Origin of the sequence: Massilia sp. DD77, from assembly GCF_036961685.1 — a bacterium.
Classification (GTDB): Bacteria; Pseudomonadota; Gammaproteobacteria; order Burkholderiales; family Burkholderiaceae_D; genus Telluria.
The window spans coordinates 1-115,343 of the sequence record NZ_JBAMDH010000005.1 but is presented as its reverse complement, the minus strand read 5'-3'; the positions used below and the strand labels follow the sequence as shown (position 1 = coordinate 115,343).

Annotated in this window: 95 protein-coding genes and 3 tRNA genes (1 of these 98 running past the window's edge); 41 read left to right on the top strand and 57 right to left on the bottom strand. The window is 66.8% G+C overall.

What is annotated here, in order from left to right; translation table 11 throughout:
• Window positions 1-1,369, top strand: partial view of a GH39 family glycosyl hydrolase gene (locus V7778_RS04020; protein ID WP_335552049.1) — the 3' portion only. It extends 197 nt beyond the left edge of the window; the window shows 1,369 of its 1,566 coding nt (coding positions 198-1,566); the start codon falls outside the window, past its left edge; it ends in the stop codon at window positions 1,367-1,369.
• Between the two features lie 97 nt (window positions 1,370-1,466).
• Here V7778_RS04020 and V7778_RS04015 read toward each other — a convergent pair whose 3' ends face one another.
• From V7778_RS04015 to V7778_RS03990, 6 genes are read right to left on the bottom strand one after another with little or no spacing between them, the layout of a single operon-like run.
• Window positions 1,467-2,552, bottom strand: coding sequence for a GDSL-type esterase/lipase family protein (locus V7778_RS04015; RefSeq protein WP_335552048.1), 1,086 nt, complete (start codon window positions 2,550-2,552; stop codon window positions 1,467-1,469).
• Window positions 2,553-2,602: 50 nt separating this feature from the next.
• The gene (locus V7778_RS04010; RefSeq protein WP_335552047.1) at window positions 2,603-5,485 is read right to left on the bottom strand and encodes a TIM-barrel domain-containing protein; all 2,883 of its coding nucleotides are present in this window, start codon (window positions 5,483-5,485) and stop codon (window positions 2,603-2,605) included.
• 37 nt (window positions 5,486-5,522) lie between these two features.
• Entirely contained in the window at window positions 5,523-7,202 is a 1,680-nt protein-coding gene (locus V7778_RS04005; RefSeq protein ID WP_335552046.1) for a GH35 family beta-galactosidase, read from the bottom strand.
• Between the two features lie 21 nt (window positions 7,203-7,223).
• Window positions 7,224-9,518, bottom strand: a complete 2,295-nt coding sequence (locus V7778_RS04000) for a glycoside hydrolase family 95 protein (RefSeq protein ID WP_335552045.1) — start codon at window positions 9,516-9,518, stop codon at window positions 7,224-7,226.
• Between the two features lie 27 nt (window positions 9,519-9,545).
• On the bottom strand, window positions 9,546-11,753 hold the full coding sequence (locus tag V7778_RS03995; RefSeq protein ID WP_335552044.1) for a WD40/YVTN/BNR-like repeat-containing protein: 2,208 nt from the start codon (window positions 11,751-11,753) through the stop codon (window positions 9,546-9,548).
• Window positions 11,754-11,766: 13 nt separating this feature from the next.
• A complete protein-coding gene (locus V7778_RS03990) occupies window positions 11,767-13,731 on the bottom strand; it encodes a hypothetical protein (RefSeq protein WP_335552043.1) in 1,965 nt (654 codons plus the stop codon).
• Window positions 13,732-13,978: 247 nt separating this feature from the next.
• Between V7778_RS03990 and V7778_RS03985 the strand changes: the two genes are divergently transcribed.
• The gene (locus V7778_RS03985; protein ID WP_335552042.1) at window positions 13,979-15,559 is read left to right on the top strand and encodes an aldehyde dehydrogenase (NADP(+)); all 1,581 of its coding nucleotides are present in this window, start codon (window positions 13,979-13,981) and stop codon (window positions 15,557-15,559) included.
• A gap of 57 nt (window positions 15,560-15,616) precedes the next feature.
• On the opposite strand, the gene V7778_RS03980 is transcribed toward V7778_RS03985, so the two are convergent.
• From V7778_RS03980 to V7778_RS03945, 8 genes are all read right to left on the bottom strand, one after another.
• Window positions 15,617-16,813, bottom strand: coding sequence for a sugar ABC transporter permease (locus V7778_RS03980; protein ID WP_335552041.1), 1,197 nt, complete (start codon window positions 16,811-16,813; stop codon window positions 15,617-15,619).
• Window positions 16,814-16,832: 19 nt separating this feature from the next.
• On the bottom strand, window positions 16,833-18,371 hold the full coding sequence (gene xylG, locus V7778_RS03975; protein ID WP_335552040.1) for a D-xylose ABC transporter ATP-binding protein: 1,539 nt from the start codon (window positions 18,369-18,371) through the stop codon (window positions 16,833-16,835).
• A gap of 129 nt (window positions 18,372-18,500) precedes the next feature.
• On the bottom strand, window positions 18,501-19,505 hold the full coding sequence (gene xylF / locus V7778_RS03970) for a D-xylose ABC transporter substrate-binding protein (RefSeq protein ID WP_335552039.1): 1,005 nt from the start codon (window positions 19,503-19,505) through the stop codon (window positions 18,501-18,503).
• Between the two features lie 110 nt (window positions 19,506-19,615).
• Window positions 19,616-21,409, bottom strand: a complete 1,794-nt coding sequence (locus tag V7778_RS03965) for an IlvD/Edd family dehydratase (RefSeq protein WP_335552038.1) — start codon at window positions 21,407-21,409, stop codon at window positions 19,616-19,618.
• A 7-nt stretch (window positions 21,410-21,416) separates the two neighbouring features.
• Entirely contained in the window at window positions 21,417-22,313 is an 897-nt protein-coding gene (locus tag V7778_RS03960) for an SMP-30/gluconolactonase/LRE family protein (RefSeq protein ID WP_335552037.1), read from the bottom strand.
• Window positions 22,310-23,104 (bottom strand): SDR family NAD(P)-dependent oxidoreductase, encoded by a 795-nt coding sequence (locus V7778_RS03955; RefSeq protein ID WP_335552036.1) that lies wholly within the window; start codon window positions 23,102-23,104, stop codon window positions 22,310-22,312. The genes V7778_RS03960 and V7778_RS03955 overlap by 4 nt, the downstream gene beginning before the upstream one ends.
• 33 nt (window positions 23,105-23,137) lie before the next feature.
• Entirely contained in the window at window positions 23,138-24,340 is a 1,203-nt protein-coding gene (locus V7778_RS03950; RefSeq protein ID WP_335552035.1) for a fumarylacetoacetate hydrolase family protein, read from the bottom strand.
• A gap of 465 nt (window positions 24,341-24,805) precedes the next feature.
• A complete protein-coding gene (locus tag V7778_RS03945; protein WP_335552034.1) occupies window positions 24,806-25,921 on the bottom strand; it encodes a LacI family DNA-binding transcriptional regulator in 1,116 nt (371 codons plus the stop codon).
• A gap of 372 nt (window positions 25,922-26,293) precedes the next feature.
• On the opposite strand from V7778_RS03945, the gene V7778_RS03940 reads away from it, so the two are divergent.
• Together V7778_RS03940 and V7778_RS03935 are read left to right on the top strand one after the other, a co-directional pair.
• Window positions 26,294-29,155, top strand: a complete 2,862-nt coding sequence (locus V7778_RS03940) for an ATP-binding protein (RefSeq protein ID WP_335552033.1) — start codon at window positions 26,294-26,296, stop codon at window positions 29,153-29,155.
• A 66-nt stretch (window positions 29,156-29,221) separates the two neighbouring features.
• Entirely contained in the window at window positions 29,222-31,192 is a 1,971-nt protein-coding gene (locus V7778_RS03935) for a peptidase U32 family protein (RefSeq protein ID WP_335552032.1), read from the top strand.
• Between the two features lie 64 nt (window positions 31,193-31,256).
• On the opposite strand, the gene V7778_RS03930 is transcribed toward V7778_RS03935, so the two are convergent.
• The 14 genes from V7778_RS03930 to mltG form a co-directional block, all read right to left on the bottom strand.
• Window positions 31,257-31,955, bottom strand: coding sequence for a glutathione binding-like protein (locus V7778_RS03930; protein ID WP_335552031.1), 699 nt, complete (start codon window positions 31,953-31,955; stop codon window positions 31,257-31,259).
• Between the two features lie 93 nt (window positions 31,956-32,048).
• On the bottom strand, window positions 32,049-32,648 hold the full coding sequence (gene wrbA, locus V7778_RS03925; RefSeq protein ID WP_335552030.1) for an NAD(P)H:quinone oxidoreductase: 600 nt from the start codon (window positions 32,646-32,648) through the stop codon (window positions 32,049-32,051).
• Window positions 32,649-32,988: 340 nt separating this feature from the next.
• Entirely contained in the window at window positions 32,989-33,888 is a 900-nt protein-coding gene (gene lpxO, locus V7778_RS03920; RefSeq protein WP_335552029.1) for a lipid A hydroxylase LpxO, read from the bottom strand.
• 188 nt (window positions 33,889-34,076) lie between these two features.
• Window positions 34,077-34,304: a DUF6139 family protein gene (locus tag V7778_RS03915; protein ID WP_211518098.1), complete on the bottom strand. Its 228-nt coding sequence runs from the start codon at window positions 34,302-34,304 to the stop codon at window positions 34,077-34,079.
• A gap of 110 nt (window positions 34,305-34,414) precedes the next feature.
• On the bottom strand, window positions 34,415-34,615 hold the full coding sequence (locus V7778_RS03910) for a hypothetical protein (protein WP_335552028.1): 201 nt from the start codon (window positions 34,613-34,615) through the stop codon (window positions 34,415-34,417).
• A 306-nt stretch (window positions 34,616-34,921) separates the two neighbouring features.
• Window positions 34,922-35,836, bottom strand: a complete 915-nt coding sequence (locus V7778_RS03905; protein ID WP_335552027.1) for a methyltransferase domain-containing protein — start codon at window positions 35,834-35,836, stop codon at window positions 34,922-34,924.
• A 115-nt stretch (window positions 35,837-35,951) separates the two neighbouring features.
• The gene (locus V7778_RS03900; RefSeq protein WP_335552026.1) at window positions 35,952-36,620 is read right to left on the bottom strand and encodes an ankyrin repeat domain-containing protein; all 669 of its coding nucleotides are present in this window, start codon (window positions 36,618-36,620) and stop codon (window positions 35,952-35,954) included.
• Window positions 36,621-36,623: 3 nt separating this feature from the next.
• Window positions 36,624-37,406, bottom strand: coding sequence for a TatD family hydrolase (locus V7778_RS03895; RefSeq protein ID WP_335552025.1), 783 nt, complete (start codon window positions 37,404-37,406; stop codon window positions 36,624-36,626).
• Between the two features lie 32 nt (window positions 37,407-37,438).
• Entirely contained in the window at window positions 37,439-37,627 is a 189-nt protein-coding gene (locus tag V7778_RS03890) for a hypothetical protein (protein ID WP_335552024.1), read from the bottom strand.
• A gap of 83 nt (window positions 37,628-37,710) precedes the next feature.
• The gene (locus V7778_RS03885) at window positions 37,711-38,229 is read right to left on the bottom strand and encodes a GNAT family N-acetyltransferase (protein WP_335552023.1); all 519 of its coding nucleotides are present in this window, start codon (window positions 38,227-38,229) and stop codon (window positions 37,711-37,713) included.
• Window positions 38,230-38,272: 43 nt separating this feature from the next.
• A complete protein-coding gene (locus tag V7778_RS03880; RefSeq protein ID WP_335552022.1) occupies window positions 38,273-38,650 on the bottom strand; it encodes a PilZ domain-containing protein in 378 nt (125 codons plus the stop codon).
• A gap of 19 nt (window positions 38,651-38,669) precedes the next feature.
• Window positions 38,670-39,683 carry a DNA polymerase III subunit delta' gene (locus V7778_RS03875; RefSeq protein ID WP_442920693.1) on the bottom strand — a complete coding sequence of 338 codons (1,014 nt, stop codon included), beginning with the start codon at window positions 39,681-39,683 and terminating at the stop codon, window positions 38,670-38,672.
• A gap of 2 nt (window positions 39,684-39,685) precedes the next feature.
• Window positions 39,686-40,312, bottom strand: a complete 627-nt coding sequence (tmk, locus tag V7778_RS03870) for a dTMP kinase (RefSeq protein ID WP_335552021.1) — start codon at window positions 40,310-40,312, stop codon at window positions 39,686-39,688.
• Window positions 40,309-41,307 carry an endolytic transglycosylase MltG gene (mltG, locus tag V7778_RS03865; RefSeq protein WP_335552020.1) on the bottom strand — a complete coding sequence of 333 codons (999 nt, stop codon included), beginning with the start codon at window positions 41,305-41,307 and terminating at the stop codon, window positions 40,309-40,311. Before mltG ends, tmk begins: the two co-directional genes overlap by 4 nt.
• A gap of 101 nt (window positions 41,308-41,408) precedes the next feature.
• Here mltG and ygfZ point away from each other — a divergent pair, with 101 nt between their 5' ends.
• From ygfZ to V7778_RS03850, 3 genes are read left to right on the top strand one after another with little or no spacing between them, the layout of a single operon-like run.
• Window positions 41,409-42,479, top strand: a complete 1,071-nt coding sequence (gene ygfZ / locus V7778_RS03860; protein ID WP_335552019.1) for a CAF17-like 4Fe-4S cluster assembly/insertion protein YgfZ — start codon at window positions 41,409-41,411, stop codon at window positions 42,477-42,479.
• 2 nt (window positions 42,480-42,481) lie between these two features.
• Window positions 42,482-42,772: a DUF4936 family protein gene (locus tag V7778_RS03855; RefSeq protein ID WP_335552018.1), complete on the top strand. Its 291-nt coding sequence runs from the start codon at window positions 42,482-42,484 to the stop codon at window positions 42,770-42,772.
• Entirely contained in the window at window positions 42,763-43,515 is a 753-nt protein-coding gene (locus V7778_RS03850; protein ID WP_335552017.1) for an NRDE family protein, read from the top strand. Before V7778_RS03855 ends, V7778_RS03850 begins: the two co-directional genes overlap by 10 nt.
• A 7-nt stretch (window positions 43,516-43,522) precedes the next feature.
• On the opposite strand, the gene V7778_RS03845 is transcribed toward V7778_RS03850, so the two are convergent.
• The gene (locus V7778_RS03845; protein ID WP_335552016.1) at window positions 43,523-44,668 is read right to left on the bottom strand and encodes a serine hydrolase domain-containing protein; all 1,146 of its coding nucleotides are present in this window, start codon (window positions 44,666-44,668) and stop codon (window positions 43,523-43,525) included.
• 214 nt (window positions 44,669-44,882) lie between these two features.
• On the opposite strand from V7778_RS03845, the gene V7778_RS03840 reads away from it, so the two are divergent.
• From V7778_RS03840 to V7778_RS03815, 6 genes are all read left to right on the top strand, one after another.
• Entirely contained in the window at window positions 44,883-46,733 is a 1,851-nt protein-coding gene (locus V7778_RS03840) for a cellulose binding domain-containing protein (RefSeq protein WP_335552015.1), read from the top strand.
• 91 nt (window positions 46,734-46,824) lie between these two features.
• Window positions 46,825-47,721 carry an energy transducer TonB gene (locus tag V7778_RS03835; RefSeq protein WP_335552014.1) on the top strand — a complete coding sequence of 299 codons (897 nt, stop codon included), beginning with the start codon at window positions 46,825-46,827 and terminating at the stop codon, window positions 47,719-47,721.
• A 333-nt stretch (window positions 47,722-48,054) separates the two neighbouring features.
• Window positions 48,055-49,029: a hypothetical protein gene (locus V7778_RS03830; protein ID WP_335552013.1), complete on the top strand. Its 975-nt coding sequence runs from the start codon at window positions 48,055-48,057 to the stop codon at window positions 49,027-49,029.
• A gap of 64 nt (window positions 49,030-49,093) precedes the next feature.
• Window positions 49,094-49,360: a hypothetical protein gene (locus tag V7778_RS03825; protein WP_335552012.1), complete on the top strand. Its 267-nt coding sequence runs from the start codon at window positions 49,094-49,096 to the stop codon at window positions 49,358-49,360.
• A gap of 22 nt (window positions 49,361-49,382) precedes the next feature.
• Entirely contained in the window at window positions 49,383-50,147 is a 765-nt protein-coding gene (locus V7778_RS03820) for an alpha/beta hydrolase (protein WP_335552011.1), read from the top strand.
• A 28-nt stretch (window positions 50,148-50,175) separates the two neighbouring features.
• Entirely contained in the window at window positions 50,176-50,523 is a 348-nt protein-coding gene (locus V7778_RS03815; RefSeq protein WP_335552010.1) for a GFA family protein, read from the top strand.
• Here the strand turns inward: V7778_RS03815 and V7778_RS03810 are convergent.
• From V7778_RS03810 to V7778_RS03795, 4 genes are read right to left on the bottom strand one after another with little or no spacing between them, the layout of a single operon-like run.
• A complete protein-coding gene (locus V7778_RS03810; protein WP_335552009.1) occupies window positions 50,520-51,428 on the bottom strand; it encodes an SDR family oxidoreductase in 909 nt (302 codons plus the stop codon). The two genes, V7778_RS03815 and V7778_RS03810, sit on opposite strands and share 4 nt — an antisense overlap.
• A gap of 22 nt (window positions 51,429-51,450) precedes the next feature.
• Window positions 51,451-52,233, bottom strand: coding sequence for an SDR family oxidoreductase (locus V7778_RS03805; protein ID WP_335552008.1), 783 nt, complete (start codon window positions 52,231-52,233; stop codon window positions 51,451-51,453).
• A gap of 49 nt (window positions 52,234-52,282) precedes the next feature.
• Window positions 52,283-52,585, bottom strand: coding sequence for a Dabb family protein (locus tag V7778_RS03800; RefSeq protein ID WP_335552007.1), 303 nt, complete (start codon window positions 52,583-52,585; stop codon window positions 52,283-52,285).
• Between the two features lie 19 nt (window positions 52,586-52,604).
• Window positions 52,605-53,783: an acetyl-CoA C-acyltransferase gene (locus V7778_RS03795; protein ID WP_335552006.1), complete on the bottom strand. Its 1,179-nt coding sequence runs from the start codon at window positions 53,781-53,783 to the stop codon at window positions 52,605-52,607.
• A 346-nt stretch (window positions 53,784-54,129) separates the two neighbouring features.
• Here V7778_RS03795 and V7778_RS03790 point away from each other — a divergent pair, with 346 nt between their 5' ends.
• Window positions 54,130-55,830 carry an MFS transporter gene (locus tag V7778_RS03790; protein WP_335552005.1) on the top strand — a complete coding sequence of 567 codons (1,701 nt, stop codon included), beginning with the start codon at window positions 54,130-54,132 and terminating at the stop codon, window positions 55,828-55,830.
• Window positions 55,831-56,019: 189 nt separating this feature from the next.
• Here V7778_RS03790 and V7778_RS03785 read toward each other — a convergent pair whose 3' ends face one another.
• Complete coding sequence (locus tag V7778_RS03785) at window positions 56,020-58,110, bottom strand: 3-hydroxyacyl-CoA dehydrogenase NAD-binding domain-containing protein (protein ID WP_335552004.1); 2,091 nt, start codon at window positions 58,108-58,110, stop codon at window positions 56,020-56,022.
• A gap of 277 nt (window positions 58,111-58,387) precedes the next feature.
• On the opposite strand from V7778_RS03785, the gene V7778_RS03780 reads away from it, so the two are divergent.
• Both V7778_RS03780 and V7778_RS03775 read left to right on the top strand, forming a co-directional pair.
• Window positions 58,388-58,963, top strand: coding sequence for a hypothetical protein (locus V7778_RS03780; RefSeq protein ID WP_335552003.1), 576 nt, complete (start codon window positions 58,388-58,390; stop codon window positions 58,961-58,963).
• Window positions 58,964-59,001: 38 nt separating this feature from the next.
• A complete protein-coding gene (locus tag V7778_RS03775; RefSeq protein ID WP_335552002.1) occupies window positions 59,002-59,508 on the top strand; it encodes a hypothetical protein in 507 nt (168 codons plus the stop codon).
• 4 nt (window positions 59,509-59,512) lie between these two features.
• Here the strand turns inward: V7778_RS03775 and V7778_RS03770 are convergent, their stop codons facing one another.
• A complete protein-coding gene (locus V7778_RS03770) occupies window positions 59,513-60,655 on the bottom strand; it encodes a DUF3616 domain-containing protein (protein WP_335552001.1) in 1,143 nt (380 codons plus the stop codon).
• A gap of 69 nt (window positions 60,656-60,724) precedes the next feature.
• On the bottom strand, window positions 60,725-62,377 hold the full coding sequence (locus V7778_RS03765) for a 3-(methylthio)propionyl-CoA ligase (protein WP_335552000.1): 1,653 nt from the start codon (window positions 62,375-62,377) through the stop codon (window positions 60,725-60,727).
• A gap of 311 nt (window positions 62,378-62,688) precedes the next feature.
• Here V7778_RS03765 and V7778_RS03760 point away from each other — a divergent pair, with 311 nt between their 5' ends.
• From V7778_RS03760 to V7778_RS03735, 6 genes are all read left to right on the top strand, one after another.
• On the top strand, window positions 62,689-64,152 hold the full coding sequence (locus tag V7778_RS03760) for a protein adenylyltransferase SelO (protein ID WP_442920692.1): 1,464 nt from the start codon (window positions 62,689-62,691) through the stop codon (window positions 64,150-64,152).
• Between the two features lie 17 nt (window positions 64,153-64,169).
• Window positions 64,170-64,565 (top strand): peptide-methionine (R)-S-oxide reductase MsrB, encoded by a 396-nt coding sequence (gene msrB, locus V7778_RS03755; protein ID WP_335551999.1) that lies wholly within the window; start codon window positions 64,170-64,172, stop codon window positions 64,563-64,565.
• A 23-nt stretch (window positions 64,566-64,588) separates the two neighbouring features.
• Window positions 64,589-65,218 carry a septation protein A gene (locus tag V7778_RS03750; protein WP_335551998.1) on the top strand — a complete coding sequence of 210 codons (630 nt, stop codon included), beginning with the start codon at window positions 64,589-64,591 and terminating at the stop codon, window positions 65,216-65,218.
• Window positions 65,215-65,499, top strand: a complete 285-nt coding sequence (locus V7778_RS03745; RefSeq protein WP_335551997.1) for a BolA family protein — start codon at window positions 65,215-65,217, stop codon at window positions 65,497-65,499. The genes V7778_RS03750 and V7778_RS03745 overlap by 4 nt, the downstream gene beginning before the upstream one ends.
• A gap of 103 nt (window positions 65,500-65,602) precedes the next feature.
• Complete coding sequence (locus V7778_RS03740; protein ID WP_335551996.1) at window positions 65,603-66,382, top strand: peptidylprolyl isomerase; 780 nt, start codon at window positions 65,603-65,605, stop codon at window positions 66,380-66,382.
• A 93-nt stretch (window positions 66,383-66,475) separates the two neighbouring features.
• Complete coding sequence (locus tag V7778_RS03735) at window positions 66,476-67,252, top strand: peptidylprolyl isomerase (protein WP_335551995.1); 777 nt, start codon at window positions 66,476-66,478, stop codon at window positions 67,250-67,252.
• A 170-nt stretch (window positions 67,253-67,422) separates the two neighbouring features.
• Here V7778_RS03735 and V7778_RS03730 read toward each other — a convergent pair whose 3' ends face one another.
• The 4 genes from V7778_RS03730 to purL all read right to left on the bottom strand — a co-directional run bounded on the left by V7778_RS03730 (window position 67,423) and on the right by purL (window position 73,567).
• Window positions 67,423-67,791, bottom strand: coding sequence for a hypothetical protein (locus V7778_RS03730; RefSeq protein ID WP_335551994.1), 369 nt, complete (start codon window positions 67,789-67,791; stop codon window positions 67,423-67,425).
• 151 nt (window positions 67,792-67,942) lie between these two features.
• Entirely contained in the window at window positions 67,943-68,527 is a 585-nt protein-coding gene (locus tag V7778_RS03725) for a hypothetical protein (RefSeq protein ID WP_335551993.1), read from the bottom strand.
• A 132-nt stretch (window positions 68,528-68,659) separates the two neighbouring features.
• Window positions 68,660-69,376 (bottom strand): DNA-binding protein, encoded by a 717-nt coding sequence (locus V7778_RS03720; protein ID WP_335551992.1) that lies wholly within the window; start codon window positions 69,374-69,376, stop codon window positions 68,660-68,662.
• Window positions 69,377-69,529: 153 nt separating this feature from the next.
• Entirely contained in the window at window positions 69,530-73,567 is a 4,038-nt protein-coding gene (gene purL / locus V7778_RS03715) for a phosphoribosylformylglycinamidine synthase (protein ID WP_335551991.1), read from the bottom strand.
• A gap of 203 nt (window positions 73,568-73,770) precedes the next feature.
• On the opposite strand from purL, the gene V7778_RS03710 reads away from it, so the two are divergent.
• From V7778_RS03710 to V7778_RS03700, 3 genes are all read left to right on the top strand, one after another.
• Entirely contained in the window at window positions 73,771-75,402 is a 1,632-nt protein-coding gene (locus V7778_RS03710; RefSeq protein WP_335551990.1) for a tetratricopeptide repeat protein, read from the top strand.
• Between the two features lie 95 nt (window positions 75,403-75,497).
• Window positions 75,498-76,355, top strand: a complete 858-nt coding sequence (locus V7778_RS03705) for an AraC family transcriptional regulator (RefSeq protein WP_335551989.1) — start codon at window positions 75,498-75,500, stop codon at window positions 76,353-76,355.
• 40 nt (window positions 76,356-76,395) lie between these two features.
• Window positions 76,396-76,836, top strand: coding sequence for a VOC family protein (locus V7778_RS03700; protein ID WP_335551988.1), 441 nt, complete (start codon window positions 76,396-76,398; stop codon window positions 76,834-76,836).
• A 150-nt stretch (window positions 76,837-76,986) separates the two neighbouring features.
• Here V7778_RS03700 and V7778_RS03695 read toward each other — a convergent pair whose 3' ends face one another.
• A complete protein-coding gene (locus tag V7778_RS03695; protein ID WP_335551987.1) occupies window positions 76,987-80,586 on the bottom strand; it encodes a hydantoinase B/oxoprolinase family protein in 3,600 nt (1,199 codons plus the stop codon).
• Window positions 80,587-80,695: 109 nt separating this feature from the next.
• On the opposite strand from V7778_RS03695, the gene V7778_RS03690 reads away from it, so the two are divergent.
• Complete coding sequence (locus V7778_RS03690; protein WP_335551986.1) at window positions 80,696-82,180, top strand: NAD(P)H-hydrate dehydratase; 1,485 nt, start codon at window positions 80,696-80,698, stop codon at window positions 82,178-82,180.
• Here the strand turns inward: V7778_RS03690 and V7778_RS03685 are convergent.
• Window positions 82,177-82,896 (bottom strand): ABC transporter ATP-binding protein, encoded by a 720-nt coding sequence (locus tag V7778_RS03685; protein WP_335551985.1) that lies wholly within the window; start codon window positions 82,894-82,896, stop codon window positions 82,177-82,179. The genes V7778_RS03690 and V7778_RS03685 overlap by 4 nt on opposite strands.
• On the opposite strand from V7778_RS03685, the gene V7778_RS03680 reads away from it, so the two are divergent.
• Both V7778_RS03680 and mnmH read left to right on the top strand, forming a co-directional pair.
• Window positions 82,895-83,536, top strand: a complete 642-nt coding sequence (locus V7778_RS03680) for an arylesterase (protein WP_335551984.1) — start codon at window positions 82,895-82,897, stop codon at window positions 83,534-83,536. The genes V7778_RS03685 and V7778_RS03680 overlap by 2 nt on opposite strands.
• Window positions 83,533-84,588, top strand: coding sequence for a tRNA 2-selenouridine(34) synthase MnmH (gene mnmH, locus V7778_RS03675; protein WP_335551983.1), 1,056 nt, complete (start codon window positions 83,533-83,535; stop codon window positions 84,586-84,588). The genes V7778_RS03680 and mnmH overlap by 4 nt, the downstream gene beginning before the upstream one ends.
• Window positions 84,589-84,758: 170 nt before the next feature.
• On the opposite strand, the gene V7778_RS03670 is transcribed toward mnmH, so the two are convergent.
• From V7778_RS03670 to V7778_RS03620, 11 genes are all read right to left on the bottom strand, one after another.
• Window positions 84,759-86,672: a SurA N-terminal domain-containing protein gene (locus tag V7778_RS03670; protein WP_335551982.1), complete on the bottom strand. Its 1,914-nt coding sequence runs from the start codon at window positions 86,670-86,672 to the stop codon at window positions 84,759-84,761.
• A gap of 116 nt (window positions 86,673-86,788) precedes the next feature.
• A tRNA-Asp gene (locus V7778_RS03665) sits at window positions 86,789-86,865 on the bottom strand.
• Between the two features lie 133 nt (window positions 86,866-86,998).
• Window positions 86,999-87,075 (bottom strand) — tRNA-Asp (locus V7778_RS03660).
• Window positions 87,076-87,201: 126 nt separating this feature from the next.
• Complete coding sequence (locus V7778_RS03655) at window positions 87,202-87,474, bottom strand: HU family DNA-binding protein (RefSeq protein WP_211518051.1); 273 nt, start codon at window positions 87,472-87,474, stop codon at window positions 87,202-87,204.
• A gap of 235 nt (window positions 87,475-87,709) precedes the next feature.
• On the bottom strand, window positions 87,710-90,115 hold the full coding sequence (gene lon, locus V7778_RS03650) for an endopeptidase La (protein ID WP_335551981.1): 2,406 nt from the start codon (window positions 90,113-90,115) through the stop codon (window positions 87,710-87,712).
• Window positions 90,116-90,385: 270 nt separating this feature from the next.
• Window positions 90,386-91,654, bottom strand: coding sequence for an ATP-dependent Clp protease ATP-binding subunit ClpX (gene clpX, locus V7778_RS03645; RefSeq protein WP_211522742.1), 1,269 nt, complete (start codon window positions 91,652-91,654; stop codon window positions 90,386-90,388).
• Window positions 91,655-91,857: 203 nt separating this feature from the next.
• A complete protein-coding gene (clpP, locus tag V7778_RS03640; protein WP_335551980.1) occupies window positions 91,858-92,475 on the bottom strand; it encodes an ATP-dependent Clp endopeptidase proteolytic subunit ClpP in 618 nt (205 codons plus the stop codon).
• A 73-nt stretch (window positions 92,476-92,548) separates the two neighbouring features.
• The gene (tig, locus tag V7778_RS03635; RefSeq protein WP_335551979.1) at window positions 92,549-93,889 is read right to left on the bottom strand and encodes a trigger factor; all 1,341 of its coding nucleotides are present in this window, start codon (window positions 93,887-93,889) and stop codon (window positions 92,549-92,551) included.
• A 32-nt stretch (window positions 93,890-93,921) separates the two neighbouring features.
• Window positions 93,922-94,008 (bottom strand) — tRNA-Leu (locus V7778_RS03630).
• Between the two features lie 279 nt (window positions 94,009-94,287).
• Entirely contained in the window at window positions 94,288-97,374 is a 3,087-nt protein-coding gene (locus tag V7778_RS03625; protein ID WP_335551978.1) for an efflux RND transporter permease subunit, read from the bottom strand.
• Window positions 97,371-98,519 (bottom strand): efflux RND transporter periplasmic adaptor subunit, encoded by a 1,149-nt coding sequence (locus V7778_RS03620; protein WP_335551977.1) that lies wholly within the window; start codon window positions 98,517-98,519, stop codon window positions 97,371-97,373. Before V7778_RS03620 ends, V7778_RS03625 begins: the two co-directional genes overlap by 4 nt.
• Window positions 98,520-98,672: 153 nt before the next feature.
• Between V7778_RS03620 and hpnC the strand changes: the two genes are divergently transcribed.
• The 8 genes from hpnC to V7778_RS03580 all read left to right on the top strand — a co-directional run bounded on the left by hpnC (window position 98,673) and on the right by V7778_RS03580 (window position 107,492).
• On the top strand, window positions 98,673-99,482 hold the full coding sequence (gene hpnC / locus V7778_RS03615) for a squalene synthase HpnC (protein ID WP_335551976.1): 810 nt from the start codon (window positions 98,673-98,675) through the stop codon (window positions 99,480-99,482).
• A gap of 98 nt (window positions 99,483-99,580) precedes the next feature.
• Window positions 99,581-100,414 (top strand): presqualene diphosphate synthase HpnD, encoded by an 834-nt coding sequence (gene hpnD, locus V7778_RS03610; protein ID WP_335551975.1) that lies wholly within the window; start codon window positions 99,581-99,583, stop codon window positions 100,412-100,414.
• Window positions 100,401-101,816, top strand: coding sequence for a hydroxysqualene dehydroxylase HpnE (gene hpnE / locus V7778_RS03605; RefSeq protein ID WP_335551974.1), 1,416 nt, complete (start codon window positions 100,401-100,403; stop codon window positions 101,814-101,816). The genes hpnD and hpnE overlap by 14 nt, the downstream gene beginning before the upstream one ends.
• A 32-nt stretch (window positions 101,817-101,848) precedes the next feature.
• Entirely contained in the window at window positions 101,849-102,010 is a 162-nt protein-coding gene (locus tag V7778_RS03600; protein ID WP_335551973.1) for a hypothetical protein, read from the top strand.
• 31 nt (window positions 102,011-102,041) lie between these two features.
• Window positions 102,042-102,830, top strand: a complete 789-nt coding sequence (locus V7778_RS03595) for a DUF1700 domain-containing protein (RefSeq protein WP_335551972.1) — start codon at window positions 102,042-102,044, stop codon at window positions 102,828-102,830.
• Window positions 102,831-102,837: 7 nt separating this feature from the next.
• Complete coding sequence (locus V7778_RS03590) at window positions 102,838-103,644, top strand: head GIN domain-containing protein (protein ID WP_335551971.1); 807 nt, start codon at window positions 102,838-102,840, stop codon at window positions 103,642-103,644.
• 231 nt (window positions 103,645-103,875) lie between these two features.
• Window positions 103,876-104,529: an MEDS domain-containing protein gene (locus V7778_RS03585; protein WP_335551970.1), complete on the top strand. Its 654-nt coding sequence runs from the start codon at window positions 103,876-103,878 to the stop codon at window positions 104,527-104,529.
• A 14-nt stretch (window positions 104,530-104,543) separates the two neighbouring features.
• A complete protein-coding gene (locus V7778_RS03580) occupies window positions 104,544-107,492 on the top strand; it encodes a PAS domain S-box protein (RefSeq protein ID WP_335551969.1) in 2,949 nt (982 codons plus the stop codon).
• On the opposite strand, the gene V7778_RS03575 is transcribed toward V7778_RS03580, so the two are convergent.
• Entirely contained in the window at window positions 107,493-108,743 is a 1,251-nt protein-coding gene (locus tag V7778_RS03575) for a TIGR03862 family flavoprotein (RefSeq protein ID WP_335552105.1), read from the bottom strand. It lies immediately after the preceding gene.
• A 147-nt stretch (window positions 108,744-108,890) separates the two neighbouring features.
• Here V7778_RS03575 and V7778_RS03570 point away from each other — a divergent pair, with 147 nt between their 5' ends.
• The 5 genes from V7778_RS03570 (at window position 108,891) to dctP (ending at window position 111,921) form a co-directional block, all read left to right on the top strand.
• Window positions 108,891-109,289, top strand: a complete 399-nt coding sequence (locus V7778_RS03570; protein ID WP_335551968.1) for a hypothetical protein — start codon at window positions 108,891-108,893, stop codon at window positions 109,287-109,289.
• A complete protein-coding gene (locus tag V7778_RS03565; protein ID WP_211518038.1) occupies window positions 109,286-109,489 on the top strand; it encodes a helix-turn-helix transcriptional regulator in 204 nt (67 codons plus the stop codon). Before V7778_RS03570 ends, V7778_RS03565 begins: the two co-directional genes overlap by 4 nt.
• Window positions 109,486-110,421 carry an alpha/beta fold hydrolase gene (locus V7778_RS03560; protein ID WP_335551967.1) on the top strand — a complete coding sequence of 312 codons (936 nt, stop codon included), beginning with the start codon at window positions 109,486-109,488 and terminating at the stop codon, window positions 110,419-110,421. Before V7778_RS03565 ends, V7778_RS03560 begins: the two co-directional genes overlap by 4 nt.
• Window positions 110,422-110,431: 10 nt before the next feature.
• Window positions 110,432-110,671 (top strand): hypothetical protein, encoded by a 240-nt coding sequence (locus tag V7778_RS03555; protein WP_335551966.1) that lies wholly within the window; start codon window positions 110,432-110,434, stop codon window positions 110,669-110,671.
• 233 nt (window positions 110,672-110,904) lie between these two features.
• Window positions 110,905-111,921 (top strand): TRAP transporter substrate-binding protein DctP, encoded by a 1,017-nt coding sequence (gene dctP / locus V7778_RS03550; RefSeq protein ID WP_335551965.1) that lies wholly within the window; start codon window positions 110,905-110,907, stop codon window positions 111,919-111,921.
• A gap of 110 nt (window positions 111,922-112,031) precedes the next feature.
• Here the strand turns inward: dctP and moaD are convergent, their stop codons facing one another.
• From moaD to thrC, 3 genes are read right to left on the bottom strand one after another with little or no spacing between them, the layout of a single operon-like run.
• Entirely contained in the window at window positions 112,032-112,289 is a 258-nt protein-coding gene (moaD, locus tag V7778_RS03545) for a molybdopterin converting factor subunit 1 (RefSeq protein ID WP_335551964.1), read from the bottom strand.
• A gap of 7 nt (window positions 112,290-112,296) precedes the next feature.
• Window positions 112,297-113,592, bottom strand: a complete 1,296-nt coding sequence (locus V7778_RS03540; protein WP_335551963.1) for a molybdopterin molybdotransferase MoeA — start codon at window positions 113,590-113,592, stop codon at window positions 112,297-112,299.
• Between the two features lie 13 nt (window positions 113,593-113,605).
• Window positions 113,606-115,081: a threonine synthase gene (gene thrC / locus V7778_RS03535; protein ID WP_335551962.1), complete on the bottom strand. Its 1,476-nt coding sequence runs from the start codon at window positions 115,079-115,081 to the stop codon at window positions 113,606-113,608.
• Between the last annotated feature and the right edge of the window lie 262 nt (window positions 115,082-115,343).

Sequence of the window (115,343 nt, the reverse complement as noted above, 5' to 3'; positions counted from 1 at the left end):
CAGGCGCGACGCCGGCTTCCGGTACATCCGCATGCACGGCCTGCTTACCGACGACATGGGCGTCTACAAGGTCGATGCCCAGGGCAAGGAACAATACAACTTCCAGTACATCGACGCCCTCTACGACTACCTGCTCGGCATCGGCGTCAAGCCCTTCGTCGAGCTGGGCTTCATGCCCGCGGCGATGGCCAGCGGCGACAAGACCATCTTCTGGTGGAAGGGCAACGTCACCCCGCCGCGCAGCTACGAGAAATGGGAAACCCTGATCAGGAAACTGACCGAGCACTGGACCGAACGTTATGGCGCCGAGGAGGTCGCGAGCTGGTACTTCGAGGTCTGGAACGAACCGAACCTGCGGGACTTCTGGGCCGGCTCCCAGGACGAGTACTTCAAGCTCTACGCCCACGCCGCGCGCGCGATCAAGAGCGTGAACCCGCGCTACCGGGTCGGCGGGCCGGCGACCGCCGGCGCGGCCTGGATTCCCGAGACGATCGCCTACGCCGAGAAGAACAAGGTGCCGCTGGACTTCGTCTCGACCCACTCGTATGGCGTGAACCAGGGCTTCCTGGACGAATTCGGCACCACCGGCACCGTGCTGTCGACGGACGAATGGGCGGTCAGCAACGACGTGCTCAAGAACCGCAAGGAGATCGCCGCGTCCAGCATGCCCAAACTGGAACTGCACTACACCGAGTGGAGCTCGTCCTATACCCCGGCCGACCCGAGTCACGACAGCTACCACCAGGCCGCCTACATCCTGAACAAGCTGAAGCAGATCGGGCCGGCGGCGCAGTCGATGTCCTACTGGGTCTTCACCGACATCTTCGAGGAAGCCGGTCCGCGCTTCGAGGCCTTCCACGGCGGCTTCGGGCTGATGAACACCCAGGGAATCAAGAAACCGGCCTATTTCGCCTACCAGTTCCTGAATCAGCTAGGCACGCGCGAGCTGAAGAATGCCGACCAGAAGTCCTTTGCCACCGTCGACGACAAGGGCAACCTGAGCCTGCTGGCGTGGGACTACACGCATACCCTGCCGGAGAAGATCAACAACCAGCAGTACTTTATCAAGGACCTGCCGGCGCGCGACAAGGGCACGTTCAAGGTCAGTGTCAAGGGCATGCAGCCGGGCGCGTACGCGCTGAGCATCGCGCAAGTGGGCTACAAGCGGAACGACGCCTTCACCGCGTATATCGGGATGGGGTCGCCGAAGCAGTTGAGCCGCCAGCAGGTGGCGGCGCTGAAGGCCACCGCCACCGGCAAGCCCTCGCAGCAGCGCCTGGTGCGGGTCGGCGCCGACGGCAGCTTCAGCACCGAGCTGCCGATGCGCGAAAACGATGTCTACCTGCTCAAGCTGAGCAAGACGAAATGAACTGAGGTTTGGGGTCGTCCTTACAGCCCGCGCTTGCGCGGGCTTTTTTTGCGTCATGCATCCCTGGGGTGGGCGGGAGACCCGCCCACCCCAGGGATTACCATCCCATCTTGCGGCGGATGAAGGCGCTCAAGCGCTGGGCATTGGCTTCGTGGTGATGGACGCGCGGGTGCGCCCCGTAGCCCGTGAAGGGGAAGAACAGCGTGTCGATCCGCTTGTCGCCGTCAGCCTGCATGCCGCGCACGGCGGCGCTGACATAGCCCGGCCAGGGGGAGCCGGTCTTGGTGGCGTCCATGCTGCCGAGCGCACACACGATATAGGCTTTCGGGTAGAGCGCGCGGATGCGCTGGACGAACGCCTTGTACGCGGCGATACGCTGTGCCTCATCCGGTTCCGGCTGCAGCTTGTGGTCGCGGCCGATCAGCCAGCTGTCGTTCTGCATCAGGTTGATCACGACCACGTCCGGCGTCCACTTGCTGAAATCCCACCTGGAGTCGTTGTTGCCGACCGCGTTCGCCTGGTCGTAGAAATCCGGCATCGTGAACGGGAACCAGGAAATCATCACACCGATCCCGCTTTGCGAAATGAAGTGCCCCTCGGCGCCCAGCTGGCGCGCGCTCAGGGCGGCATAGGAGCGGAAGCTGTTCTTGTCCTTGCCCAGGTGGTCGACGCCGTCGTCGGGCGCTTCGTTGCCCATGCCCGAGGTGATCGAATCGCCATAGAATTCGATGCGGCGCGTGGGTCGCGGCGGGGGCGGCAGCAGGCCGGCCTTGTCGTCGAGCTCCAGCCCGAGGAAAACGGTCGCGCCCTCCTCGCCCTCGGTGCGCTTGGTGATGAGGAAGCGGTGCTTGCCCGGTTTCAGGCCGTTCGCGACCAGGTAGGTCTTGCTCCCCTTGTCCGCCCCGATGATGGTGGGGCGCGCCAGGTCGCCGTCGAGGAAGACATTGTAGAAGTTCTTGCCGTGCTGGTCGTCCAGCTTGATGGCGAGCGAGGTTCCGGTGAACTGGCCGGCGATCGCGGTGTTCGGGAAGCTCAGCACCGGCGCGCCGGATGCCGCGGCATCGATCCGGCCGGTGTACTGCAGGTGCGGATGGCCGGGCGGGATCGTGGTCGCGGCCAGGAGGGGGGCGGCGGAGAACAGGCTCGCTACGGCCAGCAGCAATGAAGAAGAGATGGGTTTCATGCGATAGGCGAAAAAAAGCCGGGCGCGGTGAAGCGCCCGGCAAAGGAGAGTCAGAGCTTGATGGTGACCGGCTTGCCGTCGTAGACCACCGACTTGTCCGAGGCGTCCATGTCCGCCGCGGTCGACACACCCGGACGGATCACGCGCACCTTGAACTCGCGCTTGAGCGGCATGCCCTTGTACTGGCCGCTGCGCTGGCCGATGGTGACGAGACCGGACTTGTCGTCGTAGCTGATCGGGATGCGGCTCGCCTCGCCACGGGCATAGGCATTGCTCACGCCGTCATCCTCGTACAGGGTGGCCGTGCCGTCGGCGCCGGCATAGACGTGCACGACGATCGGCGCATCCGGTTTTTCGTCCACGTACTGCGTCACGGGGCCGGTGGTCACGACCGAGCCGGCCTTGACGAACAGCGGCATCTGGTCGCGCGGCGCGGCCACCTTGATGGTGGCGCCGCCCTTGTGGCGCTGGCCGGTGTAGAAGTCGTACCACTCGGCGCCCGCCGGCAGGTAGACCTGGCGGTCGCGCGCCTTGTACACGCTGACCGGCGCCACCAGGAAGGAGGGGCCGAACAGGTACTGGTCCTTGACGTTCTTCGCCTTCTCGTCGTGCGGGAAGTCCATCACCAGGCCGCGCATCATGGTGCCCGAGTTGTAGTGGGTATCGGCCGCCATCGTGTAAATATAGGGCATCAGGCGGTAGCGCAGCTTCAGGAACCAGACCATGTTGTCGCGCATGGCGTCGTCGCCGGCCGAGATATTGTAGATCTCGCGCTTGACGACTTCGCCGTGGGAGCGGAACAGCGGCGAGAAGGCGCCGAACTGGAACCAGCGGTGGTTCAGCTCCTGCCATTCCTTCAGGTCTTCCGGGTTGGCCGCGGCCGCCTGGGTAGCGCGGTTTTCCTGGGCCGAACCGACATCGCCGGTCTGGAAACGGGTCTCCTGGGCGTAGCCGCCGATGTCATGGGTCCAGTTCGGAACACCCGACATCGACATGTTCACGCCCGAGGCGATCTGGTCGTACAGGTTGTTCCAGCGCCCCACGGTATCGCCGCTCCATACGGCCACCGAGTTGCGCTGGATGCCGGCAAAGCCCGAACGCGACAGGATGAACTGGCGGGTATCCGGCTGGTCCTTCCGAAGGTGCTCGACCATGCCTTCCGAGTGCACCAGGCTGTAGGGATTGAAGGTCACTTCGCCCGGGCCATAGACGGTCGGTCCGATGAGCTGCTTGAAGTCCTCCAGGCGGCTATTGGACAGCACGTCCGGCTCGGTATTGTCCATCCACCAGGCGTCGATGCCCAGGTCGACCAGCTTGGTCTTCATCTGGCGGTAATAGATGTCGCGCGCTTCCTTGGTGTAGGGATCGTAGTGGCTGTTCAGGTAACCCGGGCCGACCCAGTCCTTGGCGCCGTTCTCGACGTTCTTGGTCCACATATGGCCCTTGGATGCCAGTTCCTTGTAGTTGTCGGTATTGGCGTAGAACTTGCCCCAGATGGAGAACATGATGCGCACGTTCTGCTTGTGCACGGTGTCGATCATGCCCTTCGGGTCCGGGAATCTCGCCTTGTCGAAGTCGTGCGAGCCCCAGCCGTTTTCCGGCCAGTAGAACCAGTCCTGCACGATGTTATCGAGCGGCCAGCCGCGCTTGCGGTACTCGGCGACGGTGTCGAGCAGCTGCTGCTGGGTCTCGTAGCGCTGGCGCGACTGCCAGAAGCCGTAGGACCACTTCGGCATCATCGGCTGCTGGCCGGTCAGGTGGCGGTAGCCCGCGATCACCTTGTCCATGTTGTCCGCGCTGATCACATAGTAGTTGATCGCCTCGGCGATCTCGGACGACATGGTGAGCGAGTGGCGTTCGGCTTGCGGCAGCGGATTGTTATGGGTGATGGCGATCATGCCGCCCGAAGGCTTCCAGTCGACCTTGATCCTGACCGGCTTGTTCTTCGCGAACTTCACCTCGAAGTTGTGGTACCACGGGTTCCAGCCCTGGCGCCACACGTCCATGACCTGCTTGCCGTCCACCGTCAGGGTGGCATAGTCCGACGAGTACAGCTGCATCTTGTGCACGCCAGGCTTGTCGCTGCTCATCGTGCCTTCCCAGACGACGCGCACGTTCTTCAGGTCCTTATTGAGGACACTGAGCGGCGGGAGTTCCTTCGGCCAGTTCTCGTCCAGGTCCTTCAGGTACTGGTAGGCGATGTCCTTTTCCTGGCGCGTCAGGGCCAGCTTGCCGTCGATGTAGTAGCGCGCCGTCAGGCCGCCCGGCTTGCCGTCCACGCCGGCGAGCGCGAGGTCGCGCGACATCCAGGCGTAAGGGGTCGGGTCGCCGAAGCGCGAGATCGCATTGTTATCCCACAGCAGGCCGTAGTTCTTGTCCGAGACCACGAAGGGCACCGAGGCGATCATGTTGTGCTGGGCCAGCAGCACGTCTTCGCCGTTGTAGTTCATCTGGTTGTTCTGGTGCTGGCCCAGGCCGTAGAAGGCGTCGCGGGTGCCGTGGTTGAAGCCCTGCTTGATCGCCAGGAAAGGCTTGCCGCCCACGGTGATGGGCTTCATGTCCTCGGAGGCCTGGCTCAGGAAGCGCTTGCCGGCCGCGTCGAAGAACTGCACCCGGCCATCCTTCAGCGAAACCGTGGCCGCGATCTTGCCGGCCTTGAGCTTGACCGCGTCGGCGCCGAGCTTGTTGACGGTGAAGCTGCATTCGCAGGGCTTGGCCACCGTCATCAGTGAAGGCGTCAGGGCCTTGCCCGGCTGGTCGAGCTTGAGCACCTGGACGATGTTGTCGCTCATGAGGCTGAGGCGCACCAGCTTGGCCCTGCCGGCGTCCGGCTGGACCTCGATGCCGTTGGCGGTTTGCTGGAAGCTGCCCGCGAGGGCCTGGTTGCCTGCGGCGAGGAACAGCACAGCGGCCGTGACCTGGGTCATACGCATTGTCGATCTCCTGTTATTCATCGTTATTCGTCGTCTTTCAGTGTTCGTAGATGCCGAGCCTGACCTTGAGCACGGTCGGCTGGGCCGGGAGGTTCAGGCCGTAATCGGTCTGGTCGCCGTTCCAGTTGCGCTCCATGACCCATTTGCCGCCGGTGTCGAAGCGCCCTTCCTCGACCCGGGCCCACATCGAGGGCTTTCCCTCGTTGGGGCCCGCGCCGGAAATCTTCACCCGCACCTGCTGGCCGACCAGCACGAACTCGTTATCGCCCACCTGGGCGATGGCCAGGCCGCCATTCGGCGCTTCGGTGCCGCTCTGGTACTCGTTCTTGTCCTTCAGGTACTGGCGCTCGCCGAACTGGAACTCGCGGAAGGAGACGGTGGCCTTCCATCCTTTCATCTCCACCGTCTGGGCCGCACGGTCGTCGCCTTCGGCCACGCCATAGGTGCGCCCCTCGAGTGCCCATTGGGCCCACTGGCGCTGCATCGGCGCGAACACGCCGAACACCTTGCCGAAGGGTTCGACCATGCGGCGGTCGGTGAACTTCGAGCCCAGCGGATAATTGCTGTAGTTGGCATAGTCGATGCCGAAAGGCGCGACGCCGATGGCGCCCATGCCGAAGGCCTGGTAGACGTAGCGCGCATAGCCGGCGGCATTGCCCATCTCGGGCACCATCAGGGGGTTGTCGGGACGCTGGAACTGCTGGAGGATGGCCGTGACCTTGTGCGATTCCGGCATGTAGATGTCGGGGCCGGCGAAATCGATGTGGGGCGCGGCGGCCTTGTAGATGTCCAGCACGTCGTAGGTGGGTCCGCCGCTGGCGAAATTGCTGTTCCAGGGAGCAGCCGGTTGCGGGAACGGGTCGCGCAGCGCATTGTTGACGAACATGGGGAGATCGTACACGGCGCGACCTGCCTTGGCGATCTCCTCGATGTAGGAGGCGATCGCCCAGGAGTGGAAGTACTGGTCGGCATAGTCGCCATAGACCTGGCGCCAGTTGCCCTGGGCCGCACCTGGCACGGGGGCCTTCTGGCGCGCCAGCACGGCGGCCGGCACCGGCTGTTCGAAGGCCGCCTGGGCCTTGGGCCCGAAGTCGCGCGCGACGCCGTAGGTGCCGACCTCGTTCTCCACCTGCACCATCAGCACGGTGCGCTGCTTCGCATCGATCTTCCTGATGTGCTCCATCATGGCCACGAAGGCCTTGCGGTCGGCCGCCAGGGTCGCCTCGCCGAAGGGCGTATGCGAGTAGCTGGTCTTGCCGTCCTTGTCGATCATGCGCGGGAAGCGCTTGTTGTCGAACTTGACCCATTCCGGCAGGTAACCCGGGCCGGTGTTCTTCCAGGTGCCGAACCAGACGATCACGAGCCGCATCCTGTTCTCGCGCGCCTGCCTGACCAGGGTGTCGATGAAGCTGAAGTCGAACTTGCCTTCCTGGGGCTCGATCTGCTCCCAGGCCACCGGCATCTCGAGGGTGTTCGCCTGCGCGTCCTTCAGCGCCGCCCAGACCTTGGGCAGCGCGCCCGGGTAGTTGCTGGAGTTGTGGGCCTGGCCCGCCAGCATCAGGAAGGGCTGGCCGTCGACCAGCAGCGCGTGGCGGCCGTTCTTGGCGACGATGCGCGGCAGCTCGCCGCTGGCGGCGGCCATGCCGCTGGCTGCCAGTGCGAGCACCAGCGGCGCAAGGCGGCGGGAAACTCGGCGCGAAATCCTGTTCGAGGTCATGCAATCATCTCCTTCGGGTTGTTATTGTCCGGCGCCGAACTGGGCCGCGCGCACGCTTGCCGATTGTCCGGGCCCCAGCTTCAAGTCGATCGTGCGGGCGCCATGGCGCAGCCTCACCGGGCCCGATCCCGCCACGGAGCGCACCGCCGCGCCGTGCAGCCGGCCGCCCTTCCACGTCATGTCGATCTCATAGCCGCCGCGTGCGCGCAGACCGCGCACCGAACCGTCCTGCCAGGCCGTCGGCAGCGCCGGAAGCAGGTGGATCTCGCCCGCATGGGATTGCAGCAGCATCTCCGCCATCGCCGCCGTGGCGCCGAAGTTGCCGTCGATCTGGAACGGCGGATGGGCGTCGAGCATGTTGGCGTAGGTGCCGCCGGCGTTGTTGTGTTCCGACCCTGTTCCAGCCTGCTCGGAGGCGCGCGCCCCCGGCGTCGACAACAGGCCGCGCAGCATGCGGTAGGCGCGCTCGCCGTCCTGCAGGCGGGCCCAGAAGGCCATCTTCCAGGCCATCGACCAGCCGGTCCCGGCGTCGCCGCGCGCTTCGAGGGTGCGGCGCGCCGCCTTGGCCAGTTCCGGCGTCTTGGCGGGGCTGATCTGGCGGCCCGGGTAGAGGGCGAACAGGTGCGAGACGTGGCGGTGGGTGTCCTGCGGGGTGTCCAGCACCGGGTCCTTCTTTTCCTCCAGCCACTCGAGCAGCTGGCCCCAGCTGCCGACCCTGGGCCCGGCCAGGCGGTCGCGCATCGCCGCCAGGCGCGCGCGCAGCTCGGGATCCACGCCCAGGATGCCGGCCGCTTCCACCGTGTTGTTGAACAGGTCCCAGACGATCTGCTGGTCGTAGGCGATGCCGTCCTCGATGGGGCCGTGCTCCGGCGACCAGCCCTGCGGGGCCACCAGGCGCCCGTCCGGAAGCTCCTTGAGATAGTCCTGCCAGAAGGCGCTGGCCTCCTTCATCATCGGATAGGCCACCTCGCGCAGGAAGCGGGTGTCGCGGCCGAAGGCGAAATGCTCCCAGAAGTGCTGGGCATACCAGGCGTTACCGGTCTTGTTCCACAGGTAGCCCATGGCGCCGAAAGGATTCGATTCCGTGCGCAGGGTCCAGCCGCGCACCGGCTTGCCGTCCGGGGTCTTGAATTCCAGGGCCGTGCCGCGCCGCCACACGGGGGCGACGCCGTTCACGAAGCGGAAGAAGGGATCGGCCAGCTCGCCCAGGTTCGTCACTTCCGCCGGCCAGTAGTTCATCTGGATGTTGATGTTGGTGTGGTAGTCCGCGTTCCAGGGCGGCGTGAGGCTGTTGTTCCACAGGCCCTGCAGGTTGGCCGGGAGCGAACCGCGCGAGCTGGAGGCCAGCAGGTAGCGCCCGTACTGGAAGTACTGGGCTTCGAGCTCCGGGTCGCCCGCCTCCTTCGTGTAGGCCAGGATCCGGGCGTCGGTCGGCAGCGCGCGCCGCGCCGCGGGCGTGTCGCCCAGGTCGATGGCGACCCGGCCCACCAGGCCGCGGAAGTCGCGTTCGTGTTCCGCGCGAAGCTCGGCGGCGGGCCGTGCCGCGGCGTCCGTCACCTGCCGCGTCACCTTGTCCAGCGGATGCTCGCCGTCGAAGCCGCGCGCCGCGTCCAGCACATAGCTGGTGCCGGCGCCGAGGATGAGCGTCACCGAATCGCAGTCCGTGAAGCGGATACGCTTGCCGTCGACCGCGATCTTGCCGCCTTCGTGGAGCACCTGCACCTGGCTGGCGTAGGCCATCCTGTTCGTGCCGGGCGCCGAACCGGGTTGCGCATAGCCGGCCGGGCTTCCGGTGGCATACAGGCGGCTGCCCACCGCCGACAGCTGTGCGCCATGGCGGTCGCTCAGCTCGACCGTGCCCGTGTACTGGCCCTTGCGGTCGGCGCTCATGCGCAGGACGATGACCTGGGCCGGGTAGCTGGACCAGGCTTCGCGCTGGAAGCGCACCCCATCGCGCCGGTAGCCGACGGTATGCACGCCGCGCTCCAGGTCGAGGGCGCGCCGGTAGCCGCTGGCGCCTTGTTCATGTCCCGGCAGCTCCACCACCAGGTCGCCGAAAGGCTGGAAGGCGCCCATGGTCTTGTCGTCGCCGGTCCAGAGCGTGATGTCGTTGAACTGCAGGTGTTCGCGCCCCGGCTGGCCGAAGACCATGGCGCCGATGCGGCCGTTGCCGATCGGGAGCGCTTCGCGCTCCCAGCCCTGGTCATTGTCCTGGGCCGGGCGGTCGTAGCGCAGCACCATCTCCGGCGCGGCCCAGGCCGCGCCCGCCGTCATCGTCACCGCCAGCACCAGTGCGCGCAGGCCGGTCATCGTCATGCGTTCTCCCATTTCACCACTCCCATCTCACTTCGCTCCCGGACGGCCATACACGATGCCGCGGCCGGCTGTGCTCATGTAGACGTAGCCGAAGCGGTTCATGTCGCCGACGATGAAGTGGCCGTCGCCCGGGCCGCCGTACTGGTGGCGCTCGTCGTTGATCCGCTCCCAGCCCTTGCCGCCGTCGAGCGAGCGGTAGATGCCGCGCACACCCTTGCGTGCGCCCCAGATGTAGAGTGCCGGGTAGCTGGAGCCGGGCGCGGACTTGCCGAAGCCCACCGCGCCGCAGTAGTCGATGCCGTCCAGCGCCTTGAAGGTGGCGCCGCCATCGAGCGAGCGAACCAGGCCGCCCGTCTTCAGGGCCACCCACACATCGCCCTCGCGCCCTGGGGCTGCCCGAACCAGGCGCGAACCGCCGGCCGGCAGGCTGGCGCGCTGCGTGAAGCTGGCGCCGCCGTCGGTACTGGCAAGGAATGCGCCGTCGTCATAGGCGTAGAACACCTTGGCGCGCACGGGATCGGCGACCGGCAGCGTCCTCGGATTGGACAGGCCCTTGACCGCAGTCCAGCTGGCGCCCAGGTCGGTCGAGCGGTAGGTGAGCGCCGAGCGCTCCGGGTTATGCAGGATCGTGGCGCCGTCCGCCGACAGGGCCACCTGGCCCTTGATACCCATGAGCGCAGGCGCCTGGGTCCAGTGGGCGCCGCCATCGCGGGTGAGCATCATGTGCTTGCCGACGCGGACCATGACCGAAGGCTTGGCGGCCGCGGCGTCCAGGCCGGTCGTGGTGCCGATCTGCGGCTCGTGGATGCGGCCATGGCGCGACGGGTCCTCGTGCAGGTAGCCGTCGATATCGCCGATCGCCGAAACCAGCGGGCCGCCGGGAATACTGAGGAAGCCAAGCGGCACCGTCTCTTCCATGCCCTTGACGGTGAATACCCAGTTGGCGGGGCCGGCCTGGATGTCCGGCGTGCGGAACACGCCGTTGCCCGAGGTGATCCACACGGCGCGCGGATCCCGCGGGTCGAACTCCACCGAACCGGTCCAATGGATGCCGTGGCCCTTGAGCCAGGGCACGCCGGCGGAATCACGGGTAAATTCGCGCGCCGAGCCGCCCCCGATCACATCAAGCCAGGTGTCGCCGCCATCTTCGCTCAGGTAGACGCGGTCGCCCTTGGCGTCGCCCTGCGGCAGGAAGGTGTTGATGGTCGAGACCACGATGCGGCGCGGATTGCGGGGATCGACGCTGATCCCGGCGAAAGGATGGCCGACGTCCCTGGGCGTGATATTCGTCCAGGCGCCGCCCGCGATGTTGTAGCGCCACACCTGGCCGCGGCGCATCGGCTCGGTCCCGGTGCGGTCCGGATGGGGACCGGCGCCGTCGGCATAAGTCAGGTACAGGTTGCCGGCGCCGTCCAGCACGGCGCGCTGGGGCATCAGGTCCAGCGGCGCCCCGGCGACCGGAACGAAGTTCAGGCCGCCGTCGTCGCTGCGATAGAGATTCGGCCCTACCCTGCCGAAGCGCGAGACAGCCACGAACAGGCGGCGCGCGCGCCCGTTCGCCACGCTGGCCGGGTCGGGTACGACCACGTTGATGCCGACATCGTTGGGCGTCGTCGTCACCGGCAGGCTCTCGAGCCGGGTCCAGCGCTCGCCGGCATCGCTGCTGAAGAACAGTCCGTCGCGGCGCGACCCCAGGTAGAGTATGTCGCCGTTGCCCGGATCGACCGCCAGGCGTTCGCCATTCTGCCGGCCCATGCCATTGCCATGGGTCTTGAACTGGCTGGTGACGTCGATCGTGGTGAAGCTCTTGCCGTAGTCGGTGGAACGCAGGACCGCGGTACGGCCGCCATTCAGGTAGCTGATCCCGGCCAGCAGGTAGATGCGGCCGGCGTGGCGCGGATCGATCGCCAGCGCGTCGATGCCGAGGAAGCCGGTCTGGTCTTCCGCCACCCAGTCCATCAGGGGCCACCAGCGCTGTTCCTTCGCGTCCCAGCGATAGGCCCCGCCGACGTCGGTACGGGCGTAGGCGACACCCGGCTCGCTGCGGCTCGGCAGCACGGCGGTGACGAAACCGCCGCCGCCGATGGCCACGCTGTCCCACACATAGTCCACGCGCACCGGCGCATCATGGACCGGGCCCGGGCCAGTGCCCATTCCCGCGCCCATGTCTGAACTCGCGCCGGTCAGCATGGCCAGCGCGATGGCGAGTCCGCCCGCCCCCTTCAGCAACGTCATCGTCGCGCTCCGTTCAGGACTTGGCAAAGACGCGGAAGCTGTGCGGCGGGATGGTCACCTCGCTCACCTGCTCCTGGCTGCTCGACCCGGGCACGGTTTCCGCCGCCGCCTTGCCGGCCGCGTGCACCGCCTGTTTGACCACCCTGACCTTGACCGGCGTATCGCGGAAGGACTGGATCACATAGGCGCCGTTATCATAGGTGAACAGGCTGACGCCGCTCGGGGCCTCGATGCGCAACGGGCGGTCGGCCATCAGGTACTTGCTCACGTTGTGCATCACGCCGGGCGGCATGCTGTACAGGTCGCCGATATTGCTCGGGATGGTCAGCACGTAAAGCAAGCCCTTCGAGTAGCGGTTCATCAGGAGGATGGGGAAGCCGCGCGCCCCCGATACGCCGCGGATGATCGGCCAGGCGTCGTTGGTGTAGTAGTGCAGTTCCGGGAAGATCACGTCTTTCGGCGCGGCCTTCGGATCCTCGCGCAGCGATTCGCCATTGCCGGCGCCATAGCCGTTGTAGTAATCGTTCAGCGCAACCTGGTTGCCGGTGGCGTAGACCTCGAGCAGATCCTGGAAGCCGCCGTCCTTGCGCCTGGTATCCTGGGTGGCTTTCACGAAGCCGGAGGTGACGAACACCGTCTTCCCCGCCTGGAGCTGGCCCTTGATCTTGCCGATGATGCCAGGATCGGTGGCCGCCGCCTCGGTCAGGAGGATGGTGCTGGCGCCGGCCGGGAACCTGGCCGTCATGGCGATCGGAATACCGACGTTGCCGAGGTAGTTGTGCAGGAAGTCCTCACCCGAGGAATGCGGCGGCTTGTAGCTCGGCACCCCGGTCGGCTCGCCCAGCTGGCCCAGCACCGCGTCGACCTGGCGCAGCGCGGCGCCGGCGGCCAGGCCCCAGCCCGGAGGCGCCTTGGCGTCCGGATTGGCGGCGCGCCAGTCGGCGGCGATCTTGTTCCAGTTGAAGCTGGTGTCCTGGTCGGCCCACGGGCGTTCGCCCGCCACGGCCTCCATGTCCTGGGCCATCGGGTGCCAGTTGAACAGCGTGATCTCGGGCGTCTTGGCCAGCATGGTGTCCCACAGCTGCTCGGCGAAGCGGTCGAGGTAGCGGATCGAATAGGTGTCGACCCAGCCGCCGCCGTTCCTGCCATCCTTGCGCAGGGTGCTGTAGTAGCGGATCACGCTGTAGGATTCGTATTGCTGCAGCAGCTGGTCGGTGATTACCGGATCGCGCGTCTCGGTACCGGCGTAGATCCCGTCGAACATCTCGGGCTGCTTTTCGAGGTCGAAGCCGAGGCCCTGGAAGTGCTCGTACCAGTTGGGATACTTGACGATGACCTTGACGTTCGGGTTGGCGGCCTTGGCAGGCCCGATCACCAGTTCTTTCGATACCTTGCGCATGGTGTCGAGGCGGTACTGGGTCCAGGAGCGTTTGCCCTTGGCCTTGATGTCCGCATCGGACTTGGAGGTGTAGAAGAAAAAGTCGTCCAGGATCACCGTGTCGAAGTGGCGCGCGGCCTGCTCCATGGCTTGCCTGGCCATCTTGCGGTGCTCCGGCAGCTCGTAGTCGAAGGTCATGAACTGGCCATTGAAGCCGCCCGCCGCCAGCGTGACGCCACCGGCCACTTCCACTCCCTTGGCCTGGAACTGGCGCTTGACGGTGTCGATCTCGGCGTCACTGGCGAAATGCAGGTCGCGGTAGGTCTCGATGTAGACCTTGTCGAAGGGAACCTGGCTCATGGCGCGCGCGTACTGGTGCTCGAACACCTTCGGGTCCGACAGCTCCTTCGTGACGTTCACCGGAATGTAGATCGCGGTCTTGAAGTGCTTGTAGTGGCCGGCCTTGGGCGCGGGCGCCGCGGCTTGCGCGGCTGCGTGAGCCGGCTGCAGCGTCAGGGAAGCGAGGCTGGCTACGGTGACCGCGGCAATAGTCGCCGCAACCACGCCCGCGCCGGTGAGGCGGGTGATCGAGGTGCGCATACGTCTCCTGGTTTTTTCGTTGTTATTGGCCTACTGAAGACTATGCTAAACCAATCCCAAAGCCACTTGCAAGGAAAATGTTCGCGCTAACAGCGAATTTACAAACTCCTCGTGCCTCGGGGAAGATATTTCACATTCCCGCCCGACGGAATGGCAAGGATCCCAGCGCGCTGCGCCGGGGTTTGTTATGATAGCGCCTAACAATTAACGAACATTTCCACCCACACGGATCACATCAGGAGCACCCATGACGATTCACGGAGACATGATCATCGGCCACCGCATCGAGCGCGGCGCGGCCGCCGAAGTACGCAGCGCCGACCCGGCGCGCGGTATCCAGCTGGACCCCGGCTTCGGGACCGCGGCCCCGGACCAGCTGGCCGTTGCCTGCGCGCTGGCCGAACAGGCCTTCGACGCCTACCGCGCCGTGAGCCTGGAACGGCGCGCGCGCTTCCTCGAGACCATCGCCGACCGTATCCTCGACATCGGCCCGCTCCTGATCGAACGCGCCAGCCAGGAAAGCGGCCTGCCGCTGGCCCGCCTCGAAGGCGAGCGCGGGCGCACCATGAACCAGCTGCGCCTGTTCGCCAAGGTAGTCCGCGACGGCCACTTCCTCGAAGCGACCCTCGATTCCGCCCTGCCCCAGCGCACGCCGCCACGCCCGGACCTGCGCATGCGCAAGATCCCGCTCGGCCCGGTGGCCGTGTTCGGCGCCAGCAACTTCCCGCTTGCCTTCTCGGTGGCGGGCGGCGATACGGCCTCCGCCCTCGCCGCGGGCTGTCCGGTGGTGGTGAAGGCGCACAACGCCCACCTCGGCACTTCCGAACTGGTGGCCAAGGCGGTGCAGAAGGCCGCGATCGAGTGCGGCATGCCGGAAGGCGTGTTCTCGATGGTGATCGGCGAAGGCAAGCAGATCGGCCAGGACCTGGTGAATCATCCGGCGATCCAGGCGGTCGGTTTCACCGGCTCGCGCCAGGGCGGCCTGGCCCTGGTGCGCAGCGCGAACAGCCGCCCAGTGCCGATCCCCGTGTACGCGGAGATGAGCAGCATTAACCCGGTGTTCCTGCTGCCGGGCGCCCTCGCAGCGGACGGCGCCAAGCTGGCGTCCAGCTTCGTCGACTCGCTGACCCTGGGCGTCGGCCAGTTCTGCACCAACCCCGGCCTCGTGATCGCACTGGCCGGCCCGCAGCTCGACGCCTTCCGCGCAGCCACCGTGGAGGCCTTGCAGGCCAAGACGGCGGGGACCATGCTGACCGCGGGCATCCACCAGGCTTACGTCGACGCCATCGGGCGCCGCTCCGGGCTCGAAGGCGTCGAGCTGGTTGCGCATGGCGGCGCCGAGGGCGAGGGCTGCGCCGCGCAGGCGGCGTTGTACCAGTGCGATGCGGCCACCTACCTGGCCAATCCGGCGCTGGAAGAAGAAATCTTCGGGCCGACCTCGGTCATCATCGCCTGCCGCGGCGAGGCCGAGCTGCTGGCCGTGACCCGCCACCTGGAAGGCCAGCTGACCGCCACCGTGCATGCGACCGACGCCGACCACGGCATCGCCGCCGCCCTGCTGCCCCTGCTGGAGCGCAAGGTCGGCCGTATCCTGTTCAACGGTTTCCCGACCGGGGTCGAGGTGGCGCATGCGATGGTGCACGGCGGCCCCTTCCCGGCGACCGCGGACAGCCGCTCGACCTCGGTGGGCGCGACCGCCATCGAGCGCTTCCTGCGGCCGGTGTGCTACCAGGACGTGCCGGCCGGACTGCTGCCGGAGGCGCTGCGCGATGAGAATCCGCTCAAACTGGCGCGCATGGTCGATGGTCGGCTGACCGTCGGGTCCTGAGTCGCCGTAAAAAAAGCCGGCCACATGGCCGGCTTGTTCATTGGAGCGGTCCCGATATCAGCGCCGCCCGCTGCGCGTCACCACATCCATCCACACCGCCAGCGTCAGGATCAGCCCCTTGACGATCATCTGCCAGTAGGTGTCCACATCCAGCATCGACATGCCGTTGTCCAGGCTCGCCATCACCAGCGCACCCACCAGCGCGCCGTGCACGGTGCCGGCGCCGCCGCGCATCGAGGTGCCGCCGATGAAGCAGGCCGCGATCACGTCCAGTTCGCCCGACACGCCGGCCGAGGGCGAACCCGCCGCCAGGCGCGCCGTGTTGATCAGGCCCGCCAGCGCGCACATCAGGCCCATCAGGCCGAAGATCCACAGCTTGACCGCCTTGACGTTGATGCCCGAGAGCCGGGTCGCTTCCATGTTGCTGCCCACCGCATAGATGCGGCGGCCGAACACGGTCTGCCTGGCGATGTAGCTGAACACCCCCAGCAGCACCAGCAGGATCAGCACCGGCAGCGGAATGCCTTCGTAGCTGTTGAAGGTCGAGATCAGGCCGGCCAGGACCACGCCGACCAGGGCCACGCGGAACACCGAACGCCACAGCGCGATCACCGGCAGGTTGTGCTTGGCCTGGCTGGCGCGCTGTCGCCATGCGAGCACGCCGGCCAGCACGAACAGGCCCACTCCCAGGGCGATGCCGAGGCTGGGCGGCAGGTAGGCCTGGCCCAGCTGCTCCATCTCCGGCGACACCGGCGCCACCGTCGCGCCGTCGGTCAGGCCCAGCACCACACCCCGGTAGGCCAGCATCCCTCCCAGGCCGACAATGAAGGACGGTATGCCCGCGTAAGCCGTGAGGAAGCCGTTCAGGAAGCCCAGCATCAGGCCCGCCCCGAGCACCACCGCGATCGAGAGCGGCAAGGGCATGCCATGGGTGACGTCGAGCACGGCCGCCAGCCCGCCCAGCAGGCCGAGGAGCGAGCCGACCGACAAGTCGATCTCGCCCGCGATGATGACGAACACCATGCCGCAGGCCAGGATGCCGGTGATCGACATCTGGCGCATCAGGTTCGACAGGTTGCGCGCGGAGGTGAAGCCGCCGTCGGTCTTCCAGCTGAAGAAGGCCCAGATCAGGGCGATGGCGACCAGCAGGGCCAGGATCTTGTACTGGGTGAAGATCTGCTTGACGTTGATGCCCGGCGCTGCCGCGGACTGCCGGGGCGCCTGCACGGGGGCGGGGATGGAATCGGTTTTCATGATCGTTCGATAAAAAAGGTTAAACGAGGGCCGGCGCCGCTTGGCCAAGGGCGGCGGCGAGCACCATTTCCTGGGTCAGTCCCTGGTTGACGAAGTCGCCGCGCAGCTTGCCTTCGCCCATGACCAGCACGCGGTCCGAGACGCCCAGCACTTCAGCCAGCTCGGACGAGACCATGATGATGGCGATGCCCTGCGCGGCCAGCTCCAGCATCAGTTTGTAGATCTCGAACTTGGCGCCGACGTCGACGCCACGGGTGGGTTCATCGAGAATCAGCACCTTGGGATTGGTCAGCAACATCTTGGCCAGCACGGCCTTCTGCTGGTTACCGCCGGACAGCGCCGTGATCGGCAATGCCGGGCTGGCCGTTTTGAGCGCCAGGCGGCGGATCTGGTCGGCGATCTCGCGCGACTCGAGCGTGTCGTCGATCCGGCTCAGGTGCGAATAGCGTCCCAGGACCGAGAGCGTGATGTTCTCGCCCACCGACAGGTCGCGCACGATGCCGTGATGCTTGCGGTCTTCCGGCACCAGGGCGAAACCGGCGCGGATCGCCTTCATGGGCTCGGAGGTGTCCACGCGCTGGCCTTCGAGCCAGACCTCGCCCTCGTACTCGCCCGGATAGGACCCGAACAAGGCGGTCACCAGTTCGGTGCGCCCTGCCCCGACAATCCCGGCGATGCCCAGGATCTCGCCGCGGCGCAGCTGGAAGGAGACGTCGTCGACCTTCTTGCGCTGCGGCTGGTCGGGATCCCAGCAAGTGATGTTGCGCGCCTCCATCACCACTTCGCCGACCGGATGCGGCAGCGAGGGGTAGAGCTGATTCAGCTCGCGGCCGCACATCTGGGCGATGATGCGGTCCACGCTCATCTCGGGCATCGGGGTGGTGGCGATGTGCTTGCCGTCGCGGATCACCACGACCGTGTCGCAGATCGCGGCCACTTCCTCGAGCTTGTGCGAGATATAGACGCAGGCCACGCCCTTGGCCTTGAGTTCGCGGATGATCTCGAGCAGGACGGCGATCTCGCTGGCGGTGAGCGAGGCCGAGGGCTCGTCCAGGATCAGCAGGCGCGCGTTCTTGTTCAGGGCCTTGCCGATCTCGATCAGCTGCTGGTGGCCGCCGCCGTAGTTCTTCACCGGCAGCACCACGTTGACGTCGGGCAGCCTGAGCTCGCGGAGGATCTCCTCGGCGCGGCGGTTCATGGCGGGATAGTTCAGGCGCCCGCCGGGCAGGGTCGGTTCGTTCCCCAGGAAGATGTTCTCGGCCACCGACAGCTCGGGCACGAGCATCAGCTCCTGGTGGATGATGATGATGCCGGCGTCCTCGGTCTCGCGCACCGAGCGCGCGCGCAGCGGCTGGCCGTCGAACAGGATCTCGCCATCCCAGCTGCCGTGCGGGTAGACCGCCGACAGCACCTTCATCAGGGTGGATTTGCCGGCGCCGTTCTCGCCGCACAGGCCGATGCATTCGCCCGGGCGGATCGCCAGGTCGATCCCGTCGAGCGCGGGCACACCGTCGAATCGCTTGGCGATTCCCTTCATTTGAAGCAGATAGGCGGACATGTCGGGCACTTTTGTTCGCTACGTTGGAATTGTCGGGCGTGGCAAGGGCCTGGCCGCGGGCTTGGCCCCTGCCTGACACTTGCCTGGCTCACGCCCGCCCACAGGCGGGCAACATGCTCACCCCCCGGCTTACTTCCCGGCCAGCTGGGACTGGGTGTAGAAGCCGTCCTTGACCAGCAGGTCGACGTTGGCCTTGTTCAGCAGGATCGGCTTGAGCAGGATGGTGTCGACCTGCTTGAAGCCGTTGGCCAGCTTGGCGTTGTAGGCCGGCTTCTCGTTGCGCACCAGCTGCACGGCCATGCGCGCGGCGTTGGAAGCGATTTCCTTGAGCGGCTTGTAGACGGTCATCGACTGGGTGCCCGCCATCACGCGGCGCACCGCGGCCAGGTCGGCGTCCTGTCCCGACACGGCCACCTTGCCGGCCAGCTTCTGGGAAGCCAGCGCCTGGATCGCGCCGCCGGCGGTGGCGTCGTTCGACGCGACCACGGCGTCGATCTTGTTGCCGTTGGCGGTCAGCGCATTCTCGACGATGGACATCGCCTCGGAGGGGCTCCAGTCCTTGACCCACTGCTGGCCGACTACCTTGATGTCGCCCTTGTCGATCAGGGGTTTCAGGACCTTGAGCTGGCCCTCGCGCAGCATCTTGGCGTTGTTGTCGGTCGGCGCGCCGCCCAGCAGGTAGTAGTTGCCCTTGGGTTTCAGCTGGACCAGGGACTGGGCCTGCAGTTCGCCCACGGTCTTGTTGTCGAAGGAGATGTAGGCGTCGACGTCGGCGTTCAGGATCAGGCGGTCATAGGACAGCACCTTGATCTTGGCCTTCTTGGCTTCGCGGACGGCGTTGTTCAGCACCGTCGCGTTGTAGGGAACGATCACCAGCACGTCGACGCCGCGCGAGATCAGGTTCTCGATCTGGGCGATCTGGCGCTGCTCGCTGGCGTCGGCGGATTGTACGTACACCTTGGCGCCGAGCTTTTCGGCGGCCTGGGTGAAGTAGTCGCGGTCGCGCGTCCAGCGCTCCAGCCGCAGGTCGTCGATCGAGAAGCCGATTTTCGGGTTCTTGGCATCCGCGTGGGCGGCGCCGGCGGAAAACAGCATCGCGCAGGCGAGGCCGACGGCCGTGATCATCTTGTTCATTTACGTCTCCTGTTGGTTCTCGTTGTCGCCGCGGCGGTCGAGCCTCGCCGCGGCCTTTGCTATTCTGCTCAAAAAACGGTGATAACGCTACCTCGACGAGGTTTAGCCGATTAATGGTTATGGCGGGGCATGTCGTGGCCGACGCCGCGGTACTCCAGGGCCATCTCCATGCAGGCGCCGGTGTGCAGCTGGCCCACCGTGGCCCGGTAGATCTGCTGCCAGGGGGTCTGGTTGGGCGGGATCGGCGGCGGCGCGTCCTGGCGGCGCCTGGCCAGCTCCTCGTCCGCCAGCAGCACGTCGCAGCGCCCGGTGTTCAGGTCGACCCGCACCACGTCGCCGGTGCGCAACAGCGCCAGGTTGCCGCCCGCCGCGCTCTCGGGCGAGGCGTTCAGGATGGACGGGCTGTCCGAGGTGCCCGACTGGCGGCCATCGCCCAGGGTCGGCAGCGCCTTGATCCCCTTCTTGATCAGCGCGTCGGGCGGCTGCATGTTGACCACCTCGGCCGAGCCGGGCCAGCCCACCGGTCCGGAACCGCGGATCACCAGCATGGTACGCTCGTCGATACCGAGGGCCGGATCGTTGATGCGGTGGTGGTAGTCGTCCGAGCCGTCGAACACCACCACGCGGCACTCGAACGCATTCTCGCTGCCCGGCTCCGACAGGTAGCGTGCGCGGAAGGCTTCCGAGATCACGCTGGTCTTCATGATAGCGAAGTCGAACAGATTGCCCTTCAGGACCATGAAGCCGGCGTTCTGCTTGAGCGGCGCGGCGAAAGGCTTGATCATCTCGCGGTCCGCGCTTTCGCGCCCCTCGAGGTTCGCCTTCATGCTGGCGCCGGTCACGGTGGGACGGTCGGCGCGCAGCAGGCCCGCCCCTTCCAGCTCCCACATCACGGCCGGCACGCCGCCCGCGCGGTGGAAGCGCTCGCCCAGGTATTGGCCGGCAGGCTGCATATTGAGCAGCAGCGGCACCTCGTAGCCGTAGCGCATCCAGTCCTCAGGCGTGATCTCGACCCCGGCGTGGCGCGCCATCGCCACGATGTGCGGCTGGGCGTTGCTGGAGCCGCCGATGGCGGCGTTGACCACGATCGCGTCCAGGAAGGCGTCGCGGGTCAGGATGCTCGAGGGACGCAGGTCCTCATGGGCCATGCCGACGATGCGGCGGCCGGTTTCATAAGCCATCTGCCCGCGTTCGCGGTAGGGCGCGGGAATCGCCGAGCAGCCGGTGAGCGACATGCCGAGCGCCTCGGCGACCGCGTTCATCGTCGACGCCGTGCCCATGGTGTTGCAGTGACCGGCGGACGGCGCGGAGGCGGTGGCGATTTTCAGGAACTTGTCCTCGTCGATCTCGCCGGCGGCCAGCAGGCGGCGTCCCTTCCAGATCGCCGCGCCCGACCCCACCAGTTCGCCCTCGAACCAGCCGTCCAGCATCGGCCCGCCCGACAGCACGATGGCCGGGATGTCGACGGTGGCGGCGGCCATCAGCTGGGCCGGGGTGGTCTTGTCGCAGCCGGTGGTCAGGACCACGGCGTCGATCGGATAGCCGTGCAGGATCTCGACCAGGCCCAGGTAGGCCAGGTTGCGGTCCAGGGCCGCGGTCGGGCGGCGGCAGTTCTCGAAGATCGGGTGCAGCGGGAATTCCATCGGAATGCCGCCCGCGTCGCGGATGCCGTCGCGCACCCGCTTGGCCAGCTCCAGGTGGATGCGGTTGCAGGGCGAGATGTCGCTGCCGCTCTGGGCGATGCCGATGATCGGCTTACCCGAGCGCAGTTCCTCGGGCGTGATCCCGTAGTTCATGAAGCGCTCGAGGTAGAGCGCGGTCATGTCGATGCGCTCCGGATTGTCGAACCAGTCCTGGGACCGGAAGCGGCGCTTGCTGTTGCTCGAACCGTTGATCGAATTCATGGTGTCCTTACTCCTGCAGGCGCAGCGCATGCTGCGGCAGTCCCGGCACGTCGGCGCGGAAGGTGAACAGGCTGCCGGCCAGCGGCTGGGCCGCCAGCTCCGCGGGCGACAGGCCCTTGCGCGCACTGGTCGCGTACACGGTGCGCAGGTCCTCGCCGCCGAAGGCCAGCTTGGTGATGTTCGCGCAGGGGAAGCGGACCTCGCCCAGCTTGCGCCCCAGCGGGTCGTAGCGCTCGATGCGCCAGCCGCCGAAAGTGGCGATCCAGACGGCGCCTTCGCTGTCGACGGCCATCCCGTCCGGGTAGCCGGCGCCCTCCAGTTCGACGAAGCCGCGCTTGCGCGCCAGGCCGCCGTCCTCCAGCACGTCGAAGGCATAGACCCGCTTGTCCAGTGTGTCGGTGTGATACAAGGTGCGGCCGTCCGGGCTCAGCGCCGGGCCGTTGGTGATGACATAGCCTTCGTCCATGGTGGCCACCTGGGCCCCATCGAACCGGTACAGCGCGCCGGTCGGCGCTTGCTCGGCGTCGTCCATCGACCCGAACCACAGGCGGCCGTGGGCGTCGACGTGGCCGTCGTTGAAGCGGTTTCCGGGTTTGTCGGTTTCGACGCTCAGGAGCGGCGCGAAAGCGCCGGTGTCCTCGATGAAGAGGTACAGGCCGTCTTCGAGCGAGCAGACCATGGCGCCGTCCTCGGCCGGCACGATGAAGCTGACCTGGCCGGGCGCCTCCCAGCTGCGGCGATCGCCCCCATCGGCGTCGCAGCGGTGGATGCGGCGGCCCTTGATGTCGACGAACCAGACCAGGCCGCGCGCGGCGTCCCACAGCACGCCCTCGCCCAGAACGGCGCCGGCTTCCCACAGGCAGCGCGGGCTTGCTTCCACCGCGGTGTTCGTGGTGACGCTCATGCGCCGTACCAGCCCGCGTCGACGAAATATTCGCGGCCGCTGCAGCGGCGCGCGTTGTTCGAGGCCAGGAACAGCGACAGCGCGGCAACGTCCTGCATCTCGACGCGCTCGCGCAGGCACTGGCCGGCCAGGATGCGTGCTTCTTCTTCCGGCGTATGCCACAGCGCCTGCTGGCGCGGCGTGCGCACGGCGCCCGGAATCACCGAATTGACCCGGATGTCGTCGCCGCCCAGGTCGCGCGCCATGCCGCGGCTCATGCCCTCGATCGCTGCCTTGGCGGTCATGTAGAGGGAGAGCTGCGAAGACGCCAGGTGCCAGGAGATCGAGCCGAAGTTCAGGATCACGCCGCCCTTGCCGTTCTTGCGCATCATGCGCACCGCCGCCTGGGCGCAAAAGAACTGGTGGCGCAGGTTCACGGCCATGCGGTTCTCCCAGTAGGCCGGGGTCACGTCGTCGATCTCGTGGCGGTCGTCGTTGGCCGCATTGTTGAGCAGGATATCGACGCCGCCGGCCTCGCTGTCGACGTGGGCGAAGGCCGCGGCCAGCGCGTCGAGATCGGTCAGGTCGCAGTGGACGAAGCGCGGCGGGTGCACCGCACCGGCCAATGACTCGGCCAGCGCGCGCGACGCCTCGGCGGCGATGTCGAGGAACCAGACCTGCGCGCCCTGCCCGGCGAAGGCGGCCACCAGTTCGCTGCCGATGCCGGTCCCGCCGCCGGTGATGACGACGCGCTTGCCGGCCAGGTCGGGGTAGCTCGCGTAGACGAAGGGTTCTTGTTGTGTGTGAGGCATGTTGGACTCGCTGATCTTGGATGGTTTGCGCTCTCAGGCGCCATGGCGGCCGGCGGCCGTTAGGCCGCGCCGCGCCAGGTTGCGGTACAGGGCGCGCACGCCGAAGGTCCAGGGCGCGATCTCGTCGCTGCGGCCCACGGTGTTCACCAGTGCGCCGAGCGAGGGGGTGGAAATGCTGACGCGGTCGCCCGCGTGGTGGGTGAAGCCGCCGCCCGCCGCGTCGCGGTCCTTGATCGGCGAGAACATCGTGCCCAGGAAGAGCATGAAGCCGTCCGGATACTGGTGGTGCGCGCCGCAGGTCTGCGCGACCAGGTCGAGCGGGTCGCGGCTGATCTCGCGCATGCGGCTGCGGCCCTCCAGCTCGAACCCGTCGCTGGCGCCCTCGATCAGCATGCGCACCTCGAGTTCGCGCACCGTGTCGATCCCGAAATCGCCGTCGAACAGCCGGATGAAGGGGCCGATGGCGCAGGAAGCGTTGTTGTCCTTGGCCTTGCCCAGCAGGAGCGCGCTGCGGCCCTCGATGTCGCGCAGGTTGACGTCGTTGCCGAGGGTCGCGCCCAGCACTTCGGCGCGGCTGTTCACCGCCAGCACGATCTCCGGTTCGGGATTGTTCCAGCGCGAGCTCGGATGCAGGCCCACCTGGGCGCCATGGCCGACCGCCGACATCGGCTGCGACTTGGTGAAGACTTCGGCGTCGGGGCCGATGCCCACTTCCATATACTGCGACCACAGCCCGCGTCCGGCCAGTTCCGCCTTGAGGCGCATGGCGGCCTCGGAGCCCGGCACGATCTCCGACAGGTCGGTGCCGATGGCGTCGCGCAGCTGCTGGCGCAGCGCGCCGGCGCGCCCCGGGTCGCCCTTGGCCTGCTCTTCGATCACGCGCTCGAGCAGGCTGACCGCGAAGGTCACGCCGCAGGCCTTGACCGCCTGCAGGTCGCAAGGCGCGAGCAGGCGCAATCCGCCCGGGCCGGCCTCGCCGCGCAGCGCCGACTCGAGCAGGCCCTGGGCGGCGCCCAGGTCCTCGCCCTCGGCGCCGCGCACAATGGCGAGCAGGCCGGCGGCGTCCAGCTCGAACAGGTCGGCGACCGTCGCCGCGTGGCCGGTGATGTCGACCAGGCGGCCGCCGCGCACGGCGACCACGGCCGGGCCGTCGACCGGCGCCGGACGCCACACGCGGCCGACCAGCAGCGCACGCTCGGCGTCCTCGGGCAACAGATTGGCTTGGAAAGCTGTCATGGGTTCTCTCGTAGTGGATTGCCGCCAGGGCCGCCCATGGCGGGCCGGATCCTGCCTGCCAGGAGGATGGCTTATTCGGGAATGAGGGCCTGCATCACCGGCGCGGGGCGATACGGGCGGGCGCGCGAGCGCGGGCGGCCGTGGTGAAGCATGCTTGTCTCCTTCGTTATTTGTTATGCGTTGCGATCGACAACATTCGATTAACCTAAAATGTTACCGCAACCATTGCAGTCTACATACCGGGTGCGAGGATTGTCAATCGATTATTCGAGGGATGATGTTAGGTGGTCGCGAACGCCATGGCGGTGCCGGGGGAACAGCGCACGACCCGCACCGTGGGCGCCTGACGAACCTGGGCGCCGGCCGAGGCCGACGCCGAATCCCGGTGCGACGGTTTTTCGGCCAAGGGGCTGCCTCAGCCGGAGCAAGGCAGGCTGCCGCCGTTGGCGGCGTGGCCATGAGTCCTTAGCTGGCGTAGCTGCGTTTGGCCGCGGCCTGCGGCAGGCGTGCCGGCGGGCGGGTGCGCGGGGCGGCGTCGGATTGGCGGCGTACCAGCTCCGAATCCATGGTGATCTGTTCGGGCGCGGCGTCCTCGCCTTCGCGCAGGGCGCGCACGCGCCGTACCAGCGACTGCACCGCCTCGCGCGCCATACCGGCGATCGGCTGGCGCACGGTGGTGAGTTCAGGCCAGATGGTGGTCGCCAGCGCGGTATCGTCGAAACCGGTCACGGTCAGGTCGCCCGGCACATCCAGGCCCAGGCGGTGCGCCACGGCGACGGTGGCGGCGGCCATGTCGTCGTTGCTGGCGAAGATCGCGGTCGGGCGCTCGGCCAGCGACAGCAGGGTTTCGGCCGCGTCCAGGCCGGAGCGGTAGGTGAACATGCCAGGCACCACCAGCTCCTCGCCGGCGTCGGCGCCCTTCTCCGCGATGGCCGCGCGGTAGCCGGCCAGGCGGCGCGCGCTGGCGGTCTGGTTCGGGTGGCCGAGGATGAAGCCGATGCGCTGGTGGCCCAGGGTGATCAGGTGGCGCGTCATGCGGTAGGCGGCGTCGTAGTCGTCGATGCTGACCGCTCCCACCTGGGCGTCCGGCAGGCCGCAGGCCACGACCACCGCCGGGATGCCGGCATCGTTGATGCAGCGCAGGACCGACACGCTGTCGCACAGCGGCGGAGGCAGGATGATGCCGTCCAGGCCGTTCTCGATCAGGCGCTGGGTCTGCTCGGCTTCCTGGGTACCCGCCTCGCACTTTTCCACGAACAACTGGACGTTGTTCAGGCCCGACTGGGTCAGCAGGCCGACCAGGAACTCGCTCAGGTAGGCGGCGCTTGGGTTGCTATACAAGAAGCCGACGCGGATCGGCTTGGAGCCGGCCAGGTTGCGTGCCTCCTGGTTCGGCGTGTAATTCAGGGCGGCAACGGCCTCGGCGACCTTGCGGCGCGTGCTTTCGCGCACCAGGCCCTTGCCGTTCATCACCCGCGACACCGTCATCGCCGAGACACCGGCCAGCTTGGCGACATCGACCATGGTCGGTTTGCCGCCTTCCATGGCTTCCCGGATGGCGTCGAGTTTGGATTTGGTCATGGCTGGCGTGCTTCCCTGGTCTTGATGTTTGCGGCATGTTAGCACAGTTACGGTCTTGCAAGCACCGGCTGCCGGTTGCCCACCCGCAGCACGCTCGTGCGGCGAGAAATCGATTTCTTGGCGTTCAGGTTTGCGCTAACATAGGGGTGCTTCGCTTGTCCAGGGACGCTTTCATGCGCCACGGATGAGAATTGTTGAGGCTTGAAAGGTTCGTGAAAGAATTTTCAATGACAATGCGTGCAAGATCCCGTATTGACGTTGTATGAAATGCACAGCAGGCGCCCGCGCTTGCGCTAAACTGTTGCAAGTTCATAAAGGCCATGACACGAAAGCCCTGCCCGTGCCCACCCAGCCCCGTATGACAGACACCGCATGAACCCCGCCCCTTCCGCGTTCACGTTCGGGCCGTTCGAGCTGCACCCGGTACGCCGGTTGCTGCTGAGGAACGGCGAGCCCGTCCAGATCGGCAGCCGGGCGTTCGACGTCCTGAGCCTGCTGCTCGAGCGCGCCGGCGCCATCGTCGGCAAGGAAGAGCTGATGGCGCGCGCCTGGCCGCGCACCTGTGTCGAGGAGTCGAACCTGCGGGTCCACATCAGCGCGCTGCGCAAGGTGCTGGAAAAGGACGGCGACGGCGTGCGCTACATCGACAACGTCGCCGGACGGGGCTATAGCTTCGTCGCACCGGTTTCCCTTGGCCGCAACGCAACGCCCAGCCGCATCACCCCACTTTCCGCGCCGGCCCGGCTCGAATCCCGCCTGGGTTCGCGCCTGGTCGGCCGCGAGGAGACACTGGCAGCGGTCTGCGCCGGGCTGGCCGACGTCCGTCTGCTGAGCATCGTCGGTCCGGGCGGCGTGGGCAAGACGGCCCTCGCGGTCGCCGCCGCCCGCCAGGCGGCCCAGCACTTCCCGGATGGCGCCTGCCTGGTCGAGCTGGGCGCCGTCGCCAGTCCCGCGCTCGTCACCGACGCCCTGGCCACCGCCCTGCAATTGCCGGCGCACCCCCCTTACGACGCCATCCTGGCCCAGTTGCGCGGACGCCGCATGCTGCTGATCCTCGACAGCTGCGAACACCTGGGGGACGCGCCGGCGCGCCTGGCCGAGGCGCTGTGCGCGGCGGCGCCCGGCCTGAAGATCCTCGTCACCAGCCGCGAGGCCCTCGGGGTGGCGGGTGAACGGGTGCATTCGCTGGGGCCGCTCGCATTGCCGGCGCCGGACGCGCCCCTCGGGCCCGATGCCCTGGACGCCTATGGCGCGCTCGCGCTGTTCGCCCAGTGCGCGGCCGGCGCCCTCGATCCAGCTCGCCTCGGCAGCCAGGAATTGGGACTGGTGGCCGAGATCTGCCGCCGTCTCGACGGCCTGCCGCTGGCGATCGAACTGGCGGCGGCGCGGGTGCCGATGCTGGGCCTGCACGGCGTGGCGTCCGGACTGGGCGATTCGCTCGCCCTGCTGTCGCGCAGCCGCCCTGGCGGAGAATCGCGCCACCAGTCGATGCGCGAGGTGCTGGACTGGAGCTGGGCGCTGCTGGCGACGCCGGAACGGCGCCTGCTGCGGCGCCTGTCGGTCTATCGCGGCGCCTTCACGGCCGACTGCGCCCGCGCCCTGTGGCAGGATGCCGACGGCGCCTTCGAGCCGGCCATCCTGTACAACCTGGCCGCCCGTTCGCTGCTGGTGTGCGACTACGACGGGGCCGATGTCGGCTACCGCATGCTCGAGACTACCCGCCTGCATGCCGCCGCGCTGCTGGCCTGCGAGGTCGAGCTGCCTGAGGTCAGGCGCGCCCATGCCGCGCGCTGCCTGGCGCTGATGAACGAAGCGCATGCGGCGCGCGCGACGCTCGACGCGGCGCGCTGGCTGGCCCGCTACGGCGGCCGCCTGGCCGATGTACGGGCGGCCCTCGACTGGTGCTTCGACCTGGGGGGCGACAGCGCCCTGGGCGTGCGCCTGGCGGCCGCCTCGATCCTGCTGTGGAGCGAGTCCTCGATGCTGGACGAGCAGCGGGTGCAGATCCTGCGCGCCCTGCCGCATGCGCGCGAGCCGGCCACCGAGATGGCGCTCCAGGCCAGTCTGGGCGGCGCCCTGGTCCATCTCGACCGCCCGTCCGAACAGGTGGGGGCGGCGTTCGCGCGCGCCTATGTGCTGGCGCGCGAGCACGGCGACAGCGCCCAGCGGGCGCGCACCTTCAGCGGCCTGTGCCTGAACCACCTGCTGCAGGGCGAGTATCCGCAGGCGATGGCCCTGGGCCACGCCTTCGCGCCCTACCGCAAGCGCGAGCAGGACGCCGACGCCCACTACGTTCACGACCGCATCATGGCGGCGACCCTGCACTTCCATGGCGAGCAGCGCCAGGCGCGTTTCCATGCCGAGCGCGTCTACCGCCTGCCGCGCACGCCCCGGCACGGTCCAAGCGGCAGTTCGATCCAGTTCGACGGCCCGGCCGCGGCCAGCGCGATCCTGGCGCGCATCCGCTGGCTGGCGGGCCATGCGGAGGAAGCCGCCGCGCTGGCCTCCGAAGCGGTCGAGCGCGCCCAGGAAATCGAGCATCCGGCCTCGATCTGCATGGCGCTGGCCATATCGGCCGTACCAATTGCATTCTGGAATGGCGATACCCGCGCCACCGCCTATTTCACCGGCTTGCTGTGTGAGCGCTCGCAACTGCATGGCCTCAAGCAATGGCAGTCCTGGGCCGTGCACTACCGCGCGCTCAGCGCGGGCGTCTGCCCGAGTGGCAGCACCGGCGTCCTGCAGCCCGGGCCGCAGGCGGAAACCATGTTCACCATCCTGCCGGGGCTGGCCGGCCCGCCCGATTTCGCCCGCGTGGGCCAGGGCCTGGCCGGCTGGTGCGCGGCCGAGCTGGCGCGCCAGAAGGCGGTCTGGATGCGCACCGCCGGCCGCCCGGCCGCGCAGGCCGAGGCCGCGCTGCTGCAGGCGGCGGCGATCGCCGAGTCCCAGGGCGCCCTGGCCTGGCTGCTGCGCGTGGCCCTGACCCGGGCCCAATGGACGCTCGGCACGCCCCAGACCGGGGAGGCGCTGGCCCAGCTGGGCGCTGTCCTGCGCCGCTTCCCGCAGGGTTTCCCCAGCCGCGACCAGCGCGAGGCCCAGGCCCTGGTCGACGGCACCAGCTGGGGCGACAATCCTTTCCTGCCGGACCCGCGCAGCCGCATGGGCTCGCGCGACCGGCTCCAGGCGACAAACCAGGCAACAAATCAGGCAACAAATCAGGCAACGACGCGCTGACACACTTTGTATGACGGCGGGCGGCGATCCGACTATAATTTCGGCCTTCGCCCCACAGGAATTCCCATGTCCCTCCTCGACCACCAGCTCGAACTGCTCTCGCCCGCCAAGACCGCCGAGATCGGCCGCGAAGCCATCCTCCACGGCGCCGATGCGGTCTACATCGGCGGCCCCGCGTTCGGCGCCCGCCACAACGCCAGCAATCCGCTCGAGGACATCGCGGCGCTGGTCGAGTTCGCACACCGCTACCGTTCGCGCATCTTCGTGACCATGAACACCATCATGCACGACGCGGAGCTGGACCTGGCGCGCAAGCAGATCTGGCAACTGTACGAGGCCGGCGTCGACGCCCTGATCATCCAGGACATGGGTCTGCTGGAACTCGACCTGCCGCCGATCCAGCTGCACGCCAGCACCCAGTGCGACATCCGCACCGTGGAAAAGGCGAAGTTCCTGGGCGACGTCGGCTTCTCGCAGCTGGTGCTGGCGCGCGAACTGACCGTCGAGCAGATCAGGAAGATCCGCGCCGAGGTCGACACCCCGCTCGAATACTTCATCCACGGGGCCCTGTGCGTGGCCTTCTCGGGCCAGTGCTATATCTCCCATGCGGACACCGGCCGCAGCGCCAACCGCGGCGACTGCTCGCAGGCCTGCCGCCTGCCCTATACCCTGACCGACGGCGAGGGCCGCGTGGTGGCCTATGAGAAGCACCTGCTGTCGATGAAGGACAACGACCAGAGCGCCAACCTGGAAGCCCTGGTCGACGCCGGCATCCGATCCTTCAAGATCGAGGGCCGCTACAAGGACATGGGCTATGTGAAGAACATCACCGCCCACTACCGCGTGCTGCTGGACCAGCTGCTCGAGCGCCGCGGCGAATTCACGCGCGCTTCCAGCGGCCAGACCCGCGTGCTGTTCACGCCGGACGTGGACAAGAACTTCCACCGCGGCCACACCGACTACTTCGCCCAGGGCCGCCAGGACGACATCGGCGCCTTCGACTCGCCCAAGTACGTGGGCGTGCAGCTGGGCACGGTCACCCGCATCGGCGGCGACCACTTCGACCTCTTGACCGACGCGCCGATGGCGAACGGCGACGGCCTGAACTACATGCACAAGCGCGAGACGGCCGGTATCCAGGCCAACCGCGCCGAAAAGCTGGGCGAGGACGAGGACGGCCAGCGCTGGCGCGTGTTCCCGAACGAACTCATGGCGACCCTGGCGGGCCTGAAGGTGGGCACGGTGATCCACCGTAACCGCGACCACCAGTGGGAAGCGGCGCTGAACAAGAAATCCTCGGAGCGCAAAGTGCGGGTCGACCTGGCCCTGTCGGAAGTCCCCGGCGGCCTGCGCCTGGCGATCACCGACGAGGACGGCATCGCCAGCGAAGCCGTGGCGGCGATCGCCCTCGAGCCGGCCCAGCAGGCGGCCCAGGCCGAGGCCGGCCTGCGCACCAGCCTGGCCAAGCTCGGCAATACGATGTTCGAGGCCGGCCAGGTGGACCTGCGGCTCAGCCAGCCGTGGTTCGTGCCCTCGAGCGCGATCAACGCCCTGCGCCGCGACGCGGTCGCCGCCCACGAGGCCGCCCGCCTGGCGGCCTGGGAGCGCCCGTCGCGCAAGGCCGCGCTTGAACCGCGCGCCACCTATCCGGAGACCCAGCTGAGCTACCTGGCCAACGTCTACAACGAGAAGGCGCGCGCCTTCTACCAGAAGCACGGCGTGCAGCTGATCGACGCGGCCTACGAGGCGCACGAGGAACCGGGCGAGGTGTCGCTGATGATCACCAAGCATTGCCTGCGCTTCTCGTTCAACCTGTGCCCGAAGCAGGCCAAGGGCGTGCAAGGGGTGCAGGGCCAGGTGCGCGCCGAGCCGATGACCCTGGTGAGCGGCGGCGAGCGCTATACCCTGCGCTTCGATTGCAAGCCCTGCGAGATGCATGTGGTGGGCGCCATGAAGCCGGGCATCCTGAAGTCGCCGCCGCCGTCGGCGGTGCCGTACAGCCCGCTGGTGTTTCACCGCCAGCGTCCGCGCGCCTGACTCGTAGGGTGGATGGGCTAATTCAGGCCATTGGCCTGAATTACTCCGTCCACCCTACGGATCCTTACCCAGGAATTTTCAACCCTTCGATCACCGCGGGCCTTTCCCGGAAGCGCTCCAGGGCCGCCTGCAGCCGCGGGAAATCCTTGAACCCCACCAGCTCGCCCGCGTCGTAGAAGCCGACCAGGTTGTTCACCCACGGGAAGATCGCGATATCCGCGATCGTGTACTCCTCTCCCGCGATCCAGGCGTGCTTCGCCAGCTGCGTTTCGAGCACAGCCAGCAGGCGTTTGGCTTCGTTGACGTAGCGGTCGCGCGGGCGCTTGTCCTCGTACTCGCTGCCGGCGAACTTGTGGAAGAAACCGAGCTGGCCGAACATCGGACCCACGCCGCCCATCTGGAACATCACCCACTGGATCACCTGGTAGCGCGCGGCCGCGTCGGCGGGCAGGAACTTGCCGGTCTTCTCGGCCAGGTAGATCAGGATGGCGCCCGACTCGAACAGGGGCAGCGGCTGGCCGCCGGGACCGTCCGGGTCGATGATGGCCGGGATCTTGTTGTTCGGGTTGAGCGAGACGAAGGCCGGCGAAAGCTGGTCGCTGGTCTCGAAGCTGACTTTGTGCGGCTCGTAGGGCAACCCGGTCTCTTCCAGCATGATCGACACCTTGACGCCGTTCGGCGTCGGCAGCGAGTACAGCTGGAGGCGTTCGGGGTGCCGGGCCGGCCATTTGGCGGCAATCGGAAAGGCGGAGAGATCGGTCATGGTCGTCGCACGCGAGTGAGAAATTGATGAGACGTCGACAATACCAAACTTCGCCCGGACCTGCCGGACCGGGCGCCAATGCCTTCCTGGCGTTCAGCCGAACAGCTTGATGGCCGTGCGGGCGATCAATTCGCCCTGGTGGCGGGCGCCCCCAAGGTCCAGCTCGCTGGGCTGGCGTTCGCCCTTGCCGCCGGCGATGGTGGTGGCGCCGTAGGGGCTGCCGCCGACGATCTCGTCGAGCGTCATCTGGGCCTGGTAGCTGTACGGCAGTCCGACAATGGTCATGCCGAAGTGCAGCAGGTTGGTGATGATCGAGAACAGGGTCGCTTCCTGGCCGCCGTGCTGGGTCGCGGTCGAGGTGAAGGCGCCGCCGACCTTGCCGTTGAGCGCGCCCCGCGCCCACAGGCTGCCGGTCTGGTCGAGGAAGGCCGCCATCTGGCTGACCATGCGGCCATAGCGGGTCGGCGCGCCGACGATGATGGCGTCGTAGTGCTCGAGTTCGGCCACGGTGGCGATCGGCGCCGGCTGGTCCAGCTTGAAATGGGCCTTGGCCGCAACGTCATCCGGCACCGTCTCCGGCACGCGCTTGACGTCCACCGTCGCGCCCGCCGCGCGGGCGCCTTCGGCGACCGCGTTGGCCATGCTTTCAATGTGACCGTAGGTCGAGTAATACAGTACCAGTACCTTTGCCATTGTCCTGCCTCCGTTCGGGTGTGTGGTCGATCATGCTGGAACGGATAGCATACGGCCAATGTTGAACGAATGGCAGCACATTTGCCCTGCCGGCTCATCCACCATCGGAGGGAGGATGGCGCTTACGAAGCTGGGAGTGCGCCGAATGCAGGCAAGCCACGGCGATACGATGTCCGCCACCGCGAGCGTGACGCCGAGCGAGCGGGGCCCGGTGCCGTGCGGCTGACGGTGGTGGCCGCTTTCGTGCCCCGAGGGGGCTACGCGCGGAGACCCGAGCGTATTGCGAGCACTTGCCTTGATGAAGCCGATCCGGCGGCGATCATGCACGCAGGACCGGGGGTCAGATCCAGTAGATCAGTGCGGCCAGGCCGACGATCAGGGCGATGCGGGTCAGGTTGTAGGCGGTCTTGTTCCAGGCCTTGTAGCGGCGGCGGTACTGGCCGGCATAGAAGGACACACGGAACAGCTTGCTGACCAGACCGACCTGGTCGCCGGTCTCGTTGGGCGAAGCGGCGGCGGTCATCAGTGTGCGGCCGAGCCAGCGGTTGACGGCGCCCATCCAGCGGAAGCGCATCGGACGCTCGACGTCGCAGAACAGGATCACGCGGTCGCTTTCGCTGCCGTTGATGGCCCAGTGGATATAGGTTTCATCGAAGACCACGCCCTGGCCATCGCGCCAGCTGTGGCGTTCGCCGTCGACCTCGATAAAGCAGCGGTCGTCGTTCGGGGTCGCCAGGCCCAGGTGGTAGCGCATGGAGCCGGCGAAGGGGTCGCGGTGGGGGTTCAGCTTGCCGCCCGGGGGCAGCTCGGCGAACATCGCGGCCTTCACCGAGGGAATCGACTGCAGCAGCGCATAGGTCTGCGGGCACAGGCGCTCGGCCGACGGGTGGCTGGCATCATACCACTTCAGGTAGAAGCGCTTCCAGCCGTTCTTGAAGAAGGAATTGAAGCCGGCGTCGTCGTTCTGCTCGGCCGCCTTGATCTTCTTGAGGGCGAGCAGGTGCTCGGCCTCCGCGCGGATCACCTGCCAGTTGTCCTGCAGCTTCTGCAGTTCGGGGAATTCGCTCACGGGGATGTAGGGCGTGGCCGGCACCCGCGAAAACTTATGCATGAAAATATTGATGGGCGCCATGAACGACGAGTGGTCGAAGATCTGGCGGCGGAACGGCAGACGGACCCGTCCGCGGAAATGGATGTGCAGGATCGAGAGGAAATAAAAACCCACCACTGCCCACTTCATCACGTCCTCCATCGCAGCCGGATGACGGCTGGCTTGCTTGATCAAGGACGCAGGATACCATAACGGCCCACTGGCTGTGCAGGCCAGGCCGTATCCCAGAGGCAACATACCACGCCGGAATCCCGGACGATGCGCGGGGCTCGGCGTGCTGTCTAGGCCCGGCGTGCCGGGCGCGGAATGCGCTGCGCTTAGTGCAGGACGGACGTCATCGCATAACCTTTTTCGGCGATCTGGCCGCTCAGGTTATCGATGTCGAAGTCCGGCAACTGGCTGGCGCCATCATCGACTTCGAAGGCGCGGGTTTCGATCTCCCAGTCGGTGTTGGTGGCTTCTTCAGGAATATTCTTGGCTTCGGGTACTGCCAGGTACGAGTACTTGCCGTCTCGTTCTGCTCTGCGGTAAATATCCAGGCGCATAGTCTTGTCCTCTTGTCAAAACCCGCTTTCCGGATGAAAGCGGGCGGTTCCACAGTAGAAGATCGAAGCCGGGCCGTCTGTTAATTGGCCCACACTCAACAGGGTGCCGCTCAGCGGCCCGGCGAATAGCCGAGCACCCGGGCGGGCAGCAGCACGATGGCACGCAGCAATTCGAAGACGGCCTCCACGCCGACGCCGAGCAGGCGGAACGGCAGCAGCACCAGCCACACGAGCGGATACAGGACCAGGGCCAGCAGCGCGATCGGCCAGCACAGGAACAGCAGCAGCAGCCACACCAGGAAACTCAGCATTGTACGCTCCATGTCGAAAGAGGACGGCACGGATAGAGTATGCATCGAGCCTGCACAGCTCAACATCCTTGCGATGAAGGGTTAAGAAAGCGGGGTGAGTGGTGAAAATGCGTGGGTAATCGGTGCGGGGGAGCGTTAGTGGTTTGCCAAATGACTGGGGTCCCCGCCTGCGCGGGGATGACGTTTGAAGGCCAACACAGGGGCATACCCTGCGCTAGCTCTTGAACGTCATCCCCGCGAAGGCGGGGACCCAGGTCCGACGCACACCAGATAGCTACCTTCAGCTACGCGGCACGCAAGGTATGATCAGGCAAACGCCGCCACCCGCTCCGTCGCCTCGCTGTTCACCACCTGCGTCTCGATCGACGCCTGCAGCGAGGGAATCGACCCGCCTGCCCGGTAATGGAAGGACAGCCGCAGCAGATCGCCCGCCTGCACCTGCATCGGCTTGGCCAGCGGCAGGGTCATGTAGTGGTTCAGCCAGTCGATCGTGGTCGCCTGCTCCTGGACCACCGCCAGCACGTTCTTGGTGATGAAGCGCATCGCGTTCAGGGTGCCGCTCTTCTCGACCAGCATCGAGCCCTCGAAGCCGATGTGGGTGTCGACCGGGGTCTGGAAGTCGATGATGCTGTACACGGCCGGCTGGGCCAGCTCGACGGCGCCCGGGTAGACCACGTTGGTCTCCTGGAATTGCACGATCGGCGCGTGGAAACCTTCGAAGTCGTATTCCTGCTGCATTGGCTGGGCCGCCATGATCACGGCCTCGGGCAGGAACACCGGCAGCGGGCCGCCGAAGCGCGCCAGGTAGCGGCGCTTGAAGGATTCGATGACTTCGACCTGCTTCTCGCGCAGCATGCCCACGTGGATCATCTCGCAGATGACGACGTCGACCGGCTCGGGCGGCAGATAGTCGAAGGCGTCGGCGTGGACCACCTCGACCTTGTGGCCGTTCGGGTTGATCGCCAGGAACTTGCGCGCTTCGCGCACCATGTCCGGGTTGTATTCAACGCAATAGACCTTGCTCGCCTGCTGGGCCGCGAAGAAGGAGAGCACGCCGGTGCCGCCGCCCAGTTCCAGCACGCGGGCGCCGGGGAAGACCGCATAGTGGATGGCGGACTTGAAGCTGTGCATGCGGTTCTGGTCCATCAGCATGTTGTGATGGTAGTGCACGGGAATGAACTGCCCCAGGTAGCAGCTCTCGATTTCGCGTTCGTTCAGCATAATTATCCTTTGGTACGGAGGTGGACCGTGAGGACATTATGGATAAGGATGCATGCGGCCGAAGGGCCGAGCTGCGGGGTGTTTACCGTCTAGTTCCCGACGGAAACGCCAAATCCTAGGGTTTGGAACCGGAAATCGCCTGCGCCAGCTCCGCGCGCCCTGCCCGCTCGGCGATCTGCGCCGCGCTCAAGCCTTCGCTGTTTTTCAGCTTCGCATTGGCGCCACGCCGCAGGAGCAGAACAGCGGTCGATTCGTGCCCTTCGCGCGCCGCCATCATCAAGGGCGTATAAGCGCCGCTCTGGCGAGGCGACAAGGCGTCGACCTTGGCCCCGCGCCCGATCAGCAGGTCGGCAATGGCGTCGTCACCGGCCGCCGCGGCATAGTGCAGCGCCGTCCAGCCCGGACGGTTGGACTTGGCGCCCTTGCCCAGCAGCGCCTCGACCGCGTCCTTGTTGCGCTTGAAGGCGGCCATCATCAGCGCCGTGTTGCCGTTGGCCGCCGTCGCTTCGAGATCGGTGCCCGGATGCGCCAGCAGCGCGCTGAACACCCTGGGCGCTTCTTCCCGCAGCGCCAGCACCAGCGCCGTATCGCCGCCAGCCGGATTGCGCTCGTTGGCATTGACCACGGCGCCCACCATGCGCTCCACCGTCTTCACGTCGTCGAGCTGGACCGCGCGGAAGAAGGCCGCCACTTCCTCGGCCGTCGGCGGCCGCACCGCCTGCGCGCTGGACATGAAGCCTGCAAGCAGGGCGGCAAGGACGAAGGCGCGGCGGCAAGATGGCATGATTCAGGGCTTCGCGGTCTGGAACAGGGTGAAGAAGTTGTCGGTGGTCTGCTGGGCCACGTCGCGCAGCGAGACGCCCTTGAGCGTCGCGATGAACTCGGCCACATGGGCGACATAGCCCGGCTCGTTCATCCTGCCGCGGTAAGGCACCGGGGCCAGGTAGGGCGAATCGGTCTCGATCAGCATGCGCTCGAGCGGCACGGCGCGTGCCACTTCCTGCAGCTCCTTGGCGCTCTTGAAGGTGACGATGCCCGAGAACGAGATATAGAAGCCCTGGGCCATGGCGGCCTGGGCGACCTCCAGCGACTCGGTAAAGCAGTGCATCACCCCGGCCACGCCGCCCTGGTCCGTGCCGGCGCCCTCTTCCCGCATGATGCGGATCGTGTCGGCGCTGGCGGCGCGGGTGTGGATGATCAGCGGCTTGCGGGTTTCGCGCGAGGCCCGGATGTGGGTGCGGAAGCGCTCGCGCTGCCACTCCAGGTCGCCTTCCAGGCGGTAGTAGTCGAGCCCGGTTTCGCCGATGGCGACGATCTTCGGATGATCGGCCAGCTCGGCCAGCTGCTGCACGGTCGGCTCGGGCGTATCCTCGTAATCGGGATGCACGCCCACCGAGGCATAAATGTGCGGATATTGCTCGGCCAGGGCGAGCACCTGGGGGAAATCCGGCAGGTCGACCGAGACGCACAGGGCGTGCGTGACCTTGTTCTCGGCCATCTTGGCCATGATCTCCGGCATCCGGGCAGCCAGCTCCGGGAAGTTGATGTGGCAGTGGGAATCGATAAACATCCCGCCATTCTAATCGAGATGCGGCGGGAAGCTCATGCCGCCCCGTCCAGCAGGACCAGGTGGATGAGTTCCCCGTCCAGGCCATGCCGTTTCAGGAATTCGACGGCGCTGATCGTTCCCAGCCGCGCCTGGATCGCCCGCCCCTCCAGGATGAGCAGATTTTCCGAAGCGGCATGGCGCATGGCGGGCTCTGACGGGCGGTCGGCGCGGGTCGCGATCATGGAGTTCTCCGGATCCAGGGTGATAGCGCAAGACTACCCGTCCTGGATTGCAGCTTGATGACAGCGGCGGACGCGGGTCCGGATCAGGCGACGCGCTTGCCCAGGATGATCAGGTCGCGTTCGATCCCGTCCAGGTTCGCCACGCGCGGGAAGTTCGCCCAGGTGTCGAAGCCGTACTTGCGGAACAGCGCCAGGCTGGGCGCATTGTGGCCGAAGATAAAGCCGAGCAAGGTGTGCACCTTGACCTCGGGCGCGAAGGCCATCGCCAGCTCCAGGCAGTACTTGCCGATCCCCTTGCCGCGCGCCGCCTCGGCAATATAGATCGACACCTCGGCCGTGCCCGAATACGCCGGGCGGCCATAGAAATTCGAGTAGGACAGCCAGCCCAGCACTTCGGGCTGCGCGCGCGTATCGTCGGCGGCGTGGATCACCCACAGCGGCCGGCGTTCCGGCGTATGGTCGGCGAACCATTGCTCACGCGATTGCACGGTGATCGGCTCGGTGTCGGCCGTGACTTCGCGCGAGGCGATGGTGGAGTTGTAGATGTCGACGATGACGGGCAGGTCGTCGCGGGTGGCCAGGCGGTGGACGTAGGACGGCATACGGCGTGGGTGCTTTAGAGAAAATAGAGGGAGTGTCGGGGAACTACAGGGTATGGGTCGCGCGCGAGGAACGCAGCGCAGCGCCGAGGATTTCCTCGATGCGCAGCTTGGCGCGCTGCCCGGCTTCGTCGGCCGGGAAATGCACGCCGATACCCTGCGCCTTGTTGTTGTTCGCGCCCGCCGGGGTGATCCAGGCCACCTTGCCGGCGATCGGGTACTTGTTCGGGTCGTCCATCAGCGACAGGATCAGGTAGATCTCGTCGCCGATCTTGTAAGGCTTATTGGTCGGCACGAACATGCCGCCATTCTTGAGGAAAGGCATATAAGCGGCGTACAGCGCCGCTTTCTCCTTGATGGCCAGCGACAGCACGGACGGCCGCGGTGCTTGCGGAGCGTTCGGGTCAGTCGGGGTGGCGCTCATCGGTGTCCTTTCATCAACTTCACGTGCAGCACGAAGTGTACTCAAGCAACATGTCCTCGACAAACAATTTTGCCGAGAGCGGGTGCTCGGCCACGGCGCGGCGTTCGTTCGTGGCCTTGATGGCCCGGATCAGGCTTGCAGTGTGCACCTTGCCCGCCAGGGCGGCAAGTTCCCGCCCGTAACGCGGATAATAGCGGACCTTGCCGGACATCTTGTATGAGAACACATCGTACAGCCAGCGCTGCAGCCACGCCACCAGGGCCGGCAATTCGCCCTTCGCCAGCCGCTCGGCGGTGCGCAGGGCGCCGTCCTTCGAAGGCTGGGCCAGGAAGTGCAGCAGCGCGTCCATCTCTTCGCGCCCGCCCCCTTCGCTCGCGGCCAGTGCGGCAAGCGGCGCGCCGCCCTGCTCGCGCAGCCAGCTGTCGGCGTCGGACAGGCCCTGGGCCTTGAGCCAGGCCAGCGCCTCCTCGTGCGAAGGCATGGGCAGGGCGAACTTGCGGCAGCGCGACAAGATCGTCGGCAGCAGGCGGTCCAGGCTGTTGGAGGCCAGCAGGAAAACCGTGCCCGGCGGCGGCTCTTCCAGGGTCTTCAGCAAGGCGTTCGAGGCCGGCATGTTGAGCGCCTCGGCCGGGTACAGCACGACCACCCGCAAGCCCTGGCGGTGGGTCGAGATATTCATGAAGTCCGCCAGCGAGCGGATCTGCTCGATCTTGATTTCCTTGGACGGCTTGCTGGTCTTGGCCTTGCGCTCGCCCTCGGCGCCCTCCTCGCCTTCGGTCGGCTCGTCCTCCAGCGCCTCCGGACGCACGCGGCGGTAGTCGGGATGGTTGTGCTGGACGAACCAGCCGCAGGAGGCACATGCCTCGCAGGCGTGGCCGTCCGGCCTCACGTTCTCACACAAGAGGGCCTGGGCAAAGGTTTCCAGGAAATCGGCCTTGCCGGTGCCGGCCGGGCCATGGAACAGGATGGCATGCGGCATGCGCGCGCGCATCTGCTGCAGCTGCGTCCACGCGGCTTCCTGCCACGGATACATCGTCACAACAATTTCTCCAGTACTTCAGACAAATGCGTCTGGATCGCCGCGATCGAGCGGGTCGAATCGATGACCACGATCCGCTGCGGGAACTCGGCCGCCCGGCGCAGGTATTCGCCACGGCACTTCTCGAAGAAGTCGGCCTGTTCCCGCTCGAACTTGTCGAGGGTGCGGGTGGCGTCGAGGCGCTCGCGCGCCACTTCCAGGGGCACATCGAACAGCAGGGTCAGGTCGGGCTGCAGGCCCGGATGCACCCAGTGTTCGAGCGTTTCCATCTTGCTGCGCGCCAGGCCGCGGCCGCCGCTCTGGTAGGCGAAGCTGGCGTCTGTGAAACGGTCCGACAGCACCCAGTTGCCGAGCGCCAGGTTTGGTGCGATCACCTGGGCGATATGCTCGCGCCGGCTGGCGAACATCAGCAGCGCCTCGGTCTCCAGGTGCATCTTCTCGTGCAGCAGCAGCTCGCGCAGCTTTTCGCCCAGCGGCGTGCCGCCCGGTTCGCGCGTGGACACCACCGCCTTGCCGCGCGCGCCCAGCCACTCGGCCACGAAGCCGATGTGGGTGGACTTGCCGGCGCCGTCGATGCCTTCGAAGCTGATGAACTTCCCTTGCACGGCACCGCCTGCGGTCATCGGGTGATCTTTCGCTGGTACTGGTTCACGGCGCGGTTATGGTCCGGCAGGTTGTCCGAGAACTGGCTGGTGCCGTCGCCGCGCGAGACGAAGTACAGGGCCGGGGTCTTCTCCGGCGCCAGGGCGGCGTTCAGCGACTGGATGCCCGGCAGCGCGATCGGCGTCGGCGGCAGGCCGCCGCGGGTATAGGTATTGTAGGGCGTGTCGGTTTCCAGGTCCTTCTTGCGGATCTGGCCGGCAAAGCGCTCGCCCATGCCGTAGATGACGGTCGGGTCGGTCTGCAGCAGCATGCCGGTGCGCAGGCGGTTGACGAACACGCCGGCGATCATGCCGCGCTCGCTCTTCTGGCCGGTTTCCTTCTCGACGATCGAGGCCATGATCAGGGCCTCGTAAGGCGTCTTGTAGGGCAGGCTCTGGTCGCGCCCCTCCCAGGCCGTCTTCAGGTGGCTCAGCATGGCCTGGTGCGCCTTCTTGTAGATGTCCAGCTCGGACGAGCCCTTGGCGAACAAGTAGGTATCGGGGAAGAACAGGCCCTCCGGGTCCTTGTACTCGCTGGAGATCTTGGCCATCAGCTCCTGGTCGGACAGCTTGACCGTGTCGTGCTTCAGGCGCTCGTGCGCGGCCAGCGCCTGGCGCATCTGGCGGAAGGTCCAGCCCTCGATGATGGTGATCGCTTCCTGCGCGAACTCGCCGCGCACCAGTTGCGACAGCAGCTGGCGCGGCGAGGTGCCCGGCTTGAGTTCATAGCTGCCGGCCTTGATCTTCGAGGCCTGGCCGGTCACGCGGGCCAGCAGCGCGAACAGGTAGCGGTTGAGCGGTACGCCCGCGCCGGCGATCTGCTGGGCGGCGGCGGCCGCGCCGCTGCCGGGGTTGACCGTGAATTCGATCGCGGGTTCCGCCGTGGTCAAGGGATTCTTGGCCCACCAGCTGAAGGCGCCGACCGTGGCGATCGACACGATGACGGTCGTGACGATGAGTTTTTTGAGGAGTGCCATGTGCGTTTGCTTGGTATTGCGCCGTGTTCGGCGCGATTTTCCCGACATCTTTATAATGAGCCCGTAATGATAAAGCCTAATTGCAAGATCATATTCGATTTATGACCCACTGGACTGAACAACTTTCCGCGCTCGGCGCCCGTTTCCACGTCGACGAGGCGAACCAGGTCGAGGACTTCGGCCGTGTATTGACGGCGCAAGACCTCGCCGCCGGCTTCGTCGCCACCGTGACCGACCTGGGCCTGATCGCCGTCGCCGGCGAGGATGCCGCGTCCTTCCTGCACGGCCAGCTCACCAACGACGTCGAGCATCTCGGCCCGAACGAGGCGCGCCTGGCCGGCTACTGCACGCCCAAGGGCCGCCTGCAGGCCACCCTCATGATGTGGCGCGACGGCGAGGCGGTCTACCTGCAGCTGCCGCGCGCCATCCAGCCGCCGCTGCAGAAGCGCCTGGGCATGTTCGTGCTGCGCTCCAAGGCCAAGCTGCGCGACGCCACCGAGGAGGCGCCGTTCCAGGCCGTGCTCGGCCTGGGCGGCGCCAAGGGCGAGGCCGCGCTGCGCCGCCATGTCGGCACGCTGCCGGCCGCGCCCATGTCCAAGGTGGACGGCGGCTTCGGCACCGTGATCCGCCTGCACGACGCCGCCTTCGGAGACGCCCGTGCGCCGCGCTACCTGTGGCTCACGAGCGCCGAAAGCGGGCTGGCCGCCCTGGCCGCGCTCAAGGACGAGCTGGCCCTGGGCGGCAACCAGGCCTGGCAGCTGGCCGCGATCCACGCGGGCGCGCCCCAGGTGACGGCCGCCACCCAGGAGCAGTTCGTGCCGCAGATGATCAATCTCGAGCTGCTGGGCGGCGTGAATTTCAAGAAAGGCTGCTACCCCGGCCAGGAGATCGTCGCACGCACCAAGTATCTTGGCAAGATCAAGCGCCGCGCCGCGCTGGCCAGCGTGGACAACGGGGCCGCCCGCCCCGGCGACGAGGTATTCTCCAGCGCCGACCCCGACCAGCCTTGCGGCATGGTGGTCAACGCCGCGCCGAACGGGCTGGGCGGCGCCGATGTGCTGGTCGAGATCAAGCTGGCCGCGCTCGACGATACCGTGCACCTGGGTTCGAGCGCCGGCCCGCGCCTCGCCTTCGCGCCCATGCCCTACAGCCTCGACCCCGTCGACGACTGACGATGGTCGACCTGTACGTCTACTATAAGGTGCGTGAACACGACGCCGCCCGCCTCGCTCCGCTGGTGCGGGCGATGCAGCAGCGCCTAGCCGGCGGCGACGGCGTACCAGTGCAGCTCAAGCGCCGTCCCGGAGCGAAGGACGGCCTGCAGACCTGGATGGAAGTCTATCCGGGGGTGGGCGACGGTTTTGCGCAAGTGCTGGACAACGCCGCGCAGGCCGCCGGCCTGCACGCCTTTATCGACGGCCCGCGCCGGGCGGAAATATTCACGGATCTAGCCCCATGTGCCTGATAGTCTTTGCGTGGCACGTCGTCCCCGGCGTGCCGGTGATCGCGGTGGCCAATCGCGACGAGTTCTACGACCGCCCCGCCACCCCGGCGGCGCCCTGGCCCGAGCATCCGCACGTGATCGCGGGACGCGACCTGCAGGGCGGCGGCAGCTGGATGGGCGTGTCCCTGCGCGGCCCCAACGGCCCGCGCTTCGCGGCACTGACCAATATCCGCGCTCCCGCCGAACGGCGCGAGGACGCGCCCACGCGCGGCGCGCTCGTGGCCGACTTCCTGACGGCCGAGATCGGCGCGGCCGACTATGTGGCGGCGCTGGCGGCGCGCCCGGACGACTACAACGGCTACAACCTGGTGCTGGGCGACCGCGAGTCGCTGTACTGGTACTCGAACCGGGGCCATGCCGATCCGCGCAACGGCCAGCCGCTCGAACCCGGCCGCATCTACGGCATCTCGAACAGCCTGCTGGATGCGCCCTGGCCCAAGGTGCTGCGCACCAAGGCGCAATTCGCCAGCCTGCTGTGCCAGGGCGCGCCCGAAGACGCCTATTTCGAGATGCTCGCCGACACCACCCGCGCGCCGGACCTGAGGCTGCCGGAAACCGGCGTGCCGATCGAGGTCGAGCGCATGCTGTCGCCGGTCTGCATCGAGTCCGAAAGCTATGGCACCCGCACTTCCACCGTCGTCAAGCTGTACCGCGAGGGCGAGCCGGAACTGCACGAGCGCGTGCTGCAACCCCAGAACGGGTGACTGGCGATTAGCGATCGATGGCGGCGGCGATCTGCTGGCACATCCGGTTGACCTTCGCCACGCCCGCGTCCTCGTTGTACATCCCCGCGGTGATCACCACTACCAGGTCTAGCCCCGGCGCCACGAACAGGCGCTGGCCGCCGTTGCCATAGGCGGCCGCCCAGCGCTGCCCGGTGCCCAGGGCCGGGATCGCGCCCAGCCACCACTGGTAGCCGTAATGGCGGCCGTCGCCGACCTCGGCATGCGGACGCAGCGCATCGTCCAACCATGCCGCCGGCACCACCTGGCGCCCGTCCCACTCCCCACGCTGCAGCACCAGCTGGCCGATCCTGGCCAGGTCGCGCGTCCGCATCCGCAGCCCGGCGAAAGCCAGCGGGCGGCCGCGCAGGTCCTGCATCCATTCCCAGTCCATGATCCCCAGCGGCGCGAACAGGCGCGTGCGCGCATAGTCGGACACAGGCATGCCGACACCGCGCTCGAGCAGCCTGGCCAGCACCGCCGTGGCGCCGCCGCTATAGTGGAAACGGGTGCCCGGCGGATGCAGCATGGGGCGCGACAGCACGGTTTTTTCCTGGGAGGCGCGCCAGTATAGCGCCAGTTCGTCGTTGCCCACCAGCCCGTACCGGTCGGGTTCCATCCATTCCAGCCCGCTGCTCATGCTGAGCAGGTGGCCGACCGTGATGGCCTCGCGCCCGCCACCCTTGAGCGCCGCCAGTTCGGGGAACAGGTCGAGCACCCGCGCGTCGAGCGACGGGGTCTTGCCTTCGGCCTGAGCAATGCCCCACAACAGTCCGGTGATGGACTTGCTGACCGAGCGCAGGTCATGCCGTGTATGGGCGTCGAAGTCGACGCTGCGCGCGAACAGGGAATACACCGAGCGGTCCTTGCCGGAGCGGTAGCGCTCCGCCACCATCTCGCCATGGCGCAGGATCACCAGCCCGTGCAGGTTGGCCTCGCCGGCCTGGAAGTCGCGCAGGACCCGGCACAGGCGATCGGCATCGAAGCCCTGGGCCACGATGGCCGTGCGCTCGGTGGAATGGCAGGCCAGCGCGGCGCCTGCCCAGCACCAGCAACAGACAGCGGCCGCGCGTAGCAGCCCTGCGAGGAAGGGAGGACGAGCAGGCGTTAGGTTCAGGGGGTGAGGCGCTTTCAATGGATCGGTCCAGTGGAGTAAGGAGGCGGCGAAGTGTGCCACGAAATCTCGCCCGCGCGCCGCTTCCCGGACGCCGGCACCCGATATCCATTCTCGGCGCATGGCGCGGCGTTCCGCTCCCCCCAAGGGTGGGGGCCTTACACTTTGATGACATCTCTACGCCGTCCCGGGCTGCTAGCATGTTTCCTTACAGTAACTACAAAAGGAAACCGACATGAAATCGAACCTGACCCGCCTTGCCGCGATGACGATGCTCTCGCTGGCCGTGAGCGCACCCTGGCACGCATTCGCGTCCGACAACCCGAACGGCAAGTGGGTGACCGGCTACTACGGCGGCTACTTCTGGGACAACAGCGACTACCAGGCGCCGCAGCACGTCGATATGACGGCCATGACCCACTTCGTCTTTGCGCGCATCGGCCCGGGCGGCGGCGCCAAGGGCCGGCCGGGCGACGTCGTCCTGGGGGCCGGCACCGCCCACGACCGCCGCGACCTGGGCCCCGGCGCGCCCTACGACATGACGGTCGAGGAATACATGGTCAAGCGCGCCCACCATGTGGGCATCAAGGCCCTGATCATGCTGGGCGGCGAAGGCGACAACGCCGGCTTCATCGCCTCGTCGCGTCCCGAAGTGCGCGCCACCTTCGTGAAGAACCTGGTCGACTACATGGTCGCCAAGGACTACGACGGCATCGACGTCGACTGGGAAGGCATCAAGGACGAGGCGCTCGAGGAGCAGGCCCTGCTGGAGGCCCTGATCGCCGACCTGCGCAAGGAAGCCAACGCGCGCCCGCGCTACCAGGACAAGCCGGTCATCATCACCTTCCCGGCCGGCATGCTGAACATGAACATCGACAAGGTCAGCGCCCACCAGTTGCGCGTGGCCGGGATGGTCGACCAGTACAACTTCATGAGCTATGGCATGGGCTGGTTCGGCCAGGGCTGGAACAGCACCACCTTCGCGCCGCTCACGGGCCACTCCCCGGCGCGGCCGATGTCGATTGCCGGCACCATCCAGAAATACGTCGAGGCCGGCGTGCCGCGCGCCAGGCTGGGCATGGGCCTGGGCTTCTACGGCATGCATTACGCGCCGCCCTATACGGGCCCGGACCAGGTGACCGACGGCGACCTGGCCAACTGGTCGGTCTACGACGTGCGCTGGAACTACCGCCAGCTGCACAAGCACGGCTACCTCGACACCGGCATCCATGCCTGGGACGCCGCCACCCAGACCAGCTACCGGACCTACCCGGGCGGCTATACGCCTGCCAGCCGTCCGGAATGGACCACCGGCTACCTGAGCTACGAGGAGCCGGCGACCATTGCCGCCAAGGGCGCCTGGGCGCAGTCGACGCGCGAGGGCGAAGGCGCCGGCGGCACCATCATCTGGCTGGTCAACTACGGCACCACCGACGGCGTGAACAACCCGCTCCTGACCGCCGTCAAGAAAGCCTTCATCGACCCGAATGCCACCGAGCCGGGCCCGAACCCGAACCCGCTGCCGCCGCCCCCGCCGCTCGTCGTCGAGAGCAGCCTGGCCGCCACCAACGACTGGGGCACGGGCTACTGCGGCACCCTCACCGTGCGCAACGTCGGCTCGACGGCCGGCGAGTGGACGGTGGAGCGCGCCTTCGCCGACACCGTCACCTCGCTCTGGAACGGCAGCTACACCCTGGCCGACAAGATCCTCCGCGTGAAAGGCGCGAACTGGAACAAGATGCTGCGGCCCGGCGAGTCGACCGAGATCGGCCTTTGCGCCACCCGTCCGGCCAAGCCGGTGGAACAGCCGCCGGAACTGCCGGCCGGCGCGCTCGCGGCCAGCCTCAGGATCACGGCCGACTGGACCAGCGGCTACTGCGCCGCGGTGTCGGTCACCAATACCAGTGCCGTCAAGGCCGCAGGCTGGCGGGTGCAGGTGCCGAACATCCAGGGCACGGTGACCTCGTTCTGGAACGGCACGCACAGCATGGATGGTTCGACCATGATCCTGTCGGGGCCGGACTGGAACCGCGACCTGGCCGCAGGCGCCACCAATAGCGACGCCGGATTCTGCGCGGCACGCTGAACGCCGGGACGGGTGGTGTGGATTTCCGCGAGATTCCGGGGCGCCCACAGGCGCTATACTCCGCCTATTTCACGTCCCACATCGCCCGCCTATGCCTCTGCCATTCCTGCCCTTTCCCCCTCGTCACGCGCGGCGCCTGGCCGCTGTCGCGTCCGGGTTCCTCCTGGGCGCGGCGCTGCCCGGGGCGGCTCTCGCCTGCGACACGTCCGAGGACTGCATACGGGGCATCATGGCGGTCGCGCGCGCCGGCCGGGATGTCGAACAACTGCCGCTGATCGCCAGGCTGAAGCGCCTCGGCGGCCCAGCGCCGCGGCAAGCCGGCAGCTATGAGGCGGCGGCCGAGGAACAGCGCAGGCTGGCGCAGGCGCACCTGCAGGCCGGAAGGCATCGCGAAGCGGAGCAGGTGCTGGTCAAGGCGCTTGCCGCGCTGCCGACCCACGCCAATTTCTGGAGCACGCTCGCGACCGCGCTGCAGATGCAGGGCAAGAACGACGACGCCGTGTCGGCGCTCGTCACGTCGCAAGCCTGGAGCCATGACCCGGACGAAGTCGCGCGCGGTTTCGAACGCGTGGGACAGGACACGGCGTTCGGCGGCGCCCTCTATCGCGCCGCGGCCGATGCGATCGCCGCCAACGCCGCCGCCCGGACCAAGTTCGAGGCGAGCCTGCCGCCGGTGCCGGCCCGCGAGACCGGCAGCCCGGAAGGGCCGGACAGCGCCCTGGCCTATATCGACCTGGCATCCTGCGAGCGCCCGGACTATCCGTGGCTGGCCCGCGATAGGGAAGCGCAAGGCAAGGTCGGGCTGCTGTTCTACGTCGGCGCCGACGGCAGGCCGCAGTATGTGAAGCGCACGCTGTCCAGCGGCACTACCGCGCTCGACAACGACACCGTCGCCGCGCTGGGCGTGTGCCGCTTCCGGCCGGCGCGCAAGGATGGCGTTGCGATAGCCGGCTGGTCCAAGCTGGAATACATCTGGCGGATCGAGTGAATCCGGCTTCGGGGTCCAGCTTTCGGCGTCCAGTTTCAAGGACAGGCGTCGCGGCCGCCCCCTCGCCTGGCTCCCCACTTCCGCCACACTAGCGTCCCGTGGCGCAATCGAACGCGCCGTGAAAGCACGCCATGCACATCGGGATTGAAATCGGGGGCAGTCACGGCGGCATCCGGTCCACGCAATATGGAAAGTTTCCGCAACCGCCTGCCATGACGCCTTTTCTCCATCGTGGCTCCCGCAGCCCTGTGATAGCAAGGCTGGACTCCGAGCGAGCCCGACAGTTCGAGTTCCACACGCAAGGGTGACCGCACCATGAAGAACCTGTCCGGCATGCTTCTCTCGATAGCCGGGGGCCTGCTCGCCGCCGCCACGCTGCTCGCGGCCACCGCCTACGTCGGCTTCACGGTCCTCTGGATGCATGCGCCCTTGCTGCTTGTTCTGGGGCTGGCGGTCCCCACAGCCTTGTTCCCGCTCGGGCTGGCCTGGCTGCTCGGGAGGCTCGGAAAGCGCCTGCGCAGCAGCACCCCCGTGATCCCGTCCTCGCGCCCGGCAAGATGGCTGCTTGCCGGCGCCACCCTGGCCCTGCTCGGCTATGGCGCCAGCTTCGCCTCCACGCTGGTCAAACACCATCAATGCAGCATGGAGTCCAGCAACCGCGCGGGCACGGGGGCATCCCAGGTTCGCAAGGATGGAGGCGAGCAGGTATGCGCCATCGCGCTCGAGCGCTACGATATCTCGTTCGGATCCATCGAGCGTGCCACGCGGAAGCTGGCTTTCACGCCGGTCGACCTGACGCGTACGCCTTTCGCCCAGCTCGACGCCCTCGGCGGCACGGCCGAGTACATCGCCGGCCAGCCTTCGCGCCTGTACCGGGGTTTTCGCACCGGGGACGGGCATCGCCTGACCCTGTTCGAGCACGACATGTCCGTCGATGGCACCCGCGCCTGGCGCGACCCCAAGGACGAACCGGAGCGCATCAACGGCCTGCCGGCAAGGCTGATCGTGCTGGTGGACGGCGCCGGGGCCGCGGTCTCGCACCTGTCCTGGTTCGAGGGGAGGCGCGCCTACGAGTTGTGGGTCGACGCCAACGTGATCGGGACGCCGCTGCGTGCGCGCCTGTTCGCGCTCGCGGCATCGCTGCCGCCTTCGGTCCCCGGCTGCCCGGATGAGGTACCGCCAAAGCCCTGGCAAGTGGGGCCCGACGGGTTTCCGGTCGACGAGCCCATGCCGGCCGTGATCAGCCAGGCCGAGATCGATGCGAAGACCGGCCAGCGAAAGGGTAGGTGCAATGGAGCTCCGCCCTAAGGAATCCAAGCGGCGCGGTACTGTTCGGGAGTAGAATCCGGCTCCAATAGCAGAAAGGCGAGCAATGAAGAAAACCGACCTGGCAAAGAGCGACGCGAAGAAACTGATGAACAAGATGGGGGCAAAGAACGCTGCGTTCGGCGCCGCCGCCAGCACATCGGCGCCCGACCGCCGCGAACAGCGCGAGCGTGAACGTGCCCTGGGCCTGGTGCCTTTTGCCGTCAAGCTCAATGGCGACCTGGTGCAGCAGTTGCGGCAACTCAGCGAAGAGCGCGGTGTCGAGCTGGGGCAGCTGGTGACCGAGCTGCTGCAAAAGGGCTTGTCCGACTGAGTCCGCCCCGGCGACGCCTACCGTGAACAGGCTACTTGGACTCGTCCTGTGCGTGGCCGCCGCCGGCTACCTCGGCGCGTGCGCCCTGTTGTTCTTCAAACAGCGCTCGCTCATCTATTTTCCTCCCCGCATGGCGGCGCTGCGGGCGCCGCAGGTGACGACGCTGGCGGTGCCGGACGCGCTGCTGGTCGTGTCGCAGCGCCCGAGGCCGGGGCCAAAAGCCCTGATCTACCTCGGGGGCAACGCGGAGGACGTCTCGGCCAGCCTGCCCCAGCTGGCGCAGGCTTTTCCCGAACGCTCTCTCTTCCTGCTGCACTACCGCGGCTACGCGGGCAGCTCGGGCAGCCCGTCCGAGGCGGCACTGGTGGCCGATGCGCTGGCCTTGTTCGACAAGGTGGCGGCGGACCATGAGGATGTGGCGATCGTCGGGCGCAGCCTGGGCAGCGGCATCGCGGTCCAGGTGGCGGCGGCGCGCCGGGTCAGCAAGCTGGTCCTGGTCACTCCCTACGATAGCCTGGTGGACCTGGCCGCTTCCCACTTCCCCTACTTCCCGGTGCGCTGGCTGCTGCGGGACAAGTACGAATCCTGGCGCCACGCGCCCAGGGTCGGCGCCCCCGTCCTGGTCGTGGCCGCCGGCGACGATGAGATCATCCCGCGCAGGAGCACGGACCTGCTGGCCTCGCGCTTTGCGCCGGGACGCGTGAGCCTGCGCGTCATCGAAGGATCCGGGCACAATACGCTATCCGACAGCGCCGCCTATACGGCGGCGCTGCAATGGGCACAATAGGCATCCCACCACCAACAGGAGACAAAGCATGCACTACCAGGGAAGCTGCCACTGCGGCGCCGTCGCTTTCGACGTCGAAGGCGAGATCGATGGCGCCATGGCCTGTAACTGTTCGATCTGCTCGCGCAAGGGATCGCTGCTGTGGTTCGTAACGCGCGATAAGCTCCGCCTGAAGACGCCGGAGGAAGCCGCCAGCACCTACATGTTCAACAAGCACGTGATCAAGCACCGCTTCTGCCCGACCTGCGGCATCCATCCCTACGGCGAGGGATCGGATCCGAAAGGCAATGCCATGGCCGCCATCAATATTCGCTGCCTCGAGAACCTGGACCTGGACGGCATCCCGGTGCACCACTACGACGGACGCGCACACTAATGTGAGCGGCGCACCCCGGCCTTCAGCACGTCCCGGACCTGGGGCGTGGCCGCATACGGATCGGCCGGCGCCGCGCCCTTGACGATCGCATCGAAGCGCTCGGCCACCGCGCCCAGCGCCTGCGGGTGCGAGTAGAGGTAGAAGCGGCCTTCGCGGATGCCGTCGAAGGTCAGGCGCGCCACGTCCTCGGCCGACACCTTGCCGGAACCGACCGCCTTCTCGGTCAGCGCCTGGGCGGCCATCTGGCTGGCGGTGACGCCTTCCTGGCTGTGCAGCTCGGCGGGCCGGTTGCGGTGCGAGTGGGCGATGGCGGTCGGCACGAAATACGGACACAGCACCGACGCGCCGATCGGCGCATCGACCAGGCGCAGGTCGTGGTAGAGCGTTTCGGTCAGGGCCACCACGGCATGCTTGGAGACGTTGTACACGCCCAGGGCCGGCGCCGTGAGCAGTCCGGCCATCGAGGCGGTATTGACGATGTGCCCCTCGAAGCCGGGATGCTTCTGCGCACACTCGAGCATGACGCGGGTGAACACGCGCACCCCGTGGATCACGCCCCACAGGTTCACGCCCAGCACCCATTCCCAGTCCTGTTCCGAGTTCTCCCAGACCAGGCCGCCCGAACCGACGCCGGCATTGTTGAACACCAGGTGCACGGCGCCGAAGCGCGCGACGGCGGAATCCGCCAGTTCCTGGACGTGCGCCCCTTTGCTGACGTCGCACACCATGGCCAGCACCTCGGCGCCGCCGTGCAGCAGCTCGTCGGCCGCGTGCTCGAGCGCCTTGGTCTGGACGTCGGCCAGCACCAGCTTCATGCCCAGCCCGGCCGCCACGCTGGCGAACTCGCGCCCCAGGCCGCTGGCGGCGCCGGTGATGACGGCGACCTTGCCGTGAAACTCCTTCATCGCTCTCTCCCCCTGCCCTGGATCAGACTGCCGACACGCCGCCGTCGACGGCCAGCGTCTGCCCTGTGATGTGCTTGCCGGCGTCGGAGGCGAACAGCACCACCGCGCCCTTCAGGTCCTCGTCGTCGCCGAGGCGGTTCAGCGGCGCATCCTTGGCCAGAGCATCCTCGCCGAAGGTCGCCAGCACCCCCTTGGTCATCTTGGACGGGAAGAAGCCCGGCGCGATCGAATTGACCGTGATGCCGTGGCGTCCCCACTCTCCCGCGAGGGTACGGGTGAAATTTACCACCGCGCCCTTGGACGTGTTGTACGCGAGGGTTTGCATGGTGCCGGGCGGATTGCCGGCCAGGCCGGCAATCGATGAGATATTGACGATGCGCCCGTAGCGGCGCGGGATCATGGACAGCTTGCCGACCCGCTGCGATACCAGGAACATGGCGCGCACGTTCAGGTTCATCACCTTGTCCCAGGCTTCGACCGGATAGTCCTCGGCCGGGGCGCCCCAGCTGGCGCCGGCATTGTTGACCAGGATGTCGACCTGGCCGAGGATGCGCAGCGCCTCGTCCACGAAGGCGTGGGCCTGGGCTTCGTCCGACAGGTCGGCCGCGATGCTGGAGGCCTCGATGCCGCGCGCCTTCAGGTGGGCGACGGCGTCGTCGAGTTCTTCCTGCTTGCGCGAGGAAATCACCAGGCGTGCGCCCTGCTCGCCGAGCGCTTCGGCCATCTGCAGGCCGAGCCCGCGCGAACCGCCGGTGACGATGGCGGTCTTGCCTTTCAGTGAAAACAGTTCGTGGGTACTGCGCATGCGTGTCTCCCTTGTTTTTGTTTGCATAAGCTGGTGGACGCGTGACGGATCAAACCTCGTAATCCATGCACTGGCGCGCTTCGCGGATCGCGCCGATGAAAGGCACCAGGGCCTTGTGGGTCGGATGCGTGGCATAGGCCTCGAGCGCAGCCCTGTCCTCGAACTCCGAGTACAGCACCACGTCGTAGGTCGCTTCCAGACCCGGCTGGGCGATCACCACCTCGAAGGCGAGGATGCCGGGGACGATGCGGGCGCATTCGTCCAGGCGCCGCTTCATCTCGCGCGCATTGGCGGCGCGATCCGCGCCTTCCGCCTGGTCCTTCAGCTTCCACATGACGATATGCTTGATCATCCCTTCTCCTGAATTTCCGTCAAACGACTTCGAACAATCCCGCCGCGCCCTGGCCGCCGCCAACGCACATGGTGGCCACCACATATTTCACACCGCGGCGCTTGCCTTCGATCAGCGCATGGCCCACCAGACGCGCGCCGGACACCCCATAGGGATGGCCGACCGCGATCGCGCCGCCGTTCACGTTGAGGCGGTCCATGGGGATGCCGAGGCGGTCGGCGCAATACAGTACCTGCACGGCGAAGGCTTCGTTCAGTTCCCACAGGCCGATGTCATCCACCGTCAGGCCGGCCTTCTGCAGCAGCTTGGGAATGGCGAAAACGGGACCGATGCCCATTTCGTCCGGTTCGCAGCCGGCCACCACGTAGCCGCGGAAGATGCCGAGCGGCTGCAGGCCACGGGCTTGCGCCAGGCGGCCGCTCATGACGATGGCGGCGGCGGCGCCGTCCGAGAACTGGCTGGCGTTGCCGGCGCTGATCACGCCGCCCGGCAGCGCGGGACGGATCCTGGCCACGCCCTCCAGCGTGGTGTCGGCGCGGATGCCTTCGTCGGCGGCGATGGTGACTTCGCGCGTGAGCAGCATGCCGGAGGCCTTGTCGGCCACGCCCATCACCGTGGTCATGGGCACGATCTCGGCATCGAACAGGCCCGCGGCCTGGGCGGCGGCGGCGCGCTGCTGGCTGCGCACGCCGTATTCGTCCTGGCGCTCGCGCGGGATCGCATAGCGGCGCGCCACCGTCTCGGCGGTCTGCAGCATGGGCCAGTAAAGTTCCGGCTTGTGCTTCTTGAGCCGGGTTTCATACAGCATGTGGCGGTTCATCTCCTGCTGGACGCAGGAAATCGATTCGACGCCGCCTGCGGCGAAGATCTCGCCTTCGCCGGCCAGGATGCGCTGGGCCGCCAGGGCGATGGTCTGCAGGCCCGAGGAGCAGAAGCGGTTGACCGTCATGCCGGGCACCGTCACCGGGCAACCGGCCCGCAGGGCGACCTGGCGCGCGATATTGACACCGGTGGCGCCCTCGGGGTTGGCGCAGCCCATCATGACATCCTCGACCTCGCCCGGCTCGATGCCGGCGCGCGCGATGGCCGCGTCCAGCACATGGCCGCCGAGGGTGGCGCCATGCGTCATGTTGAAGGCGCCCTTCCACGACTTGGCCAGGGCGGTGCGGGCGGAAGAAACGATCACGGCGTCTTGCATGCGGGTCTCCTGTTGTTGTTCGCGCGGGGGCCTGGACCGGACGAGCATAGCATATTAAGAACGGTCGTTCGTGATGAAACCTGCAAGTCATCCTTGCCGCCCCGGGCCGCCGTCCGACGAGCAAACGGCGGGCCGTCCGACGCCCCTGCGGGCCGCACGCGCGTGCCGGCGTAAGCTTGGCGTAAGCTTGGCGCAAGAATCGTGTAAGGTTTGCGGAACACACTCGGACCCAGCTGATGAAGAATTGGCAATGCGAACGTTCTGGCCGATGAGCAGGCCAAACCGCAGCGCAGTCAGCAATCCGCCAAGCATCAATCCGAAAGACAATTACTATACGGAGACACACATGGCTATCACACCCGGCATGACCGCCGGAGGCAAGGCAACAGCCCCCTCCACCGGTCTGACCAAGGAAGAACGCAAGGTTATCGTCGCTTCTTCCCTGGGTACCGTTTTTGAATGGTACGACTTCTACCTCTACGGCTCGCTCGCCTCCATCATCGCCAAGCAGTTCTTCATCGGCGACCCGACCACCACCTTCATCTTCGCGCTCATGGCCTTCGCCGCGGGCTTCATCGTGCGTCCCTTCGGCGCGCTGGTGTTCGGCCGCCTGGGTGACATGATCGGCCGCAAGTACACCTTCCTGGTGACCATCCTGATCATGGGTGCGTCGACCTTCCTGGTCGGCCTGCTGCCGAGCCATGCGCAAATCGGCATCGCGGCCCCGATCATCCTGGTCACCTTGCGCATCCTGCAGGGCCTGGCCCTCGGCGGCGAATACGGCGGCGCCGCCACCTACGTGGCCGAGCACGCACCGCATGGCAAGCGCGGCCTGTTCACCTCCTTCATCCAGACCACGGCCACCGTGGGCCTGTTCATGTCGCTGCTGGTCATCCTCGGCACCCGTACCGCGATGGGCGAAGAGGAATTCCAGGCCTGGGGCTGGCGGATTCCCTTCCTGATCTCGGTGGTCCTGCTGGGCATCTCGGTGTGGATCAGGATGTCGATGGCCGAATCGCCGGCTTTCGCGAAGATGAAGGCCGAGGGCAAGACCTCGAAAGCCCCGCTGTCGGAAGCCTTCCTGAACTGGAAGAACGGCAAGATCGCCCTGCTGGCGCTGGTCGGCCTGACCATGGGGCAGGCCGTGGTGTGGTACACCGGCCAGTTCTACGCCCTGTTCTTCCTGACCAAGACCCTCAAGATCGACGAGCCGACCTCGAACATCCTGATCGCCATCTCGCTGCTGCTGGCGACCCCGTTCTTCATCTTCTTCGGCTCGCTGTCGGACAAGATCGGCCGCAAGAAGATCATCCTGGGCGGCTGCCTGATCGCCGCGGTGACCTATTTCCCGATTTTCAAGGCGATCACCCACTACGGCAACCCGGCCCTGGAGAACGCGATCAACACCTCGCCGGTGGTGGTCGTGGCCGATCCGAACACCTGCAGTTTCCAGGTCGACGCCACCGGCACCAAGAAATTCCCGTCCTCCTGCGATATCGCCACCCGCATGCTGACCGCGGCGTCGGTGAGCTACACCCGCCAGGACGCCCCGGCCGGCACCATCGCTTCGGTGAAGGTGGGCGAGACCACGTTCCAGTCGTTCAACGCGGTCATGACCCCGGACAACCTGAACTTCGACGCGGCCAGCAAGGAACGCGAAACCGCGCTGAAGAAGGAAGTGACGACGGCCCTGAAGGCCGCCGGCTATCCGGACAAGGCCGACCCGGCGGCGGTGAACAAGCCGATGCTGGTGCTGCTGCTGTTCATCCTGGTGATCTACGTGACCATGGTGTACGGCCCGATCGCGGCGATGCTGGTGGAGATGTTCCCGACCCGCATCCGCTACACCTCGATGTCCCTGCCCTACCACATCGGCAACGGCTGGTTCGGCGGCCTGCTGCCGACCACCACCTTCGCGCTGGTGGCCTTCAAGGGCGACATCTACTACGGCCTGTGGTATCCGATCATCATCGCCCTGATCACCGTCGTGGTGGGGGCGCTGTTCATTCGCGAGACCAAGGACAACGACATCTACGCGCAAGACTGATCGGCGGATCGGTTAACGGAAAATGCCGCTGGGGACAGCGGCATTTTTTTCGTGGCCTTGGACGCAAACCTGGATCCCGGCCTTCGCCGGGATGACGGTCTCGAGGCTATAGGTCAACTCAAACAACGTCGTTCCGGCGAAGGCCGGAACCCAAGTTGGTAGCATGCCGCTAGCTCACACCACGGCCATTCAGCCGTTGAACCCTTTTCCTTCCCCCGCCAGCTTCACCATCAGCGGCGCCGCCTTCCACGCCTCCCCATGCCGCCCGCGCGCATATTTCTCCATCGCGGCCAGCACGTTCGGCAAGCCCACGCTGTCCGCGTAGAACATCGGCCCGCCGCGATGCAGCGGGAAGCCATAGCCCGTCAGGTAGACCATGTCGATATCCGAGGCGCGCAGCGCGATGCCCTCCTCCAGGATCTTCGCGCCTTCGTTCGCCAGTGCGAACACAAGGCGCTCGACGATCTCCGCGTCCGGGATCGCACGGCGCGTCACGCCGATGTCGGCCGAGTGGCGCACGATCATGTCGTTGACCTGTTCCGAGGGATAGGCCTTGCGGTCGCCGGGCTTGTAGTCGTACCAGCCGGCGCCGGTCTTCTGGCCGAAGCGGCCCTGCTCGCACAGCAGGTCCGCGCTCTTCGAATACGCGATCTCGGGCGACTCGATGGCGCGGCGCTTGCGGATGTACCAGCCGACGTCGTTGCCCGCCAGGTCGCTCATCCGGAACGGGCCCATGGCGAAGCCGAAGCCTTCGATGGCCGCGTCGACCTGCTCCGGCAGCGCGCCTTCGTCCAGCATGAAGTAGGCCTGGCGCAGGTATTGTTCCAGCATGCGGTTGCCGATGAAACCGTCACACACGCCCGACACCACGCCGGTCTTCTTGATTTTCTTGGCCAGCGCCATGGCGGTGGCCAGTACGTCCTTGCCGGTCGCCTTGCCGCGCACGATCTCGAGCAGCTTCATCACATTGGCCGGGCTGAAGAAGTGCAGGCCGATCACGTCCTGCGGGCGGCCGGTGAAGCCGGCGATGCGGTCCAGGTCCAGGGTCGAGGTGTTCGACGCCAGGATCGCGCCTGGCTTCATCACCCGGTCCAGCTCGCGGAACACGCTCTCCTTGACGCCCATGTCCTCGAACACCGCCTCGATCACGATATCGGCCTGGGCGATGTCCTGGTAGTCCAGGGTGGTGCGGATCAGGTTCATGCGCTGGTCGAGCTTCTCGGCCGTCAGCTTGCCCTTCTTGACACTGCTCTCGTAGTTCTTGCGGATCGTGGCCAGGCCGCGCTCGAGCGCGTCCTGCCGCGTTTCGAGAATGGTGACGGGAATGCCGGCGTTGGCGAAATTCATGGCGATGCCGCCGCCCATGGTGCCCGCGCCCACCACCGCCGCGCTGGCGATCGCGCGCACCGGGGTGTCGGACGGCACGTCGGGAATCTTGCCAACCGCGCGCTCGGCAAAGAAGGAGTGGCGCAGCGCCTTCGATTCAGGGGTCTGGGTCAGGTGCAGGAAGCGTTCGCGCTCGAACTTCAGGCCGGCCTCGAAATCCTTGCTGGTCACCGAGGCGGCCACCGCCTCGACGCACTCCAGCGGCGCCGGGAAGGGACCCGCCATCGCTTTCACGGTGTTGCGCGAGAACTGGAGGAAGGCTTCGTGGTTCGGGTAGTCGACCTTGCGGTCGCGCACTTTCGGCAGCGGACGGACACCGGCAACTTTTTGCGCGAAGGCGACGGCGGCTTCGAGCAAGTCGGTGCCGGCCGGGAAGACCTCGTCGAACAAGGCGGTCTGCGCCAGCTTCTCGGATGGCACCGGGGTGCCGGAGACCACCATGTTGAGCGCCATTTCCAGACCCAGCAAGCGCGGCAGGCGCTGGGTGCCGCCGGCGCCCGGCAGCAGGCCAAGCTTGACTTCCGGCAGCGCGATCTGGGCGTCCGGCAAGGCCACGCGGTAATTGCAGCCGAGGGCCAGTTCCAGGCCGCCGCCCATGCACACCGTGTGGATCGCGGCCACCACCGGCTTGGAGGCGTTTTCCACCGCCCGGATCAGGGAATGCAGGGTCGGTTCGGTGAGCGCCTTGGGCGAATTGAACTCGCGGATATCCGCGCCTCCCGAGAACGCCTTGCCGGCGCCCGTGATCACGATCGCCTGCACCGCCTCGTCGGTCTCGGCGCGCCGCACGCCCTCGACGGCGGCGCTGCGGGTGGCCAGTCCGAGGCCGTTGACCGGCGGATTGTTCAGCGTGATGACGGCAACATTGCCGTGGACCTGGTAATCGGCGCTCATGTCTCTTCTTCTCCTTATCGGTTGAAAGCTATCCCGGCAACTATAACCGAATTAATAGAACGTTCGTATTATTTCGGCAATCTATGCGGTCTTGATGACCGATCGATGACAGGCTATCGGCCCGTTGTAAAACGACCAAAAGTCGAAAAAAACCTGCTAACCGAACGCAACAATTCGCCTGCGCTCCGGCCCGCTGGCGCACAATACTCGCTCGCGTGCCAATAAGACAATAAACAGGCTTGGCTTTCCTCAAGCCAGCCCGATGGGGAGAGAGAGAATGCGCAGCAAAATCACGTTCAGGGTGACGCTCGCCGTCGCCCTCGTACTCGGTGTCCAGTACCTGACCGACGGCGTGCCGGTCCATTATCTGTTTGGCGAAGAGGAGCTTCCCGCGCTATCCAACTGGTGGGGATTGTTCCTGCTGCCGGCCGTCACCTGGCTGGCGCTGGGCCAGGTGCGCCCCGGCTACGACGGCGCAGCCCTGCTCAAGGACTTCATCGGCGGCCTGCTGTTCGGCGGCGCCCTGGCCCTCTTCTACGAGCACGGGCGCCCGGACTTGTCCGACTTCCTTGGCGAAGGCCTGGTCTTCCTGATGCTTTCCTATCCCATCTACCGCGCCGGATGCGTGCTCGGTTTCGTGTTCGGCGCCGCCTATGCCTTCGGGCCCGTGGTCCCCGTGCTCGCCGCCTGCCTCCTGGCGCCGGCGGCCTACCTGGGCCACCATGGACTGCGGCTGGCCTGGGAACTGGTTGCCGCGTGGTTCCGCCCGGCGCCCGAACGGCCAGCCGGGCCGCATAGCCAGTCGCGCGCCGAGCAGCAGAACATGCAGCACGCATTGCATTCCGCCGAATAGCTGCCACAATCCTCCTGTCCAGTTAACGAGGAGTCAGCATGCGCGGTCAACTCACTGTCGCCGTGGCCTTCGCCACGGCGCTCATCCTGGTGTGGCAGCATACCGGCAGCGGCGTCCCGGCGCACCACCTGCTCGCGCGCCAGGACATGCCCGCGGTCTCCAACTGGTGGGGCCTGCTGCTCTTGCCGCTGCTGACCTGGGTGAGCGCCAGCCGCATCGAGCACCGCTTCAAGGGGCCCGCCCTGGCCGCCGGCGCCGCGCCCGGCTTCTGCGCCGGCCTGCTGTTCGGCGCCGCCATCGCTTTCTTCTTCAGCAGCGGACGCGCCGACCTGTGCGAGTACCTGATGCAGGGCTTGCTGCTGCTGGCGCTGTTCGTCCCGATCTACCGCGCCGAAGCCGTGCTCGGCTTCGTGTTTGGCCTGACCTACGCCTTCGGTCCGGTGTTGCCGGTGCTGGTCGCCTGTGCGCTGGCCGTGATCGGCTACGTGCTGTACCAAGCGCCGCGCCTGCTGTGGTCGGCGGTCGGTGCGCTGCGGCGGCGCTAGCGGCTCATTTGCGGCGCCTGGCGGGTCGCGGCAGCGGGAATACATCCGCCACGATGATGCTGTCGCCGATCTGGCGGCTGGCCGAGGCCGAGTCGTAGACGACCATCAGGCCGTCTTCCCCGTCCTGGCCCGGGAACAGGGTCATGCCCTCCGGATGGTCGACGCCTTCGCCGTAGGGTAGCGACAGCACGCGTTGCAGCTGCTCGTGCGGCAGCACGCCCTCCTGGCCAGGCGCCGCGCCGCCGGGCCAGCGGTAGACGTAGACAGGGCCGTCCAGGTCCATGGTCGGTCCGGCCAGGATGAGCAGGTCTTTTCCCTGCACGCACAGGTCGCGGATGCCGAGGCCATGCAGGTCGACGAAATGCTTGCGGTACAGCCGGCCTTCGCCATCGACTGGCCCCAGGCGCAGCCTGCCGGGCTGCTCGTCCTCGACCGGGGCCACTTCGACGATCGCCGCCCAGCCCCGCAGCACCGGGCCGCGCAGGCCCAGCAGCAAGTGCTTGCCGGCGACCGCGATCCCCTCGATGTCGAATCCGTTGTCCTTGCCGGGAATGGCGAGGAAGGGGCCGAAGTGCTCGTCCTGCTTCAGCAGTGCGGTGAGTTCGTTGCCGTGCTCGTCCCCGCGCAGCAGCGCGGCGCTGCGGCGCTTGCCCTTGTGCTCGACTTCCTTCGCCAGGGTCGGAGCGTCGTCCTCCGCCACCACGGGAATGCGCGCCAGCAGGTAGCGGTTGCCGTCGGCGCCCACCGAACACAGGCGCTTGTGCGCTTTCTTCGCGCCGTCACCCGGCTTGGGCTGCTTGCGGCGCAGGCTGTGCGAGCCGACCAGCCACAGGTATTTGTCGTCGCAGGCCAGGCCCTCGATATCGGCCTCGTTGATGTCGTCCCTGGTTTCGCCATGCGGCGGCAGGGGCAGGTCGAGGAAGTCGTGCAGGGCGTACTGCTTGTGATCGCGCGTGAAACTGCTTTTTCCCGAGCTGTCGCTGTCCGCCAGGGCCAGGCGCTCCAGGCTGACCGATTCGTCGTTCGCCAGCCAGAGCGTCTTCCCCATGCGCAGGGCCACGGACAGGCCGTCTCGCAACTCCTTGTCGTGGGTGAGGTTGTCGTGCTCGGGATGGAATTCGAGCAGGACGATATTCGATGGATGCATGCGCCGTCTCCGTGCGGTTCACGATACGGCAGAGCATACCGCCAAGCCGGCGGATGCGGCGCAGGCCTGTCAGGCGGTCGGCAGGTGGTATTCCCCGTAGGCCTCGCGCAGCTTGTTCTTCTGGATCTTGCCGGTGCCGCCCACCGGCAGGCTGTCGGCGAACACCACGTCGTCCGGGATCCACCACTTGGCGACCTTCCCGTCGAAGAAGGCGAGCAGCTCCTCGCGCGCCACCTCCATGCCCGGACGGCGCACCACGACCAGCAGCGGCCGTTCGCTCCACTTCGGATGCGGCACGCCGATACAGGCCGCCTGCAGCACCGCCGGGTGGGCCATCGCGACGTTTTCCAGGTCGATCGAGCCGATCCACTCGCCGCCCGACTTGATCACGTCCTTGCTGCGGTCCGTGATCGCCAGGTAGCCATCCTCGTCGATGGTGGCCACGTCGCCGGTCGGGAACCAGCCGTCCTGCAGCACCTCGCCGCCTTCGTCGCGGTAGTAGCCGGACACCACCCACGGCCCCTTCACCAGCAGGTGGCCATAGGTCACGCCGTCCCAGGGCAGCTCGGTGCCGTCGTCGTCGACGATCTTCATGTCGACGCCGTAGATCGCATGGCCCTGCTTGCGCAGCACGGCGCGCTGCTCCTCGACCGGCAGCCTGGTGTGCTTGCCCATCAGGGTGCAGGCGGTGCCGAGCGGCGACATCTCGGTCATGCCCCAGGCGTGAATCACCTGCACGCGCAGGCGGTCGATCAGGGTGTCCATCATCGCCGGCGGGCAGGCCGAGCCGCCGATCACGGTGCGCCGGAAGGTCGAGAAGCGCAGGTCGTTCTGCATCACGTAGTTGATCAGGCCGAGCCACACCGTCGGCACGCCGGCCGAGAAAGTGACGCCCTCCTGCTCGAACAGCTCGTACAGCGACTTGCCGTCCAGGGCCGCGCCAGGATAGACCATCTTGGCGCCCGACAGCAGGACCGAGTACGGCAGGCCCCAGGCGTTCACGTGGAACATCGGCACCACCGGCAGCACCACATCGGCCGAGGACACGTTGAGGGCGTTCGGCATCGCCGAGGCGTAGGCGTGCAGCACGGTCGAGCGGTGCGAGTACAGCGCGCCCTTCGGGTTGCCGGTCGTGCCGGAGGTGTAGCACAGGGCGGCGGCGCTGCGCTCGTCGAACTGGGGCCAGCGGTAGTCGCCGGGGGCGGCTTCCACCAGCTCCTCGTAGCACAGCAGCATCGGGATATCGGTCTTGGCCGGCATGTGCTCGCGTCCGCACATGGCCACGTAGCCCTTCACCGTCTTGCAGCTGCGCGCCATGGCCTCGATCGCCGGCAGGAAAGTCAGGTCGAAGAACAGGAACTGGTCTTCCGCGTGGTTGATGATGTAGGCGATCTGCTCGGGGTGCAGGCGCGGGTTGATGGTATGCAGCACGGCGCCTGAGCCGGACACGCCGTAGTACAGCTCCATGTGGCGGTAGCCGTTCCAGGCCAGGGTGGCGACACGCTCGCCCATCTTGACGCCGAGGCCGGCCAGCGCGTGGGCCAGTTTGCGCGAGCGCTGCTCGCATTCGCGGTAGGTATAGCGGTGGATGTCGCCCTCGACCCGGCGCGACACGATCTCGCTGTCGCCGTAGTGGCGGGCCGCGAACTCGATAATGCTCGAGATCAGCAGCGGCTGGTCCATCATCTGGCCCATCAGCGGGCTCGTCGGGTAGTCGGTCATTGGCGTCTCCATATTCATTTAGCAACTTCACGAAAGTTGTAACGTGCGAATAGCACGGGCGTCAATGCAATTCGATGATGCGATGCAGCAGTTATCCAGGGCGCATGCCTGCGGGTGCTCACGAGGCCGGCTCCCACTGTTGTCTCGTCCTTCCGGCCCTCACCGGAATGGCGTGGATTGCGTAGCGGGTGTGCCGATGCCGCGATTTCCACGCTCGCAGCCTGTGAACCCGTCTTCCTCCTGTGCGCCTCCACATCCGCCCCGGTACGGTAGAATCCCGACATCACCGTCTACCCGATACTGGAACTGCCATCACTGCCGACGAACTTCCCCTGAATAACTCCTTCGCCGAGCTGCCGCCGGCCTTCTACACGCGCCTGATGCCGACCCCGCTGCCCTCGCCCTATTTCATCGCGGCGAGCGCTCCGGCGGCGGCGCTGGTGGGCCTGGATGCGGCCGTGCTGGCGCACGAGGACTTCGTTGCCGTCTTTACGGGCAACAAGGTGGCCGTGCGCTCGCAGCCGCTGGCGGCGGTGTACTCGGGCCACCAGTTCGGTGTCTGGGCGGGACAACTGGGCGACGGCCGCGCCATCACCCTGGGCGACATCGCCACCCCGAACGGCCCCATGGAGCTCCAGCTCAAGGGCGCCGGCCTGACGCCTTATTCGCGCATGGGCGACGGGCGCGCCGTGCTGCGCTCGTCGATCCGCGAATTCCTGTGCTCGGAAGCGATGGCCGCCCTCGGCATCCCCACCACCCGCGCGCTGATGGTCACCGGCTCGCACCAGCCGGTGGTGCGCGAATCGGTCGAGACCTCCGCGGTCGTGACCCGCATGGCGCCCTCCTTCGTGCGCTTCGGCTCCTTCGAACACTGGTACCACCGCGGCCGTCAGGACGAACTGCGCACCCTGGCCGACTATGTGATCAAGACCTTCTACCCGGCGTTCACCGGCGCCGCCAATCCCTACAAGGAACTGCTGGCCGAGGTCACCCGCCGCACCGCGCGCATGATCGCGCACTGGCAGGCGGTCGGCTTCATGCATGGCGTGATGAACACCGACAACATGTCGATCCTGGGACTGACCCTGGACTACGGCCCCTTCGGCTTCATGGAGGCCTTCGACGCCCAGCACATCTGCAACCACACCGACCAGGGCGGCCGCTATTCCTACGCCAACCAGGTGCCGGTGGGACACTGGAACTGCTATGCCCTGGGTAATGCCCTGCTGCCGCTGATCGGCACGCCGGAAGAAGCCGAGGAGGCGCTCGACGTCTACCGTCCGGCCTTCGGCGCCCAGCTCGACGAGATCCTGCACGCCAAGCTCGGCCTGCGCGATGTGCGCGAAGAAGATGGCGCCCTGTTCGACGCCATGTTCCAGCTGCTGCAGGACAACCACGCCGATTTCACCCTGTTCTTCCGCCGCCTGGGCGGACTGCGCGTCGACGATCCCGCGTCCGATAGCCCACTGCGCGACCTGTTCATCGACCGCGCGGCCTTCGACGCCTGGGCGGACACCTATCGCGCCCGCCTGCGCGCCGAGGGCAGCACGGATGCGCTGCGCCGCGCGGCGATGGACCGGGTCAATCCCAAGTACGTACTGCGCAACTACCTGGCCCAGGTGGCGATCGAACAGGCGCAGAATGGGGACTTCGGCGGCGTGCGCAAGCTGCTCGCCGTCCTGGAGCGCCCCTACGACGAACAGCCCGAGAACGCCTCTTATGCGGCCCTGCCGCCGGACTGGGCTGCCCATCTTGAAGTAAGCTGCTCTTCCTGAACCAGCGAAAGACCCTCATGACCGACAAAGTGACCAAGACCGACGCCGAATGGCGCGCCCAGCTCGACGCGATGCAATACCAGGTGACCCGCCACGCCGCCACCGAACGCGCCTTCACCGGCAAGTTCTGGGACCACCACGAGCACGGCATCTACCACTGCGTCTGCTGCGATACCCCGCTGTTCGAATCCGACGCCAAGTTCGATTCGGGCTGCGGCTGGCCGAGCTACTTCCGCGCCCTCGATCCGGAGAACGTGATCGAGAAGGAAGACCGCACGCATGGCATGCTGCGTACCGAGATCATCTGCGCCGTCTGCGACGCCCACCTGGGCCACGTCTTCCCAGACGGCCCGCCGCCGACCGGCCTGCGCTACTGCATCAACTCGGCTTCGCTGCGCTTCGAACCCGTTTAACTTTTCCTGAGGACCGCCCCGCAATGAAATTCCTGTTCGACCTGTTCCCGGTCATCCTGTTCTTCGGCGTCTATAAATACGGCGAGAACCACCAGGACTGGGCCCATGGCCTGGCCACCCAGTACCTCGGCGGCCTGATCGCCGGCGGCGCGGTGCCGCCCAGCCAGTCGGCGATCCTGCTGGCGACCGCGGTGGCGATCGTCGCGACCTTCCTCCAGATCGGCTACCTCCTGGTGCGCGGCCGCAAGGTCGACAACATGCTGTGGCTGTCGCTGGGCGTGATCGTGGTCGCCGGGGGCGCCACCATCTACTTCCACGACGATACCTTCATCAAATGGAAGCCGACCATCCTGTACTGGGCCTTTGCCGTGGCCCTGCTGGTGGCCCAGGTGTTCTACCGCAAGAACCTGATGCGCTCGGTGATGGAGGCCCAGGTCAAGCTGCCGGACCCGGTCTGGAGCCGGGTCGGCTACGCCTGGATCGCCTTCTTCTTCGCGATGGGCCTGCTGAACCTGCTCATCGCCTTCGTGGTGTTCCGCACCGATACCAGCGCCTGGGTCAGCTTCAAGCTGTTCGGCTTCACCGGCATCTTCTTCGCTTTCGTCGTGGTCCAGACCCTGATGCTTTCCAAACATATTGAGGAGGACGCATGAGCACCCCCCCAGATCGCACCGAACGCCTGCGCGAGCGCCTGCAGGCAGAACTGAGCCCGACCGTGCTCGAGATCACGGACGATTCGCACCTGCATGCGGGCCATGCGGGGGCGGCCTCGGGCGGCAGTCATTACAGCGTGAAAATCGTCTCGGAACTGTTCCAGGGCCGTACGCTAGTCATGCGGCATCGTCTTGTGTATGATGCCGTGCACGAAATGATTAACAAAGCGGAAATCCACGCGCTTGCCATCACGGCGGTCGCGCCTTCCGAACAGTCCTGAAAGTCGGCTTCAGGCTGCTTTAAGAAAACTCGCCGACAATTGAACTGGTTGTTACAAGAACTAATCTAATCTCGTCCAGCATATACCGCTACAGGAACACCACATGACTTTTAAGCCAGCACGCCTGCTGTTAGCCCTGATCGCCGTTGGAGCGGCGCCCGCCTTTGCCCAGAACCTCGCAGTGGTCAACGGCAAGCCGATCCCCTCGGCGCGTGCCGATGCGATGGTCAAGCAAGTCGTGGCGCAAGGCCAGGGCCAGGATTCGCCGCAGCTGCGCGACATGATCAAGAAAGGCCTCATCGAACGCGAAGTGCTGATGCAGGAAGCGGTCAAACAGGGCTACGACAAGAAACCTGAAGTCAAGGCGGCGCTGGACAACGCGCGCCAGGCCATCGTCGTGAACCAGCTGGCCAAGGACTACATCACCAAGAACCCGGTGAGCGACGCGGAAATCAAGGCCGAGTACGACAAGTTCAAGGCGCAGACCGGCGACAAGGAATACCACGTCCGCCACATCCTGGCCGCGACCGAAGCCGACGCCAAGGCGATCATCGCCAAGCTCAAGGGCGGCGCCAAGTTCGAAGAGCTGGCCAAGCAATCCAAGGACACCGGCACCGCCAACAGCGGCGGCGACCTGGACTGGGCCGTTCCGGCTTCCTTCCCGGCCGAATTCGCCGCCGGCTTCACCGGCCTGCAAAAGGGCGCGGTCACCGAGACCCCGGTCAAGACCCAGGCCGGCTACCACGTGATCAAGCTGGACGACACCCGTGCGGCCAAGCTGCCGTCGCTGGAAGAAGTCAAGCCTCAGATCGCCGATTCGCTGACCCAGCAGAAGCTGCAGGCGTACTCGGACCAAATGGTCAAAAAGGCAAAGGTGCAGTAAGATGTGCTGTCATCGGCGCTCGTTCCGTGACGGACGCGCGCCGGTTCTCGTCGCCCGCGGCGATACTTTTCGTGTTTATATAGGATCTCAACAATGATTTTGAAGCCAGCCCGCCTGTTGTTAGCCATGACCGCATTGGTTGCCATGCCAGCATTCGCGCAAAACGTTGCGACCGTCAATGGCAAGCCGATCTCGGCGGCCAAGGTAGACCAGCTGGTCAAGCAAGTCGTCGCCCAGGGCCGCGCCACCGATTCGCCGCAACTGCGCGAAGCGATCAAGCGCGACCTGATCAGCCGCGAAGTGTTGATCCAGGAAGCCGACAAGCAGAACATCGGCGCCCGCGCCGACGTCAAGGCAGCGATCGACAATGCCCGCCAGAGCATCATCATCAACGCCATGCTCGCGGACTACGTCAAGAAGAACCCGATCAAGGACGCCGACATCAAGGCCGAGTACGACAAGTACAAGTCCACCGTGGGCGACAAGGAATACCACGCACGCCACATCCTGGTGGGCACCGAGGAAGAAGCCAAGGCCATCATCACCAAGCTGAAGGGCGGCGCCAAGTTCGAAGAGCTGGCCAAGCAGTCGAAAGACGGCAGCGCCAACAACGGCGGCGACCTGGACTGGGCGAGCCCGGCGGCCTACGTGCCTGAATTCTCGAAGGCCATGACCTCGCTGCAAAAAGGCGCCATCACCGAGACCCCGGTGAAGACCCAGTACGGCTACCACGTGATCAAGCTGGAAGACACCCGCGCGGCCAAGATCCCGGCCCTGGAAGAAGTCAAGCAGCAGGTCGCCGAACAGTTGCAGCAGCGCCAGGTTGCGCAGTACCGCGAAAGCCTGGTCAAGAAGGCCAAGGTGCAGTAACTCCCTGCTCCGGCAAACAAGAAAACGCTCCTTCGGGAGCGTTTTTTTTACGGGCACGGCCAGGACCGTCGCGCGGCATCGCCGGCGCCTGGCCTGCCGGTCGCGACCTGTTCGCGGGGCTCAGGCGCTGCCCCGTTTCCCTGCCGGCAAAGCCTCTGCCGGCGACCGGTTCAGGGAAGCTCGCCCGTATGCCCCAGCCATTCGATGCACTTGCCGCGCAAGTTGGGGAAACGGGAAGCGATCCCCGCCAGGCCCTCCTCCAGCTGAGGCTTGGTATTGAACGGAAAGACGTCGTTCATCGACAGTGCGACGGCAATCCGGTACTCATCCCCCGATGCCAGCCAGCGATCCCGCAGCGCGAGTATCTCTTCTCCATCGTCGGCAACACACAAGAGCAAGCGGTCCAGTACTTCCGCAATGGCCTCCGCCGGCACGCCGGGCGCACGGTTGTCGACCAGCGACTCGATGAATGCAGGTATTCCAGTCATAGCGCCACCATACCGACTCGGGTTGAACGGGAGATCCGGCGCGCGTTCCATCGGGGGCGAAAGATCTCCTGCTAAAGCGCGCCAGGATGCCCGCTTCAGTCCCAGTGTATGAGACCCGTTATGGGTAAGGCAAGCAAAAAGTTCCAATAATTGTAGCGGTTCCAATTCACCCATCCGGTGGGCCGGTCCGCGGGCGCGCGGACTAGGTTTCGTCGCAATGCTTCGGCGCCCCAGGGTAGATCCCGTTGATGTAGGCGTCGAGCACGCCGGCCCAGGCGCGCTGCAGCGGGCAGCCGCCGGCCATGCACTCGCCGAGGGTCGCGCCGCTATTGAACCAGGTGGTCGCGCCGTTGACGACGCTTTGCACCCCTGAGGGAGCCGAAGCGCCGGCCGCACGGTTCAGCACCGCCGCGACGTACTGGTGCGCCAGGAACAGATAGGCGTCGCCCCGGGTCGGCCTGTCCATGACTTGCTGCCAGCTCAAGCCGCTGGAGAAGAACGGTGCATTGCGGTCGAAGCCGGACGGCCAGATCACGCCCGGCTTGTTGCTCCAGTAGCCTTGGGTGCGCACGCAGCCTGTGGGCGGGCAGCCGCAGCCGGCTTGGTCCGCCTCGGCCTGCACGACCAGCTGGGCGCAGGCGTCCGCCAGCACAGCGGACTTGGCCATCGCCACTTCCCCTTGCGCCTGCGCCGCGGCCATGCCTGGGAAGCCGGCCAGGCCGAGCAGGAGTTCGAACAGGAGCGCTGCGCGGCGCGCCACAGGGGTGAAGAAAGCACCGAAGCTCATCGCATCCTCCAGGTCGGGCGGCCGGAATGGCCGCGTCGAGAGGATGATGCGCGCGCGCAGCGCGGCCCCGCTTGCGTCAGCTCAGGTGTGCAACTGGTTGAATTTACTAGGGAAACTTTATTCCTGACAAGCTCACTTCTTGCCGCGCAGGACCTCGATCTCGGCCCGCAGCTTGCTGCGCTCGGCATACGAGGTCTCGAGCTGCTTGCGCAAGTCCTTGAGCTCCGCTTCGAGGCTGTCGCGCGCCGTGGTGGCGCCCACCAGGTCCATCTCGGCGGCCAGGCGGCGGTCGGACTCTTCCGCCTGGGCCGTGACATTGCGCTCGAGCTGGGCGCGCAGTTCGGCCAGCTGCTTGTCCTTGCCGTCGATCGCCAGCTGGTCCTTGGCCTTGCTCACCAGCGCCTCGGTCGCGATCTGGCGCGCGTTGCGCAGCTCGGCGTTCAGGCGGTCGATTTCCTCCGAGCGGTCGGCCAGTTCGGCTTCCACGCGGGCGCGTTCGGTCTGCAGGGTTTCGCGTTCGGCTTCCAGCTCGTCGCCCGCGCGCAGCAGGGCCTCAGCGTCGCTCGCGGACTGCGCCATCGATTCGCGCACACCGGCGCTGGCCTGGTCGGCGAACTGCCTCACCCATTCGACCAGGTCGTTGACGATCGATTCGGGCAGGTCTGGACGCGGCAGTTCAGGCGGCTTCACGTGCTCGGCCCGCCAGGCGGCCAGGTGCTTGTAGACCGCGGTGGGGCTGCCGAAGCCCAGCGCCTCGCGCACCGCGTCGATGCTCACTTCCTTGCCGGCTTTCTGCAGCTTGGCGGCGGCCGCCGCAACCTGGTCGAACGTGACGTCTTCGCTTGCCATGGTTTCTCCGTTCTTGGTTTGCTTCGCGCGTGTGGTCGCGCTCATGCTTCGTATGATATTCCAGCCCGGCGGGACGCCCGGTTCGCTACGTCCACTACGCCGGCCGGATGAAAAAAGCGCCTCCGGGGAGGCGCTCGTTGTAGTGGACCCGGATCAGCCGACCCACTTGCGCGCATTGCGGAACATGCGCATCCACGGCGACTCGTCGCCCCACGCATCCGGGGCCCAGGAGTGGACCACGGTGCGGAACACGCGCTCGGCGTGCGGCATCATGGCGGTGAAGCGGCCGTCCTCGGTGGTCACGGCGGTGAGGCCGCCGGGCGAGCCGTTCGGGTTGAACGGATAAGTCTCGGTGGCCTGGCCGCGGTTGTCGACGTAGCGCAGCGACTTGAGCGCCGCATCGATGTCGCCGGTCAGCGAGAAGTCGGCGTAGCCTTCGCCGTGGGCGATGGCGATCGGCGCCTGGGTGCCGGCCATGCCCTGGAAGAAGATCGACGGCGAGTCCAGCACTTCGACCATGCCGAAGCGCGCTTCGAACTGCTCAGACTTGTTGCGGGTGAACTTCGGCCAGGCGTGGGCGCCCGGGATGATCGACTTCAGGTTGCTCAGCATCTGGCAGCCGTTGCACACGCCCAGGCCGAAGGTGTCCTGGCGCTGGAAGAAGATCGCGAACTGCTCGGCCAGGGCCGGGTTGAACAGGATGGTCTTGGCCCAGCCCTCGCCCGCGCCCAGCACGTCGCCGTAGGAGAAGCCGCCCACGGCGATCAGGCCATGGAAGTCGTCCAGCCTGGCGCGGCCCGCGATCAGGTCGCTCATGTGCACGTCGACGGCGGTGAAGCCTGCCTGGTGCATCACCCAGGCGGTCTCGATGTGCGAGTTGACGCCTTGCTCGCGCAGGATCGCCACGCGCGGACGCACGCCCGTCGCGATGAACGGCGCGGCGACATTCTCCGACAGGTCGAAGCTGAGCTTCGGCTTCATGCCCGGATCCTGCTCGTCCAGCAGGCGCTCGTATTCCGCATCGGCACAGGCCGGGTTGTCGCGCAGGCGCGCGATGCGCCAGCTGGTCTCGCTCCACAGGCGATGCAGGCTGCTGCGGCTCTGGTTGTAGATCACCTTGGCGTCGCGGGTGAACTCGATCGCGCCGCGGTCGTTGAGTTTGCCGATGATGTGGCTGCAGGCGCCCAGGCCCAGTTCGCGCAGCACGTTCATGACAGCGCCCTTGTCTTCCGCAAGCACCTGCACTACGGCGCCCAGTTCCTCGCTGAACAGCGCGCGCAGGGTCATTTCGTTGCGGCGCTCGGCCACCTGGCCCGCCCAGTTCTTGGCGTCGCCCCAGTCCGAGGCGTGCTCGCCTTCCATGGTCAGGATGTCGAGGTTGACCGAGACGCCGGTGCGGCCGGCGAAGGCCATTTCGCACAGGGTGGCGTACAGGCCGCCGTCCGAGCGGTCGTGGTAGGCCAGCAGCTTGCCGTCCTGGTTCAAGCGCTGGATGGCGTTGAAGAAGGCTTTCAGGTCGCTTGGGGAATCGACGTCCGGCACGCTGTCGCCCAACTGCTGGGTGACCTGCGCCAGCACCGAGGCGCCCAGCCGGTTCTTGCCGCGGCCCAGGTCGATCAGCACCAGGGCGGTCTCGCCGAGGTCCGAGCGCAACTGCGGGGTCAGCGAACGGCGTACGTCGGTCACCGGCGCGAAGGACGAGACGATCAGCGAGACCGGCGAGATCACCGCCTTGCTCTGGCCTTCGTCGTTCCAGGTGGTGCGCATCGACAGCGAATCCTTGCCGACCGGGATGGACACGCCCAGCGCCGGGCACAGCTCCATGCCCACGGCCTTGACGGTGTCGAACAGCGCGGCGTCCTGGCCCGGCTGGCCGCAGGCCGCCATCCAGTTGGCCGACAGCTTGATGTCGGAAATGTCGCCGATGGCGGCGGCGGCGATGTTGGTGATCGCCTCGCCCACGGCCATGCGGCCCGAGGCGGCGGCGTCGATCACGGCCAGCGGCGTGCGCTCGCCCATCGCCATCGCTTCGCCCACGAAGCCCTCGAAGGACATGGCGGTGACGGCGCAGTCGGCGACCGGCACCTGCCATGGGCCGACCATCTGGTCGCGGACGGTCATGGCGCCCACGGTGCGGTCGCCGATGGTGATCAGGAAGGACTTGTCGGCCACGGTCGGCTGCAGCAGCACGCGGCGGCCGGCTTCCTCGAGCTCGATGCCGGTCAGGTCGACCGGCGGGAAGCTGTGCTGCACGTGTTCGACGTCGCGCAGCATCTTCGGCGGCTTGCCGAGCAGGACGTCCATCGGCATGTCGACCGGGGCCGCATTGGCCGGGTCGCCGGCCTGGTCGTCGATCAGGCGCAGCTGGCGCTCTTCGGTGGCGGTGCCGACCACGGCGAAGGGACAGCGCTCGCGCTCGCACAAGGCTGCAAATTTTGCCAGGTTGTCAGGCGAAATCGCCAACACATAGCGCTCTTGAGACTCGTTGGACCAAATTTCCTTCGGCGCCATGCCGGACTCTTCCAGCGGGACCTTGCGCAGCTCGAAGATCGCGCCGCGCTTGGCGTCGTTGACGATTTCCGGGAAGGCGTTCGACAGGCCGCCCGCGCCCACGTCGTGGATCGAAATGATGGGATTGTCCGCACCCAGCTGCCAGCAGCCGTTGATGACTTCCTGGGCGCGGCGCTCCATTTCCGGGTTGCCGCGCTGGACCGAGTCGAAGTCCAGGTCGGCGGTGTTGGTGCCGGTGGCCATCGAGGACGCGGCGCTGCCGCCCATGCCGATGCGCATGCCCGGGCCGCCCAGCTGGACCAGCAGCGAGCCGACCGGGATCTCGTCCTTGTGGGTGTGCGCGGCGGAGATGTTGCCGATGCCGCCGGCGATCATGATCGGCTTGTGGTAGCCGAAGACCGCGCCCGCCGCGCCGACGTTCTGCTCGTAGGTGCGGAAATAGCCGCCCAGGACCGGACGGCCGAATTCGTTACTGAAGGCGGCGCCGCCGATCGGGCCGTCGATCATGATCTGCAGCGGCGAAGCGATGCGCTCCGGCTTGCCGTAGATGGTCTCGAGGCGCCCGGCTTCGCCCTTCGTGACGTCGCTGGCGTTCTCCCACGGACGCTGGGCGTCCGGCAGCAGCAGGTTCGACACGGTGAAGCCGGTCAGGCCCGCCTTCGGCTTGGCGCCGCGGCCGGTCGCACCCTCGTCGCGGATCTCGCCGCCGGCGCCGGTCGAGGCGCCCGGGAACGGCGAAATCGCGGTCGGGTGGTTGTGGGTCTCGACCTTCATCAGGGTGTGCACCAGCTCGGTCGACGGCGCATACACTTCACCGGCGCGCGGGTGGAAGCGGGTCACGGTCGCGCCTTCGATGATCGAGGAGTTGTCGCTGTAGGCGACCACGGTGCCGCGTGGATTCAGCTGGTGGGTGTTCTTGATCATCGCGAACAGCGACTTGTCCTGCTTGACGCCGTCGATGATCCAGTCCGCGTTGAAGATCTTGTGGCGGCAGTGTTCGCTGTTGGCCTGGGCGAACATCATCAGTTCGACGTCGGTCGGGTTGCGCCGGGCCTTGGTGAAGGCTTCGTGCAGGTAGTCGATCTCGTCGATCGACATCGCCAGGCCCAGTTCCGTGTTGGCGCGCACCAGCGCCTCGCGGCCCTGCTGGAGGACGTCGATCGCTTCCAGCGGCTTGCCCTCGAGTTCGCGGAACAGCTGCTGGGCTTCGTCGGCATGGCGCAGCACGGTCTCGGTCATGCGGTCGTGCAGCAAGGCGATGACGCCCTCGATGTCCTGCTCGGCCAGCTTTTTCGGCGCGCCGATGCCGGTGCCCAGGATGCCGCCCTTCAGCACCACGGTGTAGGCCACGCCGCGCTCGATGCGGTGGATGTGCGCCATGCCGCAGTTGTGGGCGATGTCGGTCGCCTTCGAGGCCCAGGGCGAAATCGTGCCCAGGCGCGGGATGACGAAGAACTCCTCGGTCACGCCCTCGTACAGCGCCTCCGGGGCCGGCTCGCCATAAGTGAGCATGGCCGTCAGGCGGTTGGTGTCATCGGTCGTCAGCGGCGCGCTGGCATCGATGAAGTGGTAGAAGCGCGCCTGCACTGCGGCAATCGACGGGGCGACGGCTTGCAATTGGCTCAGGAGGCGTTGGCTACGGAAGGCGGAGAGGGCGTTGGAACCCGGCAGAATCAACATGGCTTGGACAGTCGGTTGATGCAGCGTGGCTGCTTGGGTGGAAGATAGCCCGCTATTATACAGCGTTGCAACATTGCTCGATACGGCAAGCCCCATGCGAAGATTTCTTGATTAGGGCGATGCTTATAGGTATCTTTACGGTACAAAATGACAAGATGCGTGCTTGACCAGCGGTGCGCGCCACGTGCGGAGAGACGGCAACGATGCAAGAGAACGGAAACCTGGCGGTCCTGGTGGTCGACCCCAACCAGGGCATGCGCACCAGCCTGCAGAACATGCTGGCCCAGATCGGCATCTCGAAGGTCGAGTACGCCATCAATGCCAATACGGCGATCAAGCAGCTTTCCCGCCGCGCCTACGACGTGATTCTTTGCGAGTACGACCTGGCGAGCGGCTCCGGCGAAGGCCAGGACGGCCAGCAGCTGCTGGAAGACCTGCGCCACCACAAGCTGATCAATGCCTCGACCATCTTCATCATGCTCACGTCCGAGGGCGTGTACGGCAAGGTGGTCAGCGCGGCCGAGCTGACGCCGACCGACTACGTGCTCAAGCCCTTCACGGTGGACATGCTCAGCGGCCGCATCAAGCGCGCGCTGGAGCGCCGCGCCGCCCTGCTCCCGGCCTGGCAGCTGGCCGCGCAGGGCAAGCTGCGCGAGGCGATCCGCAGCTGCGAGCAAGGCCAGGCCGCCAGCCCGCGCTTCGCCCTCGACTTCACGCGTCTTCGCGCCGACCTCCATGTGGCGCTCGGCGAACATGCCGAAGCCGGCTCGATCTACCGCGAAGTGCTGTCCGAGCGCCCGCTGGGCTGGGCGGGCCTGGGCCTGGCGCGCACCATGGTGGCGCAGGAGCAGGTGGAGGAAGCACGCGCCGTGCTCGAGCAGCTCATCCAGGGCAATCCCCAGCTGATGGGCGCCTACGACCTGCTGGCGCGCTGCATCGAGATCGACGGCGCGCCCGCCGAAGCGCAGAAGGTGCTGGAGGAAGCGGTCTCGATTTCGCCGCACATGGTGCGCCGCCTGCGCAAGCTGGGCGAAGTGGCGATGGAAGCCGGCGACCCGGAAGTCGCCGAGAAGTCCTTCCGCCAGGTGGTGAGCAAGGCGCGCTATTCCGAATTCCGCAATCCCGAAGACCACGTCAACCTGGTCAAGGCCCTGGTCACGCGCGGCGACCTTGCCGGCGCCGGCAATGTGGTGCGCGACCTGGAGCGCTCGCTGCGCGGCAGTCCGGCGGCGGACGCCTGCAAGGCCTATTCGAGCGCGCTGGTGCAGGACAAGGCCGGCAACCCGGCCGCCGCGGTGGCCGAGCTGCATGCGGCGGTGAATGCGGTGCGCGGCGCCAGCGGCCTGTCGCCGGCGCTCAAGATCGGCCTGGCCCAGGCCTGCCTCGACCACAAGCTCGATTCCCAGGCCTCGGATGTCATGCTCACCGTGATGAACGACGTCGACAGCGGCGTGAGCAAGGACCAGGCGATCGGCGTCTTCGTGCGCGCCGGCCGCCCCGACCTGGCCGACGGCATGGGCCAGCAGCTCAAGGCCCAGGCCCAGATCCTGCTGGGCGTGGCGGACGAAAAGCGCAACATGGGCGACGTGCGCGGCGCGGTGCATACCCTGCTCGAGGCGCTGCACATGGCGCCGGACAACCTGCAGGTGATGGTGGCCGTGACCGGCGGCATTCTCCGCCAGATCAACGAACTGGGCTGGGATCACCACCTGGGCGAAGTGGCGGCCGAGCAGATGGAGCGGATCCGGGCGATCGACGCCCAGCATCCGCGGCTGGCGGCGCTGGGCGACGAGTTCGGGGCGGCGAAAAGGAAATACGGCATCTCCGCGGCCTGACTCATCCGGTTTGGTCCGGGTAGCTCCGGACAGCGGCCGCTGTACCGCCGGCATGCTAGACTGGCCCATCGAAGCGTCAGCCGGTGAGCGCCGCCATGCTTGTCATTCTTCCGCGTCCCGCCCTCAGGCCGTTCATCGGCCGGCTATGGGCCTCGACGTCCGCTTCCCGCCCGGCGGAATCGCGCGAGCACGTCTTGCCCACTGGCCAGATGCACATGGTATTCCGTCTCGCCGGGAAACCGCTGCGCCTGTTCGCCGATGCGGACGACAGGCTTGGCAGGCGTATCGCCGCGCCGGTGCTGGGCGGCGCCCGCACCAGCTTCTATATCAAGGAAGCGGCGGAGCCCGTGGTGTCGGTCGGCGTGGAGCTCTTGCCCGGCGCGCCGCAGGCATTGTTCGGCGTCGGCGCGGGAGAGCTGGCCGGGCGTCATACCCCCTTGTCCGAGCTCTGGGGCAGGACAGCCGATTCCTTACTGCAGCAGCTTGCCGAGGAAACCGATCCGCAGCGGCAGCTGGTCCGCCTCGAGTCTTCGCTCGCGGCACATTTCCCGTCCGAAGCGACGCTGCATCCCAGCGTGCTGTGCGCGCTCGCGGCTTTTGCGCGCCCCGGCCGTATCGATGACGTGGTCCTCGAGAGCCGCTACAGCCATCGCGGCTTCATCGCCTTGTTCAGGCAGGCGACGGGCGTGAGTCCAAAGCGCTATGCACGCCTGATGCGTTTCCAGGCGCTGCTGGCGTCCATGCGCGCGCATCCGGGGGCCTCGCTCGGGGAACTGGCCTACGGCGCCGGCTATAGCGACCAGGCCCATATGACGCGCGAGTTCCGCGAGTTTGCCGGCGTCACGCCTTCCCAGTACCGCGGGCTGGCCCCGGCGGCGGCCCACCACGTGGCGCTTCCCGGGCCGCAGGAAGGTCAATTTCATTCAAGACGGACGGGTACGCGCAAGCTATAGTGCCTGTTCACAGTCCACTTCCACGGCCAGGAGACTTCCCATGATCCATGAACTGTTTGCGTACCTGTGTGTGAACGACGCCAACGCGGCGATCGATTTCTACGGCAAGGCATTCGGGGCCACCGAATCATTTCGCCTGACCGAGCCCGGCGGCCGCATCGGCCATGCCGAACTCGATTTCGGCGGGGTCACCGTGATGCTGGCGGACGAATATCCCGAATTCGGGATCCGCGGCCCGCATGCCATCGGCGGCACGCCGGTCACGATCCACCTGCATGTGGATAACGCCGACGCCATGGTCGCGCGCGCCCTCGAGGCCGGCGCCAGCCTCGAGCGCGAGGTCCAGGACGAATTCTATGGCGAGCGTGGCGGCGTGGTGCGCGACCCGTTCGGGCACCGCTGGAATATCGGGCACAGCATCGAGAAGCTGTCGCCTGAAGAGATGCAGCGGCGTTATACGGCGATGATGCGGCAGGATTGAGTGGGTGTGCGGCGAACTTGGGTCCCCGCCTCCGCGGGGATGACGTTCTTAAGCGCGTGTCCGAAGTTCAGACAGTGACTGCTAAACATGAGTCAATTGACGTTATCCCCGCGCAGGCGGGGACCCAAGTTCAACGCACGCTAGAAAACCTCAGCGCGTCCCGAAGCCCCCTCCCCCCGGCGTTTCGATCACGAAGACGTCATCCACCCCCATCTCGGTCTTGCCGATATGCCCCAGGGTCTCCACCCGCCCGTCGGCGCGCAGTACCGTGTTGCGCCCGCGCTCACCCGGCTCGCCGCCGGCCATGCCGAAGGGTGCATGGATCCGGTTGTTGGACAGGATCGCCGCCGTCATCGGTTCCAGGAAGCGGACCTTGCGCACGCCGCCGTTCCCGCCGTGCCAGCGCCCCGCCCCGCCCGACCCGTGGCGGATCGCATAGCTCTCCAGCCGCACCGGGAAGCGGAACTCGAGGATTTCCGGATCGGTCAGCCGCGAATTGGTCATGTTGGTCTGCACCACGTCGGTCCCGTCGAAGCCCTCGCCCGCACCCGAGCCGCCCGAGATGGTCTCGTAGTACTGGTAGCGCGCGTTCCCGAAGGTGAAGTTGTTCATGGTCCCCTGGGCCGCCGCCATGACGCCCAGCGCGCCGTAGAGCGCGTTCGTGATGCAGGTCGAGGTCTCGACGTTGCCCGATACCACCGAGGCCGGGTAATGCGGATTGAGCATCGAGCCCGCCGGAATGATCACCTTCAAGGGTTTCAGGCAGCCCGCATTCAGCGGAATCTCGTCGTCCACCAGGGTGCGGAAGACGTACAGCACCGCCGCCATGCACACCGCCGACGGCGCGTTGAAGTTGTTCGGCAACTGGCCGGAAGTGCCCGTGAAGTCGATCTCCGCGCTGCGCGCGGCCTGGTCGACCCGGATCGCTACTTCGATGCGGGCGCCGTTGTCCAGCTCATTGACGAAGTGGCCGTCCGTGAGCGCGGAAATCACGCGCCGCACCGCTTCCTCGGCATTGTCCTGCACGTGGCCCATGTAGGCCCGCACGACATCGAGGCCGAAGTGCGCGACCATCTTGCGCAGCTCCTCGACGCCCTTCTGGTTGGCCGCCACCTGGGCGCGCAGGTCGGCCATGTTCTGGTCTGGGTTGCGCGCCGGGTAGCGCGCGCCCTGCAGCAAGGCCCGCGCCTCGTCTTCGCGCAGCACGCCGTCCGCCCCGTCGACCAGCTTGAAGTTGTTGATCAGGACGCCCTCCTGCTCGATGTGGTGCGAGTCCGGCGGCATCGAGCCCGGCGTGGTGCCGCCGATGTCGGCGTGGTGGCCGCGCGAACCGACATAGAACAGGATCTCGCGTCCCGCCTCGTCGAACACCGGCGAGATCACGGTCACGTCGGGCAAGTGGGTGCCGCCGTTGTAGGGGTCGTTCAGCACGTAGACGTCGCCGGACTGCATGCTTCCCGCATTCTCGCGCATGACAGTCTTGATGCTCTCGCCCATCGAACCCAGGTGCACCGGCATGTGCGGCGCGTTGGCCACCAGGTTGCCGTCCTGGTCGAAGATCGCGCAGCTGAAGTCCAGGCGCTCCTTGATGTTGACCGAGTAGGCCGTGTTCTGCAGGCGCAGCCCCATCTGCTCGGCGATCGACATGAACAGGTTGTTGAAGATCTCCAGCATCACCGGGTCGGCCGTGGTGCCGATCGCGCGGCGCTCAGGCAGCGCCTCGACGCGTTCGAGCACCAGGTGGTTGTAGGCGGTGACCTGTGCCTGCCAGCCGGGTTCCACAACCGTGGTCGCATTGTCCTCGGCGATGATGGCCGGGCCCCGCACCGTGTGGCCCGGCGCCAAGGTGCGGCGCGCATAGAGACCGGTGTCGCGCCAGCCGCCGCCGCTGTACATGCGCACCGTTTCCCGCGGCGCGGGCGCGGGGCCGTGTTCCTGCGGCGCGAGCGGCTGTTCCGGCGGCGCGTCCGAGCGGCCGATGGCCTCCACCGACACCGCCTCGACCACCAGCGCGCGCGAAGGCATCAGGAAGGAATAGCGGCGCTTGTAGGCCTGCTCGAACTGCGCCTGCATCGCGGCCGCATCGCCGTGCAGGACCACCAGCGCCGAGTCGGTGCCCTCGTAGCGCAGGTGCACGCGCTCGACCAGTACGATGCGCCCGGGCGCGACGCCCTGGGCCAGCAACTGGCCGCGCGCCTGTTCGCCGAGCGCCGCCAGGCGCGAGGCCAATCCGGCCAGCATCCCTTCGCCGAAACGCTCCTCGACCGCCTGCTCGCGCATCGCGGTCTGGTCGGCCAGCCCCATGCCGTAGGCCGACAGCACGCCGGCCAGCGAATGGATGAAGACGGTCTTCATGCCGAGCGCGTCGGCCACCAGGCAGGCGTGCTGGCCGCCGGCCCCGCCGAAGCTGGTCAATGCGTATTCGGTCACGTCGTGCCCGCGCTGGACCGAAATCTGCTTGATCGCGTTGGCCATGTTGCCGACCGCGATCTGGATGAAGCCTTCGGCCACGCTTTCCGGGCTGGGACGCTCGCCGGTTGCCGCGAAGATGGCGTCGGCCATGGCGGCGAAGCCTTCCCTGACGGCCGCCGCATCGAGCGCTTCCTTGCCGGCCGGCCCGAACAGGTGCGGGAAGTAGGCCGGCTGGAGCTTGCCGACCATGACGTTGCAGTCCGTGACCGCCAGCGGTCCGCCGCGGCGGTAGCTGCTCGGGCCGGGATTGGCGCCGGCGCTGTCGGGACCGACGCGGTAACGGCTGCCGTCGAAGTGCAGGATCGATCCGCCCCCCGCCGCCACGGTATGGATGCTCATCATCGGCGCGCGCATGCGCACGCCGGCCACCTGGGTCTCGAACACGCGCTCGAATTCGCCCGAGAAGTGCGAGACGTCGGTGGAGGTGCCGCCCATGTCGAAGCCGATCACGCGCTCGAAGCCGGCCAGCTGGCTGGCGCGTACCATGCCGACGATGCCCCCGGCCGGGCCGGACAGGATGCTGTCCTTGCCCTGGAAGGCGCGCGCATCGGTCAAGCCGCCGTTCGACTGCATGAACTGCAGGTTCACGCCCGGCAGCTCGCCCGCCACCTGGTCGACATAACGGCGCAGGATGGGCGACAGGTAGGCGTCGACGACGGTCGTGTCGCCGCGCGCCACCAGCTTCATCATCGGGCTCACCTCGTGCGACACCGAGACCTGGGTGTAGCCGATCTCGCGCGCCATGCGGGCCACCGCCGCTTCGTGCGCGGTGTGGCGGTAGCCATGCATGAAGACGATGGCGATCGAGCGCAGGCCGCGCTCCCAGGCCTGCCGCAGCGCCGCGCGCGATGCCTCCTCGTCGAGCGCCTGGACGATCTCGCCGTGGGCGCCGATGCGTTCGTCGATCTCGATCACTTCCGCATACAGCAGCTCGGGCAGCACGATATGGCGGTCGAACAGGCGCGGCCGGTTCTGGTAGGCGATGCGCAGCGCATCGCGGAATCCGCGCGTGATGGCCAGCACCGTGCGCTCGCCCTTGCGTTCCAGCAGCGCATTGGTGGCGACCGTGGTTCCCATCTTGACCGCCTCGATGCACTCGACCGGCACCGGCGCCCCACCCTCCGCGCCCAGCAGGTGGCGGATGCCGGCCACGGCGGCGTCGCGGTAGTGCTCGGGATTCTCGGACAGCAGCTTGTGCGTGACCAGGCGGCCATCCGGCCGCCGCGCCACGATATCGGTAAAGGTGCCGCCACGATCGATCCAGAACTGCCAGTCCATGTATGTCTCCGCACGATGTCCAAGGAAGCGTTATTGTAGTCGCACGGCGCGCCGGTTTTGGCGAAAATGCATGACAATGCCTGTCGCCTCAACCACCAGAGATTTCCGCATGGATCAGCGTCTTTTCACCATCGCCCAGGTGCGCGCCATCGAAGAAGCAGCGTCTGCAAGGCTGGCGCCCGGCACCCTGATGCGGCGCGCCGGCGAAGCCGGCGCCGCCTATGCCCAAGAACTGCTGGGCGGGGAGCGCGGCAAGCCCGTGCTCATCCTCGCGGGTCCCGGCAACAACGGCGGCGACGCGCTCGAGATGGCGGCCAACCTGGCCGAGGCCGGCATCGACGCCACCGTGCTGCACCTGCCGGGCAGCGCGCAAGCATCCAGCGAAACGGCCGCCGCCTATGAGCGCGCCCGCTCCGGGACGGTGGGCTGGATCGACATGCTGCCGCCCGGCGCCGATTGGGGCCTGGTGGTGGACGGCCTGTTCGGCATCGGGCTGTCGCGGCCCCTGCAGGGCGACTACCGGGAGCTGGTGGCCGGCCTCGATGCCTTGGCCTGTCCCGTGCTGGCCCTCGACCTGCCGAGCGGGCTGGACGCCGACAGCGGCAATGTGATCGGTCCGGGCGGCATCGCGGTCCGCGCCACGCACACCCTGACCTTCCTCGGCGACAAGCCCGGCTTGCACACGGCCGATGGCCGCGACCATGCGGGCCTGGTGCGGGTCGACATGCTGGGCGTGGAACCCGGGGACGTGCCGAGTCCCATGGCGCGCCTGAGCGGTCCGGACCTGTTCCGGCGCCACCTGCGGGCGCGGCGCCACAATACCCACAAGGGCAGCTTCGGCGATGTCGCCATCGTGGGTGGCGCCCACGGCATGGCCGGCGCGGCGGTGCTGGCGGCCCGGGGCGCGCTCTACGCGGGCGCGGGCCGGGTCTACGTGGCGGCGCTCGACCAGGCGCCCGGCTACGACAGCTTTCATCCCGAGATCATGTTCCGCCTGGCCGACGAGCTCGAGTTCGACAAGCGTACCCTGGTCATCGGCCCCGGCATGGGCGGTTCCGCGCACGCGATGCGCCTGCTGGCCAAGGCGCTCGACAGCAGTAGCCCGCTGGTGATCGATGCCGATGCGCTGAACCTGATCGGCGCCAGCCCCGACCTGCAATCGCGCCTGGCCCAGCGAACGGCGCCCGCGGTGCTGACGCCCCACCCGCTGGAAGGCGCGCGCCTGCTGGGCATGACGACGAGTGTGGTGCAGGCCGACCGCCTGGAGGCGGCGCGCGAGATGGCGCTGCGCATGAACGCGACCGTGATCCTGAAGGGTTCGGGCTCGGTGATCGCGCGGCCGGACGGCGAAGTGCTGGTCAACCCGACGGGAAATGCCGGGCTGGCGACGGGCGGCAGCGGCGACGTGCTGGCGGGGATCTGCGGGGCGCTGCTGGCCCAGGGCTGGCCCGCCTGGGAAGCGGCGGCCGGCGCGGCATGGACCCACGGCGCCGCCGCCGACCTCCTGGTCAGCGAGGGCGTGGGCCCGATCGGAATGACGGCGGGTGAACTCCCGGCGGCGGCGCGCCGGGTGCTGAACAGCCTGGCCGCTTAGCTTGCGAGGCGGCCGGCGGCGATGGTCAAGGTGCGGCCGCAGCGGGCCGCCATGGCCGGGTCGTGGGTCACCAGGACCAGGGTCGACCCGCGCTCGCGGTTGAGCTCGAACATGAGCTGGATCACGGATTCGCCGGTGGCGGCGTCCAGGCTGCCGGTCGGCTCGTCCGCGAACAGCAGCGGCGGCTGGGTGACGAAGGCGCGCGCCAGCGCGACGCGCTGCTGCTCGCCGCCGGACAGGTACTTGGGATAGTGCTTCAGGCGGCTGCCCAGGCCCACGCGCCCCAGCATCTCGCTGGCCTTCTCGCGGGCCCCGGTGTCGCCGCGCAGTTCCAGCGGCAGCATGACGTTTTCCAGGGCGTTCAGGTGGCCCAGCAGCTGGAAGGACTGGAACACGAAGCCCAGCTTGGCCTTGCGGAAGGCCGCGCGGCCGTCCTCGTCGAGCGCGAAGATGTCGGTGCCGTCCAGCTCGACCGTGCCGGTGGAAGGCGTATCCAGGCCGGCCAGCAGGCCGAGCAGGGTCGACTTGCCCGAACCGGAAGCACCGACGAGCGCGAGCGTTTCGGCCGCTTGCACGGTAAAATCGATGTTTTGCAGAATGGTGAGTTCGCCGCTGGCGTCCGCCACCTTCTTCGACAGGCCGCTCACACGGATCGCCAAGGGCCTGGGTGCTTTACTGGTGACGCTACTTTTCACAGCTTCGGGGTTATCACGCATGCTTGCTTTTCTAAAGAAATGGTCGGCGACCTTGCCGGTTCTACTGCTGCTGACGCTGGGCGCGTCGGCGAGCGCCTATTCTGCACCAAAAACCGTGCTCGTGGTGGGTGACAGCCTGTCGGCGGAATACGGCATCGCGCGCGGCGCGGGCTGGGTCTCCCTGCTCGAGCAAAAACTCAAGGCCGAGAAGATCCAGGCCAAAGTGGTCAACGCCAGCATCAGCGGAGAAACCACCAGCGGCGGCCGCGCGCGCCTGCCTGCCCTGCTCGGCCAGCACCGTCCCGACATCGTCGTGATCGAACTGGGCGCCAACGACGGCCTGCGCGGCCTTCCGGTGGCCTCGGCCGACGCCAACCTGCGCGCCATGGTGGCCATGGCCAAGGAAAAGAAGGCCGAGGTCCTGCTGGTCGGTATGCGCATGCCGCCGAACTACGGCCGCGCCTACACCGAGAAATTCTTCGGCATGTTCAAGCAGGTCTCGACCGACACCCGCTCGCCGCTGGTGCCCTTCATGCTCGAAGGCGTGGCCGACAAGCCGGCGCTGTTCCAGCAAGACCGCCTGCACCCGCTGGCGGCGGCCCATCCGATCATCCTATCCAATATCTGGCCGACTTTCGCCCCGCTCATCAGGAAACAATGAAATACCCTGCAGTCCTCGGCTTTGCCGACATTCTCCCCGAACTGGACCGGTTCGACACCATCATCGACGCGCGCAGCGAGTCGGAGTATGCCCTTGACCACATCCCGGGCGCGATCAGCTGCCCGGTCCTGAACGACGAGGAGCGCGTGCGCGTGGGCACCCTGTACAAGCAGGTGGGCGCCTTCGAGGCCAAGAAGCTCGGCGCGCCGCTGGTGGCCGCCAACGTCGCCCGCCACATCGAGACCCTGTTCGCCGACAAGCCGCGCGAATGGAAGCCCCTCGTCTACTGCTGGCGCGGCGGCAACCGCAGCGGCTCGATGGCGCACATCCTGGCCAGGATCGGCTGGCCCGTGGTGCAGCTCGACGGCGGCTACAAGGCCTACCGCGCCCACGTCGCGGCGGCCTTGGGCGACCCGCCGCCGGTGGACTTCCGGGTGGTCTGCGGCACCACCGGCAGCGGCAAGAGCAGGCTGCTGGAAACCCTGGACCGGGTCGGCGCCCAGGTACTCGACCTGGAGCGCCTGGCCGCCCACCGCGGTTCGGTGCTGGGCCACCTGCCGCACGAGCCGCAGCCGACGCAGAAGATGTTCGAGAGCCAGATCTGGGACCGGCTGCGCCGCTTCGATCCCGCGCGGCCCGTGTTCGTGGAATCCGAGAGCAAGAAGGTCGGCAACCTGCGGGTGCCGGACGCGGTGATGGAGCGCATGCGCGCCGCTCCCTGCATTTCGGTGAGCCTGTCGCGGCCCAACCGCGTGCGGCTGCTGATGGAGGACTACACCCACTTCTGCGCCGATCCGGCGGCCCTCAACGGGCAGCTCGAGCACCTGGTGCAGCTGCACGGGCGCGAGAAGATCGACGCCTGGCACCGGATGGCCAACGGCGGGCAGATGGCGGAGCTGGTGGACCAGCTGCTGGTGGAGCACTACGATCCGGCTTACCTGCGCTCGATCGACAGGAATTTCGTACGCTACGCGCAGGCGCGGGTGGTGGAGTTGAATGACATAGCTGCGTCGGATTTCGACGCAGTGGCGAAGGCGCTGCACGGCGCCTGAATCGGCCGCGGGAGGATACCGTTACTAGGACCGTTACCCTATAAACCGTCATCCCCGCGAAGGCGGGGATGACGTGCTGGGGCAGCGGGCCACAACAAGCAACGCGATACGCACCCTAATAAAAAAGCCCGGCCTGCTCACGCAGCCGGGCTTTTCTTCACGCGTCCGGTTTACTCGGTCTTGTTCGCCGCATTCGCGGCCGCGTTGACCTTGACCTTCGCCTTGACCTTCAGCGCTTCGATGTAGTCATACATCTCCTGCTGGCCGATCAGGCCGCCGATCTGCTGGGCTTCCTGCTGGCGGCGCGCCTGGTCGGGCTGGGCCGGCTGCGAGACCTTGCCGATGCGGTAGACGGCATAGCCCTGGCCCGGCAGATCCACGCCCACATAGGCCGGCAGCTTGCTCACGTCGGCCTTCAGGGCGGCGATCGCGCCGGCCGGGTTGAATGGCGGCTCCTTGGCGCGGGTGACGATCTTCGCTTCGCCGAAACCGGTCGCATCGCCCGAGGCCTTGGCGGCGGCCAGCTTCTGCTCGCCGGCGGCGCGCGCCAGGCGGGCCGCTTCCTCGACCGTCACGCGCTGGCGGATCTGGGCGTCGACCTCGGCCAGCGGGCGCTTGCTCGCCGGGCGGAACTCGACCACGCGGCCGGCCACCAGCACGCTCGGCGCCACTTCCACGGCTTCGGTATTGCGCTTGTTCTTCACCGAGTCGGTGCCGAACAGCGCGGCCAGGAACTTCTCGTTGTTGACCGGCGCGTCGCCCAGGGCCGGATTCGGCTTGCGGGTCAGGTTGTCGACGGTCTGGATCTTCAGGCCCAGCTTGTCGGCCACCGGCTTCAGGCTGTCCGATTGCTCGTACACGGTGTTGCTGAAGGTCTCAGCCAGTTCCGAATACTTCTTCGACATCTTCTGCTTCTTGAGGTCGGCGGCAATCTCGGTCTTCGCTTCTTCCAGCGGCTTCTGCGCGGCCGGCTTGATGGCGGTGACCTTGATCACGTGCCAGCCGAACTCCGACTGCACCAGGTTGCCGATCTCGCCTTCCTTGAGCGCATAGATCGCGTCCTCGACCGGCTTGACGAACAGGCCCTTCTCGACCACGCCGAGGTCGCCGCCGGCCTGGGCCGAGCCCGGGTCTTGCGACTGCGCCTTGGCGACCGCGGCGAAGCTGGCCGGGTCCTTGCGCACCGCGGCCAACGCGGCTTCGGCCTTGGCCTTGGCGGCGGCCTGGTCGGCCGGCTTGGCGTCGCGCGCCACGGTGATCAGGATGTGGCTCGCGGTGCGCTGCTCGGGCGTCGTGTAGGCCTTGAGGTTTTTGTTGTAGTACTCGCTGATCTCGGCGTCGCTGACCTGCACCTGGCTGTCGACCACGGCCTGGTCGAACACGACGTACTCGGCCTTCACCTGCTCCGGCACCTGGAACAGCGCGGCGTTCTTGTCGTAGTAAGCCTTGACCATGTCGTCGGTGACTTTCACCTGCGGCAGGAAATTCGTGATCGGGAAGACCAGTTCCTGGACTTCGCGTTCCTGGTCGCTGATGTTCGAGAGGCGCTCCGACACGCTGCGCGGCGCGAAGGCGGTGGACTGGATCGCGCCGGACAGCTGTTGCACGGCGAGATCGCGGCGCAGGCGCTGGTCGAACATGGCCGGGGTCATGCCCTGGGCGGCCAGGGCCGCCTTGTACTGCTCCATGTCGAAGCTGCCGTCCGGCTTGCGGAAGGCCTGGATCTCCATGATCGTCTTCTGCAGGGTCGCGTCGCTGACGGTCATGTGGCTGCGGTTGATCTCGGCGTTGATGGCGCGTTCGGCCACCAGGTTGTTCAGGACGGCGCGCTTGGCTTCCGGGGTCTCGAACACTTTCTGGTCGAACTGTGCGCCCATCATCTGGCGCGCCTGGTCGATCTGGCGGCGCTGGGCATCGTCCCATTCCTGCTGGGTGACCTTCTGGCCGCCGACCGTGGCCACGCCTTCGTTGGCGTTGCCGCGGTCCTGGTAGCTTTCGACACCGACGAGCACGAACGATGGCACGATCAGCAGCAGCAGTGCGCCCTGCATGATGCGCTTGTTGTTACGGACAAAATCAAACATGGTCAGCCTATCAAGCTTGAAAATGCTTTAACAGCACAGTTAAAAAAAAAGGCGAACTCGCGTTCGCCTCTTCTGGTCTCCCGGGCTCCTTGCGAAGCACGGGCTGTATCGAATTCTGGCGGAGCGGACGGGGCTCGAACCCGCGACCCCCGGCGTGACAGGCCGGTATTCTAACCAACTGAACTACCGCTCCAGATTGTGTCGTGAGAGGTGGCGGAGCGGACAGGGCTCGCCGACGTTTCGCCGGCCGCGGTTTCCCTTGCAAGGGAAACCCTTCTCGCCCAAATCCGTTTTCCCCTCAGGGGAAAACTCCTTCAACTGAATGATGGCGGAGCGGACGGGGCTCGAACCCGCGACCCCCGGCGTGACAGGCCGGTATTCTAACCAACTGAACTACCGCTCCAGCATTCTCACTGCACTGAGCACCTTCCGGTGAAACGCGAGAGGCCCGCACTTCACGCCATCGGCCCAATAAAGAACCAGTGGCACCTTCCGGTACACTTCTTCGCGTGTCATCGCGAAGAAGGCATTAGTTTACAGCATCTTTTAACGCTTTACCAGCCTTAAATTTCGGAACCTTCGCCGCCTTGATCTTGATGGGTTCCTTGGTGCGCGGATCGCGGCCGGTGCGCGCTGCGCGCTCGCCGACGGTGAAGGTCCCGAAGCCGACCAGCGTGACGCTGTCGTTGTTCTTCAGGCTGGTGGTCACCGCTTCGATCATGGCATCGAGTGCACGCGTCGCCGAGGCCTTCGTAATGTCCGCGGACTTCGCAATTTCTTCGATCAGTTCTGTCTTGTTCACTCTAACCCTCGTTTATACGTTGGACGCACAGACGTCCACTTGCAAAAGTGCAAGCGCGTATTAAACAAGGGCAACATTGGGATGTCAAGCGCGATCCATTGGAAAGCCCTCACCCCGCCCTTCCGGCCCTCGCCGGAACGACGGGTCGCTTGACTGCATGGAGCAAGCAGCATCGCTGCCCGCACAAAAAAACAGGCGCCCTAGGGCGCCTGCTTCATTCAGTGGACCAAACCGCTCAGTGCTTTACCACCTCGCCCTGGGCGTCGGTACCGGCAGCAGGCTGCACGGCGACAGCCGACACCTCGACCAGCGGCTCGGGCTGGCGTTCGAGAGCGATTTCCAGGACCTTCTCGATCCAGCGCACCGGCACGATCTCGAGCTTGTTCTTGACGTTGTCCGGGATCTCGGCCAGGTCCTTCACGTTCTGCTCGGGGATCAGGACCGTCTTGATGCCGCCGCGATGCGCCGCCAGCAGTTTCTCCTTCAGGCCGCCGATCGGCAGGACTTCGCCGCGCAGCGTGATCTCGCCCGTCATCGCCACGTCGGCGCGCACAGGAATACCCGTGAAGGCGGACACCAGCGCCGTCGTCATGCCGATACCGGCCGACGGACCATCCTTCGGCGTCGCGCCTTCCGGCACGTGGATGTGGATGTCGGTCTTCTCGAAGGCTTCGGCCTTGATGCCGAAGCGCTGCGCACGGCTGCGCACGACGGTGCGGGCTGCCTCGATCGATTCCTTCATCACGTCGCCCAGGGTGCCGGTGCGGATGATCCCGCCCTTGCCCGGCACGTTCACGGCTTCGATGGTCAGCAGGTCGCCGCCCACCTCGGTCCACGCCAGACCCACCACCTGGCCGATCTGGTTTTCCTTCTCGGCCATGCCGAAGTCGTAGCGGCGCACGCCCAGGAACTTGTCCAGGTTCTTGCCGTTGACCAGCACGCGCTTGTCGCTCTTCTTCAGCAGCAGCATCTTGACCACCTTGCGGCAGATCTTCGAGATTTCACGCTCGAGCGAACGCACGCCGGCTTCGCGGGTGTAGTAGCGGATGATGTCGCGGATCGCCGATTCGTCGACCTTGATCTCTTCCTCGCGCAGGCCGTTGTTCTTGATCTGCTTCGGCAGCAGGTAGCGCTGCGCGATGCTGGTCTTCTCGTCCTCGGTGTAACCCGACAGGCGGATCACTTCCATCCGGTCGAGCAGCGCCGGCGGAATGTTGAACGAGTTCGAGGTCGCCACGAACATCACGTCGGACAGGTCGAAGTCGACTTCGATGTAGTGGTCCGAGAAGGTGTGGTTCTGGGCCGGATCCAGCACTTCCAGCAGGGCCGACGACGGATCGCCGCGGAAGTCCGCGCCCATCTTGTCGATCTCGTCCAGCAGGAACAGCGGATTGCGCACGCCGACCTTCGACAGCGACTGCAGCACCTTGCCCGGCATCGAGCCGATATAGGTACGGCGGTGGCCGCGGATCTCGGCCTCGTCGCGCACGCCGCCCAGAGCCATGCGCACGTACTTGCGGCCGGTGGCGCGGGCGATCGATTCGCCCAGCGAGGTCTTACCCACGCCCGGAGGACCGACGAAGCACAGGATCGGCGCCTTCAGCTTGTCGACGCGCTGCTGCACCGCGAGATACTCGAGGATGCGTTCCTTGATCTTTTCCAGGCCATAGTGGTCGGACTCGAGCACTTGCTGGGCCTTTTCCAGGTCGATGGTGACCTTGGTTTTCTTCTTCCAAGGCAGGCCGACCAGGGTGTCGATGTAATTGCGCACCACGGTGGCTTCGGCCGACATCGGCGACATCAGCTTGAGCTTGCGGATTTCGGCCTGGGCTTTTTCCAGGGCCTCTTTCGGCATCTTGGCGGCGATGACTTTCTTTTCGAGCTCTTCGATGTCGGCGCCTTCTTCGCCCTCACCCAGCTCTTTCTGGATGGCCTTGACCTGTTCGTTCAGGTAGTACTCGCGCTGCGATTTTTCCATCTGGCGCTTGACGCGGCCACGGATGCGCTTTTCGACCTGGAGGATGTCGAGTTCGCCTTCAAGCTGGCCGAGCAGGTGCTCCAGGCGCTTGGCGACGTTGAAGATCTCGAGGATGACCTGCTTCTGCTCGAGCTTGAGCGGCAGGTGGGCGGCCACGGTGTCGGCCAGGCGGCCGGCGTCGTCGATGCCGGCCAGCGAAGCCAGGATCTCGGGCGGGATCTTCTTGTTGAGTTTGACGTACTGGTCGAACTGCTGGACGATCGCACGGCGCATCGCCTCGACTTCGGAATCGTCGCCGATTTCCGAGGACAGCGGGGTCAGCTGGGCCGTGAAATGGGTGGCGCCATCGGTGATCTCGTCGATGCGCGCGCGCTGGGCGCCTTCGACCAGCACCTTCACGGTACCGTCGGGCAGCTTCAGCATTTGCAGAATATTGGCCACACAGCCGATCTCGTAGATGTCTGCGGCGGAAGGTTCGTCCTTGGCGGCGGCCTTTTGAGCGGCCAGCATGATGCTCTTGCCCTGCTCCATCGCGGCTTCGAGTGCCTTGATCGATTTCGGACGGCCGACGAACAGAGGTATCACCATATGCGGAAACACGACCACGTCGCGCAACGGCAGAAGCGGCAGCGTCGTTTGCTCGGTTAATTTGGAAGTTGTCATGGCATACCTTATAGAAAGCGTGTTGCTGAACTTGGGCACTCGCGGCAAAAACTCAAGATAGAAGCCACGAAAATATTTTCTACAAGTAAAAGAAAAACACTTGTTGCGAAAACTAGCCGTTCCAATAAAAGTCGTGGATTGAAATGAAAAAGCCACTACGCGGGGTACCGCGAGTGGCTTTTCGAATGAAGCCTGCGTCTTTTATTGAGATCGATTTTACCGAGTTGGGTCCGCACGGCAAGCGTTTTGTTGCAACCGTGCAGGCTTTTTTCAGTTTTCGCCCGAAGCTTTTGGCGTTTCGCTGTAAATCAATAAAGGTTTTGCGGCATTCGTGATCGTATTTTCATCGATCACCACTTTAACGACATTCTGCTGGCTTGGCAGTTCGTACATCACGTCCAGCAGCGCGTGTTCGAGGATCGAGCGCAGGCCGCGCGCGCCGGTCTTGCGCGCCAGCGCCTTGCGGGCGATCGCATGCAGGGCCGCAGGACGAATTTCGAGTTCGGCGCCTTCCATTTCGAGCAGCTTCGAATACTGCTTGATCAGCGCGTTCTTCGGTTCGATCAGGATCTGGATCAGGGCTTCCTCGGTGAGCTCGCTCAAGGTGGCGACCACCGGCAGGCGGCCGACCAGTTCCGGGATCAGGCCGAACTTGATCAGGTCTTCCGGTTCGGCCTCGAGCAGGATGTCGCTGTTGGAACGCTCGTTCTGGCTCTTCACCGAGGCCGAGAAGCCGATGCCGCTCTTTTCCGAACGGTTCTGGATGATCTTGGCCAGGCCGTCGAAGGCGCCGCCGCAGATGAACATGATGTTGGTCGTGTCGATCTGCACGAAGTCCTGGTTCGGATGCTTGCGGCCGCCCTGCGGCGGCACCGAGGCCATGGTGCCTTCGATCAGCTTCAGCAGCGCCTGCTGCACGCCCTCGCCCGATACGTCGCGGGTGATGGACGGGTTGTCCGACTTGCGCGAGATCTTGTCGATCTCGTCGATGTAGACGATGCCGCGCTGGGCCTTCTCGACTTCGTAGTTGCAGCTCTGCAGCAGCTTCTGGATGATGTTCTCGACGTCCTCGCCGACATAGCCGGCTTCGGTCAAGGTGGTCGCGTCGGCGATCACGAAGGGGACGTTGAGCATGCGCGCCAGGGTCTGGGCCAGCAGGGTCTTGCCGGAGCCGGTCGGGCCGACGAGCAGGATGTTGCTCTTGGCCAGCTCGACATCGTCCTTCTTGCCGAGGTGCTTGAGGCGCTTGTAATGGTTGTACACCGCCACCGACAGGATGCGCTTGGCCGTCTGCTGGCCGATCACGTACTGGTCGAGCAGTTCGGTGATTTCGTGCGGCGTCGGCAGGTCGGACTTGGCGCCCGCCACCGACTCGACGTTCGAGGTTTCGTCGCGGATGATGTCGTTGCACAGGTCGATGCATTCATCGCAGATGAATACCGACGGTCCCGCGATCAGCTTCTTGACTTCGTGCTGGCTCTTTCCGCAGAAGGAGCAGTACAGAAGTTTCTCGCCGCTGGAGGATTTTTTGTCTGACATGGGGCAGGGTTTCTATTGAATTGCTATGAATATAACGCTAATACGAGGACGCAACAAGTGCGCTGACGCACATACCAAGAAGCATATGCGGGGCCAATACTACGCCCATGAACTATGCTACCTGAAATAAAAACGAAACGCCCGAACGTGTTCGCGCCCGGGCGTTTTGGCAACAGCCTCCTCGACTAGCGAACCGGAGTCCGTCAGCCGCGGTTGGTCAGGACTCGGTCGATCATGCCGTACTCGACGGCCTCTTCGCCCGACATGAAGCGGTCGCGGTCGGTGTCCTTGTGGATCTGTTCCACGGTTTGGCCGGTGTTCTCGGCCATGATGCGCGCCAGACGCTCGCGCAGGTACAGGATTTCCTTGGCCTGGATCTCGATATCCGAGGCCATGCCCTGCGAACCGCCCGACGGCTGGTGAATCATGATGCGCGAGTTAGGCAGCGAGAAACGCTTGCCCTTGGCGCCGGCGGCCAGCAGGAAGGCGCCCATCGACGCGGCCAGGCCGGTGCACAGGGTGGACACGTCCGGCTTGATGAAGTTCATCGTGTCGAAGATCGCCAGGCCCGCGGACACGGAACCGCCCGGGGAGTTGATGTAGAGCGAAATATCCTTGTCCGGATTCTCGCTTTCCAGGAACAGCAGCTGGGCCACGATGAGGTTGGCCATCTGGTCGTTGACAGGGCCGACCAGGAAAATCACGCGCTCCTTGAGGAGGCGCGAATAGATGTCGTAGGCGCGCTCGCCGCGGCCACTCTGTTCGATCACCATCGGCACCATGCCGAGTGCCTGTGTATCCAATGCCGGATTTCGAATCATACCTGTCTCGTTCCTTATGAAAGGGCTAACGCCTAAGGGAAAAAAGCCGGCCACGGGGGCCGGCAATCTTCAATTACGCCTGGGGCATCGAGCCCATCAGTTCATCGAAAGCGATGGTCTTGGTGGAGACCTTCGCCTTGCCAAGCACATAGTTGACGACGTTTTCTTCCAATACAAGAGCTTCCACCTCGCCCAGGCGGCGGCGGTCGCTGTAGTAGTACTTCAGGACTTCCTTCGGATCTTCGTAGCTCTGCGAGAAGTCTTCGATCTGCGCCTTCACCTGCTCTTGCGTAGCTTGGAGGTTATTGTCGCTGACCAGTTGCGACAGGATCAGGCCCAGGCGCACGCGGCGCTCGGCCTTGTCCTTGAACATCTCGGCCGGGAACGGCAGGCTCTTGACGTCCATGCCGCGCTGGGCCATGTCCTGGCGGGTCATCTCGGCCAGGCGCTCCGAATCCTGGTCGATCATGACCTTCGGCACGTCCAGTTCGGTCGACTTGACCAGGGCGTCCATCACGGCTTCCTTGTTGCGGGCCTTGACGCGGGCCTTGACTTCACGCTCCAGGTTGACTTTGATGTCTTCGCGCATTTTTTCGATCGAGCCGTCTTCGATGCCGAGCGACTTGGCGAACTCGGCGTCGACTTCCGGCATGTGCGCCCACTCGAGCTTCTTCAGGGTGATGGTGAACTCGGCGGTCTTGCCGGCCACGTCCTTGCCATGGTAGTCCTCAGGGAAGGCCAGCGGGAAGGTCTTGCTTTCGCCGACTTTCAGGCCGACGGTGGCGGCTTCGAATTCCGGCAGCATGCGGCCTTCGCCCAGCACGAAAGCGTAGTTCTCGGCCTTGCCGCCGGCGAACTCGACGCCATCCAGGGTGCCGACGAAGTCGACGGTCACGCGGTCGCCGTTGGCGGCCACCGGCTCGCCGCCGGTGCCGTGCTCGCCCGCTTCACCCTTGGTGTGGTAGTGCACGCGCTGCTTGCGCAGGATGTCGATGGTCTTGTCGATCTCGGCGTCGGTCACTTCGGTGGCGACGGTTTCGACGTCCACGCTGGCCAGGTCGCCCAGGACGACTTCCGGGTAGACTTCGAAGGTCGCGTCGAAGGCCAGCATGCCTTCCGGTGCGTCTTGTTTCGGCTCGATTTTCGGGAAGCCGGCAACGCGCAGCTCGTTCTCGGTGGCTGCTTCGTTGAAAGCGCGGCCGACCTTGTCGTTCAGGACGTCGGACTCGATCTGGTAGCCGTACTGGGCGGCGACCATCTTCAGAGGCACTTTACCCGGACGGAAGCCAGGCGCCTTGGCCGTCTTGGCCTGCTTCTTCAGGCGCTTTTCGACTTCCGACCGAACGTCAGCTACCGGGAAGGAGATCGTCAAGCGACGCTCGAGTTTACCGAGGGTTTCGACTGCAGTTGCCATTGTAAAAATCGTCCAAAAAAAATAATTATTCGTGGTGCGAGGAGGGGGACTCGAACCCCCACACCATTGCTGGCGTCAGGACCTAAACCTGGTGCGTCTACCAATTTCGCCATCCTCGCGCAGGATTGCATATTGCCAACAAAAACAAAGGGCGCCCGACAGTGAAACCGGCCGCCCTGCACTCCAATGTTTAGGGGCTACAACTTCAAACAATTATTTTACTGGATTTTCTGTCACTATTGGGGTGAATTTTGGAACGCCCGCGAGCTGGATCAGGCGATTGGGATTGCTGCGGTGCGTCGAACGCGTGGACGGGAAAGCCGTCCACCCCACGAAAACCGCTAACTCGACCGTAGCGTGGACAGCTCCGCCGTCCACGCGTCCAAACGGTATCGGTATTACCGGATCGGCTTTTTCACCCTGAACCAGGCCGCATACAAAGCCGGCAGGAACAGCAAGGTCAGCGCCGTCGCCACCACCAGCCCGCCCATGATCGCCACCGCCATGGGCCCCCAGAACACGGAGCGCGACAGCGGAATCATTGCCAGCGCCGCCGCGGCGGCCGTCAGCAGGATCGGGCGCGCACGCCGCACCGCCGCTTCGACGATGGCGTCCCAGGCTTCCACCCCGTTGGCCCGGTCCTGCTCGATCTGGTCGACCAGGATCACGGAATTGCGAATGATCATGCCGAACAGCGCGATCACGCCCAGGTTGGCCACGAAGCCGAAAGGCCGGCCGAGCAGCAGCAGCGCCATGGCCGCGCCGGCGATGCCCAGCGGCCCTGTGAGGAAGACCAGCAGCGCGCGCGAGAAACTGTGCAGCTGCAGCATCAGCAGCGTAAACACGATGAACAGCACCAGCGGGATATTCGCCGCGATCGAGGCTTCCGCATCGGAACTGTCGGCCGCCGCGCCTTCGATGGTGACGCGGTAGCCGGCCGGCAGCTTGGCGCGGATCTCGCCCAGCTTGGCGTCGACCTGGGCCGTCACGGTCGGGCCCTGGATGCCCTCGGCCACGTCCGACTGGACCATGATGGCCCACTCGCGGCCCTGGCGCCAGACCACGCCCGGCTCCCACACGAACTGCACCCGCGCGACCTGGCCGATGGTCACCGCGCGCCCGCCGCCCGTGGGCACCAGCGCTTCCGACAGGCGGGTGATGGTCGAGCGTTCGGCCAGAGGCTGGCGCACCACGATGTCGATCAGGCGGTTGGTCTCGCGGAACTGCGCGATCGGGGTGCCGGTCAGGGTCGTGTTGACCACGCGGCGCACCGCCTGCGAAGTCACGCCCAGCGCGCGCAGCTTGTCCTGGTCGAGGTCCAGGCGCAGCACCTTGACCGACTCGTTCCAGTTGTCGTTGACGCCCACCGTGTTGGCATTGGCGCGCAGCACGTCCTTGACCTGGTCGGCCACGCCGCGCACCACGCCGATGTCCGGCCCCAGCACCTGGAACTGCACCGGGTAAGGCACCGGCGGGCCGTTCGGCAGCAGTTTCACCCTGCCCCGCACTTCGGGGAAATCGGTGTCGAAGACCTTGACGATCTTGAGGCGCAGCGCCTCGCGCGCCTTGGCGTCGACCGGCAGCACCACGAGTTGCGAGACGTTCGACTGCGGGAAGATCTGGTCCAGCGGCAGGTAGAAGCGCGGGCTGCCGGTGCCGACGTAGGCGGTCACGCTGCGTACGCCTTCCTGCTTGCCCAGCCAGGCCTCGAAGCGCTTGACCACCGCCTCGTTGGCCGTGAAGCTGGTGCCTTCGGGCGACCACATCTCCACCATCAGCTCGGGGCGGCTGGAATCCGGGAAGAACTGCTTCTCGATGAAATTGAAGCCGAAGACGCCCAGCGCGAACACGCCCAGGCTCAAGGCGATGGTGGTCTTGCGCCACTCGACGCAGCGGTTCACCAGGCGCCGGAAGCGCGCATACATGGGCGTGTCGAACACGTCGTGCTGGCTCTCGCCGGCGGCGTGCGGCTTGACCTTCAGGAGCATGAAGCCGATGTAGGGCGTGAACACCACCGCCACCACCCAGGAGATGAGCAGCGCGAGCGCGTTCACCGAGAACATCGAGAAGGTGTACTCGCCGGCGGCCGATTTGGCCAGGCCGATCGGCAGGAAGCCGGCGGCCGTGATCAGGGTGCCGGTCAGCATCGGCATCGCGGTCGAGGTATAGGCGAAGGTGGCCGCCTCGAAGCGCGACATGCCCTCCTCCATCTTACGCACCATCATTTCCACCGCGATGATCGCGTCGTCGACCAGCAGGCCGAGGGCGATGATCAGGGCGCCCAGCGAGATCTTGTGCAGCGAGATATCGAGGATGCGCATGAACAGGAAGGTAATCGCGAGCACCAGCGGAATCGTCAGCGCCACCACCAGGCCGGGCCAGATGTCCACGCGCAGCCTGGGCTTGGTATGCAGGCCCAGCGACAGGAAGGACACGATCAGGACGATCACCACCGCCTCGATCAGCACCTTGACGAATTCGCCCACCGACTCCTGCACCGCGCGCGGCTGGTCGGCCACCCGTTCGAGTTCGATGCCGACCGGGAGCTGGGAGCGGATGCGCTCCACCGTCTCGTCCAGGCCCTTGCCGAGCTGGATGATGTTGCCGCCCTTTTCCATCGACACGCCCAGGCCGATCACTTCCTTGCCGTTGTAGCGCATCTTGTCCTGGGGCGGATCCTGGTAGCCGCGCTTCACCGTGGCGAAGTCGCCCAGGCGGAAGGTGGTGCCGCCGGCGCGCAGCTGCAGGTTTTCCAGCTGCTCCAGCTTCCTGATCGCGCCGGTGACCCTCACCTGCAGGTTGTCGCTCGGCGTCACCAGCACGCCGCTGGCCTCCACCTGATTCTGGGTCTGGATCTGGTTGACGATCTGCTCGAAGGGCACGCCCAGCTGGGCGAACTTCTTGCTCGAGAACTCGATGTAGACCTTCTCGCTCTGCACCCCGAACTGCTCGACCTTCGACACCAGCGGCACCCGCAGCAGCTGCTGGCGCACGAAGTCGGCGTAGTCGCGCATCTCGGCATAGGTGAAGCCGTCGCTTGACAACGCGAAGATCGAGCCGTAGGTATCGCCGAATTCGTCGTTGAAGAAGGGCCCGATCACGCCCTGCGGCAGGACGCCCGCCATGTCGCCGATCTTCTTGCGCACCTGGTACCAAGTGGGCGCGGTTTCCTTGGGCGGGGTCGACTCGCGCAGCTCCAGGATGATGGTGGTCTCGCCCGGCTTGGAAAAGCTGCGGATCCGGTCCACGTAGGGCGTTTCCTGCAGCTTGCGCTCGAGCGGGTCGGTGACCTGCTCGGCCATCTGCACCGCGGTGGCGCCCGGCCACACGGCGCGCACGACCATGGCGCGGAAGGTGAAGGGCGGATCCTCGTCCTGGCCCAGCTGCTGGTAGCTCAGCACCCCGAACACCAGCAGGGCCGCGATCAGGTAGCGCGTGAGCGGGATGTGTTCCAGCGCCCAGCGCGACAGGTTGAAGCCCTTCATCGCGCGCCTCCGCCCGCGTTTTGCCCACTCGCCGCCGCTTCGGTATCGGCGCGGCGCGAGACGTCGGCCGACAGGATGCGCACCTTCTGGCCGTTTTTCAGGAGGTGCACGCCGGCGGTGACCACCTGCTGGCCGGCCTGCACGCCGCCGGCCAGGATCACGTCGTTATCGGCCTGGCCCGCCACCTGGACGGGCACCATGCGCACGGCGCCCTTCTCCACCACCCAGACGCTGGTCGCGCCCCTGTTCTGCACCAGGGCCGAGAGCGGCGCCCGCAGCGCGGTCGCGCCGTTGCCACTCGAGATCTGCACGGCGGCCGTCATGCCCAGGCGCACGTCCTGGCGCGCCGGGATCGCCACCTTTACCGTGTAGGTACGGGTGGCCGGATCGGCCACCGGCGAAATCTCGCGGATCTTGCCCGGAATCGCCTCGCCCTGGTTGGCCCACAGGCGCACGCTGACCTCGCCGCCCTTGCGCAGCAGCTCGAGCTTGTCCTCGGGGATGCCGATCACGACTTCCTTCTCGTCGGTGCGGGCCACGCGCGCCACCGGGGCGCCGGCGGTCACCACCTGTCCGACCTCGGCATCGATGCCCGTCACCACGCCGTCGGCGTCCGCCGCCAGGCTGGCATAGCCGGCCTGGTTGGCCTGGCCGCGGAAGGCGGCGCGCGCGGCGTCGGCATTGGCCTGGGCCGCGGTCAGGGCGCTGCGCTTGGCATCGAGCACCGCCTGGCTGACGAAATTCTGGGAACGCAGGTTCTGGTGGCGCTTGTAGTCGGCCTGGGCCAGGTCGCGCTCGGTCTCGGCGGCGCGCAGGGCGGCTCTGGCCTGGCTTTCGGCCAGGCGCAGGTCTTGCGGGTCGAGGCGCATCAGGACGTCGCCGCGCTTGACCGTGGCGCCGACATCGACCTTGCGCTCGACGATCTTGCCGCCCACCCGGAAGCCCAGGCGCGATTCGTAGCGCGGACGCACGTCGCCCGAGAATTCGAGCCGTTCGCCGACCGCGCCGGCCGCCAGGGTAAGGACCCGGACCGGGCGCACGTCCTCGGACTTCGGGGCGGGCTTGTCGCAGGCGGCAAGGAGGCTTGCCAGCAGGGGAAGCGCCAGCAAGGCGCGCAGCGGGGCGGAGGAAAGTCGGGCGAACACGGAAAGTCCTTTATCGGCCGTTGGCCGGCCATGCATGGTAGATCGGCGGCAGCGGGCCGGTGTGGCTTGCGCTCGGCCGGGCCCATTTGACAATTCTGCAATTATAATCATGCAAGTACAAAAATAACTGACTTTAGAGTCAGTCCTCAAAACATGGCAGTCGACCACTACGAGAACTTCCCCGTCGCTTCTTTCCTGCTGCCGCGCCGCCTGGTGCCCGCGGTGGAGGCGATCTATGCTTTTGCCCGCAGCGCCGACGACCTCGCCGACGAGGGCGACGCCGCGCCGCAGGAACGCCTGGATGCGCTGGCGCGCTATGAGCGCGAGCTGGACCTGATAGCCGCCGGCCGCACGCCGGCCGACCCCATGTTCGCGCGCCTGGCGGCGGCGGTGGCCGATCACCGCCTGTCGGTGGCCCCGATGCGCGAGCTGCTGTCGGCCTTCCGCCAGGACGTGGTCACCCACCGCTATCCGGACTATCCGTCCCTGCTCGACTACTGCAACCGCTCCGCCAACCCGGTCGGCAAGCTGATGCTGGCCTTGTACGACGCCGACGACGAGCGCAACGTGCGCGAATCGAACGCGATCTGCACCGCGCTCCAGCTGATCAACTTCTGGCAGGATGTGGCGATCGACCTGGCCAAGGGCCGCATCTACCTTCCCCAGGAAGATCTGGCGCAGCATGGCGTCAGCGAAAGCGCGCTGCAGGCGGGCAGCATGGATGCCGGCTGGCGCGCCCTGATGCGCTTTGAAATCGACCGGACGCGCGCCCTGATGCACTCCGGCGCCCCGCTGGCGCGCCGCCTGCCCGGGAGGATCGGCTGGGAGCTGCGCATGGTGATCCAGGGCGGCCTGCGCATCCTGGACGAGATCGAGAAAGCGGACTACGACGTGTTTACGAGCCGGCCGGTACTGAAAGCGCCCGACTGGCTGGCCATCGGCTGGCGCGCGCTCTGGATGTGAGCACACGAAGGCCCCGCGCGGCTTTCTGGATACGGCCCCATCGGCTAAGATAGCGGCTTTGCATCGCCGCATGCATCGCCCATTTCAACAAGAATTACATGTCTCCTGACGAATACTGCCAGCAAAAGACGCTCCAGAGCGGCTCCAGCTTCTATTACAGCTTCCTCTTCCTGCCACCCGAGCGCCGGCGCGCGATCACGGCGCTGTACGCCTTCTGCCGCGAAGTCGACGACACCGTCGACGATGCGACCGACCAGTCGGTGGCCCGGATCAAGCTGGCCTGGTGGCGCACCGAAGTCTCCGCCATGTACAAGGGCACGCCGACCCACCCCGCCACCCAGGCCCTGGCCCCGCACGTGGAGCCGTACAAGCTGGACGAAAAGCACCTGCTGGCCATCGTCGACGGCATGGAGATGGACCTGGACCAGAGCCGCTACCTCGACTACGCGGGCCTGCAGCGCTATTGCTGGCACGTGGCGAGCGTGGTCGGCATCCTCTCGGCCAGCATCTTCGGCTATACCCGCCCCGAAACCCTGGCCTATGCCGAGAAGCTCGGCCTGGCCTTCCAGCTGACCAACATCATCCGCGACGTGGGCGAAGACGCGCGCAAGGGCCGCATCTATTTGCCGGTCAACGAACTCCAGCAGTTCGGCGTGACCGCCGCCGACCTGCTGAACGCGCGTCACAGCGAGAAGTTCGAGGCCCTGATGCGCTTCCAGACCGAGCGCGCCCAGCGCACCTACGACGAAGCCCTGGCCCTGCTGCCCAAGGAAGACCGGCGCGCCCAGCGCCCGGGCCTGATGATGTCGGCCATCTACCGCACCCTGCTCGACGAGATCGCGCGCGACGGCTTCCATGTGCTGACCCAGCGCATCTCGCTGACGCCGCTGCGCAAACTGTGGCTGGCGTGGAAGACCTATGTCCGTGCCTAGCGGGCTGCGGGTCCTGGTCGCCGGCGGCGGCTGGGCCGGCTGCGCCGCGGCGGTGGAGCTGCAGCGCCAGGGCCACGCGGTGAGCCTGGTGGAAGCGGCGCGCAGCCTGGGCGGCCGCGCGCGCGGCGTCGAGGTGCGCGGCAGCATGCTGGACAACGGGCAGCACATCCTGCTGGGCGCCTATGCCGAGACCCTGCGCCTGATGCGCGGCGTCGGCGTCGATCCCGACACCGCCATGCTGCGCCTGCCGGTGCAGATGCGCTATCCGCAGGCCGGCGGCATGGACTTCGCCGCCCCGCGCCTGCCCGCGCCGCTGCACCTGCTGGCCGCCCTGTTGAAGGCCAAGGGACTGGCGCGCGCCGACAAGATGGCGCTGGCGCGCTTCACCACGGCCGCGCGCTGGATGGGCTGGCAGCTGTACACGGATTGCCCGGTCGCCGAACTGCTCGAGCGCTTCGACCAGACCCCGCGCCTGAACCGCCTGCTGTGGCGCCCCCTGTGCATCGCCGCCTTGAACACCCCGCCGGAGCGCGCATCAAGCCAGGTCTTCCTGGCGGTGCTGCGCGACAGCCTGGGCGCGAAGCGGCGCGCGGCTTCCGACATGCTGCTCCCGAGGCTGGCCATGGGCGCACTGTTTCCGGAAGCGGCGGCGGACTACCTGCGCCGCCAGGGCACGGACGTCCGCACGGGCGTCAAGCTGACCGGGTTCACGGCCTTGCCCGACGGGCGCTGGCATGCCGAACTGGGCGGACAGGAGGCATCGGACGCGACCTATGACGCGATCGTGCTGGCCACGCCGCCATGGCAGGCGGCCGCCCTGCTGGCGCCCCATGCCGCGGCCGGCGCGCTGACGGCCCAGCTGGAGAGCCTCGCCCACGAGCCGATCGCCACCTGCTACCTGCAGTACGCGCCCGGCACGCGCCTGAGCCTGCCCTTCTACGCGCTGGAAGACGATCCGGCCGCCGGCCGCTGGGGGCAGTTCGTGTTCGACCGGGGGCAGCTCGATCCCGCCCAGGACGGCTTGCTGGCGGTGGTGGTCAGCGCCGCGGCCGAGGCGGCGAGCCTGCCCCAGGATGCGCTGGCGGCCGCCATTGCTGCCCAGCTGGCGCAGGATTTCAAAAATGAAACATTTGCCAACCCGGCATGGTCGCAGGTGATCACCGAAAAGCGCGCCACCTTCTCCTGCGCCCCCGGCCTGGTACGCCCGGGCAACCTTACGCCCCTGCCGGGGGTGCTGCTGGCGGGCGACTACACCGCCAGCGACTACCCGGCCACGCTCGAAACGGCGGTACGCAGCGGAGCCGGCGCGGCGACGGCCATCCGCGCCTACGCCGCCCTGCCCCGCGAAAAGCGCAGCCTGTCGCACGCCGATGGCGCCTCGGCGCCGGATTCCGTAAGGTAGCAACATCGAAACAAGTCTTGCGGAAGACGACCATGAACACGACTATCGGCCTCCAACTCGGTTTGCGCACCCTGGCCCTGCTGGCCCTGGTGGCGGTCAGCACCACGGTGCTGGTCAAGCCGGACCTGATCGGCGGCGCCGGACACGGCGTCACGATGGCGCTCAGCTCGATTCCGGTCGTCGGCCACCATTGATTAAAGAAGTAAAGACGGAGTAATCGGACCAATGGGTAAACTGGAATACCTCGACGCGCTCAAGCGGGCCATGCTGGGCCTGCCGCCCGAGACGCAGGCCAAGACCCTGGCCTGGTACGAGCAGCGCTTCGTCGACGGCAGCGCCGCCGGCCGCCGCGAGCAGGAAGTCGCGGACGAGCTGGGCGACCCGCGCAAGGTCGCGGTCTCGCTGCGCGCCAGCGTCCACATGGACGCTTTCAAGGAAAAGAAAAGCCCGACCAACATGCTGCGCATGGTGGCTTCGGCGGCCGGCCTGCTGGTGTTCAACCTGTTCATGGCGATTCCGGCGGCGGTGTATGCCTCGCTGCTGGTGGCCTTGTACGCCTCGGCCTTCGGCTTCTATGTCGGCGGGATCGCGATCACCGCCAGCGGCCTGGCGGGCGCCAACGAACTGGTGCTCAACGGCCCGTTGCACCGCGTCACCATCAGCGACGACGGCCACGAACGCCAGGCGGTGCAGACCCGCATCTCGATCGGCGAAACCGGCATCCATGTGTACGAGGAAAAGTCGTCCGATCCCATCGACACCGACGGCATGGACACGGAGGGCGAATCGGCCCATTCGCGCGTGATCCGCGGCGCCGAAGCCGTGGCCGAGCGCAAGATCCAGATCACCACCGACCTCGATCCCGAATCGCGCACCACCCAGACCCTGTTCGGCTCCGGCCTGGTCCTGGGCGGCATCGCCCTGTTCCTGATGTCGATCGTGGTCACCAAGTACACGATCGTCGGCGTGCGCCGCTACGTCAAGATGAACCTGTCGCTGCTCAAGGGAAGCTGAGGACGCCATGCGAGGACTACTGAAAATCGGCTTCAGCCTGCTGCTGCTGGCCTGTGTACTGATCGCCCTGAGCTACAGCATGCTGCGCGCGAACGGCGTCAGCGCCGCCAGCGAGGGCCGCCAGGTCGTGAGCGAAACCCGCGAGGTGCCGCCCAACGTCAACGCCATCGAGCTGAATGGCCCGATCGACCTCAGCCTGCGCTACGGCGCCACGCCCTCGATGAAGGTGCGCGGCGAGCAGCGCCTGCTGAGCAATATCGAAATCACGGCCGAGGGCGCGGTGCTGAACATCGGTATCCGTGGCATCGTGCTGCGCCACCGCGAGCCGCTCCAGGTCGAACTGGTGCTGCCGGCCTTGACGGCGGCCACCATCGACGGCAGCGGCGACAGCAGCATCAACGGCTTCTCGGGCGAGCGCATCGAGGTCAAGCTGGACGGCTCGGGCAGCGTCAAGTTCAACGGCCGCTTCCGCAAGGTGGCGTCGCGCCTGAACGGCAGCGGCGACCTGGACGTCAACGCGGGCGCCTCGATCGACCGCGTGGAGGCCGAACTGATGGGATCGGGCCGCATGACGGTGGTGGGCACGGCGCGCGAGCTCGACGCCCGCGCCAGCGGTTCCGGCCAGTTCGACGCCCGCGACCTGCGCGCCCAGCGCGTGACCGTCTCGCAAGCCGGCTCCGGCAGCAGCACCGTGCAGGCGCGCGCCTCCGTCATGGCCTCGGTCAGCGGCAGCGGCGATATCGAGGTGCTGGGCAATCCCGACGAGCGCAGCATCAGCCGCACCGGCAGCGGCACGGTGTCCTTCGAAGAGTAATCCTCCAGGCGAAGCGCCTCACGCCGCCCGGACGCGGTTCGCCACGCCACGATCATCCACCGCATCCGTCCCGGGCATGCTGCCGGGCCGGGTGTGGCCTGGCCGCTGGTTCCTGTCCGGGTGGACCGCCGGCGCCGGCCGGCAGGGCGTGCCGGATATACGCGTGCGGCCCGGTCTGGCGTAGAATGACGCGGCCACCGTTCGCGGTACCGTCATCGAAGGAAACACCCCATGTGCGAATCACCCTCGCCTGTCCGGCTCGCCGGATCGACCCTCAAGCATTCTCACCACGTCTGCGCCTTCTTCCATTCGAAGGAGGAGGAATACCGGGTGCTGATGCCCTTCATCAAAGAAGGTTTCCAGAACGGCGACCGCGCCTTTCACATCGTGCCGCCCGGCGGCCGGGCGGGACTGGTCGAACGGCTGGAGCGAGAAGGCATCGATCCCTGCGCCGCCGAAGCGCAGGGGCGGTTCGAGGTGCTCGACTGGAACGACACCTACCTGCAGGATGGCCGCTTCGACCAGTTCCGCATGATCGACACCCTGCTAGCCGCGCTTGCCCCCGGCGTGGCCCCGGAGGGCAAGATCTCGCGCAATATCGCGAACATGGAGTGGGCCCTCGAGGACCTGCCGGGAACCCATGACATCGTCGAGTACGAAACCCGCCTCAACCAGGCTCTTCCCAAAGACCACGATCCCGTCGTGTGCGTCTACGACCTGTCCCGCTTCGACGCCAGCGTGGTGATCGACATCCTGCGCACCCACCCGATGGTGATCGTGGGCGGCATCCTGCAGGAGAATCCGTTCTTCGTGCCGCCCGCCGAGATGCTCGAGGAAATCGCAGCGCGCAAGGCCGGGGGCGACCTGGCCCCGGCGGCGCGCTGAGGGACGCCTTCCGCATGGATACGGTGGAACCGCAGGTTTCCGAGATCGGCCGGCTGCGCCAGATCACGCGCGACCTGATCGCGATCTCGGCCCTTCCCGCCGCCTGGGGGAGCCAGGATTCCGGGGCCGTGGCCGGGAGCCTGGCCAATGTACTGCTCGCAACCCTGCACCTGGACCTCGTCTACATCCGGCTGGCGGGCAGCGAGGGCGTGGCGCCGATCGAAGCCGCCGCCGGCAGGGACAAGCTCGCCGGCGCTTCCCTCCTGCCGATCGTCCGCGAACGCCTGCAGGCCTTTCTGGCCGAGGACGAGGACGTCCAGGAGGCGACGCTGGCCGCCCCGTTCGATGGCGGCATGCTGCGCCTGACCCTGACCCGCTTCGGCATCGGCGACGACCACGGGATCGTGGTGGCGGGCTCGCGGCGCGCCAATTTCCCTAGCGAACACGACCGACTGGTGCTTGGCGTCGGCGCCAACCAGGCGGCGATGACGGTCCAGCGCCAGCGCACCGAGCGGGCCCTGGCCAGGAGCGAGAGCCGGTTCCTGGAATTTGCCAACGCAGCGCCGGCCATGCTCTGGGTCACCGAGCCGGACGGCGCCTGTTCCTTCCTCTCGCGCGGGTGGTACGACTTCACCGGCCAGAGCGAGAGCGAAGGACTGGGTTTCGGCTGGATCGACGCCATCCATCCGGATGACCGTGCGGCGGCGCGCGACGCCTTCCTCCGGGCCAACCTGGGCAAGGACGAATTCGCGCTCGAGCACCGGCTGCGCCACGCCGACGGCGGCTACCGCTGGGTGATCGACACCGGACGCCCACGGCTGTCAGGGTCGGGGGAATTCCTGGGCTATGCCGGCAATGTGCTCGACATCACCAAGCGCAAGCTGGCGGAGGAAGAACTGGCCCAGCTGACGGCCGAGTCGGAGCGCCGCCAGCGCCTGCACGAGACCTTCCTCGCGAACACCCCCGACCTGGCCTACGTCTTCGACCTCGGGCACCGCTTTACCTACGCCAACCCCGCCCTGCTGGCGATGTGGGGCTGCAGCTGGGACGAGGCGATCGGCAAGAACTGCCTGGAACTCGGCTACGAACCCTGGCATGCCGCCATGCACGACCGCGAGATCGAGCAGGTCAAGGCCACCAGGCAGCCGGTGCGCGGCGAGGTGCCCTTCAACGGCACCGCCGGGCGCCGGATCTACGATTACATCCTCGTGCCCGTGCTCGGGCCTGACGGCGAGGTCGAGGCGATCGCCGGCACCACGCGCGACGTCACCGAGCGCAAGCAGGCGGAACAAGGCATGGCCCGCATGCTGGACCGCGAGCAGCAGCGCGCCGCGATCCTGGCCCGGGTAGCGGAAGCGAGCAAGTCGCTCAACATGGTGCTGTCGGCCCAGAGCATCGGCCGGATCCTCGCGGAGGAAGCGCGCGCCATCGTCGGCGCCCGCGCGGCCCATACCTGGCTGCGCGGCGCCGGCCCGGCGTCCGGCATCCAGGCGGACGCGAACGCGGACGCGCCCGTAGCACTTCCTGAAGCACGCAGCGAGGACCCGGCCGCCGCCGACTGCACCCGGCTCTTCGCCGGCGTCATGCCCGAGCACAGTCCGCTGCGCCTGACCCGCGCCGAGCTCGAGGGCCTTCCCGGCTGGAACGGCCTGCCGACGCACAACGGCGTGGCGGTGCCGCTGACCGGCCATGGCGGACGCAATCTCGGTTTCGTCTGGCTGGCGGACAAGTTCGACGGCGAGTTCAGCGACGAGGACGAAGCCATCCTGCTGCAGCTGGCGGCCATCGCGGCGGCCGGGATCGAGAACGCGCGCCTGTACGAACAGCTGCGCGACCAGGACCGGCGCAAGGACGAGTTCCTGGCAACCCTCGCCCACGAACTGCGCAATCCGCTGGCGCCGATCCGCACCGGCCTGACCTTGCTGCGCCTGGTCCCGACCCTGGGCGCGACGGTCAAGCCGCGCGAGATCATGGAGCGCCAGGTGGAGCATATGGTGCGCCTCATCGACGACCTGCTCGACGTGTCGCGCATCACCAGCGGCAAGGTGAGGCTCAGTCTCGAACGCATCGAGGTCCGCACGATCCTGAACGCGGCGCTGGAGCTGAGCCGCCCCTTGATCGAGGAAAAGCGGCATGCCCTGTCCGTGTACACGCCCAAGGAAAGCCTGTTCCTGAACGTCGACGCGACGCGCATGGCCCAGGTGGTCAGCAACCTGCTGAACAACGCCGCCAAGTACACGCCGGACGGCGGCCGCATCGAGCTCTCGGTTGCCGCGGACGGCGGCGCGGCCGAAATCCGGGTGAGCGACAATGGCGTGGGCCTGGCCGCGGACGCCCTGCCCAAGGTCTTCGAGCTGTTCACCCAGGTGGGAAAGACTCTCGACCGTTCGCAGGGCGGTCTCGGGATCGGACTGGCGCTGGTGCAGCGACTGGTCGAGATGCAGGGCGGCCAGGTGAAAGCGGAGAGCGATGGGCCGGGACAGGGCAGCCGTTTCCTGGTCCGCCTGCCGCTCGCGACCACGACGGCGGGCGCCGGTCCGACCCAGGCGCCGGACGACAGCAGCTGCCGTCCCGCCCCTTGCCGCATCCTGGTGGTGGACGACAACGTCGACGCCGCCGACATGCTGGCCATGGTGCTCAAGCTCTCCGGGCACGCGGTGGTGACGGTGCATAACGGCCTCGACGCCCTGCACTCCGTACGCAACTTCCGCCCTGACGTGATCTTCCTGGATATCGGCCTGCCCGGCATGAGCGGCTACGACGTGGCCCGGCAGCTGCGCGCCGAACCGCCGCTGGCGCGCGTAGTGCTGGTGGCGCTGACCGGCTGGGGCGCCGAGGAAGACCGCCAGCTGGCGCTGGAAGCGGGCTTCGACTACCACATGACCAAGCCAGTCGACATCGGCCGCGTCCAGGCCTTGCTGCTCCAGATCGGCGCCGCCGGCGGCTGCGCGCCGGGAAGCTGATCAGCCGTGCCTGGCCCCGAGCCAGGCCAGCGCGTCGCGCCCCGCCGCCCGGCCGCCGGCGAAGCAGGCGCTCAGCAGGTAGCCGCCGGTCGGCGCTTCCCAGTCCACCATCTCGCCCGCCACGAAAATGCCCGGCAGGGCGCGCAGCATGGAGGTGTTTCCCTCGAGGGCTTGGAAACGCACTCCGCCGGCGCTGCTGATCGCCTCGTCGATCGGACGCGGGCGCAACAGCTTGAGCGGCAGCGCCTTGACCGCTTCGGCGAGGCGCACCGGGTCGCCGTAGGCTTCGGCCGACAGGCATTCGCGCAACAGGCCCGCCTTGACGCCCTTGAGGCCCAGGCGGCTCTGCAGGTGGCTCGACATCGAGCGCGCGCCGCGCGGATGCGTCACCGCGGCCAGCACCCGCTCCGCACTGTGGTCCGGCGCCAGGTCGATCCAGACCGTCGTGTCGCCGTCGCGCGCGATCTGGTCGCGCAGCGGCGCCGACAGCGCGTATACCAGGCTGCCCTCGATGCCGGTCTGCGTCACCACGAACTGGCCCTTGCGGCGCAGCAGTTCGCCATTCTCGCCGCGGCAGGCCAGGGCCACCGTGGTCAAAGGAGCACCCGCATGGCGGCTGCCGAAATGCTCGCTCCAGCCGGTATCGAAACCACAGTTGGCGGGAACCAGCGGCGCCACGTCCACACCGCGCGCGGCCAGCAGCGGCGCCCAGGCGCCGTCCGAACCAAGACGCGCCCAGCTCGCTCCGCCGAGCGCCAGGACCACGGCGTCGGCCTCCACCAGCCGCTCGCCCTCAAGCGTCGCCATGCGCAGGCGCCCGTCCTCCCAGCCCATCCAGCGGTGGCGCATGTGGAAGCGCACGCCCGCCTCGCGCAGGCGGTGCAGCCAGGCGCGCAGCAGGGGCGCGGCCTTCATGTCGGCCGGGAACACGCGGCCGGAGCTGCCGACGAAGGTGTCGACCCCGAGGCCGTGGATCCACGCCCGCACCAGGTCCGGCGTGAAGGCTTCCAGCCAGCGCCCGACCTGCTCGCTGCGGCCGCGATAACGGGCCACGAAGTCGGCATAGGGCTCGGAATGGGTGATGTTCATCCCGCCCTTGCCGGCCAGGAGGAACTTGCGCCCCACCGAGGGCATCGCGTCGTAGACGTCGACCTGGACGCCGCCTCCGGCCAATACCTCGGCCGCCATCAGGCCGGCGGGGCCGCCGCCGATGACGGCGACGCGAAGGGATGACGAAGACGGCTGGCGCATGGCGGGACAGGAAAACACGGGAGCCGCATTGTAGTCGAGTTTGCGGGGCTGCGGCCATGTGTAAAGTTTGCTTGACATAGCCGATTTGCCGACCTAGTATGTCAAGCATACTTGACCAGACTACTTGACCAACCCCGGGGTGTCATCATGCATGAGCAGCGTGTCGCGAAGGCTTACCTGAAGGAGCTGGGGGCATCGCTCCTGTTGTATATGGTGCTGCTGGTGGCCGCGATCCGCTATGGCCGCCCGATGGACGAAGGCCTGGTGCGCACGCTGGTGCTGCTCTCGCCGATGCTCGGTTTCGGCCTCGCCCTGTGGGCCATCGCCCGCCACTTCGCCCGGGTCGACGAATACATCCGCCGCTTCCTGCTGGAGTCGGTCGCCCTCGCCGCGGCGATCACGGCGGGCCTCAGCTTCACCTATGGCTTCCTCGAGACGGCCGGCTTCCCGCGCCTGTCGATGTTTGCCGTATGGTGCGTGCTGTGCGGCGCCACGGTGCTGGTGTGCGCGCTGCGCCGCCTGCTCAACCGCGCTGAGGACCAATGAGGAACCGCATCCGCGAACTGCGCGCCGAGCGGGGCTGGAGCCAGGCCGATCTGGCGCAGCAGCTCGACGTCTCGCGCCAGAGCGTGAACGCGATCGAGACCGGGCGCTACGATCCCAGCCTGCCGCTGGCCTTCGCCATCGCCCGCCTGTTCGGCCTCCCCGTCGAGGCCATTTTTTCACCCGACCCGGAGACCGCATGAAAGCTTCGATCCTGTTCGCCATGGCCCTGACCGCGGCACTTCCCTTGGGCGCTTCGGCCCAGGGCGCCGCGCCTGCCGTCAACCGCTTCGCCGTGGCCATCGCGCCGGCCGAGCGCTTCGAGATCAAGGGCATGCTGGTGGAGCGCCACGGCAAGGGCGGCCGCCCGCTGGTGCTGATTCCCGGCCTGGCCAGCGGCCCCTGGGTATGGCAGGACATCATCCGCCGCTTCGCCGGCGAGTACACTCTCTACGTGGTCACCCTGCCCGGCTTCGACGGCCGTCCCGCTCCCGCCGGCGCGCCCTTCGAGGGCGCACGGGATGCGCTGCGCGAACTGGTCGAGAGCCGGCGCCTCGAGAAGCCGGTGCTCATCGGCCACAGCATGGGCGGCGCGCTGGCCTTCGCCCTGGCGGCCGACCTGGGCGCCCGGGCCGGCGGCGTGGTCTCGCTCGACGGCCTGCCGGTTTTCCCCGGCACCGAGGGCCTGGACCCGGCCCAGCGGCCGCAGATGGCCGCCGGCATGCAAGCCCGCATGGCGGCCGCGCCGCCCGGCGCCTATGCCGAGCAGCAGCGGCAGTACATGCGCGGCCAGGGCGTCCTCGACATGGGCAAGGCCGACGACCTGACCCCGCTCCTGCTACGCAGCGACCGCGCCGCCGTCGGCGCCTACATGGCCGACCTGCTGGCCCTGGACCTGCGGCCGAGCCTGGCCAGGATCAGCGCGCCGGTGCTGGTGCTGGTGCCGTATTTCGAACCGGACGCCAGCCAGGACCAGCTCAGCGCCGCGGCCAAGGTGGAGCACTACCGCGGCCTGCTGCCTGGCCTGCCGTCCGCCGAACTGCTGCCGGTCGCGCCCGCCCGCCATTTCCTGATGATCGACCAGCCCGACGCGCTGGCCGATGCCCTTCGCCGTTTCCTCAACCGCCGTTCATAAAGGATCCACCATGCGACCGTTCTCCTATTGGGCCGGCCAGTACCTCCTGGCTTCCAGCACCATGTTTCTCCTGCTTGCGCTGGTCGACTGGCTGCGCGGCGACAGCCTGGCCGACACCTGGCCGGCCACCCTGGGCTGGTCGTGCGCGGCGGCGGCGATCTTCGTCGCCTCGCGCTACCGCCAGGCGCAGCGCGGCGCCGACTGCGCCCTGTGCGAGGACGGCAAGCCGGCCAACAAGCCGCGGCGCTGAACGGCGCACACTTCCTCCGCGTCAAACCACGGACCGCCGGGGTGCGCAATATTGCCGCCCTGGCATATGTCTTTGCAATACGTGCAAGATTCTGCTTGACAATATAGACAGCAGGAATATTCTTGTACCCGCCAATGCATACGATGCGCCCCCGCTCGACGAGGGGCCACGATATGCGGCAGTCCGTTAAAACATCTTGGAGGATGTGTATGTCGGTAATGAACAGGTCAGCAATGACCCGTAGGGCAATGCTGGGCGCAATCGCGACCAGTCCGCTCTGGATGCAGTCCGCATGGGCGCAGCCGGGCAATCTCAAGATCTCCCATCAATTCCCGGGCGGCAGCATCGCCCAAGGCGACTTCCGTGACCGGCTGTGCCGCATGTTCGCGGCCGAGGTCGAGAAGCGCACCCGTGGCGGTTTGAAATTCTCGATCTATCCCGAATCCAGCCTGATGGGCGCCAATGCCCAGTTCGGCGCACTCAAGGGCGGCTCGCTGGACATGGCCCTGGTGCCGCTGTCCTATGCCGGCGCCGAGGCGCCGGAGGCCAACATCGGCCTGATGCCGGCCCTGGTCACGTCCTATGAGCAGGGTTACGCGTGGAAGGACGCCCCGGTGGGGCGCGAGCTGTCGCGCATCCTGGCCGAACAGGGCCTGGTGATCGTGAGCTGGATCTGGCAGGCCGGCGGCGTCGCCTCGCGGGGCGCGCCGATCGTCGAACCCGAGGACGCACGCGGCCTCAAGGTGCGCGGCGGCTCGCGCGAGATGGACCAGCTGCTGCGCGACGCGGGTGCGACCGTGGTCGAGCTGCCCTCGAACGAGATCCAGGCCGCGCTGCGCAGCGGCGCCCTGGATGCGGCGCTGACCTCGTCGACGTCGCTGATCTCCTTCCGCCTGCACGAATCGGCCATGTCGCTGACCACGGCGCGCGGCGGCTCCTACTGGTTCATGTTCGAGCCGCTGATGATGTCGCGCACGGTGTTCGACCGCCTGCCGAAGCAGCAGCAGGCCGCCATCATGGCGGTGGGCGCGGACATGGAAAAGTTCGCGCTGCGCGCCGCGCGCGCCGACGACGCGGCGGTGGCGGCGGTGTATCGCCGCGCCGGCGCCAGGGTGATCGACATGAACACGGAGTCGCTGCGCAAGTGGCAGGCCGTGGCGCGCACCACGGCGTGGAAGGAATTTTCGGAGCGCAGCGAGAACTGCGCCAAACTGATGGCGCTGGCGGAGCAGTCGATCGCTGTGCTGTAAAAGCGAGGGTCGGCGGGTTTCCCGCCGACGCGTTCAAGTATCGCAGGTAGGACCGCACCCTTCGACGGACGCATCGTCCGCTGGACGCGTCGGCGGCGAAGCCGCCAACCCTACCCGCCTGTCACCGGCGGGAAGAAGGCTACTTCGGCGCCCTCCTCGACTTTCGTCTCCAGCCCGCACATCACCTGGTTATAGGCCATGCGCACCGGCCGCTCCGGCGCCAGCGCTTCGGCCCATGCGCCGCCGCGCGCGACCAGCAGGCCGCGCACAGCGCCGACCGTATCGGCACCCGCGGGCAACTCGACCGATTCCTGCCCCATGCCCACCGCCTCGCGCACCGAGGCGAAATACCGCAGATTGATCTTCATGCCGCTCCTAATGCTGTAGTTCCGCGAAGGGAATGAAACGCACCAGGTCGCCCGCCGAGATCGGGTGGCCCGGCGGGTTGTCGACCAGCCCGTCGCCCCACACGGTCGAGGTCAGCACGCCCGAGCCCTGGTTCGGGAACAGGTCCAGTCCGCCCGATGAATTGATGCGCACGCGCAGGAACTCGTTGCGGCGGTCGGCCTTGGTCCAGCTGAAGTCGGCGCGCATCATGTAGCCGCAGGGCTCCACCGGTCCCGTCACACCCTGCAATCGCAGCAGGAAAGGCCGCACGAACAGCAGGAAGGTGACGAAGCTCGACACCGGATTGCCGGGCAGGCCAAGGAAGAAAGCAGCGCCAGTGGCGCTGCTTTCGCGGGCGCCAGTGGCGCTGCTTTCGCGAGTGCCAGTGGCGCTGCTTTCGCGGGCGCCGACTTCCCCGAAGGCCAGGGGCTTGCCCGGCTTAATCGCGATCTGCCACATGGCCAGCCGGCCTTCCGCCTCGACCGCGGGCTTGATGTGGTCTTCCTCGCCCACCGACACCCCGCCCGACGTGATGATCAGGTCATGCTCGCCCGCCGCTTCGCGCAAGGTGGCGCGCGTGGCCTCGAGCGAATCGGGCACGATGCCGAAGTCGCGTATCTCGCAGCCGAAATTCTCGAGCAGGCCGCGCAAGGTGAAGCGGTTCGAATTGTAGATGGCGCCCGGCGCCAGCGCCTCGCCGGGCATGGCCAGTTCGTCGCCGGTAAAGAACACCGCCACCCGCAGGCGGCGGCGCACCGGCAGCGCTGCCAGTCCCACCGAAGCGGCCAGGCCCAGTTCCTGCCCGCGCAGGCGCGTGCCGGCCGCCAGGATGGTGGAGCCGGCGACGATGTCCTCGCCGGTGCGGCGGATCCATTCGCCTTCGCGCGGCGCGTGGCGCACGGTGACGCTGTCGCCGACCGCCTCGCACTGCTCCTGCATTACCACCGCATCGGCGCCGGGCGGAATCAGGGCGCCGGTGAAGATGCGGGCCGCGGTGCCGCGTTCGAGCGCTTCGCCGACCTTCCCCGCCGGGATGCGCTGGCTCACGCGCAAGGTGGCGCTGCCGGTCGCGCAGTCGGCGGCCCGCACGGCATAGCCATCCATCTGGGTGTTGTCGGCTGAAGGCACGTCGAGCGTCGAGGCCACGTCCTCGGCCAGCACGCGGCCGTTGGCCTCCAGGGTCGCCACGGTCTCGACGCCCTCCACCGGACGCGCGGCGTCCAGCAGGAAGTCGAGCGCCTCGCGGCGCGAGAGCAGCGGCGGCTTCTGTCCCGGTGCGTTCATCAGAGTCCCCTCATTACAATCCCGTGTGCTCGGCGATGTAGGCCTTCATGCGGTCCACCTCGGCCGGCATCACGACGAAGCGCTGCGGCAGCGCCTCGATGTTCTCGAAGCCGCTCGGGCGATCGGCGTCCTTGCCAAGGGCCTCGACGATGGTCTCGTTGAACTTGGCGGCCAGCGCGGTCTCGAGCACGATCATCGGCACGCCCGGCTGCATGTGCTCGCGCGCCACCTTGACGCCGTCGGCGGTGTGGGTGTCGATCACGATGCCATAGGCCTGGGCCGCGTCGCGGATGGTGGCCAGGCGGTCGGCGTGGGTCGACCGGCCGGACTGGAAGCCGAACTTGCCCACGTGCTGGAACTCGTCGCCGTCGCTGCCCGGCGCGCCGGACAGGTCGAAGCCGCCGTGGGTCTCGACCTTGCGGAACAAGTCATGGGTGCGCTGGGCGTCGCGGCCCACCAGTTCGTAGACGAAGCGTTCGAAGTTCGATGCCTTCGAGATGTCCATCGACGGGCTGCTGGTGTGGAAGGTCTCGGACGACTTGCGCACGCGGTACCTGCCTGTGCGGAAGAACTCGTCCAGCACGTCGTTCTCGTTGGTGGCGGCGACCAGCTTGTCGATCGGCAGGCCCATCATGCGGGCGATGTGGCCGGCGCAGATGTTGCCGAAGTTCCCCGAGGGGACGGTGAAGGACACCTTCTGCTCGTTGCTGGTGGTGGCCGCGAGATAGCCGCGGAAATAGTAGACCACCTGGGCCACGACGCGCGCCCAGTTGATCGAGTTGACGGTGCCGATCTTGTGGCGGGCCTTGAAGGACAGGTCGTTCGAGACGGCCTTCACCAGGTCCTGGCAGTCGTCGAACACGCCTTCGACAGCGATGTTGTAGATGTTCGGGTCCTGCAGGCTGAACATCTGCGCGGTCTGGAAGGCGCTCATCTTCTTGTGCGGCGAGAGCATGAACACACGCACGCCGCGCTTGCCGCGCATCGCGTACTCCGCGGCGCTGCCGGTGTCGCCCGAGGTGGCGCCGAAGATGTTCAGTTCATCGTTGTTCTTGGCCAGCGCATACTCGAACAGGTTGCCGAGCAGCTGCATCGCCATGTCCTTGAAGGCCAGGGTCGGGCCGTTCGACAGCGCCTGCAGCACCAGGGTGCCGCGCTCGCCCTCTTCGAGCACCCGCAGCGGCGTGATCTCGGCGGCGGATTCGCCGGCGCGGGCGTTGCGATAGACGTCGGCGGTATACGTACGCGCGGTCAGGGCCTTCAGGTCGGCGTCCGGGATGTCGGTCGCAAACTTGCGCAGGATCTCATAGGCCAGCTCGGCATAGCCCAGCTTGCGCCAGGCATCGAGTTCGGCGCCGCTGACCTGCGGGTACTCGCTCGGGAGGTAGAGGCCGCCGTCAGGTGCCAGGCCGCCAAGCAGGATGTCGGAAAACAGCTGGGGATTGCGTGCTGCGGACGCGCTCGTCGCGCGGGTGGACACATAATGCATACAGTAGAAAATCCGGTTGGGGGCTCACGTTGGAACTTTATTATAGTGTGAGGCGGCGGAAATGTATGCTGTGCTGCAAAAAAGTCGGGGCGGGTGAATAAAATTCTGTGTTTAGAGGGGGCTTGAGCAGGCGTTATTGGTGCACTGCGGACTTGGGTCCCCGCCTTCGCGCACTGCTGTCCGGGATAATTTCACCTAGCTGAAAATCGTCATCCCCGCGAAGGCGGGGACCCAAGTTTGCGTGAGTAGCCACAACAAACGT

Excerpts from the sequence above, each read along its gene's own strand:
- V7778_RS03840 (WP_335552015.1), top strand. The coding sequence starts at position 44,883 with ATGAAATCGAACCTGACCCGCCTTGCCGCGATGACGATGCTCTCGCTG.
- hpnC (WP_335551976.1), top strand. The coding sequence starts at position 98,673 with ATGGCAGTCGACCACTACGAGAACTTCCCCGTCGCTTCTTTCCTGCTG.
- V7778_RS03875 (WP_442920693.1), bottom strand. The coding sequence starts at position 39,683 with ATGTATCCGTGGCAGGAAGCCGCGTGGACGCAGCTGCAGCAGATGCGC.
- V7778_RS03695 (WP_335551987.1), bottom strand. The coding sequence starts at position 80,586 with ATGGACTGGCAGTTCTGGATCGATCGTGGCGGCACCTTTACCGATATC.
- V7778_RS03585 (WP_335551970.1), top strand. The coding sequence starts at position 103,876 with ATGTGCGAATCACCCTCGCCTGTCCGGCTCGCCGGATCGACCCTCAAG.
- V7778_RS03980 (WP_335552041.1), bottom strand. The coding sequence starts at position 16,813 with ATGAAAACCGATTCCATCCCCGCCCCCGTGCAGGCGCCCCGGCAGTCC.
- V7778_RS03595 (WP_335551972.1), top strand. The coding sequence starts at position 102,042 with ATGGGTAAACTGGAATACCTCGACGCGCTCAAGCGGGCCATGCTGGGC.
- ygfZ (WP_335552019.1), top strand. The coding sequence starts at position 41,409 with ATGACCCACTGGACTGAACAACTTTCCGCGCTCGGCGCCCGTTTCCAC.
- V7778_RS03995 (WP_335552044.1), bottom strand. The coding sequence starts at position 11,753 with ATGACGTTGCTGAAGGGGGCGGGCGGACTCGCCATCGCGCTGGCCATG.
- clpP (WP_335551980.1), bottom strand. The coding sequence starts at position 92,475 with ATGATTCGAAATCCGGCATTGGATACACAGGCACTCGGCATGGTGCCG.
- V7778_RS03735 (WP_335551995.1), top strand. The coding sequence starts at position 66,476 with ATGATTTTGAAGCCAGCCCGCCTGTTGTTAGCCATGACCGCATTGGTT.
- V7778_RS03560 (WP_335551967.1), top strand. The coding sequence starts at position 109,486 with ATGAAAGCTTCGATCCTGTTCGCCATGGCCCTGACCGCGGCACTTCCC.
- xylF (WP_335552039.1), bottom strand. The coding sequence starts at position 19,505 with ATGAACAAGATGATCACGGCCGTCGGCCTCGCCTGCGCGATGCTGTTT.
- V7778_RS03740 (WP_335551996.1), top strand. The coding sequence starts at position 65,603 with ATGACTTTTAAGCCAGCACGCCTGCTGTTAGCCCTGATCGCCGTTGGA.
- lpxO (WP_335552029.1), bottom strand. The coding sequence starts at position 33,888 with ATGAAGTGGGCAGTGGTGGGTTTTTATTTCCTCTCGATCCTGCACATC.
- V7778_RS03795 (WP_335552006.1), bottom strand. The coding sequence starts at position 53,783 with ATGCAAGACGCCGTGATCGTTTCTTCCGCCCGCACCGCCCTGGCCAAG.
- V7778_RS03725 (WP_335551993.1), bottom strand. The coding sequence starts at position 68,527 with ATGAGCTTCGGTGCTTTCTTCACCCCTGTGGCGCGCCGCGCAGCGCTC.
- V7778_RS03900 (WP_335552026.1), bottom strand. The coding sequence starts at position 36,620 with ATGCCATCTTGCCGCCGCGCCTTCGTCCTTGCCGCCCTGCTTGCAGGC.
- mnmH (WP_335551983.1), top strand. The coding sequence starts at position 83,533 with ATGAAATACCCTGCAGTCCTCGGCTTTGCCGACATTCTCCCCGAACTG.
- V7778_RS04015 (WP_335552048.1), bottom strand. The coding sequence starts at position 2,552 with ATGAAACCCATCTCTTCTTCATTGCTGCTGGCCGTAGCGAGCCTGTTC.
- V7778_RS03540 (WP_335551963.1), bottom strand. The coding sequence starts at position 113,592 with ATGAACGCACCGGGACAGAAGCCGCCGCTGCTCTCGCGCCGCGAGGCG.
- V7778_RS03910 (WP_335552028.1), bottom strand. The coding sequence starts at position 34,615 with ATGCTGAGTTTCCTGGTGTGGCTGCTGCTGCTGTTCCTGTGCTGGCCG.
- V7778_RS03625 (WP_335551978.1), bottom strand. The coding sequence starts at position 97,374 with ATGAAGGGCTTCAACCTGTCGCGCTGGGCGCTGGAACACATCCCGCTC.
- wrbA (WP_335552030.1), bottom strand. The coding sequence starts at position 32,648 with ATGGCAAAGGTACTGGTACTGTATTACTCGACCTACGGTCACATTGAA.
- V7778_RS03825 (WP_335552012.1), top strand. The coding sequence starts at position 49,094 with ATGAAGAAAACCGACCTGGCAAAGAGCGACGCGAAGAAACTGATGAAC.
- V7778_RS03710 (WP_335551990.1), top strand. The coding sequence starts at position 73,771 with ATGCAAGAGAACGGAAACCTGGCGGTCCTGGTGGTCGACCCCAACCAG.
- V7778_RS04000 (WP_335552045.1), bottom strand. The coding sequence starts at position 9,518 with ATGACGATGACCGGCCTGCGCGCACTGGTGCTGGCGGTGACGATGACG.
- V7778_RS03720 (WP_335551992.1), bottom strand. The coding sequence starts at position 69,376 with ATGGCAAGCGAAGACGTCACGTTCGACCAGGTTGCGGCGGCCGCCGCC.
- V7778_RS03985 (WP_335552042.1), top strand. The coding sequence starts at position 13,979 with ATGACGATTCACGGAGACATGATCATCGGCCACCGCATCGAGCGCGGC.
- V7778_RS03670 (WP_335551982.1), bottom strand. The coding sequence starts at position 86,672 with ATGTTTGATTTTGTCCGTAACAACAAGCGCATCATGCAGGGCGCACTG.
- V7778_RS03590 (WP_335551971.1), top strand. The coding sequence starts at position 102,838 with ATGCGAGGACTACTGAAAATCGGCTTCAGCCTGCTGCTGCTGGCCTGT.
- V7778_RS03905 (WP_335552027.1), bottom strand. The coding sequence starts at position 35,836 with ATGCTGAACGAACGCGAAATCGAGAGCTGCTACCTGGGGCAGTTCATT.
- msrB (WP_335551999.1), top strand. The coding sequence starts at position 64,170 with ATGACCGACAAAGTGACCAAGACCGACGCCGAATGGCGCGCCCAGCTC.
- V7778_RS03890 (WP_335552024.1), bottom strand. The coding sequence starts at position 37,627 with ATGATCGCGACCCGCGCCGACCGCCCGTCAGAGCCCGCCATGCGCCAT.
- V7778_RS03700 (WP_335551988.1), top strand. The coding sequence starts at position 76,396 with ATGATCCATGAACTGTTTGCGTACCTGTGTGTGAACGACGCCAACGCG.
- V7778_RS03855 (WP_335552018.1), top strand. The coding sequence starts at position 42,482 with ATGGTCGACCTGTACGTCTACTATAAGGTGCGTGAACACGACGCCGCC.
- V7778_RS03800 (WP_335552007.1), bottom strand. The coding sequence starts at position 52,585 with ATGATCAAGCATATCGTCATGTGGAAGCTGAAGGACCAGGCGGAAGGC.
- V7778_RS03930 (WP_335552031.1), bottom strand. The coding sequence starts at position 31,955 with ATGACCGATCTCTCCGCCTTTCCGATTGCCGCCAAATGGCCGGCCCGG.
- V7778_RS04005 (WP_335552046.1), bottom strand. The coding sequence starts at position 7,202 with ATGACCTCGAACAGGATTTCGCGCCGAGTTTCCCGCCGCCTTGCGCCG.
- V7778_RS03680 (WP_335551984.1), top strand. The coding sequence starts at position 82,895 with ATGCTTGCTTTTCTAAAGAAATGGTCGGCGACCTTGCCGGTTCTACTG.
- V7778_RS03990 (WP_335552043.1), bottom strand. The coding sequence starts at position 13,731 with ATGCGCACCTCGATCACCCGCCTCACCGGCGCGGGCGTGGTTGCGGCG.
- V7778_RS03850 (WP_335552017.1), top strand. The coding sequence starts at position 42,763 with ATGTGCCTGATAGTCTTTGCGTGGCACGTCGTCCCCGGCGTGCCGGTG.
- V7778_RS03915 (WP_211518098.1), bottom strand. The coding sequence starts at position 34,304 with ATGCGCCTGGATATTTACCGCAGAGCAGAACGAGACGGCAAGTACTCG.
- V7778_RS03965 (WP_335552038.1), bottom strand. The coding sequence starts at position 21,409 with ATGAATTCGATCAACGGTTCGAGCAACAGCAAGCGCCGCTTCCGGTCC.
- V7778_RS03775 (WP_335552002.1), top strand. The coding sequence starts at position 59,002 with ATGCGCGGTCAACTCACTGTCGCCGTGGCCTTCGCCACGGCGCTCATC.
- dctP (WP_335551965.1), top strand. The coding sequence starts at position 110,905 with ATGACCCGTAGGGCAATGCTGGGCGCAATCGCGACCAGTCCGCTCTGG.
- purL (WP_335551991.1), bottom strand. The coding sequence starts at position 73,567 with ATGTTGATTCTGCCGGGTTCCAACGCCCTCTCCGCCTTCCGTAGCCAA.
- V7778_RS03955 (WP_335552036.1), bottom strand. The coding sequence starts at position 23,104 with ATGCCTCACACACAACAAGAACCCTTCGTCTACGCGAGCTACCCCGAC.
- moaD (WP_335551964.1), bottom strand. The coding sequence starts at position 112,289 with ATGAAGATCAATCTGCGGTATTTCGCCTCGGTGCGCGAGGCGGTGGGC.
- V7778_RS03950 (WP_335552035.1), bottom strand. The coding sequence starts at position 24,340 with ATGACAGCTTTCCAAGCCAATCTGTTGCCCGAGGACGCCGAGCGTGCG.
- V7778_RS03895 (WP_335552025.1), bottom strand. The coding sequence starts at position 37,406 with ATGTTTATCGATTCCCACTGCCACATCAACTTCCCGGAGCTGGCTGCC.
- V7778_RS03785 (WP_335552004.1), bottom strand. The coding sequence starts at position 58,110 with ATGAGCGCCGATTACCAGGTCCACGGCAATGTTGCCGTCATCACGCTG.
- V7778_RS03570 (WP_335551968.1), top strand. The coding sequence starts at position 108,891 with ATGCATGAGCAGCGTGTCGCGAAGGCTTACCTGAAGGAGCTGGGGGCA.
- mltG (WP_335552020.1), bottom strand. The coding sequence starts at position 41,307 with ATGGCACTCCTCAAAAAACTCATCGTCACGACCGTCATCGTGTCGATC.
- V7778_RS03790 (WP_335552005.1), top strand. The coding sequence starts at position 54,130 with ATGGCTATCACACCCGGCATGACCGCCGGAGGCAAGGCAACAGCCCCC.
- V7778_RS03765 (WP_335552000.1), bottom strand. The coding sequence starts at position 62,377 with ATGACCGACTACCCGACGAGCCCGCTGATGGGCCAGATGATGGACCAG.
- V7778_RS04010 (WP_335552047.1), bottom strand. The coding sequence starts at position 5,485 with ATGCGTATGACCCAGGTCACGGCCGCTGTGCTGTTCCTCGCCGCAGGC.
- V7778_RS03805 (WP_335552008.1), bottom strand. The coding sequence starts at position 52,233 with ATGCGCAGTACCCACGAACTGTTTTCACTGAAAGGCAAGACCGCCATC.
- xylG (WP_335552040.1), bottom strand. The coding sequence starts at position 18,371 with ATGTCCGCCTATCTGCTTCAAATGAAGGGAATCGCCAAGCGATTCGAC.
- V7778_RS03555 (WP_335551966.1), top strand. The coding sequence starts at position 110,432 with ATGCGACCGTTCTCCTATTGGGCCGGCCAGTACCTCCTGGCTTCCAGC.
- V7778_RS03600 (WP_335551973.1), top strand. The coding sequence starts at position 101,849 with ATGAACACGACTATCGGCCTCCAACTCGGTTTGCGCACCCTGGCCCTG.
- V7778_RS03815 (WP_335552010.1), top strand. The coding sequence starts at position 50,176 with ATGCACTACCAGGGAAGCTGCCACTGCGGCGCCGTCGCTTTCGACGTC.
- V7778_RS03780 (WP_335552003.1), top strand. The coding sequence starts at position 58,388 with ATGCGCAGCAAAATCACGTTCAGGGTGACGCTCGCCGTCGCCCTCGTA.
- V7778_RS03960 (WP_335552037.1), bottom strand. The coding sequence starts at position 22,313 with ATGAGCGTCACCACGAACACCGCGGTGGAAGCAAGCCCGCGCTGCCTG.
- V7778_RS03810 (WP_335552009.1), bottom strand. The coding sequence starts at position 51,428 with ATGAAGGAGTTTCACGGCAAGGTCGCCGTCATCACCGGCGCCGCCAGC.
- V7778_RS03565 (WP_211518038.1), top strand. The coding sequence starts at position 109,286 with ATGAGGAACCGCATCCGCGAACTGCGCGCCGAGCGGGGCTGGAGCCAG.
- V7778_RS03835 (WP_335552014.1), top strand. The coding sequence starts at position 46,825 with ATGCCTCTGCCATTCCTGCCCTTTCCCCCTCGTCACGCGCGGCGCCTG.
- V7778_RS03940 (WP_335552033.1), top strand. The coding sequence starts at position 26,294 with ATGAACCCCGCCCCTTCCGCGTTCACGTTCGGGCCGTTCGAGCTGCAC.
- tig (WP_335551979.1), bottom strand. The coding sequence starts at position 93,889 with ATGGCAACTGCAGTCGAAACCCTCGGTAAACTCGAGCGTCGCTTGACG.
- V7778_RS03580 (WP_335551969.1), top strand. The coding sequence starts at position 104,544 with ATGGATACGGTGGAACCGCAGGTTTCCGAGATCGGCCGGCTGCGCCAG.
- hpnE (WP_335551974.1), top strand. The coding sequence starts at position 100,401 with ATGTCCGTGCCTAGCGGGCTGCGGGTCCTGGTCGCCGGCGGCGGCTGG.
- V7778_RS03935 (WP_335552032.1), top strand. The coding sequence starts at position 29,222 with ATGTCCCTCCTCGACCACCAGCTCGAACTGCTCTCGCCCGCCAAGACC.
- lon (WP_335551981.1), bottom strand. The coding sequence starts at position 90,115 with ATGACAACTTCCAAATTAACCGAGCAAACGACGCTGCCGCTTCTGCCG.
- hpnD (WP_335551975.1), top strand. The coding sequence starts at position 99,581 with ATGTCTCCTGACGAATACTGCCAGCAAAAGACGCTCCAGAGCGGCTCC.
- V7778_RS03690 (WP_335551986.1), top strand. The coding sequence starts at position 80,696 with ATGGATCAGCGTCTTTTCACCATCGCCCAGGTGCGCGCCATCGAAGAA.
- V7778_RS03745 (WP_335551997.1), top strand. The coding sequence starts at position 65,215 with ATGAGCACCCCCCCAGATCGCACCGAACGCCTGCGCGAGCGCCTGCAG.
- V7778_RS03830 (WP_335552013.1), top strand. The coding sequence starts at position 48,055 with ATGCTTCTCTCGATAGCCGGGGGCCTGCTCGCCGCCGCCACGCTGCTC.
- V7778_RS03945 (WP_335552034.1), bottom strand. The coding sequence starts at position 25,921 with ATGACCAAATCCAAACTCGACGCCATCCGGGAAGCCATGGAAGGCGGC.
- tmk (WP_335552021.1), bottom strand. The coding sequence starts at position 40,312 with ATGACCGCAGGCGGTGCCGTGCAAGGGAAGTTCATCAGCTTCGAAGGC.
- V7778_RS03730 (WP_335551994.1), bottom strand. The coding sequence starts at position 67,791 with ATGGAACGCGCGCCGGATCTCCCGTTCAACCCGAGTCGGTATGGTGGC.
- thrC (WP_335551962.1), bottom strand. The coding sequence starts at position 115,081 with ATGCATTATGTGTCCACCCGCGCGACGAGCGCGTCCGCAGCACGCAAT.
- V7778_RS03885 (WP_335552023.1), bottom strand. The coding sequence starts at position 38,229 with ATGCCGTCCTACGTCCACCGCCTGGCCACCCGCGACGACCTGCCCGTC.
- V7778_RS03705 (WP_335551989.1), top strand. The coding sequence starts at position 75,498 with ATGCTTGTCATTCTTCCGCGTCCCGCCCTCAGGCCGTTCATCGGCCGG.
- clpX (WP_211522742.1), bottom strand. The coding sequence starts at position 91,654 with ATGTCAGACAAAAAATCCTCCAGCGGCGAGAAACTTCTGTACTGCTCC.
- V7778_RS03880 (WP_335552022.1), bottom strand. The coding sequence starts at position 38,650 with ATGAGCGCCACCCCGACTGACCCGAACGCTCCGCAAGCACCGCGGCCG.
- V7778_RS03685 (WP_335551985.1), bottom strand. The coding sequence starts at position 82,896 with ATGCGTGATAACCCCGAAGCTGTGAAAAGTAGCGTCACCAGTAAAGCA.
- V7778_RS03575 (WP_335552105.1), bottom strand. The coding sequence starts at position 108,743 with ATGCGCCAGCCGTCTTCGTCATCCCTTCGCGTCGCCGTCATCGGCGGC.
- V7778_RS03770 (WP_335552001.1), bottom strand. The coding sequence starts at position 60,655 with ATGCATCCATCGAATATCGTCCTGCTCGAATTCCATCCCGAGCACGAC.
- V7778_RS03750 (WP_335551998.1), top strand. The coding sequence starts at position 64,589 with ATGAAATTCCTGTTCGACCTGTTCCCGGTCATCCTGTTCTTCGGCGTC.